104 protein-coding genes (2 of these 104 only partly in view) are annotated in these 113313 nt (G+C 71.7%); 57 read left to right on the top strand and 47 right to left on the bottom strand.

Annotated elements, in window-relative coordinates; translation table 11 throughout:
* On the bottom strand, positions 1 to 480 hold the 5' portion of the coding sequence (locus NNW99_RS18500) for an Lrp/AsnC family transcriptional regulator (RefSeq protein WP_215124340.1). Its footprint begins 6 nt before the window's first position; the window shows 480 of its 486 coding nt (coding positions 1-480); it begins with the start codon at positions 478 to 480; its stop codon lies off the left edge, out of view.
* A gap of 190 nt (positions 481 to 670) precedes the next feature.
* Here NNW99_RS18500 and pdhA (NNW99_RS18495) point away from each other — a divergent pair, with 190 nt between their 5' ends.
* The 6 genes from pdhA (NNW99_RS18495) to NNW99_RS18470 all read left to right on the top strand — a co-directional run bounded on the left by pdhA (NNW99_RS18495) (position 671) and on the right by NNW99_RS18470 (position 7702).
* Positions 671 to 1822 carry a pyruvate dehydrogenase (acetyl-transferring) E1 component subunit alpha gene (gene pdhA / locus NNW99_RS18495; protein ID WP_215120253.1) on the top strand — a complete coding sequence of 384 codons (1152 nt, stop codon included), beginning with the start codon at positions 671 to 673 and terminating at the stop codon, positions 1820 to 1822.
* Positions 1819 to 2823: an alpha-ketoacid dehydrogenase subunit beta gene (locus NNW99_RS18490; protein ID WP_215120252.1), complete on the top strand. Its 1005-nt coding sequence runs from the start codon at positions 1819 to 1821 to the stop codon at positions 2821 to 2823. The genes pdhA (NNW99_RS18495) and NNW99_RS18490 overlap by 4 nt, the downstream gene beginning before the upstream one ends.
* A complete protein-coding gene (locus NNW99_RS18485; protein ID WP_215120251.1) occupies positions 2823 to 4136 on the top strand; it encodes a dihydrolipoamide acetyltransferase family protein in 1314 nt (437 codons plus the stop codon). Before NNW99_RS18490 ends, NNW99_RS18485 begins: the two co-directional genes overlap by 1 nt.
* Positions 4137 to 4221: 85 nt before the next feature.
* Positions 4222 to 5232 (top strand): NTP transferase domain-containing protein, encoded by a 1011-nt coding sequence (locus NNW99_RS18480; RefSeq protein ID WP_215120250.1) that lies wholly within the window; start codon positions 4222 to 4224, stop codon positions 5230 to 5232.
* The gene (locus NNW99_RS18475; RefSeq protein WP_215120249.1) at positions 5229 to 6599 is read left to right on the top strand and encodes a molybdopterin molybdotransferase MoeA; all 1371 of its coding nucleotides are present in this window, start codon (positions 5229 to 5231) and stop codon (positions 6597 to 6599) included. The genes NNW99_RS18480 and NNW99_RS18475 overlap by 4 nt, the downstream gene beginning before the upstream one ends.
* Positions 6596 to 7702, top strand: a complete 1107-nt coding sequence (locus tag NNW99_RS18470; protein ID WP_215120248.1) for a TrkA family potassium uptake protein — start codon at positions 6596 to 6598, stop codon at positions 7700 to 7702. The genes NNW99_RS18475 and NNW99_RS18470 overlap by 4 nt, the downstream gene beginning before the upstream one ends.
* A 41-nt stretch (positions 7703 to 7743) precedes the next feature.
* Here the strand turns inward: NNW99_RS18470 and NNW99_RS18465 are convergent, their stop codons facing one another.
* Together NNW99_RS18465 and NNW99_RS18460 are read right to left on the bottom strand one after the other, a co-directional pair.
* On the bottom strand, positions 7744 to 8592 hold the full coding sequence (locus NNW99_RS18465; protein WP_215120247.1) for an ABC transporter permease: 849 nt from the start codon (positions 8590 to 8592) through the stop codon (positions 7744 to 7746).
* The gene (locus NNW99_RS18460; protein ID WP_215120246.1) at positions 8589 to 9620 is read right to left on the bottom strand and encodes an ATP-binding cassette domain-containing protein; all 1032 of its coding nucleotides are present in this window, start codon (positions 9618 to 9620) and stop codon (positions 8589 to 8591) included. The genes NNW99_RS18465 and NNW99_RS18460 overlap by 4 nt, the downstream gene beginning before the upstream one ends.
* Positions 9621 to 9791: 171 nt before the next feature.
* Between NNW99_RS18460 and NNW99_RS18455 the strand changes: the two genes are divergently transcribed.
* Positions 9792 to 10781, top strand: coding sequence for an NAD(P)H-quinone oxidoreductase (locus tag NNW99_RS18455; protein ID WP_215120245.1), 990 nt, complete (start codon positions 9792 to 9794; stop codon positions 10779 to 10781).
* A gap of 15 nt (positions 10782 to 10796) precedes the next feature.
* On the opposite strand, the gene NNW99_RS18450 is transcribed toward NNW99_RS18455, so the two are convergent.
* Positions 10797 to 11255, bottom strand: coding sequence for a hypothetical protein (locus tag NNW99_RS18450; protein WP_215120244.1), 459 nt, complete (start codon positions 11253 to 11255; stop codon positions 10797 to 10799).
* Between the two features lie 137 nt (positions 11256 to 11392).
* On the opposite strand from NNW99_RS18450, the gene NNW99_RS18445 reads away from it, so the two are divergent.
* Together NNW99_RS18445 and NNW99_RS18440 are read left to right on the top strand one after the other, a co-directional pair.
* Complete coding sequence (locus tag NNW99_RS18445) at positions 11393 to 11962, top strand: PadR family transcriptional regulator (protein ID WP_215120243.1); 570 nt, start codon at positions 11393 to 11395, stop codon at positions 11960 to 11962.
* Between the two features lie 84 nt (positions 11963 to 12046).
* Positions 12047 to 12586 carry a bacterial proteasome activator family protein gene (locus tag NNW99_RS18440; RefSeq protein ID WP_215120242.1) on the top strand — a complete coding sequence of 180 codons (540 nt, stop codon included), beginning with the start codon at positions 12047 to 12049 and terminating at the stop codon, positions 12584 to 12586.
* A gap of 82 nt (positions 12587 to 12668) precedes the next feature.
* On the opposite strand, the gene NNW99_RS18435 is transcribed toward NNW99_RS18440, so the two are convergent.
* Complete coding sequence (locus tag NNW99_RS18435; protein WP_215120241.1) at positions 12669 to 14315, bottom strand: Stk1 family PASTA domain-containing Ser/Thr kinase; 1647 nt, start codon at positions 14313 to 14315, stop codon at positions 12669 to 12671.
* Between the two features lie 375 nt (positions 14316 to 14690).
* Here NNW99_RS18435 and NNW99_RS18430 point away from each other — a divergent pair, with 375 nt between their 5' ends.
* The 4 genes from NNW99_RS18430 to NNW99_RS18415 all read left to right on the top strand — a co-directional run bounded on the left by NNW99_RS18430 (position 14691) and on the right by NNW99_RS18415 (position 20360).
* Entirely contained in the window at positions 14691 to 16271 is a 1581-nt protein-coding gene (locus NNW99_RS18430; protein ID WP_215120240.1) for a protein kinase, read from the top strand.
* A gap of 433 nt (positions 16272 to 16704) precedes the next feature.
* A complete protein-coding gene (pdhA, locus tag NNW99_RS18425; protein WP_215120239.1) occupies positions 16705 to 17928 on the top strand; it encodes a pyruvate dehydrogenase (acetyl-transferring) E1 component subunit alpha in 1224 nt (407 codons plus the stop codon).
* A gap of 1 nt (position 17929) precedes the next feature.
* Positions 17930 to 18907: an alpha-ketoacid dehydrogenase subunit beta gene (locus NNW99_RS18420; protein WP_215120238.1), complete on the top strand. Its 978-nt coding sequence runs from the start codon at positions 17930 to 17932 to the stop codon at positions 18905 to 18907.
* 10 nt (positions 18908 to 18917) lie between these two features.
* Entirely contained in the window at positions 18918 to 20360 is a 1443-nt protein-coding gene (locus NNW99_RS18415) for a dihydrolipoamide acetyltransferase family protein (protein WP_215120237.1), read from the top strand.
* 80 nt (positions 20361 to 20440) lie between these two features.
* On the opposite strand, the gene NNW99_RS18410 is transcribed toward NNW99_RS18415, so the two are convergent.
* Positions 20441 to 21340 carry a D-alanyl-D-alanine carboxypeptidase family protein gene (locus NNW99_RS18410; protein WP_215120236.1) on the bottom strand — a complete coding sequence of 300 codons (900 nt, stop codon included), beginning with the start codon at positions 21338 to 21340 and terminating at the stop codon, positions 20441 to 20443.
* A 219-nt stretch (positions 21341 to 21559) separates the two neighbouring features.
* Between NNW99_RS18410 and NNW99_RS18405 the strand changes: the two genes are divergently transcribed.
* Both NNW99_RS18405 and NNW99_RS18400 read left to right on the top strand, forming a co-directional pair.
* The gene (locus NNW99_RS18405; RefSeq protein WP_215120235.1) at positions 21560 to 22210 is read left to right on the top strand and encodes a GntR family transcriptional regulator; all 651 of its coding nucleotides are present in this window, start codon (positions 21560 to 21562) and stop codon (positions 22208 to 22210) included.
* Complete coding sequence (locus tag NNW99_RS18400; protein WP_215120234.1) at positions 22207 to 23502, top strand: nitrate/nitrite transporter; 1296 nt, start codon at positions 22207 to 22209, stop codon at positions 23500 to 23502. Before NNW99_RS18405 ends, NNW99_RS18400 begins: the two co-directional genes overlap by 4 nt.
* A gap of 6 nt (positions 23503 to 23508) precedes the next feature.
* On the opposite strand, the gene NNW99_RS18395 is transcribed toward NNW99_RS18400, so the two are convergent.
* Together NNW99_RS18395 and NNW99_RS18390 are read right to left on the bottom strand one after the other, a co-directional pair.
* Positions 23509 to 24249 (bottom strand): cyclopropane-fatty-acyl-phospholipid synthase family protein, encoded by a 741-nt coding sequence (locus tag NNW99_RS18395; RefSeq protein WP_215120233.1) that lies wholly within the window; start codon positions 24247 to 24249, stop codon positions 23509 to 23511.
* A 163-nt stretch (positions 24250 to 24412) separates the two neighbouring features.
* Positions 24413 to 25237, bottom strand: coding sequence for a maleylpyruvate isomerase family mycothiol-dependent enzyme (locus NNW99_RS18390; RefSeq protein ID WP_215120232.1), 825 nt, complete (start codon positions 25235 to 25237; stop codon positions 24413 to 24415).
* 193 nt (positions 25238 to 25430) lie between these two features.
* Between NNW99_RS18390 and NNW99_RS18385 the strand changes: the two genes are divergently transcribed.
* Positions 25431 to 26228, top strand: coding sequence for a carbon-nitrogen family hydrolase (locus tag NNW99_RS18385; RefSeq protein ID WP_215120231.1), 798 nt, complete (start codon positions 25431 to 25433; stop codon positions 26226 to 26228).
* A 21-nt stretch (positions 26229 to 26249) separates the two neighbouring features.
* Here the strand turns inward: NNW99_RS18385 and NNW99_RS18380 are convergent, their stop codons facing one another.
* Positions 26250 to 26741 (bottom strand): LURP-one-related/scramblase family protein, encoded by a 492-nt coding sequence (locus tag NNW99_RS18380; protein ID WP_215120230.1) that lies wholly within the window; start codon positions 26739 to 26741, stop codon positions 26250 to 26252.
* Positions 26738 to 27730, bottom strand: coding sequence for a GlxA family transcriptional regulator (locus tag NNW99_RS18375; protein ID WP_215120229.1), 993 nt, complete (start codon positions 27728 to 27730; stop codon positions 26738 to 26740). The genes NNW99_RS18380 and NNW99_RS18375 overlap by 4 nt, the downstream gene beginning before the upstream one ends.
* A gap of 52 nt (positions 27731 to 27782) precedes the next feature.
* Between NNW99_RS18375 and NNW99_RS18370 the strand changes: the two genes are divergently transcribed.
* From NNW99_RS18370 to NNW99_RS18360, 3 genes are all read left to right on the top strand, one after another.
* The gene (locus tag NNW99_RS18370) at positions 27783 to 28175 is read left to right on the top strand and encodes a cupin domain-containing protein (RefSeq protein WP_215120228.1); all 393 of its coding nucleotides are present in this window, start codon (positions 27783 to 27785) and stop codon (positions 28173 to 28175) included.
* 68 nt (positions 28176 to 28243) lie between these two features.
* Complete coding sequence (locus tag NNW99_RS18365; protein ID WP_215120227.1) at positions 28244 to 29518, top strand: recombinase family protein; 1275 nt, start codon at positions 28244 to 28246, stop codon at positions 29516 to 29518.
* A gap of 12 nt (positions 29519 to 29530) precedes the next feature.
* A complete protein-coding gene (locus NNW99_RS18360; RefSeq protein WP_215120226.1) occupies positions 29531 to 31336 on the top strand; it encodes an NHL domain-containing thioredoxin family protein in 1806 nt (601 codons plus the stop codon).
* Between the two features lie 12 nt (positions 31337 to 31348).
* Here the strand turns inward: NNW99_RS18360 and NNW99_RS18355 are convergent, their stop codons facing one another.
* The 4 genes from NNW99_RS18355 to NNW99_RS18340 all read right to left on the bottom strand — a co-directional run bounded on the left by NNW99_RS18355 (position 31349) and on the right by NNW99_RS18340 (position 35941).
* Positions 31349 to 31597, bottom strand: coding sequence for a DUF6458 family protein (locus NNW99_RS18355; RefSeq protein ID WP_184594045.1), 249 nt, complete (start codon positions 31595 to 31597; stop codon positions 31349 to 31351).
* A gap of 87 nt (positions 31598 to 31684) precedes the next feature.
* Positions 31685 to 33034: a M18 family aminopeptidase gene (locus NNW99_RS18350; protein ID WP_255961289.1), complete on the bottom strand. Its 1350-nt coding sequence runs from the start codon at positions 33032 to 33034 to the stop codon at positions 31685 to 31687.
* 85 nt (positions 33035 to 33119) lie between these two features.
* Positions 33120 to 34961, bottom strand: a complete 1842-nt coding sequence (locus NNW99_RS18345) for an acyl-CoA dehydrogenase (RefSeq protein WP_215120225.1) — start codon at positions 34959 to 34961, stop codon at positions 33120 to 33122.
* A gap of 134 nt (positions 34962 to 35095) precedes the next feature.
* Positions 35096 to 35941, bottom strand: a complete 846-nt coding sequence (locus tag NNW99_RS18340; RefSeq protein ID WP_215120224.1) for an intradiol ring-cleavage dioxygenase — start codon at positions 35939 to 35941, stop codon at positions 35096 to 35098.
* 132 nt (positions 35942 to 36073) lie between these two features.
* Between NNW99_RS18340 and NNW99_RS18335 the strand changes: the two genes are divergently transcribed.
* Entirely contained in the window at positions 36074 to 36541 is a 468-nt protein-coding gene (locus tag NNW99_RS18335) for an SseB family protein (RefSeq protein WP_215120223.1), read from the top strand.
* Between the two features lie 5 nt (positions 36542 to 36546).
* Here NNW99_RS18335 and NNW99_RS18330 read toward each other — a convergent pair whose 3' ends face one another.
* Positions 36547 to 37287, bottom strand: a complete 741-nt coding sequence (locus tag NNW99_RS18330) for a TetR/AcrR family transcriptional regulator C-terminal domain-containing protein (RefSeq protein ID WP_215120222.1) — start codon at positions 37285 to 37287, stop codon at positions 36547 to 36549.
* A 144-nt stretch (positions 37288 to 37431) separates the two neighbouring features.
* On the opposite strand from NNW99_RS18330, the gene NNW99_RS18325 reads away from it, so the two are divergent.
* Both NNW99_RS18325 and NNW99_RS18320 read left to right on the top strand, forming a co-directional pair.
* On the top strand, positions 37432 to 38931 hold the full coding sequence (locus tag NNW99_RS18325) for an MFS transporter (protein ID WP_215120221.1): 1500 nt from the start codon (positions 37432 to 37434) through the stop codon (positions 38929 to 38931).
* Between the two features lie 183 nt (positions 38932 to 39114).
* Positions 39115 to 40086 (top strand): pirin family protein, encoded by a 972-nt coding sequence (locus NNW99_RS18320; protein ID WP_215120220.1) that lies wholly within the window; start codon positions 39115 to 39117, stop codon positions 40084 to 40086.
* Between the two features lie 81 nt (positions 40087 to 40167).
* Here the strand turns inward: NNW99_RS18320 and NNW99_RS18315 are convergent, their stop codons facing one another.
* From NNW99_RS18315 to NNW99_RS18295, 4 genes are all read right to left on the bottom strand, one after another.
* Positions 40168 to 40950 carry a Bro-N domain-containing protein gene (locus NNW99_RS18315; protein WP_370869205.1) on the bottom strand — a complete coding sequence of 261 codons (783 nt, stop codon included), beginning with the start codon at positions 40948 to 40950 and terminating at the stop codon, positions 40168 to 40170.
* A 544-nt stretch (positions 40951 to 41494) separates the two neighbouring features.
* Positions 41495 to 41788: a DUF397 domain-containing protein gene (locus tag NNW99_RS18305; protein ID WP_215120218.1), complete on the bottom strand. Its 294-nt coding sequence runs from the start codon at positions 41786 to 41788 to the stop codon at positions 41495 to 41497.
* Entirely contained in the window at positions 41766 to 42614 is an 849-nt protein-coding gene (locus NNW99_RS18300) for a helix-turn-helix transcriptional regulator (RefSeq protein ID WP_215120217.1), read from the bottom strand. The genes NNW99_RS18305 and NNW99_RS18300 overlap by 23 nt, the downstream gene beginning before the upstream one ends.
* 58 nt (positions 42615 to 42672) lie before the next feature.
* Positions 42673 to 44781: a SpoIIE family protein phosphatase gene (locus NNW99_RS18295; RefSeq protein WP_215120216.1), complete on the bottom strand. Its 2109-nt coding sequence runs from the start codon at positions 44779 to 44781 to the stop codon at positions 42673 to 42675.
* 214 nt (positions 44782 to 44995) lie between these two features.
* On the opposite strand from NNW99_RS18295, the gene aspS reads away from it, so the two are divergent.
* From aspS to NNW99_RS18280, 3 genes are all read left to right on the top strand, one after another.
* Positions 44996 to 46759, top strand: a complete 1764-nt coding sequence (gene aspS / locus NNW99_RS18290) for an aspartate--tRNA ligase (RefSeq protein ID WP_215120215.1) — start codon at positions 44996 to 44998, stop codon at positions 46757 to 46759.
* A gap of 144 nt (positions 46760 to 46903) precedes the next feature.
* Positions 46904 to 47863: an intradiol ring-cleavage dioxygenase gene (locus NNW99_RS18285; RefSeq protein ID WP_215120214.1), complete on the top strand. Its 960-nt coding sequence runs from the start codon at positions 46904 to 46906 to the stop codon at positions 47861 to 47863.
* Positions 47864 to 48033: 170 nt separating this feature from the next.
* Positions 48034 to 49377: an MFS transporter gene (locus NNW99_RS18280; protein ID WP_215120213.1), complete on the top strand. Its 1344-nt coding sequence runs from the start codon at positions 48034 to 48036 to the stop codon at positions 49375 to 49377.
* A 60-nt stretch (positions 49378 to 49437) separates the two neighbouring features.
* On the opposite strand, the gene NNW99_RS18275 is transcribed toward NNW99_RS18280, so the two are convergent.
* The 5 genes from NNW99_RS18275 to NNW99_RS18255 all read right to left on the bottom strand — a co-directional run bounded on the left by NNW99_RS18275 (position 49438) and on the right by NNW99_RS18255 (position 54558).
* Entirely contained in the window at positions 49438 to 49848 is a 411-nt protein-coding gene (locus NNW99_RS18275) for a PIN domain nuclease (protein WP_215120212.1), read from the bottom strand.
* Positions 49845 to 50063 carry a type II toxin-antitoxin system VapB family antitoxin gene (locus tag NNW99_RS18270; RefSeq protein ID WP_215120211.1) on the bottom strand — a complete coding sequence of 73 codons (219 nt, stop codon included), beginning with the start codon at positions 50061 to 50063 and terminating at the stop codon, positions 49845 to 49847. Before NNW99_RS18270 ends, NNW99_RS18275 begins: the two co-directional genes overlap by 4 nt.
* 72 nt (positions 50064 to 50135) lie before the next feature.
* Entirely contained in the window at positions 50136 to 50501 is a 366-nt protein-coding gene (locus NNW99_RS18265) for a PH domain-containing protein (protein ID WP_189727091.1), read from the bottom strand.
* Positions 50502 to 50649: 148 nt separating this feature from the next.
* A complete protein-coding gene (gene metG, locus NNW99_RS18260) occupies positions 50650 to 52368 on the bottom strand; it encodes a methionine--tRNA ligase (RefSeq protein ID WP_215120210.1) in 1719 nt (572 codons plus the stop codon).
* Positions 52369 to 52518: 150 nt separating this feature from the next.
* Positions 52519 to 54558, bottom strand: coding sequence for a VWA domain-containing protein (locus NNW99_RS18255; protein ID WP_215120209.1), 2040 nt, complete (start codon positions 54556 to 54558; stop codon positions 52519 to 52521).
* 278 nt (positions 54559 to 54836) lie between these two features.
* Here NNW99_RS18255 and NNW99_RS18250 point away from each other — a divergent pair, with 278 nt between their 5' ends.
* Positions 54837 to 56930 carry a PhoX family phosphatase gene (locus tag NNW99_RS18250; protein ID WP_215120208.1) on the top strand — a complete coding sequence of 698 codons (2094 nt, stop codon included), beginning with the start codon at positions 54837 to 54839 and terminating at the stop codon, positions 56928 to 56930.
* 29 nt (positions 56931 to 56959) lie between these two features.
* On the opposite strand, the gene NNW99_RS18245 is transcribed toward NNW99_RS18250, so the two are convergent.
* On the bottom strand, positions 56960 to 57952 hold the full coding sequence (locus NNW99_RS18245; RefSeq protein WP_215120207.1) for a LysR family transcriptional regulator: 993 nt from the start codon (positions 57950 to 57952) through the stop codon (positions 56960 to 56962).
* Positions 57953 to 58125: 173 nt separating this feature from the next.
* Here NNW99_RS18245 and snpA point away from each other — a divergent pair, with 173 nt between their 5' ends.
* Complete coding sequence (gene snpA, locus NNW99_RS18240) at positions 58126 to 58818, top strand: snapalysin (RefSeq protein WP_215120206.1); 693 nt, start codon at positions 58126 to 58128, stop codon at positions 58816 to 58818.
* Here snpA and NNW99_RS18235 read toward each other — a convergent pair.
* Both NNW99_RS18235 and NNW99_RS18230 read right to left on the bottom strand, forming a co-directional pair.
* Positions 58815 to 59828, bottom strand: a complete 1014-nt coding sequence (locus tag NNW99_RS18235) for an endonuclease/exonuclease/phosphatase family protein (RefSeq protein ID WP_215120205.1) — start codon at positions 59826 to 59828, stop codon at positions 58815 to 58817. The two genes, snpA and NNW99_RS18235, sit on opposite strands and share 4 nt — an antisense overlap.
* 43 nt (positions 59829 to 59871) lie before the next feature.
* Positions 59872 to 60699 (bottom strand): alpha/beta fold hydrolase, encoded by an 828-nt coding sequence (locus NNW99_RS18230; protein ID WP_215120204.1) that lies wholly within the window; start codon positions 60697 to 60699, stop codon positions 59872 to 59874.
* Between the two features lie 79 nt (positions 60700 to 60778).
* On the opposite strand from NNW99_RS18230, the gene NNW99_RS18225 reads away from it, so the two are divergent.
* On the top strand, positions 60779 to 62134 hold the full coding sequence (locus NNW99_RS18225; protein ID WP_215120203.1) for a PLP-dependent aminotransferase family protein: 1356 nt from the start codon (positions 60779 to 60781) through the stop codon (positions 62132 to 62134).
* A gap of 284 nt (positions 62135 to 62418) precedes the next feature.
* On the opposite strand, the gene NNW99_RS18220 is transcribed toward NNW99_RS18225, so the two are convergent.
* On the bottom strand, positions 62419 to 63378 hold the full coding sequence (locus NNW99_RS18220; RefSeq protein ID WP_251057856.1) for a hypothetical protein: 960 nt from the start codon (positions 63376 to 63378) through the stop codon (positions 62419 to 62421).
* 90 nt (positions 63379 to 63468) lie between these two features.
* The gene (locus tag NNW99_RS18215; protein ID WP_215120202.1) at positions 63469 to 63909 is read right to left on the bottom strand and encodes a hypothetical protein; all 441 of its coding nucleotides are present in this window, start codon (positions 63907 to 63909) and stop codon (positions 63469 to 63471) included.
* 170 nt (positions 63910 to 64079) lie between these two features.
* Here NNW99_RS18215 and NNW99_RS18210 point away from each other — a divergent pair, with 170 nt between their 5' ends.
* The 4 genes from NNW99_RS18210 (at position 64080) to NNW99_RS18195 (ending at position 69628) form a co-directional block, all read left to right on the top strand.
* Positions 64080 to 65141, top strand: a complete 1062-nt coding sequence (locus tag NNW99_RS18210) for a hypothetical protein (protein WP_215120201.1) — start codon at positions 64080 to 64082, stop codon at positions 65139 to 65141.
* A 107-nt stretch (positions 65142 to 65248) separates the two neighbouring features.
* Positions 65249 to 65602, top strand: coding sequence for a hypothetical protein (locus NNW99_RS18205; protein ID WP_251057855.1), 354 nt, complete (start codon positions 65249 to 65251; stop codon positions 65600 to 65602).
* A 4-nt stretch (positions 65603 to 65606) separates the two neighbouring features.
* A complete protein-coding gene (locus tag NNW99_RS18200) occupies positions 65607 to 68213 on the top strand; it encodes a substrate-binding domain-containing protein (RefSeq protein WP_215120199.1) in 2607 nt (868 codons plus the stop codon).
* Positions 68213 to 69628 (top strand): extracellular solute-binding protein, encoded by a 1416-nt coding sequence (locus NNW99_RS18195; RefSeq protein ID WP_215124337.1) that lies wholly within the window; start codon positions 68213 to 68215, stop codon positions 69626 to 69628. Before NNW99_RS18200 ends, NNW99_RS18195 begins: the two co-directional genes overlap by 1 nt.
* Here the strand turns inward: NNW99_RS18195 and NNW99_RS18190 are convergent.
* Positions 69617 to 70096, bottom strand: coding sequence for an ATP-binding protein (locus NNW99_RS18190; protein ID WP_215120198.1), 480 nt, complete (start codon positions 70094 to 70096; stop codon positions 69617 to 69619). The two genes, NNW99_RS18195 and NNW99_RS18190, sit on opposite strands and share 12 nt — an antisense overlap.
* 84 nt (positions 70097 to 70180) lie before the next feature.
* On the opposite strand from NNW99_RS18190, the gene NNW99_RS18185 reads away from it, so the two are divergent.
* From NNW99_RS18185 to NNW99_RS18175, 3 genes are read left to right on the top strand one after another with little or no spacing between them, the layout of a single operon-like run.
* Positions 70181 to 71029 carry a helix-turn-helix transcriptional regulator gene (locus NNW99_RS18185; RefSeq protein WP_215120197.1) on the top strand — a complete coding sequence of 283 codons (849 nt, stop codon included), beginning with the start codon at positions 70181 to 70183 and terminating at the stop codon, positions 71027 to 71029.
* Positions 70989 to 71183 (top strand): DUF397 domain-containing protein, encoded by a 195-nt coding sequence (locus NNW99_RS18180; protein WP_215120196.1) that lies wholly within the window; start codon positions 70989 to 70991, stop codon positions 71181 to 71183. The genes NNW99_RS18185 and NNW99_RS18180 overlap by 41 nt, the downstream gene beginning before the upstream one ends.
* Complete coding sequence (locus NNW99_RS18175) at positions 71183 to 71377, top strand: DUF397 domain-containing protein (protein WP_215120195.1); 195 nt, start codon at positions 71183 to 71185, stop codon at positions 71375 to 71377. Before NNW99_RS18180 ends, NNW99_RS18175 begins: the two co-directional genes overlap by 1 nt.
* Here the strand turns inward: NNW99_RS18175 and NNW99_RS18170 are convergent.
* Genes NNW99_RS18170 through NNW99_RS18155 form a run of 4 tightly spaced genes read right to left on the bottom strand, consistent with a single transcriptional unit; the run spans position 71332 to position 78015 of the window.
* Positions 71332 to 74460: an SAV_2336 N-terminal domain-related protein gene (locus NNW99_RS18170; RefSeq protein ID WP_215120194.1), complete on the bottom strand. Its 3129-nt coding sequence runs from the start codon at positions 74458 to 74460 to the stop codon at positions 71332 to 71334. The genes NNW99_RS18175 and NNW99_RS18170 overlap by 46 nt on opposite strands.
* Entirely contained in the window at positions 74461 to 75411 is a 951-nt protein-coding gene (locus NNW99_RS18165) for a MoxR family ATPase (protein WP_215120193.1), read from the bottom strand.
* Positions 75408 to 77567 (bottom strand): trypsin-like peptidase domain-containing protein, encoded by a 2160-nt coding sequence (locus tag NNW99_RS18160; protein ID WP_215120192.1) that lies wholly within the window; start codon positions 77565 to 77567, stop codon positions 75408 to 75410. The genes NNW99_RS18165 and NNW99_RS18160 overlap by 4 nt, the downstream gene beginning before the upstream one ends.
* Before the next feature lie 10 nt (positions 77568 to 77577).
* Entirely contained in the window at positions 77578 to 78015 is a 438-nt protein-coding gene (locus NNW99_RS18155) for a CU044_2847 family protein (protein WP_215120191.1), read from the bottom strand.
* A 325-nt stretch (positions 78016 to 78340) separates the two neighbouring features.
* Between NNW99_RS18155 and NNW99_RS18150 the strand changes: the two genes are divergently transcribed.
* From NNW99_RS18150 to NNW99_RS18135, 4 genes are all read left to right on the top strand, one after another.
* The gene (locus NNW99_RS18150) at positions 78341 to 79684 is read left to right on the top strand and encodes a helix-turn-helix transcriptional regulator (RefSeq protein ID WP_215120190.1); all 1344 of its coding nucleotides are present in this window, start codon (positions 78341 to 78343) and stop codon (positions 79682 to 79684) included.
* Between the two features lie 86 nt (positions 79685 to 79770).
* Positions 79771 to 80760, top strand: a complete 990-nt coding sequence (locus NNW99_RS18145) for a permease (protein ID WP_251057854.1) — start codon at positions 79771 to 79773, stop codon at positions 80758 to 80760.
* Positions 80757 to 81485, top strand: coding sequence for a TIGR03943 family protein (locus NNW99_RS18140; RefSeq protein ID WP_215124336.1), 729 nt, complete (start codon positions 80757 to 80759; stop codon positions 81483 to 81485). Before NNW99_RS18145 ends, NNW99_RS18140 begins: the two co-directional genes overlap by 4 nt.
* Before the next feature lie 115 nt (positions 81486 to 81600).
* On the top strand, positions 81601 to 82380 hold the full coding sequence (locus NNW99_RS18135; RefSeq protein WP_215120188.1) for a GAF and ANTAR domain-containing protein: 780 nt from the start codon (positions 81601 to 81603) through the stop codon (positions 82378 to 82380).
* Positions 82381 to 82439: 59 nt separating this feature from the next.
* Here the strand turns inward: NNW99_RS18135 and NNW99_RS18130 are convergent, their stop codons facing one another.
* Together NNW99_RS18130 and NNW99_RS18125 are read right to left on the bottom strand one after the other, a co-directional pair.
* Entirely contained in the window at positions 82440 to 83228 is a 789-nt protein-coding gene (locus NNW99_RS18130; protein WP_215120187.1) for a hypothetical protein, read from the bottom strand.
* Positions 83229 to 83607: 379 nt separating this feature from the next.
* A complete protein-coding gene (locus tag NNW99_RS18125; RefSeq protein ID WP_215120186.1) occupies positions 83608 to 84165 on the bottom strand; it encodes a pyridoxamine 5'-phosphate oxidase family protein in 558 nt (185 codons plus the stop codon).
* Positions 84166 to 84317: 152 nt separating this feature from the next.
* Between NNW99_RS18125 and NNW99_RS18120 the strand changes: the two genes are divergently transcribed.
* The gene (locus NNW99_RS18120; protein ID WP_215120185.1) at positions 84318 to 85274 is read left to right on the top strand and encodes a nucleoside hydrolase; all 957 of its coding nucleotides are present in this window, start codon (positions 84318 to 84320) and stop codon (positions 85272 to 85274) included.
* 79 nt (positions 85275 to 85353) lie between these two features.
* Entirely contained in the window at positions 85354 to 85851 is a 498-nt protein-coding gene (locus NNW99_RS18115) for a DUF2975 domain-containing protein (RefSeq protein WP_215120184.1), read from the top strand.
* A gap of 95 nt (positions 85852 to 85946) precedes the next feature.
* On the opposite strand, the gene NNW99_RS18110 is transcribed toward NNW99_RS18115, so the two are convergent.
* Complete coding sequence (locus NNW99_RS18110; RefSeq protein WP_215120183.1) at positions 85947 to 86912, bottom strand: LAETG motif-containing sortase-dependent surface protein; 966 nt, start codon at positions 86910 to 86912, stop codon at positions 85947 to 85949.
* Between the two features lie 320 nt (positions 86913 to 87232).
* On the opposite strand from NNW99_RS18110, the gene NNW99_RS18105 reads away from it, so the two are divergent.
* Complete coding sequence (locus NNW99_RS18105; protein ID WP_251057853.1) at positions 87233 to 88894, top strand: glycoside hydrolase family 13 protein; 1662 nt, start codon at positions 87233 to 87235, stop codon at positions 88892 to 88894.
* A 331-nt stretch (positions 88895 to 89225) separates the two neighbouring features.
* Positions 89226 to 89972, top strand: a complete 747-nt coding sequence (locus NNW99_RS18100) for a carboxypeptidase regulatory-like domain-containing protein (protein WP_215120181.1) — start codon at positions 89226 to 89228, stop codon at positions 89970 to 89972.
* Here NNW99_RS18100 and NNW99_RS18095 read toward each other — a convergent pair.
* Positions 89966 to 90457, bottom strand: a complete 492-nt coding sequence (locus NNW99_RS18095; protein ID WP_251057852.1) for a hypothetical protein — start codon at positions 90455 to 90457, stop codon at positions 89966 to 89968. The two genes, NNW99_RS18100 and NNW99_RS18095, sit on opposite strands and share 7 nt — an antisense overlap.
* A 59-nt stretch (positions 90458 to 90516) precedes the next feature.
* Positions 90517 to 90891 carry a DUF6479 family protein gene (locus NNW99_RS18090; protein WP_215120180.1) on the bottom strand — a complete coding sequence of 125 codons (375 nt, stop codon included), beginning with the start codon at positions 90889 to 90891 and terminating at the stop codon, positions 90517 to 90519.
* Positions 90892 to 91019: 128 nt separating this feature from the next.
* On the opposite strand from NNW99_RS18090, the gene NNW99_RS18085 reads away from it, so the two are divergent.
* Together NNW99_RS18085 and NNW99_RS18080 are read left to right on the top strand one after the other, a co-directional pair.
* Positions 91020 to 91871, top strand: a complete 852-nt coding sequence (locus NNW99_RS18085) for a hypothetical protein (protein WP_215120179.1) — start codon at positions 91020 to 91022, stop codon at positions 91869 to 91871.
* A gap of 140 nt (positions 91872 to 92011) precedes the next feature.
* Entirely contained in the window at positions 92012 to 92425 is a 414-nt protein-coding gene (locus NNW99_RS18080; RefSeq protein WP_215120178.1) for a DUF5994 family protein, read from the top strand.
* 39 nt (positions 92426 to 92464) lie between these two features.
* Here the strand turns inward: NNW99_RS18080 and NNW99_RS18075 are convergent, their stop codons facing one another.
* Positions 92465 to 92827: a DUF1304 domain-containing protein gene (locus NNW99_RS18075; RefSeq protein ID WP_215120177.1), complete on the bottom strand. Its 363-nt coding sequence runs from the start codon at positions 92825 to 92827 to the stop codon at positions 92465 to 92467.
* 224 nt (positions 92828 to 93051) lie between these two features.
* Positions 93052 to 93627 carry a TetR/AcrR family transcriptional regulator gene (locus NNW99_RS18070; protein WP_215120176.1) on the bottom strand — a complete coding sequence of 192 codons (576 nt, stop codon included), beginning with the start codon at positions 93625 to 93627 and terminating at the stop codon, positions 93052 to 93054.
* A gap of 74 nt (positions 93628 to 93701) precedes the next feature.
* On the opposite strand from NNW99_RS18070, the gene NNW99_RS18065 reads away from it, so the two are divergent.
* The 7 genes from NNW99_RS18065 (at position 93702) to NNW99_RS18035 (ending at position 102328) form a co-directional block, all read left to right on the top strand.
* Entirely contained in the window at positions 93702 to 95519 is a 1818-nt protein-coding gene (locus NNW99_RS18065) for an ABC transporter ATP-binding protein (RefSeq protein ID WP_251057851.1), read from the top strand.
* Between the two features lie 108 nt (positions 95520 to 95627).
* Complete coding sequence (locus NNW99_RS18060) at positions 95628 to 97520, top strand: glycine-rich protein (protein ID WP_215120175.1); 1893 nt, start codon at positions 95628 to 95630, stop codon at positions 97518 to 97520.
* 238 nt (positions 97521 to 97758) lie between these two features.
* The gene (locus tag NNW99_RS18055) at positions 97759 to 98325 is read left to right on the top strand and encodes a tellurite resistance TerB family protein (protein WP_215120174.1); all 567 of its coding nucleotides are present in this window, start codon (positions 97759 to 97761) and stop codon (positions 98323 to 98325) included.
* A gap of 148 nt (positions 98326 to 98473) precedes the next feature.
* Positions 98474 to 100162 carry a penicillin-binding transpeptidase domain-containing protein gene (locus NNW99_RS18050; RefSeq protein ID WP_215120173.1) on the top strand — a complete coding sequence of 563 codons (1689 nt, stop codon included), beginning with the start codon at positions 98474 to 98476 and terminating at the stop codon, positions 100160 to 100162.
* A gap of 131 nt (positions 100163 to 100293) precedes the next feature.
* Complete coding sequence (gene bla / locus NNW99_RS18045; RefSeq protein ID WP_370869204.1) at positions 100294 to 101199, top strand: class A beta-lactamase; 906 nt, start codon at positions 100294 to 100296, stop codon at positions 101197 to 101199.
* 17 nt (positions 101200 to 101216) lie between these two features.
* Complete coding sequence (locus NNW99_RS18040) at positions 101217 to 101579, top strand: DUF952 domain-containing protein (RefSeq protein WP_215120171.1); 363 nt, start codon at positions 101217 to 101219, stop codon at positions 101577 to 101579.
* A gap of 53 nt (positions 101580 to 101632) precedes the next feature.
* Positions 101633 to 102328 (top strand): DUF4328 domain-containing protein, encoded by a 696-nt coding sequence (locus NNW99_RS18035; RefSeq protein ID WP_215120170.1) that lies wholly within the window; start codon positions 101633 to 101635, stop codon positions 102326 to 102328.
* On the opposite strand, the gene NNW99_RS18030 is transcribed toward NNW99_RS18035, so the two are convergent.
* The 5 genes from NNW99_RS18030 to NNW99_RS18010 form a co-directional block, all read right to left on the bottom strand.
* The gene (locus tag NNW99_RS18030) at positions 102325 to 102660 is read right to left on the bottom strand and encodes an alpha/beta hydrolase (RefSeq protein ID WP_215120169.1); all 336 of its coding nucleotides are present in this window, start codon (positions 102658 to 102660) and stop codon (positions 102325 to 102327) included. The genes NNW99_RS18035 and NNW99_RS18030 overlap by 4 nt on opposite strands.
* A 76-nt stretch (positions 102661 to 102736) precedes the next feature.
* On the bottom strand, positions 102737 to 103312 hold the full coding sequence (locus NNW99_RS18025; RefSeq protein WP_251057849.1) for a hypothetical protein: 576 nt from the start codon (positions 103310 to 103312) through the stop codon (positions 102737 to 102739).
* Positions 103296 to 103787: an RNA polymerase sigma factor gene (locus NNW99_RS18020; RefSeq protein ID WP_031113208.1), complete on the bottom strand. Its 492-nt coding sequence runs from the start codon at positions 103785 to 103787 to the stop codon at positions 103296 to 103298. Before NNW99_RS18020 ends, NNW99_RS18025 begins: the two co-directional genes overlap by 17 nt.
* Entirely contained in the window at positions 103784 to 104407 is a 624-nt protein-coding gene (locus tag NNW99_RS18015; RefSeq protein WP_215120168.1) for a class F sortase, read from the bottom strand. The genes NNW99_RS18020 and NNW99_RS18015 overlap by 4 nt, the downstream gene beginning before the upstream one ends.
* On the bottom strand, positions 104404 to 104781 hold the full coding sequence (locus tag NNW99_RS18010) for a Tat pathway signal sequence domain protein (protein ID WP_215120167.1): 378 nt from the start codon (positions 104779 to 104781) through the stop codon (positions 104404 to 104406). The genes NNW99_RS18015 and NNW99_RS18010 overlap by 4 nt, the downstream gene beginning before the upstream one ends.
* 187 nt (positions 104782 to 104968) lie before the next feature.
* Here NNW99_RS18010 and NNW99_RS18005 point away from each other — a divergent pair, with 187 nt between their 5' ends.
* The 5 genes from NNW99_RS18005 (at position 104969) to NNW99_RS17985 (ending at position 111442) form a co-directional block, all read left to right on the top strand.
* Positions 104969 to 106144, top strand: coding sequence for an FAD-binding oxidoreductase (locus NNW99_RS18005; protein ID WP_215120166.1), 1176 nt, complete (start codon positions 104969 to 104971; stop codon positions 106142 to 106144).
* A 106-nt stretch (positions 106145 to 106250) separates the two neighbouring features.
* Entirely contained in the window at positions 106251 to 107597 is a 1347-nt protein-coding gene (locus NNW99_RS18000; RefSeq protein WP_215120165.1) for a hypothetical protein, read from the top strand.
* A 49-nt stretch (positions 107598 to 107646) separates the two neighbouring features.
* Positions 107647 to 108900: a MoxR family ATPase gene (locus NNW99_RS17995; protein WP_215120164.1), complete on the top strand. Its 1254-nt coding sequence runs from the start codon at positions 107647 to 107649 to the stop codon at positions 108898 to 108900.
* Positions 108897 to 110168, top strand: a complete 1272-nt coding sequence (locus NNW99_RS17990) for a VWA-like domain-containing protein (RefSeq protein ID WP_215120163.1) — start codon at positions 108897 to 108899, stop codon at positions 110166 to 110168. The genes NNW99_RS17995 and NNW99_RS17990 overlap by 4 nt, the downstream gene beginning before the upstream one ends.
* Before the next feature lie 77 nt (positions 110169 to 110245).
* On the top strand, positions 110246 to 111442 hold the full coding sequence (locus tag NNW99_RS17985) for an RNA-guided endonuclease TnpB family protein (protein ID WP_215120162.1): 1197 nt from the start codon (positions 110246 to 110248) through the stop codon (positions 111440 to 111442).
* Positions 111443 to 111545: 103 nt separating this feature from the next.
* Here the strand turns inward: NNW99_RS17985 and NNW99_RS17980 are convergent, their stop codons facing one another.
* Positions 111546 to 113313 carry the 3' portion of a glycoside hydrolase family 97 protein gene (locus NNW99_RS17980; RefSeq protein WP_215120161.1) on the bottom strand. Its footprint extends 197 nt past the window's final position, so only the last 1768 of its 1965 coding nucleotides appear in the window; its start codon lies beyond the right edge, outside the window — the gene reads right to left on this strand; its stop codon occupies positions 111546 to 111548.

Genomic DNA, 113313 nt, shown 5'->3' with positions numbered 1-113313 from the left:
CTGCGGCTCCAGGTCCTCCTCCTCGAACACCAGCAGCGTGCGGGTGCTGAGCACCTGCGGGATCGCCTGGAGGCGGGTCAGCACCAGTTCGCGCAGGGACCGGTTGTCGGAGACGTGCACCAGCAGCAGCACGTCGAAGTCCCCGCCCACCAGGGCGATGTGGGAGGCGCCCGGCAGCTCTCTGAGCTCCTCGCGCACCGTGCGCCAGGAGTTCTGCACGATCTTCAGCGTGATGTACGCGGACGTCCCCTGACCGGCCCGCTGGTGGTCGACGCGGGCGCCGAAGCCGCGGATGACACCGTCCTCGACGAGACGGTTGATGCGGGCGTAGGCGTTGGCGCGCGAGACGTGCACCCGTTCGGCGACCGACCGTATCGAGGCGCGGCCGTCCGCCTGGAGCATGCGCAGGATGTCCTGATCTATGGCGTCCAGGGGCCGCGGCGGCGGCAGCACACCGCCGACGTCCTGTCCTTCGGCCATTTGTTCAGATGCCACCTGCGCCGACCTCCCTACCATGGACGTACTGCGTCCATCACAGGCTGTGGAGAACCGTTTGTCCACAGCCTGGGGCCACCCATAGCCAAATTGTGCCGTCGACCGAACAATCGGTAGGTGAGGCGGGTCACAGCCGACGCGCCTTCCGTAGCCGCTCCCACGAGGAGGTGCCGTCATGACGGTCATGGAGCAGCGGGGCGCTTACCGGCCCACCCCGCCGCCCGCCTGGCAGCCCCGCATGGATCCCGCGCCGCTGCTGCCCGACGCCGAGCCGTACCGCGTCCTCGGCACCGAGGCCGCCGCGAAGGCCGACCCGGACTTGCTGCGGACGCTGTACGCGCAGCTGGTCCGGGGCCGCCGCTACAACGCGCAGGCCACCGCTCTCACCAAGCAGGGCCGTCTGGCCGTCTACCCCTCCACCACCGGCCAGGAGGCCTGCGAGGTCGCCGCCGCGATGGTCCTTCAGGAGCGGGACTGGCTCTTCCCGAGCTACCGCGACACCCTCGCCGTGGTGGCCCGCGGGGTGGACCCCGTCGAGGCGCTCACGCTGCTGCGCGGCGACTGGCACACCGGCTACGACCCCTACGAGCACCGGGTCGCCCCCCTGTGCACCCCGCTCGCCACACAGCTGCCGCACGCCGTGGGCCTCGCGCACGCCGCCCGCCTCAAGGGCGACGACGTGGTCGCGCTGGCCATGGTCGGCGACGGCGGCACCAGCGAGGGCGACTTCCACGAGGCGCTGAACTTCGCCGCCGTCTGGCAGGCCCCGGTGGTCTTCCTGGTGCAGAACAACGGCTTCGCGATCTCCGTCCCGCTCGCCAAGCAGACCGCGGCCCCGTCGCTGGCCCACAAGGCCGTCGGCTACGGCATGCCCGGCCGCCTGGTCGACGGCAACGACGCCGCGGCCGTGCACGAGGTGCTCTCCGACGCCGTACGGCACGCCCGCGCGGGCGGCGGTCCCACGCTGGTCGAGGCGATCACCTACCGCGTCGACGCCCACACCAACGCCGACGACGCGACCCGCTACCGCGGTGACGCCGAGGTCGAGACCTGGCGCGAGCACGACCCGATCGAGCTGCTGGAGCGGGAGCTGACCGGCCGCGGACTGCTCGACGAGGCCGGAAAGCAGGCCGCCCGGGACGCCGCCGAGGCGATGGCCGCCGAGCTGCGCGCGCACATGAACCAGGACCCGGCGCTCGACCCGATGGACCTGTTCACCCACGTCTACGCCGAGCCCACCCCGCAACTGCGCGAGCAGCGGGACCAGCTCCGGGCCGAACTGGCGGCCGAGGCCGAGACCGGGCCGGAAGGGGACACGCACCGATGACCACCGTCGCCGTCAAACCGGCCACCATGGCGCAGGCCCTCACGCGCGCCCTGCGCGACGCCATGGCCGCCGACCCCGCCGTGCACGTCATGGGCGAGGACGTCGGCACCCTCGGCGGCGTCTTCCGCGTCACCGACGGACTCGCCAAGGAGTTCGGCGAGGACCGCTGCACGGACACCCCGCTCGCCGAGGCGGGCATCCTCGGCACCGCAGTCGGCATGGCGATGTACGGCCTCAGGCCGGTCGTGGAGATGCAGTTCGACGCGTTCGCCTATCCGGCGTTCGAGCAGCTCATCTCGCACGTGGCCCGGATGCGCAACCGCACCCGCGGCAAGATGCCCCTGCCGATCACCATCCGCGTCCCCTACGGCGGCGGCATCGGCGGCGTGGAGCACCACAGCGACTCCTCCGAGGCGTACTACATGGCGACTCCGGGGCTCCATGTGGTCACACCCGCCACCGTCGCCGACGCCTACGGCCTGCTGCGCGCCGCCATCGCCTCCGACGACCCCGTGGTCGTCCTGGAGCCGAAGCGGCTGTACTGGTCGAAGGACTCCTGGAACCCCGAGGAGCCGGCGCCCGTTGAGCCGATAGGCCGCGCGGTGGTGCGGCGCTCGGGCCGGAGCGCCACGCTCATCACGTACGGGCCGTCCGTACCCGTCTGCATGGAGGCGGCCGAGGCGGCCCGGGCCGAGGGCTGGGACCTCGAAGTCGTCGATCTGCGCTCCCTGGTGCCGTTCGACGACGAGACGGTGTGCGCCTCGGTGCGGCGGACGGGACGCGCGGTCGTCGTCCACGAGTCGGGTTCCTTCGGGGGCCCGGGCGGGGAGATCGCGGCCCGGGTCTCGGAGCGCTGCTTCCACCACCTGGAGGCGCCGGTGCTGCGCGTCGCCGGGTTCGACGTCCCGTATCCGCCGCCGATGCTGGAGCGCCACCACCTGCCCGGTGTGGACCGGATCCTGGACGCCGTGGGGCGTCTGCAGTGGGAGGCCGAGAGCTGATGGCACAGGTGCTGGAGTTCAAGCTGCCCGACCTCGGTGAGGGGCTCACCGAGGCGGAGATCGTGCGCTGGCTGGTGGAGATCGGCGACGTCGTCGCCATCGACCAGCCGGTCGTCGAGGTAGAGACGGCCAAGGCCATGGTCGAGGTGCCCTGCCCCTACGGCGGTGTGGTCACGGCCCGCTTCGGCGAGGAGGGCACGGAACTGCCCGTCGGGGCGCCGCTGATCACGGTGGCCGTGGGGGAACGGGCCCCCTCCGGCGGCGTTGCGGACGAGGCCGGGAGCGAGGGCTCGGGGAACGTCCTCGTCGGATACGGCACCTCCGAGGCACCCGCGCGGCGACGCAGGGTGCGGCAGGACCGGGTGAGCGCTGCGGCCCCCGCGCCGGCGGTGAACGGGCGGGCGAGTGTCCCCGAGGCCGAGGACGGCCCCCTCCCCGTGATCTCGCCCCTGGTCCGCAGGCTGGCCCGGCAGAACGGCCTCGACCTGCGGGAGCTGACCGGCTCCGGGCCCGACGGGCTGATCCTGCGGGCGGACGTGGAGTACGCCCTGCGCGCCGCGCCCCGCCCCGCCCCGACGACGGCGGCGGCCCCCGAGCCCCGGCCCGCCACGACAGCCGCCCCGGGCGAGATCCGTACGCCCCTCAAGGGCATGCGCGGCGCCGTCGCCGACAAGCTGTCCCGCAGCCGCCGCGAGATCCCCGACGCGACCTGCTGGGTCGACGCCGACGCCACTGAGCTGATGCGGGCCCGGACCGCCATGAACGCGGCGGGCGGGCCGAAGATCTCCCTCCTGGCCCTGCTGGCCCGGATCAGCACCGCGGCCCTCGCCCGCTTCCCCGAGCTCAACTCCACCGTGGACGCCGAGGCCAGGGAGGTCGTCCAGTTCGACCACGTGCATCTGGGCTTCGCGGCGCAGACCGACCGAGGGCTCGTCGTCCCGGTGGTCAGGGACGCGCACGCGCGGGACGCCGAGTCGCTGACCGCGGAGTTCGCCCGGCTGACCGAGGCGGGCCGGACCGGAAAGCTGACCCCCGGCGAACTCACCGGCGGGACCTTCACGTTGAACAACTACGGCGTCTTCGGCGTCGACGGCTCCACCCCGATCATCAACCACCCCGAGGCCGCCATGCTCGGCGTCGGCCGCATCGTCCCCAAGCCGTGGGTGCACGAGGGCGAGCTGGCCGTGCGCCAGGTCGTCCAGCTCTCGCTCACCTTCGACCACCGGGTGTGCGACGGCGGCACGGCGGGCGGCTTCCTGCGCTACGTCGCGGACTGCGTGGAACAACCGGCGGTGCTGCTGCGGACGCTCTGATTCCTCTCCGGCGCGCGGCCGTTCCCGGTGATCGCGTCCCTTCCCCCGCGTTCCATGTGATCGCGGGGGCACGCATACTCGGGGGGTGACCCCGTACGAGCCTCCCGCCGCCCACGACGCCGTCGTGCTCGCCGGCGGTGCCGCCCGGCGCCTCGGGGGCGCGGACAAACCCGGGGTGCGCGTCGGCGGGCGGGCCCTGCTCGACCGGGTGCTCGCCGCGTGCGGCGACGCCCGCACCACCGTCGTCGTCGCCGCGCCCCGGCCGACGGCACGGCCCGTGACCTGGGCACGCGAGGACCCGCCCGGCGGCGGACCGCTCGCCGCGCTCGACGCCGGACTCCGGCACACCACGGCGGAGCATGTCGTGGTGCTCTCCGCCGACCTGCCGTTCCTTCAGGAGCGGACCGTCGGACGGCTGCTGGACACGCTGCGGGGGAGCGCCGCCGACGGCGTGCTGCTGACCGACCCCGACGGCCGCGACCAGCCGCTCGTCGCCGCCTACCGCACCCGGCGGCTGCGCGAGACGCTCGCCCTGCTCGCCGAGCGGCACGGCTCTCCGCACGGACTTCCCCTGCGGCGTCTCACCGCCGAGCTGGACCTCACCCGCATCTCCGATCCCGTCGCGTCCTTCGACTGCGACACCTGGGACGACATCGCCTCCGCCAGGGCACGCATCAGGGAGCATGGGCACGTGTTGGATGAATGGATTTCCGCGGTCAAGGACGAGCTGGGGATCGACCTCGACGTCGATGTGAAAGAGCTGCTCGACCTCGCCCGCGACGCCGCCCACGGTGTGGCCAGGCCCGCCGCGCCACTGACCACCTTCCTCGTCGGCTACGCGGCCGCGCGGGCCGGCGGGGGCCCCGAGGCGGTCTCCGAAGCCTCCCGCAAGGCCGTCGCCCTCGCCGCCCGCTGGGCGGAGGAGAACACCCCGAGAGCCCCCGAAGCACCGGAAGCCACCGGAGCCACCGGAGCCCCCGAAGCCCCCGAAGCCTCCGAAGCACCGGAAGCCCGGAAAGCCCCGGGCGACCGGCCGGGCGTCGCCCCCGACGCGACGCCCGACGCCACGCCCGACACCCGCCCGGACGCCGGATGACCCCGCGCGGCACCCGCACCGGTGAGGACGCCGAAGACCTCGACGTCGAGGAGGTGCTCGCCCTCGTGAACAACAGCAACGGCACCCCCCAGCCCGACCCGGCCGCACGAGGTGAGAAGGACAGCACCCCGACCCCCCGGCAGCCGGACACCCGGCACCGGGCCACCCCCTGGCCACAGGCCCGGGACATCGCCGAGCGCGCCGCCCGGAGCGCCGGCCGGGCCGCCCATCGCGAGCCCGTCTCCGTGCCGCTCGACGCCGCCCTCGGCCTCACCCTGGCCACCCCCCTCGACGCCCTCACCGACCTGCCTTCCTTCGACACCTCCGCGATGGACGGCTGGGCGGTAGCCGGGCCCGCCCCCTGGGACGTACGGGAGGAGGGCGTCCTGGCCGGGCACAACGCGCAGGCGCCCCTGACCGACGGCGAGGCCGTCCGGATCGCCACCGGCGCCCGTATCCCCGCGGACACCACGGCCGTCCTGCGCAGCGAGCACGGCCGCACCGACGACAAGGGCCGACTGCACGCGACCCGGGGCGTCGCCCCCGGCCAGGACATCCGCCCCCGGGGCCAGGAATGCCGCACCGGCGACCAGCTCCTGCCCGTCGGCACCCTCGTCACCCCGGCCGTCCTCGGGCTCGCCGCGGCGGCCGGATACGACACGGTCACCGCCGTCCCCCGGGCCCGCGTCGAAGTCCTCGTCCTGGGCGATGAGTTGCTCACCGAGGGGCTGCCGCACGACGGTCTGATCCGGGACGCGCTCGGCCCGATGCTGCCGCCCTGGCTGCGCGCGCTCGGCGCCGAGGTCACCGTCGTACGACGCGTCCGCGACGACGCCTACGCCCTGCGCAAGGCGGTGACCTCGTCGGACGCCGATGTCATCGTCACCACCGGCGGCACCGCCGCGGGCCCCGTCGACCATGTCCACCCCACCCTGCGCCGTATCGGGGCCGAACTCCTCGTGGACGGCGTGAAGGTGCGCCCCGGCCATCCCATGCTGCTGGCCCGCATCTCGGAGACCCAGCACCTCGTCGGGCTGCCGGGCAACCCGCTCGCCGCCGTCTCCGGGCTGCTGACGCTCGCCGAGCCGCTGCTGCGGACCCTCGCGGCCCGCCCGGCCCCGGAGCCGTACACGCTGCCGCTCAGGGACGCCGTGCACGGGCACCCGCACGACACCCGGCTCGTGCCCGTCGTCCTGCGCGGCGACCAGGCCGTGCCGCTGCACTACAACGGCCCGGCCATGCTGCGCGGTGTCGCGGCGGCCGACGCGCTGGCCGTCGTGCCCCCGGGTGGCGCCCGGCCGGGGCAGGAGGCGGAACTGTTGGATCTGCCCTGGGCGTCCGCAGGAATCGGAGTGTGTTTCACGTGAAACTTCCGGGCCAGGACGCGATCGCCCGCCAGGCGGACGAGCAGTTGGTGACCCAACGGGTGAAACTCCCGAGGACCGTGGTGGAGCACCCGTTCCGCCAGGTCGCCAAGCGGCTGTCCGTGGCACTGCTGGTGCTCGTCATCACCGCGCTGGTCGTCTACGCCGACCGTGACGGTTACAACGACAACGCCGGCGGCGGTGTCGACCTTCTCGACTCCTTCTACTACGCCACCGTCACGCTCTCCACCACGGGCTACGGTGACATCACCCCCGCGAGCGATGCCGCCCGGCTCACGAACATCCTCGTCATCACGCCCCTGCGCGTGCTGTTTCTGATCATCCTGGTCGGCACCACCCTCGAGGCGCTCACCGAACGCACCCGCGATGAGTGGCGACTGACCCGCTGGAGGTCCGCGTTGCGAGATCACACCGTCGTCATCGGCTTCGGCACGAAGGGCAGGTCGGCGATCCGGACCGTCTGCGCGACGGGCCTGAAGAAGGAACAGGTCGTCGTGGTCGACCCCAGTTCCAAGGTCGTCGACGCCGCGACCGCCGAGGGCTACGCGGGCATCGTCGGGGACGCCACCCGCAGCGAGGTGCTGAAGCGGGCCGAGGTGCACAAGGCGCGCCAGATCATCATCGCGACCCAGCGCGACGACACCGCGGTGCTGGTGACGCTGACGGCCCGGCAGCTCAACCGCGGGGCGAAGATCGTGGCCGCGGTGCGCGAGGAGGAGAACGCGCCGCTGCTCAAGCAGTCCGGCGCCGACGCGGTCATCACCAGCGCCAGCGCCGCCGGCCGGTTGCTGGGCCTCTCCGTGCTCAGTCCCTCCGCCGGCATGGTGATGGAGGACCTCATCCAGCAGGGCAGCGGCCTCGACCTGGTCGAACGGCCGGTCGTCAAGGCCGAGGTGGGCAAGAAGCCGCGCGAGACCGCCGATCTGGTGGTCAGTGTCATACGCGGCCACCGGGTGCTCGGCTACGACGATCCGGCCATCGGGACGCTGGAGCTGACCGACCGGCTCATCACGATCGTGCGGAAGACACCGGCGACCCAGGTCGCCCCCGACATCCGTCCGATGCCGCCGATGCCCCGCAACTGACCGCCCGGGCGGGCCGGGCTACGTCCGGTTGTACAGCCGCATCACTTCCGGTTGTACAACCGCATCGTGATCGGCCCGAAGACCAGCACGAACAGTCCGGCCCAGCCCAGCGACCAGGCGACCTCGTCGGCCGGCCAGTCGCCGGCCATCAGGCCGCGCACCGCCGACGCCAGATGGGTGATGGGGCTGTTGTTCACGAAGGCCTGGAGCCAGCCCGGCATGGTCGTCGGGTCGACGAACACATTGGACAGGAAGGTGAGCGGGAAGATCACCATCATGCTGACGCCCATCACCGACTTCTCGGTGCGCAGCATCAGCCCGAACATCGTCCAGATCCACGAGAACGCGAACGAGAAGAGCACCAGCAGGGCGATCCCGGCGAGCACACCGGCGATCCCGCCGTCCGGCCGGTAGCCCAGGATCATGCCGACGGTGAGCATCACGACCGACGCGATCGTGTACCGCAGGGCGTCGCCGAGCAGATAGCCGACCATGGTCGACGGCCGCCAGATCGGCAGCGTGCGGAACCGGTCGAAGACGCCCTTCTCGATGTCCGTGTTGACCGAGACACCCGTGTACATCGTGATCATCACGACCGACATCACGAGGATGCCCGGCAGCAGGAACTGGATGTACTCCTCCGGCGAGCCGGCCAGCGCCCCGCCGAACAGGTACGTGTACATCAGCACCATCATGATCGGGAACGCCGTGACGTCGAAGAGCTGCTCCGGCACATGCTTGATCTTGAGGATCGCCCGCCAGCCGAAGGTCATCGAGGCCGACCACGCACTGGGCCGCGAGGGCCGCTCCTTGGCGATGAGCAGGGCCGCGAGGGACTCGGTGCTGACCGGGGCGAGTTCCTTGGCCTCGGTGGTCGTCGTGGTGCTCATGCCGCCACCTCGTCCTTCGGGTCGTGGGAGGGGGAGCCGGCCTTGCGGTCCGGGGCGTGTGTGTCGTGCCCGGTGAGGGCGAGGAAGACCTCGTCCAGGCTGGGCTGGCCCAGCGAGAAGTTGTCGACGGTGATCCCGGCCGTGGACAGCTCGCTCAGCGCGCGGGACGCCTGCTGGGCCGCGCTGTCGTCGCTCGCCGCCGTACCGAGACGGGCGGTCAGGGCCACCGGGTCGTGCTCCAGCTGCACCTTCGCGTCGAGGGTCCGGCGCAGCAGCTCGGCCGCGACGACCCGTTGATCCGGATCTCTCAGCCGTAGATGGACCGATCCGGCGCCGACGGACGACTTCAGCTCGCCCTTGGTGCCCTCGGCGATCACCCGGCCGCGGTCGATGACGGCGATCCGGGACGCCAGCTGGTCGGCCTCGTCCAGATACTGCGTGGTCAGCAGCACGGTGGTGCCCTGGGCGACCACGGCGCGCACGATGTCCCACACCTGGTTGCGGCTGCGCGGATCGAGGCCCGTCGTCGGCTCGTCGAGGAACAGCAGGTCGGGGGTGCTGAGGATGGACGCGGCGATGTCGATGCGGCGCCGCATACCGCCCGAGTAGTGCTTGACCTGCTTCGCGGCGGCCTCCGTCAGCCCGAAGGCCTCCAGAAGCTGGGCGGCGCGGTCCCGGGCGGCCTTCTTGTGGTGACCGAGCAGCCGGCCCAGCAGGACCAGGTTCTCGGTGCCGGTGAGGTCCTCGTCCACCGACGCGTACTGGCCGGTGAGGCTCACCCGGGCACGCACCTCGTCCGCCTCGCGGACGATGTCGTGGCCGAAGACATGCGCTTCGCCGCCGTCCGGCCGCAGGAGTGTGGCGAGCATTTTCACGGTGGTGGTCTTGCCGGCGCCGTTCGGGCCGAGGACGCCGTAGACCGTGCCCGCGGGCACGGACAGGTCGACTCCGTCGACGGCCCTGGTCTCGCCGAACGTCTTCACCAGGCCCGCGGTCTCGATCGCCAGGCCGGACGTCTGCGTGCTCATGCTTCGGGTCCTTCCGAGTACGTGGGCTACGCATGGGGAGACCTTTACGGTCGCGCAAACTCATCGGTCCCGCATATGGATTTTCGCCAGAACCGGACCAATGACGTAGAGGGGGAACCGACCGGGGGAGGAGCGGACTCCGTCCGGCGACCGAGGAGTACCGTCCCAGTCATGTATGCGATCACGATTCCCGAACCCGGTGGGCCCGAGGCGCTGGTCTGGGACGAGGTCCCGGATCCCGTGCCCGGCGAGGGCGAGGTCCTGCTCGAGGTGACGGCCGGTGCCGTCAACCGGGCCGACATCCTGCAGCGGCAGGGCTTCTACGACCCGCCGCCCGGCACGCCCCCCTACCCCGGCCTGGAGTGCTCCGGGCGGATCGCCGGGATCGGCACCGGCGTCTCCGGCTGGAGCGTGGGCGACGAGGTGTGCGCGCTGCTCTCCGGCGGCGGTTACGCCGAGAAGGTGGTGGTCCCGGCCGGACAGCTGCTGCCCGTGCCCGAGGGCGTCGGGCTGCGGCAGGCCGCGGCGCTGCCCGAGGTGACCTGCACCGTCTGGTCGAACGTCTTCATGATCGCCCACCTGCGCCCGGGCGAGACCCTGCTCGTGCACGGCGGCTCCAGCGGCATCGGCACCATGGCGATCCAGCTCGCCAAGGCCGTCGGTGCCAGGGTCGCCGTCACGGCCGGCACCCAGGAGAAGCTGGACCGGTGCGCCGAACTGGGCGCCGACATCCTGGTCAACTACCGCGAGCAGGACTTCGTCGAGGAGATCAGGAAGGCCACGGACGGCGCCGGGGCCGACGTCATCCTCGACAACATGGGCGCCAAGTACCTGGAGCGCAACGTCAAGGCCCTCGCTGTCAACGGCCGGCTCGCGATCATCGGCATGCAGGGCGGCGTCAAGGGCGAGTTGAACATCGGCGCGCTGCTCACCAAGCGCGCCGCGATCAGCGCGACGTCCCTGCGGGCCCGTCCGCTGGAGGAGAAGGCGGCCATCGTCGCGGCCGTACGCGAACACGTCTGGCCCCTCTTCTCCGGCGGCCGGCTGCGCCCGGTCATCGACCGCGAACTCCCCATGCCGGACGCCGCCACCGCCCACCAGGTCCTGGAGGACAGCGGCCACATCGGCAAGGTGCTGCTGATCGCGCCGCAGGGGGCGTGAGAGCGGCCCGCGTCCTTACGCGCGCCGCAGCCTGAGGCCCACGAACGCGAGTCCCAGGCCGAGTCCGATCAGCACCAGCCCGCTGCCCAGCGGCAGGATCCGCAGCACAGGCCCGACGGGCCGTTCGGCCTGGGCTGCGGCCTCGCGTACGGGTGGCTCGGTCGGTGCGGAGGGCTCGGGGACCGCGGGGACGGCCTCCCGGGACGCCTCGGGGACGGCGGTGGCCTCGCGAGCCTCCCGCTGCTCCTCGGGCTCCTCCGCCCGCCCCGGCCGGTCCCGTCCCTCACCGGCCCGTGTCCCGGCCCGCGAGGGCTCCGGGGACGGGGCCGAGGGGGTGGCACGGGCCCGGGCCTGATCGTCGTACGCGAGAACGGCACCGTAGGCCTGAACAGACCCGCAGGGTGAGACGACCGCACCCGCCCCCAAGGCGACCACCAGTCCGGTCGCCCGCAGTGCGCGTAGCCATGGAGTCACGTTGGTGACCCCCTCCCGCCGTGCCCGGTAGGGCAATAACGGCAAGTTCGGTCATTTCGAGCAATCAGCCTCACATTCCCCCGCACCTCCGGCATTCCGGGTTCGGCCAAGGGGTGGAATCGCTGCACAATCCGGTTATGTCGATACGTCACGGGCTGCTGGCGCTCCTGGCGGCCGGCCCCCGCTACGGCTCACGCCTGCGCACCGACTTCGAGGCCCGTACCGGCGGGACCTGGCCGCTGAACATCGGGCAGGTCTACACGACGCTGGGCCGCCTGGAGCGGGACGGGATGGTGGCCCGGCAGGGCGTCGACGAGGCGGGCCGGGAGCTGTACGCGCTCACCGAGGCGGGCCGGACCGAGCTGCGCGCCTGGTACGCCCGCCCCGTGGAACGGGCCAGCCCGCCGCGCGACGAGCTGGCCATCAAGCTGGTGATGGCCGTCGGGTCGGACGGCGTCGACGTACGGGAGGTCGTCGAGGCCCAGCGCCGGCACGTGACGCAGGCGCTCCACGACCATGTGCGCCGACGGGCCGAGGCCCTGGCCCGCGCACCCGGGCACCCGCAGGAGATGGCCCGGCTGCTCGTCCTGGAGCAGCTCGTCTTCCAGGCGGAGGCCGAGGTCCGCTGGCTGGACCACTGCGAGGCCCGGCTGCTGCGTCTCACCCGTGAGGCGGAACCGCCCCCCGATGAGCAACCCGGGCCCTGACCGATACGTCTGTCGAACAGGGTGGATCAGCTTCCGGTGGGGGCACCACGGAGGTGAGGTGCAGGCGTGCGAGAGAATGGCGACATGGAGATGCCGAGAAACGAACGGTCGCCGGAGAGCCCGCAGATCCTGGTCGTCGGCCAGGACGGCATGGCGCTCGGGGGCGGCAGCGGAGACGAGGACTCCCGCGAGATCCCGGTCACGGAACAGGTGGAGCAGCCCGCCAAGGTCATGCGGATCGGCAGCATGATCAAGCAGCTGCTCGAGGAAGTGCGTGTGGCGCCCCTGGACGAGGCCAGCCGGGTCCGGCTCAAGGAGATCCACGCCAGCTCGGTGAAGGAGCTGGAGGACGGTCTGGCGCCCGAGCTGGTCGAGGAGCTGGAGCGGCTCTCGCTGCCCTTCACGGACGAGGCGACCCCCAGCGACGCGGAACTGCGCATCGCTCAGGCGCAGCTCGTCGGCTGGCTCGAAGGGCTCTTCCACGGGATCCAGACGACGCTGTTCGCCCAGCAGATGGCCGCCCGCGCCCAGCTGGAGCAGATGCGCCGCGCCCTACCGCCGGGCGTCGGTGACGGCCTCGACGAGCAGCACCCGGGCACCCGTTCGGGCGGGCCGTACCTGTAGGTCCGGCACAGCCCCCAAAGACAAAGGGCCCCGCGGCCGAAGCCGCCGGGCCCTTCCTCATGTCCTCATGTCGTCCGGAGCGTCAGGACGACGGATTGCCCGTCGAGACGTTGAGCTCGATGATCGGCATGTCGTCCGGGTCGACGTCGGTGCCCTTGGACGGGAACTGGTTCATGACCGTGCCCTGGCCGTAGGTGTTCTCGTCCACGTTCTTGACGCTGACCTGCCAGCCGGCCGCCTGGGCGCAGGACTTGACCGACGCGATGTTCATGAACTTGAAGTCCGGGATCTGGATCTTGTCGGGGTCGTTGTACGACTCCTCCGGCTCCGTGCACTCCTCGGAGTCGATCGTCTTCGTCGTGTCCGGCCCGCGGTAGCCCGGCTTCTTGGAAGCCGAGGCCGAGGCGCTCGCGCCGCCGCCCCCGCCGCCCTGGTCGTCCTCGCCGCCGCTGTTCATCAGCAGGGCCGCGACCAGCCCGCCGACGGCCAGGACGGCCACGACGACGGAACCGATGATCACCGGCTTGTTGCTCTTGCCGCCGCCCTGAGCTGCGGGCGCGCCCTGGGGCGTGAGGTTGTACGGCGGCGGTGTCGACGGACCCGGCTGCGGGGAGTACGCGCCCGGGTGCGGCGTCTGGTAGCCGCCCTGCTGCGGATAGCCGTACGCCGGGGACGGCGCCGGCGGGGCGGGGGTGCCGTACGGGTTCGGCGGCGGGGTCGGCTGGTACGGCGTCTGGACCTGGCCCGAGGCGGCCGGGGGCGCCTGGTCGACCGGCGGGAACACGGCCGAGCCGACGCCCGCGCCGCTCGGCGCCTGGGTGCCCGGGACGATGCTCGGCGGGGCGGCCTGGAAGGACGCCGCCACCCGCAGGCACTCGTCGCGCATGGACTCGGAGCTGGGGAAACGCTCGTTCGGATTCTTCTTCAGCGCCCGGGCGATCAGCGCGTCCACGGCCGGCGGCAGCGCGCGGTTGATCGTGGACGGAACCGGCGGTTCCTCCTGGACGTGTGCATACGCGATGGCCAGCGGCGAGTCCGCCTCGAACGGCAGCCGCCCGGTGACCAGTTGGAACAGCATGATGCCGACCGAGTACAGGTCGGAGCGTGCGTCCACACCGCGGCCGAGGGCCTGTTCCGGCGAGAGGTACTGCGGGGTGCCGACGACCATGCCGGTCTGCGTCATCGACGTCACACCGGACTGCATGGCGCGGGCGATGCCGAAGTCCATGACCTTGACCACACCGCGCTTGGTCATCATCACGTTGCCCGGCTTGATGTCGCGGTGGACCAGGCCCATCTCGTGGCTGATCTCCAGCGCGGCCAGCACATCCGCTGTGATCTTCAGCGCCTTGTCGGCGGGCATCGCGCCCTGCCGCGTCACGTCCTCGTCGAGGACCGAGCCGAGCGGGCGGCCCTCGACGTACTCCATGACGATGTACGGCGTCGTCATGCCGTCGAGGCTGTCCTCGCCGGTGTCGAAGACCGAGACGATGTTGGTGTGCGTGAGCTTGGCCACGGACTGGGCCTCGCGGCGGAACCGCTCGCGGAAGGCCTGCTCCCGGCCGAGCTCGGTGTGAAGTGTCTTGATCGCGACCTGTCGGTCGAGCACGCTGTCGTACGCGAGGTGCACCGAGGCCATGCCGCCCTGGCCGAGGAGGTCACGCAGCTGATAGCGGCCACTGGCGAGCGCCCGCCCCGCGTACTGCCCGTGTGCGCCGTCCTGGCTCATGTTCCGTGTCCCCCGTGGCTCCTGGCGGAGCTGCTGCCGATCCGTCTGACCTGTCCGACCCGTCGGATCCGTGTGATCCGACGTTGATCCAAACCGCCATTCCCGGCCAAGTCTGCCCCAGGGCACGGACACGTCAAGCTCGGTGCCCGTTCCGTGACCGTACGCGAAAGAAGCGTCGCGGAAGCGTTACCGGGGGCGTGCGGCCGGTACACAGAATTTGCACGAGAGTGCTGAGTAAAGGTTTCATGGCGCGTCCGTCCCGTGCCGGTCCCGGCACCCGTCTCGGACCGGCGGCTTGCGCGGAGGCTGTAGCGTGGCCGACGGAGACCGTAACAACACCGCGCGCACCGCGGGCAGAAACGACGGCGAGGACTGATGGCACAGCAGCAGCGCGCTCAGGGCCCGTCCGAACCCGAGGCGACTGGCGGCGGCATGTCGGACGCGCCGGAGGTCTGGGGTAACGGCGGGTTGGTCGGGGACGGCCGGTACCGGCTGACCCACAGACTCGGCCGGGGCGGCATGGCAGAGGTGTTCGCCGCGGAGGACGTCCGCCTCGGGCGCACCGTCGCCGTCAAGCTGCTCCGCTCCGACCTCGCCGAGGACCCGGTGTCCAAGGCGCGCTTCACACGCGAGGCCCAGTCGGTGGCGGGCCTCAACCACCACGCGATCGTCGCCGTGTACGACTCCGGCGAGGACATCGTCGGCGGCCAGCCGCTCCCCTACATCGTGATGGAGCTGGTCGAGGGCCGCACCATCCGCGACCTCCTGCTGAACGCCGAGGCGCCGGGCCCCGAACAGGCCCTGATCATCGTCTCGGGCGTCCTGGAGGCGCTCGCCTACTCGCACCAGCACGGCATCGTGCACCGCGACATCAAGCCCGCCAACGTCATCATCACGCACAACGGCGCCGTGAAGGTGATGGACTTCGGCATCGCCCGCGCCCTGCACGGCGCGCAGTCGACGATGACGCAGACCGGCATGGTCATGGGCACCCCGCAGTACCTGTCCCCGGAGCAGGCCCTCGGCAAGGCCGTCGACCACCGCTCCGACCTGTACGCCACGGGCTGCCTGCTCTACGAACTGCTCTCGCTGCGCCCGCCGTTCACCGGCGAGACCCCGCTGTCGGTGGTCTACCAGCACGTCCAGGACATCCCGACGCCGCCGTCGGAGGCCTCCGACGTCTGCCCGCCGGAGCTGGACGGCATGGTCATGCGCTCCCTCGCCAAGGAGCCCGACGACCGCTTCCAGACGGCCGAGGAGATGCGCGGACTCGTCCAGTACGCGCTCCAGATGCTCTACGACCAAGGCGGCCACACCGGCACCTGGAACACCGGCCCCGTCGACATGCACGAGGGCCGGCACACCCCGTCGGGCGGCTTCGCCCACACGGCCGTGATGGGCCACCCCGGTGATGTCTCCGGCACCGCGCAGATCCCCTCCCCGATACTCCCCGCCGGCTACGGCGGCGGGGACGACGGCGGCTTCGAGGGCCGCGGCAACAAGGGCAGCGGCCGCGGCAAGCTGTGGATCCTGGCCGTGCTCGCGGTGATCGCCGTGGCGGCGGGCGTCGCCCTGGCGCTGCAGAACACCGGCGGCGGCACGAAGAAGCCCACCGACGACAAGAAGTCGCCGACCGTCTCGCAGACGGAGGAGAAGAAGACTCCGAGCGAGACGCCGAGCGACGAGGAGACGGACGGGCCCACCGACACGTCGACGGACGACGGCACCGGCACGGGCTCCGGCGGCGGTGGATGGACCCCGTCGTACACCCCGTCCTACACGCCGTCCCCGACCACTCCCGAGACGCCCACGGACCAGCCGACGGAGGAGCCGACCACCGCGGAGCCGACCGGCGAGCCGACGGGCGAGGAGCCCACGGACCCGGAGACGCCGCCGGACGAGACCGGTGGCACCGAGGGCGGCACGGCCGGCGTCGTCGCCGGCGCGGAGGGCTGACCCCCCCCCGAACAAAGGGCTGCCCCCTCGAACAGAACGAAAAGAACGTAAAACGCACGATCCACGCGCGCGTGGGACCCGGAAACGGGCCCCACGCGCGCGTGCCGTTTCGGCGCGCCCACAAGTGGACTCTTCCCGTGACCTGGGTCACCGGGTTAACGTGCGGTAGCTCCGGCCTCCTGCAAGGCTGTGACCAGGGCCCCTTCGCAGCCTTCCCGATTTACTTGGAAATCCAAGCAAAATCGCAGGTCAGATGGGGTTTCACAGAAATGTGGAGCACTGGGTAACGTGCTTGTTGCAGGGCGCTCGCCGGGGCACCTGTCACGCCTGTTCCCGGCCGAGTGGCACCCACCCCGTGCCCCGGTGGCCGAGAACAGGTGAGCCGCACTGGCCTACCGGCAACCCCGGGGGCCGGACCGACGGAGGAGCACACGTGACCGTGGAGAGCACTGCCGCGCGCACATCGCGACGCAGCGCCGGAAGCAAGGCCGGCACCACCGGCACCAAGGGCACCACCCGCACGCCTGCCAAGAAGGCCGCGGCCGCGAAGAAGCCCGCAGCCGCGAAGAAGGCCGCCGAGCCCCAGCTCGTGCAGCTTCTGACGCCCGAGGGCAAGCGCGTCAAGAACGCCGAGTACGACAAGTACGTCGCCGGTTTCACACCGGAAGAGCTCCGCGGCCTGTACCGCGACATGGTGCTCACCCGCCGCTTCGACGCCGAGGCCACCTCCCTGCAGCGCCAGGGCGAGCTGGGCCTGTGGGCCTCGCTGCTCGGCCAGGAGGCCGCCCAGATCGGCTCGGGCCGGGCCCTGCGCGACGACGACTACGTCTTCCCCACCTATCGCGAACACGGCGTCGCCTGGTGCCGTGGGGTGGACCCGACCAACCTGCTCGGCATGTTCCGGGGTGTGAACAACGGCGGCTGGGACCCCAACAGCAACAACTTCCAGCTCTACACGATCGTCATCGGCTCCCAGACGCTGCACGCCACCGGCTACGCGATGGGCGTCGCCAAGGACGGTGCCGACAGCGCGGTGATCGCCTACTTCGGCGACGGCGCCTCCAGCCAGGGCGACGTGGCCGAGTCGTTCACCTTCTCCGCGGTCTACAACGCCCCGGTCGTGTTCTTCTGCCAGAACAACCAGTGGGCCATCTCCGAGCCGACCGAGAAGCAGTCCCGCGTCCCGATCTACCAGCGCGCGCAGGGCTTCGGCTTCCCGGGCGTACGGGTCGACGGCAACGACGTGCTCGCCTGCCTCGCGGTCACCCGCTGGGCCCTGGAGCGGGCCCGCTCCGGCGAGGGCCCGACCCTCGTCGAGGCGTTCACCTACCGCATGGGCGCCCACACCACCTCCGACGACCCGACCCGCTACCGGGGCGACGAGGAGCGCCAGGCCTGGGAGGCCAAGGACCCGATCCTGCGCCTTCGCCGGTTCCTGGAGACCTCAAACCACGCGGACGAGGGATTCTTCGAGGAACTGGAGGCCGAGTCCGAGGCGTTGGGCAAACGAGTGCGCGAAGCGGTCCGTGCCATGCCGGACCCGGACCACTTCGCGATCTTCGAGAACGTCTACGCGGACGGACACGCGCTCGTCGACGAGGAGCGCGCCCAGTTCGCCGCGTACCAGGCGTCGTTCGCCGACGAGGGGGGCAACTGACATGGCCGACAAGATGGCACTCGCCAAAGCGATCAACGAGTCGCTGCGCCACGCCCTGGAGGCCGACCCCAAGGTCCTGATCATGGGCGAGGACGTCGGCAAGCTCGGCGGCGTCTTCCGGGTGACGGACGGACTGCAGAAGGACTTCGGCGAGAGCCGCGTCATCGACACCCCGCTCGCCGAGTCGGGCATCGTCGGCACGGCGATCGGCCTGGCCCTGCGCGGCTACCGCCCGGTGGTGGAGATCCAGTTCGACGGCTTCGTCTTCCCGGCCTACGACCAGATCGTCACCCAGCTCGCGAAGATGCACGCCCGCTCCCTGGGCAAGGTCAAGCTCCCCGTCGTCGTGCGCATCCCCTACGGCGGCGGCATCGGCGCGGTGGAGCACCACTCGGAGTCCCCCGAGGCGCTCTTCGCGCACGTCTCGGGCCTGAAGATCGTCAGCCCGTCCAACTCCTCGGACGCGTACTGGATGATGCAGCAGGCCATCCAGAGCGACGACCCGGTGATCTTCTTCGAGCCCAAGCGCCGCTACTGGGACAAGGGCGAGGTCGCCACGGAGGCGATCCCGGGCCCGCTGCACAAGGCCCAGGTGGTCCGCGAGGGAACCGACCTCACCCTCGCCGCCTACGGCCCGATGGTGAAGCTCTGCCAGGAGGTCGCGGACGCGGCCGCCGAGGAGGGCCGGAACCTCGAGGTCCTGGACCTGCGCTCGGTCTCCCCGCTCGACTTCGACTCCATCCAGGCGTCGGTGGAGAAGACCCGCCGTCTGGTCGTCGTCCACGAGGCCCCGGTGTTCTTCGGCTCCGGCGCGGAGATCGCCGCCCGGATCACGGAGCGCTGCTTCTACCACCTGGAGGCCCCGGTGCTCCGCGTCGGCGGCTACCACGCGCCGTACCCGCCGGCCCGCCTGGAGGAGGAGTACCTGCCGAACCTGGACCGGGTGCTGGATGCCGTCGACCGCTCGCTGGCGTACTGAGGAGAGGGTCGTGACGACGATGACGGAAGCGTCCGTACGCGAGTTCAAGATGCCGGACGTGGGTGAGGGGCTCACCGAGGCCGAGATCCTCAAGTGGTTCGTCCAGCCCGGCGACAAGGTCACCGACGGCCAGGTGGTGTGCGAGGTCGAGACGGCGAAGGCGGCCGTCGAGCTGCCCATCCCGTACGACGGCGTGGTCCGGGATCTGCACTTCCCCGAGGGCACCACGGTCGACGTGGGCACGTCGATCATCGCGGTCGACGTGAGCGGAGGGGCCGCGCCGGCCGAGCCACGGGCGGAAGCGCCCGAGGCCCCGCAGACCACTGAGGAACCGAAGGCGGAGGGCTCCGGCCGCCAGCCGGTGCTCGTCGGCTACGGGGTGGCGACCTCGTCCACCCGCCGTCGCCCCCGCAAGGGCCCGGAGGTCCCGGTCCAGCAGGCCTCGACGGCGGTCCAGACGGAGCTGAACGGCCATGGCGGCGCGCCCTCGACGGCCGCCCCCACGGCTCCCACCGCCCCCGCCGTCAAGGAACGCCCGCTGGCCAAGCCGCCGGTCCGCAAGCTGGCCAAGGACCTGGGCGTCGACCTGACGACCATCGTTCCGACCGGCCCGGACGGCATCATCACCCGCGAGGACGTGCACGCGGCGGTGGCCCCGCCGCAGGCACCGCGGCCGGAGGTCCCCGCGGTCCCCGCGGTCCCCGCGACCGCCGCCCCGGCACCCGCAGCGGCCGTCGTGTCGTACGACACGGCCCGCGAGACCCGCATCCCGGTCAAGGGCGTCCGCAAGGCGACGGCGGCGGCGATGGTCGGCTCGGCGTTCACGGCGCCGCATGTCACGGAGTTCGTGACGGTCGATGTGACGCGCACGATGAAGCTGGTCGAGGAGCTGAAGGAGGACAAGGAGTTCGCGGGCCTGCGCGTGAACCCCCTCCTGCTGATCTCCAAGGCCCTGCTCGTCGCGATCCGGCGCAACCCCGACGTCAACGCGTCCTGGGACGAGGCCGCCCAGGAGATCGTGGTCAAGCACTACGTGAACCTGGGCATCGCGGCCGCGACCCCGCGCGGGCTGATCGTGCCGAACATCAAGGACGCCCACGCCAAGACGCTGCCGCAGCTCGCCGAGTCGCTGGGCGAGCTGGTGTCGACGGCCCGGGACGGCAAGACGTCCCCGGCGGACATGCAGAACGGCACGGTGACGATCACCAACGTCGGTGTCTTCGGCGTCGACACGGGCACGCCGATCCTCAACCCCGGCGAGTCCGCGATCCTCGCGGTCGGTGCGATCAAGCTCCAGCCGTGGGTCCACAAGGGCAAGGTGAAGCCCCGCCAGGTCACCACCCTGGCCCTCTCCTTCGACCACCGCCTGGTCGACGGCGAGCTGGGCTCGAAGGTCCTGGCGGACGTGGCGGCGATCCTGGAGCAGCCGAAGCGTCTGATCACCTGGGCGTGAAGCCGGGCGCCTGATGTCCCGGTACACGCGAAGGGGGGCTCACCGCCGTCGGCGGTGAGCCCCCCTTCGTCATGCCTGTCCTACTGCGCGAAGCCGTAGTTGAGCAGCTTCGTCGCGTCCGTCTTGCGCGAGGTCAAGTCGGTCGAGGTGAGGACCGTGCCGATGACCGTCTTGCCGTTCCGCGTGGCCGCGAAGACCAGGCAGTACTTGGCCTCCGGGCCGGAACCGGTCTTCACGCCGATCGCGCCGGTGTAGCTCGCGAGCAGCGGGTTGGTGTTCTCCCACGGGGCCATCGTCCGCGTGCCGCCGGACTTCGTGGTCGTCTTCGCCGTGTACTTCTTCGTCTTGACGACCGTGCGGAACGTGGAGTTCTTCATGGCGCTGCTGGCGATCTTCGTCAGGTCGCGCGGCGTGGAGTAGTTCTTGCCGTTGCCGATGCCGTCGAACGAGTCGAAGTTGGTGTTCTCCAGACCCAGGTTCTTGGCCGTGGTGTTCATCTTGCCGATGAACGACTTCACGCGCGCCGCCCGCGTCGAGCCCGAGCCGAACTTGTCGGCGAGCGCGTACGCCGCGTCGCAGCCGGACGGCAGCATCAGCCCGTACAGCAGCTGGCGGACGGTGACCTTGTCGCCGACGATCAACTTGGCGTTGGACGCCCAGTTGTTGTCGACGATGTAGTCGCTGTACGCCTTCTGGATCGTGACCTTGCTGTCCAGGTTGAGGTTCGACTGCTTCAGCACCACCAGGGCCGTCATGATCTTGGTGGTCGAGCCGGTGGAGCGACGCGTGTCGGCAGCCTTGGTGTAGAGCGACTTGCCGGTCGCGTTGTTCATCACGTAGCCGCCCTTGGCGGCGATCGTGGGCGCCGTGGCGGCCTGCGCCGGCGCAACGGTGAGGGCTCCGGTCGCGAGCATGGCGCCGGTGGTGACGGCGACGGCCGCGGCTCTACGGAGACGGGTGCCCTTAATGCCGGTTATCAAGTGAAGTACCCCGATTGCGTTGAATGCCCCAGGAGTGCGGCCGAATTGAGGACGAGGGGAAGGGGAGCCGCACGTGTCTGACTTGTAACTAGCACAGTTGGTTGTGCCGTTGCCGAGGGGGACCCGCCGTTTGCCACAGACGTGTGACATTCGAGGGCGCGTGAGTCCGCATCCTGGACGCATACATCCATGCGTACCTGTTGTATCTATGCTGTCGGCATGACCCTGGCCGTGAAGCACCCGCCCGCCGCCGACCGCGTGTACACCCACGTGAAACAGGGCGTCCTGGAGCGCCGCTACGAGGGCGGGACCCTGCTCACCGAGGGCGAGCTCGCCGAGGCCGTCGGGGTCTCCCGCACCCCGGTGCGCGAGGCACTGCTCCGGCTGGAGGTCGAGGGGCTGATCAGGCTCTACCCGAAGAAGGGCGCCCTCGTGCTGCCCGTCTCCGCGCAGGAGATCGCCGACGTCGTGGAGACCCGGCTGCTCGTCGAGGAACACGCGGCGCGCAAGGCCGTACCCGCGCCCCCCGGGCTCATCGAGCGCCTCGAAGCGCTCCTCGCCCGGCAGAAGGAGCAGGCCGCCGCCGGAGACCTCGCCGCGGCCGCCGTCACCGACCGCTGCTTCCACGCCGAGATCGTCCGCAGCGGCGGCAACGAGATCCTCTCCCGCCTCTACGACCAACTCCGCGACCGCCAGCTCCGCATGGGCGTCGCCGTCATGCACTCGCACCCCGACCGGATCGCCAAGACCCTCACCGAACACGAGGAGATCCTTCAAGCGCTGCGCTCCGGGGACGCCGAGGCGGCCGTCGGGCTCGTCCACCGCCACGTCAGCTGGTTCTCGCACCTGGCCCGGGGGGAGGTCCGATGAGCGCCGGCACCCTGCCGGGCGATCCACCGGGCGGCCGGCGCGCCCTTGCCGTCTGGGGCACGGGCGTCTCGGTCTACTTCGTCGCGGTCATCTTCCGCACGTCCCTGGGCGTGGCCGGCCTCGACGCCGCCGACCGCTTCCACGTCAACGCCTCGGCCCTGTCCACCTTCTCCATCCTCCAGCTGCTGGTCTACGCGGGCATGCAGATACCCGTCGGCCTGCTCGTGGACCGGCTCGGCACCAAGAAGGTGCTGGCCCTCGGGGCGGTGCTGTTCACGGCCGGGCAGCTCGGCTTCGCGTTCTCCCCGTCGTACGGCATGGCCCTCGCCTCCCGGGCGCTGCTCGGCTGCGGTGACGCGCTGACCTTCATCAGCGTGCTGCGGCTGGGCACCCGGTGGTTCCCCGCCCGGCGCGGGCCGCTCGTCGCCCAGTTCGCGGGACTGGTGGGCATGGCCGGCAACCTCGTCTCCACGCTCGTCCTGGCCCGGCTGCTGCACGGCATCGGCTGGACGGCCGCGTTCGCGGGCAGCGCGGTCGCCGGGGCCGTCGTGCTCGTGCTGGTGCTGCTGTTCCTGAAGGACCACCCGGAGGGCCACGAGCCGGAGCCGCTCCCGCACCAGGGCGCGGCCTACGTACGGCGCCAGATCGCCGCCTCCTGGCGGGAGCCGGGGACCCGGCTCGGCATGTGGGTGCACTTCACGACCCAGTTCCCCGCGATGGTCTTCCTGCTGCTGTGGGGCCTGCCGTTCCTGGTCGAGGCGCAGGGCCTGTCCCGCGCCACGGCCGGTGAACTCCTCACGCTCGTCGTGCTGTCGAACATGGGCGTCGGCATGGTCTACGGCCAGATCGTCGCCCGGCACCACGAGGCGCGACTGCCGATCGCGCTCGGCACGGTCGGCACGACGGCGGCCCTGTGGGCGGCGACGCTCGCCTACCCCGGCGAGCACGCCCCGATGTGGCTGCTGATCGCGCTGTGCACGGTCCTCGGGGCGTGCGGGCCCGCGTCGATGATCGGCTTCGACTTCGCCCGCCCGGCGAACCCGCCCGAGCGCCAGGGCACCGCCTCCGGCATCACCAACATGGGCGGCTTCGTGGCCTCCATGACCACGCTGTTCGCCGTCGGTGTCCTGCTGGACGCCACTGGCGGCGACTACACCGTCGCCTTCTCGGCGGTGTTCCTGCTCCAGGCCCTCGGGGTCACCCAGATCCTGCGCCTGCGCAAGCGCGCCATCCGACGCGAGCGGGAACGCCTGGTGGCGAGCCGGGTCGAGACGGTGCACGTCCCCGCGTGACGTACCTCAGACGGCCGGTACGAGGGTGAGGTAGGCCAGCCCCAGAACGCCGCGGTACGTCAGCCACCGGCCGCGGTGCCGGTCCGCGCGCTCCCTGGTCTCGGCCGCGAGCGGATGCCCGGGGTGCTCGGCGAGCCACACCTCGACGTCCGCGAGATACGCCGACTCGAACTCCTCCCATTCGTCGAGGCTCGCGGTCTCCGTCCACTCCGGCCTGAACCCGGCCTCGATCGCCAGGTCCACGAGGGACGCGAGGTCGGGGTGGTCGGTGACGGCGGCGTCCGGCCACATCCGGGACAGTTCGGCTGGGGTCGGGGTGCGCTGCCAGAACCCCTCACCGAGCAGGACCCGACCGCCGTCGGCGACGCGCAGACGGAGTTCCTTCAGGGCCTCGGGGAGCCGGTCGCCGAGGGCCTGGCTCGCGCCGAGGCACAGGACGAGATCGGCCGGTTCGTGGGGTGTCTCGGTCGCGGACCCCTCGACGAGACGGACCCGCTCGGCGAGGCCCCGTGCGGCGGCGGCCTCGCGGCCCCGGGCCAGGGCCTCCGTGTCGATGTCCATGCCGGTGCCGGTGGCTCGGGGGGTCGTGGTCAGGATGCGGAGCATGAGTTCTGCCCAGCCGCAGCCGATGTCCAGGACGGTGGTGGGGGTGTTGGCGGACAGGCGGGTGACGAGTTGGTCGGCCCTTGTTTCGGAGAGGGGGCCGTGGAAGGTGAGGCGGGTGTGGCGGGGTGGGGTGGTGGTCATGGGCGGGACGCTACGGGGGGTGGTGGGCTCGGGGCATGGGGTTTTCGGGCCCGGGGAGTTGGGGCTGGGGCCGGGTGGGTGCGCAGCTCGGCGCGACGAGGTGCCGCTGCGCCCACCCGTGCCGCCCCTAGCGGCACGCATGCCCGCAGCTGGGGGGTGCGGCCTACTGGGTCACCGTGAAGTTGTGCAGGATTGCCGCCGTCAGGTCCGGGTCGCCCTCCGTCTTGATGCGGTCCGTCACCGCCTCCGGTGTCACGCGGCCGCAGGCCAGGCGGACGTAGGTTTCCCAGTCGAGGGTGAGGGTCGCGGCGGGGCCGAGGGCGGGGGCCGTTTCGAGGGTGCCGCGGCCCTGGATGTCGACGCGGATCGTGCGCAGGAACTCGAGGGGGCCGTGCACGTCGAAGACGACGGCCGAGCTGCGCGGCGCCTGCGCGTTCTCGGCGACCACGCGCGGGAGTTCGGAGAGCAGCACGTCACGGGCGATGTGCGCGCCGGGGGAGTCGAGGTTGCCGGGCCGGCCGAGGGCGGTGCGCAGGTCCTGCTCGTGCATCCACACGTCGAAGGCGTGCCGCCGCATGGACTCCTCGAGGGTCAGCTCCGTGCCGAGCGGGCCGCGCACCTTCGTGCCCGGGTCGCGCGACTCGTTCCGCAGCTGGCGGTTGCGGCGGATGATCACGTACTCCAGCTCGGAGGTCATCTCCGGCGACGTGTGGTGACGGCGGACGTCGACCTGCATCTCCATGTAGCGCTGGTGGTCGTTCGTCACGTGGAAGAGGTCGCGCGGGAGGGTGTGGATGGGGCGCGGGTCGCCGAGCATCTCGCAGTCCAGGCCGATGACATGGGAGACCACGTCCCGCACCGACCACCCGGGGCACGGCGTCCGCCGGTTCCACTCGGCCTCCGCGAGCGGCTGGAGCAGCTCGGATATCGCATCGATGGAGTGGGTCCAGGCGTCGGCGTAGGGCTGGAGGGTGGGATGCAGACTCACGGAACGGGACCCCTCGGCGGTCGGTGCACGGGCAGGTGGTGGCGGCGTTGCCAGTGGGAGGTGGCGGCTGTCGGCGGGTGTCTTGGCAGCTAAGTTACGCTGCTGTGAGGCACCCCGGCAGTGCTTTCGTGTGACGATCGTAGGCCCGGGGGGACGCCCATGTGGACGGGTCGAATGCCAGGACGGTGGTAGTGTGCGCGCCTCTGTGATCCAGATCGCCGTAGATGAGGGCGAATCGGTCGAATCGCGCCGATGGCGGGTGGCGTCGCTCGTCCGGGAGCAGGCCGGTGCCGATCTCGTCGTCCTGCCGGAGCTGTGGACCACGGGCGCCTTCGCCTACGAGGAGTTCGGGCGCGAGGCCGAGCCGCTCGACGGGCCGACGTACGAGGCGATGGCGAAGGCCGCGAGCGACGCGGGCGTGTGGCTGCACGCGGGCTCCATCCCCGAGCGCGACCCCGAGGGTCCCCTGTACAACACCTCCCTCGTCTTCTCCCCCTCCGGCGACCTGGCCGCCGCCTACCGCAAGATCCACCGCTTCGGCTTCGACAAGGGCGAGGCCGTGCTGATGGGCGCGGGTGCCGAGCTGGTGACGGTGCGTCTGCCGGGGACCGTCCTGGGCCTGTCCACCTGCTACGACCTCCGTTTCCCCGAACTCTTCCGCTCTCTCGTCGACGCCGGTGCCGAGACGCTCGTGGTGTCGGCGGGCTGGCCGGAGCGCCGCCGGTCCCACTGGACGCTGCTGGCCCAGGCACGGGCCGTCGAGAACCAGTCGTTCGTCGTCGCGTGTGGAACGGCCGGGACGCACGCCGGAGTTCCCCAGGCCGGTCACTCGATCGTGGTCGATCCCTGGGGCGAGGTGCTGGCCGAGGCCGGCGCCGACGAGGAGGTCCTCACGGTGGAGTTCGACCCGGGGAAGGTCGCGACGACACGGGAGCAGTTCCCGGCGCTGAAGGACCGCCTGCTGGGCCTGGAGCCCCCGCGCAGGCCGTAGGGCCGCGACCGCCTCAGGACCTCAGTCCTCCCGTTCCTTCTCCGCCAGGTGGATGACACACACCGCCACCGCGATCAGCAGCGCCGGATCGGCGTCCTCGCGGACGACGTCCACGCCGTAGGTGTCCCGCAGCGTCAGCCAGCGCCGTGAGATCACCGCCAGCAGCTCACCGTCGTACTCGACGGCGAACTCCCGGTCGAGGATCTTGCCGCTCACATCCAGCTCATTGCCGTCCGCCAGCGACACCCGATAGTGGTTGCGCAGCAGGGACAGCCGCTTCCTGCGGATCGTCGCCAGCGGCTCCCCGGCCCGCTGCAGCACCATCGTGTCGCGCAGGGCGAGCATCTTCTGATGGATGTCCACGAGCACCCGCCCCTGGACGTCCTTCAGCTCCCAGGTGTCCCGCAGCCGCAACGCCTTGCCGTCGACGAGGAACACCTTGCTGCCGCGCTCGTCCTCGATCCAGTAGTCATCACCGAAACCGAGAAGCCGGTCATACACGAGAAATCTCATGAGACCAGGGCTTCCCCCTGGCCCGTTCCGAAACGCCGCCGATAGGCCGACGGGCTGAGTCCTGTCGCCCGACGCACGCGCGTGCGCAGGTGGGCGGCCGTACCGAGCCCGCTGCGGGCCGCCACCACGTCCAGCCGTTCCTCACCCCGCTCGATCAGCCGGCAGGCCAGCGCGACGCGCTCCCCGGTCAGCCAGGCGAGTGGTGTCGTCCCCAGTTGAGCGCGGAACCGGCGGTGAAGGGTGGCGGGGCTGACCCGCGCGCGTGCGGCCAGGTCCGCCACCGTCAGCGGCTCACCCAGCCGCTCCTGCGCCCACGCCAGCAGCGGGGCCAGGGACTCGTCCGGCACGTCCGGGACGGGCCGCTCCACGAACTGCCGCTGCCCGCCGTCCCGGTGCGCGGCGAACACCAGCCGCCGGGAAACGTGGTTGGCGATCTCGGCGCCGTGGTCACGCCGTACGACGTGCAGCCCCAGGTCCAGTGCGGAGGCGCTGCCTGAGGCGGTGAGGATGTCGCCGTCGTCCACGAACAGCACGTCCGGCTCCAGCCCGACCTGCGGAAACCGTGCCCGGAAGGACTCCGCCCACATCCAGTGGCAGGCCGCACGGCGCCCGTCCAGCAGCCCGGCCTCCGCGATCGTGAACGCACCCGAGCAGAACCCGACGAGTCGCGCGCCACGCGCGTGTGCCCGGCGTACCACGTCCAGGACACGCGGCGCCCGGGGCGTGCCGGTGTCGGGCCGGTTCGGCACGATCAGGGTGTCCGCCTCCTCGGCGGCCTCCAGTCCGGCGACCCCGGTCAGGGTGAAGAAGCCGTCCCGCATGCGCGTGTGCGGTGCCGCGGCACACAGCCGGAAGTCGTACAGCTCCCGCCCGAGCTCCGGCCTGGACAGCCCGAAGATCTCGATGGCGCAGCTCATCTCGAAGGGGTTCGAGTTCTCGTCCACCAGCAGGACGACTCGGTGCGGGCGGTGCGAGGATCCTTTCGGCATGTGCGATTCCTAGCACTCGCGCGGGACGTACGGCACCCCGGAGGATCCCCTCATGACCCAGGAACCCGTCTCACTCGCCCACGCCCTGGCCTCCTTCTCCCAGCGGTGGAGCCCCCGGATCGTCGCCGCCGTCAACGACTACGACGTCCGCGTCGCCAAGGTCGAGGGCGAGCACGTCTGGCACGTCCACGAGCACACCGACGAGTTCTTCCTCGTGCTCGACGGCGAACTGCACATCGGCCTGCGGGAGCCGGCCGGGGAACGCACGGTCGTGCTCCCCAAGGGCAGCGTCTTCACCGTCCCGCGCGGCACCGAGCACAAGCCCTGCGCCCCCGTCCCGACCGCGATCCTCATGTTCGAACCCACCGGCACCCTCACCGTCGGCGACCGCCACGACGAGGTCCCGGACCATGTGGACGCCACGACGGGGCATGCGCTGACCTGACAGTCACGGAAGTTCATTACCTTTGACACTCATGTTCGTTCACAGAGTGAGCAACTCTGGGAGGGGACATGAGGCAACCGGATATCAGCGCAGACCTGTACTTACGGCTTTCCGTGGACCGGGAGGGAAAGACTGCCATCGAGCGGCAGGAGGCCGACTGCCGTGCTTGGGCCGCACGGCACGGGCTGGTGGTTCGCCAGGTACACGTCGACCGGGGCCGCTCCGGCTACAAGGACGTGACCCGCAAGGGCTTCGAGGCTGCCAGAGCGGCTGTGACCTCAGGGGCTGTCCGGACGCTGATCGTGTGGAAGCTGGATCGCCTCAGTCGCAAGGGCACAGCGGAAGTCGGACCCCTCCTGGACGAGTTCGACTTGAACCACAGCCGACTGGTCTCCGTCATGGACGGCCTGGATTCGAGCTCGCCCGGAGACAGGCTCGCCATGGCCTCACTGTCGGAGTGGGCACGAGCCGAGGCGGAGACCCAGGGTGAACGCATCCGGCATGCCAAGCAGTACCTGCGCAGCCGGGGGCGGTGGATCGGAGGGCAGCCGCCTTACGGACTCCGCGTCGACGCCGCGTCGGGGCAGCTGACGCCCGACCCCGAGACCGCTGTGTACGCACGCCTGATCGCGGACGAGGCCCTCTCCGGGCGCCCGCTGGTGAAGATCGCCAGGCTGCTGAATGAGTATGAGATCGCCGCGCCCAGAGGAGGTCTTTGGCAAGTGGGGTCACTGTCTCAACTGCTCCGGGCCCCGGCCTTCGCCGGACTGCTGCCCGAAACGGAGACTGTGTGGGACGAGAAACGCGACTGCCGCAGGTACACAAGCGTTGTCCGGCCCTATCTGGATCCGCAGACGGGGCAACCGGTCATGGTCGGCGAAGGAATTGTCACTCTGAAGGAACAACAGCGGATCGTCGCGGAACTGGAATCCAGAACCCGCCTGCGAGGCGACGGCGTCAAGCGGCCTGTGCGGGGACCGGCCCACTTGCTGACCGGACTGCTGTACTGCGATGCCGAGGGCTGTGGAGCGCGCATGAGCAGGAACGGGACGTCGTACGTGTGCCAGGGTGTGCGATTGGGACACACATGCCCGGGAGCACGGGCGATGGCCACCAGCGTCGAAGCGGCCGTAGTGGCTGCGGTGCTCGTCCGACAACCGGGGGTGGCGGCGGAGTGGAACGACGGAGACATTTCGCGGAAGCGGGCGCTGCTGTTCGAAGTGGTGGAGAGGGTTTGGGTCACCAGAGCTGAAGGAAGAGGCCGACGGTTCGAGCCGGACAAGCGGCTTCGGATCGTCTGGGCTGCCGAAGGATCGCACGGAGGAGCCTCCCACCAGGTGTGATTGGCTGGGGTCATGGCAAAGCGTGCACGAGTCCGTGCCCCCGAGCTCATCGGCAAGGGCGGATGGATCAACACAGGGGACAAGGAGCTCAGCCTTGCGGAGTTCCGCGGCCGGATCATAATTGTTGATTTCTGGACATTTTGTTGCGTGAACTGTCTGCACGTCCTGGACGAGCTCCGGGAGCTCGAGGAGAAGCACCGGGACACGGTCGTCGTCATCGGGGTGCACTCGCCGAAGTTCGTGCATGAGGCCGAGCATCAGGCGGTCGTCGATGCCGTGGAGCGGTACGGGGTGGAGCACCCGGTGCTCGACGACCCGGAGCTCGCGACGTGGAAGCAGTACGCCGTGCGGGCCTGGCCGACGCTCGTCGTGATCGACCCCGAGGGGTATGTGGTCGCGCAGCACGCCGGTGAGGGGCATGTGCACGCCATTGAGCGGCTGGTCGAGGAGCTGGAGACCGAGCACGCCGTCAAGGGCACGCTGCGGCGCGGGGACGGGCCGTATGTGGCGCCGGAGCCGGAGCCGACGGCGCTGCGGTTCCCGGGGAAGGCCGTGCCGCTGCCGAGCGGGAACTTCCTGGTCAGCGACACCACCCGGCATCAGCTGGTGGAGCTCGCCGAGGACGGCGAGAGCGTGGTGCGCAGGATCGGGTCCGGGGCGCGCGGGTTCGCCGACGGCGGCGCAGGCACCGCCGCCTTCAGCGAGCCGCAGGGGCTCGCCCTGCTCGACGACGGCTCCGTGGTCGTCGCCGACACCGTCAATCACGCGCTGCGGCGGCTGGACCTCACCACCGGCGAGGTCACCACCCTCGCCGGCACGGGCCGTCAGTGGTGGCAGGGCTCGCCCACCTCGGGCCCGGCCCGCGAGGTCGACCTCTCCTCCCCCTGGGACGTCGCCCGGTGGCAGGAGAAGATCTGGATCGCCATGGCCGGTGTGCATCAGCTGTGGGTGTACGACCCGGTCGAGGGGACGGTGGCCGTCGCCGCCGGGACCACCAACGAAGGGCTGGTGGACGGGCCGGGCGGTGAGGCCTGGTTCGCGCAGCCGTCCGGGCTGGCCGCGACCCCGGAGCGGCTCTGGCTCGCCGACTCGGAGACGTCGGCCCTGCGCTGGGTGGAGCCCGACGGTTCCGTGCACACGGCCGTCGGCACCGGTCTGTTCGACTTCGGGCATCGGGACGGCGCCGCCGAACAGGCCCTGTTGCAGCACCCGTTGGGTGTCACCGCGTTGCCGGACGGATCCGTCGCCGTCTCCGACACCTACAACCACGCCCTGCGCCGCTACGACCCGGCGACCGGTGAGGTGACGACCCTGGCCACGGACCTGCGCGAGCCCAGCGACGCGGTGCTCGTCGGCGACGACATCGTGGTCGTGGAGTCCGCCCGGCACCGGCTGACCCGGCTGCGGCTGCCCGAGGAGGCCGTGCAGGTGCCGGACGTGGCCCACCGCACGCAGCGGGAGCCCACCGAGGTCGCCCCCGGCCGGCTCCGACTGGACGTGATCTTCCAGGCCCCGGCGGGCCAGAAGCTGGACACCCGCTACGGGCCCTCGACCCGCCTGCTCGTCTCCTCCACCCCGCCGGAGCTGCTGCGCAGCGGCGAGGGCGCGGGAACCGATCTCTCCCGCGCCCTCGAACTCGACCCTGCCGTGGAGGAGGGTGTGCTGCACATCTCCGCGATGGCCGCCTCCTGTGACGACGACCCGTCGAACGAGTACCCCGCATGTCACGTCCACCAGCAGGACTGGGGCGTACCCGTCCGCCTCACCGAGGCGGGGACGGACCGGCTCCCGCTGGTGCTGGCCGGGCTGGACGCCTGATCCGCCAGGGCGTCACACTCCGTATCCGTCGCTGTAGCCGTCGCGCGTGTGGCGCCGTCCGTCGTCCGCGACCGGCGTCGTGGGGGGCACCACCACGCGCCGGCGCCTCGCGATGCTGCTGAACGTCGTGACTCCGATCAGTCCGACGATCATCAGAATGATGCCGACCAGGTCGAGGTTGACCCCCTGCATGTCCCAGTCGGTCGCGAACGTGAGGATGGCTCCCACGGCGATGAGGATGATGCATCCGCCGAGGCCCATGATGTGTCGCCTCCCTGTACGGCCCGGTCCTTCCGGCCCGCACACCGAGTACCCCCGTGCGGAACACCCATGCGGTGACGGCCTGTTCTACCTCTCCAGAAACGCCGTCAGGGCGTTCGCGAGGAGGAACGGGTCGTCGGCGCCGCACAGTTCGCGGGCGCTGTGCATCGACAGGATGGCCACGCCGATGTCGACGGTCTTGATGCCGTGCCGGGCGGCGGTGATCGGGCCGATCGTGGTGCCGCAGGGCATGGCGTTGTTGGAGACGAAGGACTGGAACGGCACGCCGGCCGCCTCGCAGGCCGCCGTGAACTCCGCGCGGCCCGAACCGTCCGTGGCATAGCGGTTGTTGACGTTGACCTTGAGGATCGGGCCGCCGTTGACACGTGGGTGGTGCGTCGGGTCGTGCCGCTCCGCGTAGTTGGGGTGGACGGCGTGGCCCGTGTCGGAGGACAGGCAGACCGTGCCGGCGAAGGCGCGGGCGCGGTCCTCGTAGGAGCCGCCGCGGGCGAACACCGAGCGCTCCAGCACGCTGCCGAGCAGCGGCCCGTCCGCGCCGGTGTCCGACTGGGAGCCGTTCTCCTCGTGGTCGAAGGCGGCCAGGACCGGGATGGACGCCAGGCTCGACGCGCCGGAGGCCACGGCGGCGAGGGCCGCCGTACCGGCGTGCACCGAGAGCAGGTTGTCCATGCGCGGGCCCGCCAGCAGCTCGCGGTCGCGGCCCAGGTAGGCGGGCGGTTCCACGGAGTGCGTCATGAGGTCCCAGCCGGTGACCTCGCCCGCGGGGATGCCGGCCGTCTCCTCCAGGAAGGCGATCAGGTCGCCGTCGCGCACGTCGTTGCCCAGGCCCCAGATCGGCTGCATGTGCCGCTGCTTGTCGAGCTTGAGGCCGTCCGCCGTCACCGTGCGGTCCAGGTGGATGGCGAGCTGCGGGACGCGCAGCAGCGGCCGGTCCACGTCGACCAGGCGCGTCGAGCCGTCGCGCAGGGTCAGCCGCCCGGCGAGACCCAGGTCGCGGTCCAGCCAGGAGTTGAGCAGCGGCCCGCCGTAGATCTCCACGGCCACCTGGCGCCAGCCGTGCGCCCCGCTGTCGGGGAGCGGCTTGACGCGCAGGTTGGGGGAGTCGGTGTGGGCGCCGACGATCCGGAACGGCGTGTGGGGCGCGGCGCCCTCCGGCACGTACCAGGCGACGATCGCGCCGCCGCGCAGCACGTACTTGCCGCCGCTCGTCCCCTCCCAGGCGTCCGTCTCCGCGACCTGCCGGAAGCCCGCCTTCTCCAGCCGCTCGGCGGCGGTCGCCACGGCGTGATACGGCGACGGGCTCGCCGTCAGGAAGCTCATGAGGTCGTCGGTGTGGCCGCGGTCGAAAGTAAGAGGTGCGCGCGAAGCGCTCGCTGCAAGGGCGGCGGTGGGAGACGGGCGGGCTGGTTCGGTCATGGGTTCACCTTAACGACGGACGAGGGCCCGTTCCCGGGGAAGGGAACAGGCCCTCGAACAGAGAGACGGAGAGAGGCGTCCGGGACTAGAACGCGGCCTCGTCCAGGTCCATCAGGTCCAGCTCGACGCCCTCGGCGATCTTGCGGGACAGGGTGACGCCGGGCAGGACGTTGGCCGCGAAGAACTTCGCTGCGGCGATCTTGCCCTGGTAGAAGGCCGTGTCCTTGGCGGAGATCGCCTTGGTGGAGGCGGCCTCCAGCTTCTCGGCGGCGACCGAGGCGCCCTTGAGCAGGAGGTAGCCGACGATGACGTCGCCGGAGGCCATCAGCAGGCGGGTCGTGTTGAGCCCGACCTTGTAGATGTTCTTGACGTCCTGCTCGGTGGCCGCGAGGTCGGTCAGCATCAGGCCGACGATGGCCTCCAGCTCGACGGCCGCCTTGGCGAGGTGCTCACGGGCCGACGACAGCTCCTCGCCGCCGGTGCCCACGGCCAGGAACTTCTTGATGTCCTCGGCGAGGGAGTTCAGCGCGGCGCCCTGGTTGCGGACGATCTTCCGGAAGAAGAAGTCCTGGCCCTGGATCGCCGTGGTGCCCTCGTAGAGGGTGTCGATCTTGGAGTCCCGGATGTACTGCTCGATCGGGTACTCCTGCAGGAAGCCGGAGCCGCCGAAGGTCTGCAGCGACTGGGCGAGCTGCTCGTAGCCCTTCTCGGAGCCGTAGCCCTTGACGATGGGCAGGAGCAGGTCGTTCAGGGCCTCCAGGGCGGAGATGTCCTCGCCCGCGGCCTCCTTGACCTGGATCTCGTCCTGGATGGAGGCGGTGTAGAGGACCAGCGCGCGCATGCCCTCCGCGTACGCCTTCTGCGTCATCAGCGAGCGGCGCACGTCGGGGTGGTGGGTGACGGTGACCTTGGGCGCGGTCTTGTCCATGAAGTTCGCGAGGTCCGGGCCCTGGACGCGCTCCTTGGCGTACTCCAGCGCGTTCAGGTAGCCCGTGGAGAGCGTGGAGATCGCCTTCGTGCCGACCATCATGCGGGCGAACTCGATGATGCGGAACATCTGGCGGATGCCGTCGTGCTTGTCGCCGATCAGCCAGCCCTTGGCGGGGTGCTGGTCGCCGAAGGTCATCTCGCAGGTGTTGGAGGCCTTCAGGCCCATCTTGTGCTCGACGTTGGTGGCGTAGGCGCCGTTGCGCTCGCCCAGCTCGCCGGTCTCGAAGTCGAAGAGGTACTTCGGGACGAGGAAGAGGGAGAGGCCCTTGGTGCCGGGGCCGGCGCCCTCGGGGCGGGCCAGCACGTAGTGGAGGATGTTCTCCGACATGTCGTGCTCACCGGAGGTGATGAAGCGCTTCACGCCCTCGATGTGCCAGGAGCCGTCGTCCTGCTGGACGGCCTTGGTGCGGCCGGCGCCCACGTCGGAGCCCGCGTCGGGCTCGGTGAGCACCATCGTGGAGCCCCACTGCTTCTCCGTGGCGAACTTGGCTATGTGCTTCTGGACCTCGTTGCCCTCCTCGAAGAGGATGCCGGCGAAGGCCGGGCCCGAGGAGTACATCCACACGGCCGGGTTGGCGCCCAGGATCAGCTCGGCGTACGCCCAGATCAGGGAGCGGGGCGAGGTGGTGCCGCCGATCTCCTCGGGCAGGCCGAGGCGCCAGTACTCGGAGTCCATGAAGGCCTGGTAGCTCTTCTTGAAGGATGCGGGGACCGGCGCGGTGTTGGTCTCCGGGTCGAAGACCGGCGGGTTGCGGTCGGCGTCGATGAAGGACTCGGCCAGCTCGTTCTCCGAGAGGCGGGTCAGCTCCTCCAGGATGCTCTTCGCGGTCTCGACGTCCATCTCCTCGAACGGACCGGTGCCGTACAGCTTGTCTCGCCCGAGTACTTCGAAGAGGTTGAACTCGATGTCGCGGAGATTCGACTTGTAGTGCCCCATGGCGACGGCTCCCGGCTCCGTAGAGAGATCGGCGAGGCACTGGATCCTCGCGCTAGTTCACGTACCAACAAGTAGCTACGATGATGCTACCCGTCGGTAATAAGAAGCAACCCCAACCTGTCATCTGTGACAGGTCACACCGGAACGGTCAGTGTCGCGGTGTAGCCGCCCCCGCCGTCCCCGCCCCCGCCGCTCCCCGTACCGCCCTTCATCGCGGCCAGTTGCCGCTCGTGCCCGTCGCCGAAGACGCCGTCGCTCTCCAGGGAGAGACCGCTCAGGTTCCGGACGCTCTCCTCGTAGCCGTCCGTGGCGTACACCGCCTCGCAGACGTCCTTCGGGAAGGCGAGCTGCGAGGTGTTCGTGATCGCCGTGGTCGCCGTGGCGTCGGCCAGGCTGGCGTAGACCTCGAAGTGGATGTGCGGCCAGCGGCCCTGGTAGCAGCCGGGGAAGACGCTGGTGAAGGTGACCCGCCCCGCGTCGTCGGTCTCCTGGACGCCGCGCAGGTAGTTCTCCTCGGTGACGCCCTCCGAGTACAGGGAGTAGGCGCCGTCCCGGTCGCAGTGCCAGACGTAGACGGCCGCTCCCCGCTTCGGGGCGCCGCAGCCGGAGGCCGCGTCCACCACCGTCAGCGTGATCGTCAGGGGTATGCCCTCGGCGGTGCCGCCCGCGGAGTCGCCGAAGCTCCGTGTGATGTCGCGGCGGACGACCCCGCTCTCCTTCAGGACGTTCACGCCGTTCGACCCGTCGCCCGGGAAGGGGCCGGCCGTCTCCTCGGGGATCTCCGCGCAGGCGCCGGACTCGCCGGACGTGCCGGACGACGAGGGCGACGCCGAGTTCTTCTCCTCCTGCGTGCAGCCCACCAACGGGATCAGCCCCGCGCCCGCCATCAGCCGGATCATCCGGCGGCGGGCCAGGACGGGGAGGTCGTAGGAGAGGCCTCTGTCGTGTTCGTGGCGGTCCTCGGCATGGCGTCCGTTCATGACACCGACGCTATGAGCGGCGGCCGCGGCAATCCATAGCCGCGGCTGTCAAGTCGCTGTCGAGTCACTGTCGATTCGCCAGGGCCGGTGTACCGGCCCTGGCGCCCCGCCGCTCTCGGTACGCTTGCGCCCATGTACGGCTACGACCAGACAGCGGGCCCGCAAGGGCAGTACGCCCCTCCGCAGCAGCCGATGTCCGGCGGGTACGGGCAGCAGCCGCCGCTGTACCCCGAGCCGTCCCCGCCTTCGCTCACGGACGCGGTGCGCGCGTTCACGACCGGGCAGATGGCGGCGGAGGATTTCCAGCAGGCCTTCGCGACGTCGAAGGTCTACTGCCCGCGCGGCGACAACCCCGGCTTCCTCGCGCTGCACAACACCCAGCAGCCGGTGATCCCGATGTTCAGCACCCTCAAGGAGCTGCGCCGGTACGCGGGCAAGGAGTCCAAGTACTTCGTGATCACCGGTTCCGAGGTGCTGGACCTGCTGCCGACCGGCTACGGGTTCGTCCTCGACATGGAGGGCGAGCACCGGATGGTGTTCGACGCGAAGGCCGTCGAGCAGATGGTCGAGTTCGCGATGCGCCGGATGTACGGCGGCTGACCTGCCTATTTCGGCAGGCGTAGCGCCAGGCCGTCCAGGACGACCTCCAGGCCGTAGGTGAATTTGTCGTCCCGGATCTTGGCGGGGTCGATGGTCTGGCCGGCGTTCCTCGCGTCGGCTGCCGCCAGGTGGTCGTAGTCGGCGGAGGCCTCCCGGGCCGCGGGCAGCAGCCGCGCGACGAACTCCGACTCGGTCTCGCCGGACCGGGCGACCGTGGTGAGCCAGGCGGCCTCCGTCGTGGACATGCCGATGACGTACGAGAAGACCGCGTCGATCGCGCGGTCCGGCTCGGGGAACCCCGCCGCGGTGAACAGCGCCGCGAGCCGCTCGGAGAAGGTCATGTAGTTGGGCCCGAGGTAGGCGAGCCCGGCCTGGCCCAGGACCAGGGTCAGCCAGGGGTGCCGTAGCGCCGTCGTACGGAAGGACCCCGCGGCCTCGGTCACCGCCGCGCGCCAGTCGGGGCCGCTGGCCTGGGGGACGTGGATCTCGGCGGCGACCTCGTCCACCGCCAGCTCCATCAGCTCGTCCTTCGTGGCGACGTGCCGGTACAGGGAGGTCGCGCCGGCGTTCAGGCGGGCGCCGAGCTTGCGCATGCTGAGCGCCTCGATGCCGTCGGCGTCGAGCATCGCGATCGCCTCCCGCACGATCGCGTCCCTGCTGAGCGCGGGCTGGTCGGAGCGGCGCTGCTCGCGGGTCCATACGGATGGGATCGGGTTCTTCTCCGTCGTCTTCGTGCTCTTCGGCATCGACACTCCTCCTGGCGCTCGGCTCCGGCCCTGTGCGAACAGCGTGCGCATTCAGCGTACAGAACTCAAGGGTTGCGCACACTGTTCCGCTGTGCGTACAGTGTGCGCATCGAAGGAACGGTGTTCGCGGGAGGGGAAACGGAAATGGACGCTCGTAATCCACGCCGCTGGTGGATCCTGGTGGTGCTCTGCCTCAGCACGCTCGTGCTGGTCGTCGACAACATGGCGCTGACGGTGGCGGTGCCCACGCTGACCGAGGACATCGGGGCGAGCGCCCAGAGCATGCAGTGGATCCTCGACTCCTACATCCTGGTCTTCGCCGGACTGCTGCTGACCTCGGGAAGCCTGGGAGACCGCTTCGGGCGCCGGAAGGTGATGCTGATCGGCCTGCTGCTCTTCGGGGCGGCCTCGATGGGGGCGGTGTTCTGCTCCACTCCCGGTGAGCTGATCGCGGTGCGGATCGTGATGGGGGTCGGCGGTGCGCTGATCATGCCGTCGACGCTGTCCATCCTGATCACCGTCTTCGAGGAGGACGAGCGGCCCAAGGCGATGGCGGCCTGGGGTTCGGTGTCGATGCTGGGGCTGGTCGGCAGCCCGGTCCTCGGCGGTGTGCTGATCGACCACTTCGCCTGGCAGGCCGTCTTCCTGATCAACGTGCCGATCGTCGCGCTGGCGCTGCTGGCCGGTGTGCTGCTGATGCCGGAGTCCAAGGCGCCGTGGCAGAAGCCGGACCCGCTGGGCGCGGTGCTGTCCGCGGTGGGCATGACGGCCCTGGTCTGGTGGATCATCGAGATTCCGCAGCACGGCGCCTTCGAAGGCCGCTCCCTGCTCGTCCTGGCCGTCGCGGTGGCCGCCCTGGCCGGCTTCGTGATCTGGGAGAACGTCACCGCCTCGCCGATGGTCCCGCTGGTCCTCTTCAAGAACCGCAACTTCAGCGGGGGCTCGCTCTCCCTGTCGCTCGTCCAGATCGGCAACGCCGGACTGCTGCTGGTCCTGACCCAGTACCTCCAGTTCGTGCTCGGCTACTCCGCCGTCAAGGCGGGCCTGGCCTTCCTGCCGCTGGCCGTGGCCGCGCTGGCCGGCAACGCCGCCGGGGCCCAGCTCGCCGTGAAGGCCGGCAACCGGGTCGTCATCCTCGCCGGGATGCTGCTGATGGCCGCCTCCTTCGGGCTGCTGACCACGCTCAGCGCCGACAGCGGGTTCACCGTCCCGGCCGTGGCGCTCGGGATCCTGGGCCTCGGTGCGGGCCTCGCGATGCCGGCCGCGGTGGCCGCGCTGATGGGCACCATCCCCGAGGACAAGGCGGGCGTCGGCTCGGCCCTCAACGACACGATCCAGCAGTCCGGCACCGCCCTCGGTATCGCGATCCTCGGCTCCCTGCTCTCCAGCGGCTACGCCGACGCGATGCCGGCCGGCGCCCCCGAGCAGGCCAAGGAGTCGATCGGCGGGGCCCTGGCGGTCGCCGGAGGTGACGCGGGTCTGGTCCGGGCGGCCCGTGAGGCCTTCACCGCCTCGATGTCGACGACCTTCACGATCAGCGCGATCGGTGTCCTGGCGGCGGCCGTGGTGGCCACGCTGGTGATGCGGGACCGCAAGGCCGAGCCCTCCGGGGCCGAGAATGAGGAGCACCGGCTGGCTGCCTGACCTCGGCGGACGAAGGCCGGCACCCCACTGCGGGGTGTCGGCCTTCCGTCATGCCGGTGTCCGTATCGGTCTCCCGGGGTTCGGGCCGTCCTCCGCTGGGAATGTCCTCCCGGTTTTCTCTGTTTGGGGTGGCAGAAAGTTCAACGCTCAACTAAACTTGGGCATACACGAGGAGGAACCGACATGCCTGCAGTGACCGTCGAGAACCCGTTGACGCTGCCCCGCGTGACCGCGCCGACCGACGCCGTGGCACGTCCCGTGCTCGCCGTCACGACCGCTCCCAGCGGTTTCGAGGGCGAGGGCTTCCCGGTGCGCCGGGCGTTCGCGGGGATCAACTACCGTCATCTCGACCCGTTCATCATGATGGACCAGATGGGCGAGGTGGAGTACGCGCCGGGTGAGCCCAAGGGCACGCCCTGGCACCCGCACCGCGGCTTCGAGACCGTCACGTACATCATCGACGGGATCTTCGACCACCAGGACAGCCAGGGTGGCGGCGGCACCATCACCAACGGCGACACCCAGTGGATGACGGCCGGCTCGGGCCTGCTGCACATCGAGGCCCCACCGGAGCATCTCGTCATGTCCGGCGGGCTCTTCCACGGCCTCCAGCTGTGGGTGAACCTCCCGGCCAAGGACAAGATGATGGCGCCGAGGTACCAGGACATCAGGGGTGGAAACGTCCAACTGCTCACCACGCCCGACGGCGGGGCGCTGCTGCGGATCATCGCCGGTGAGCTGGACGGGCACGCGGGCCCGGGCGTCACGCACACCCCGATCACGATGGTCCACGCGACCCTCGCGCCGGGTGCGGAGCTCACCCTGCCGTGGCGTGAGGACTTCAACGGCCTGGCGTACGTCCTGGCCGGCCGGGGCAGCGTCGGCGCGGACCGCCGCCCGGTCCACACGGGCCAGACGGCCGTCTTCGGCGCGGGCTCCTCGCTGACCGTCCGCGCGGACGAGAAGCAGGACTCCAACACGCCGGACATGGAAGTCGTCCTGCTCGGCGGCCAGCCGATCCGCGAACCCATGGCCCACTACGGCCCGTTCGTCATGAACACCCGTGAGGAACTCCAGCAGGCGTTCGAGGACTTCCAGAAGGGCCGACTGGGGACGATCCCGGCCGTGCACGGAATGACTGAGGGCGGCTTGTAGAGCCTCTGAGGCGGGTACGGTACGACACGGCCCGAAGCCGCAAGTTCCAGTTGCGACTTCGGGCCTGTCTTGTCGGTGTCGCTACGGCAGCACGTAGAACGGGGCGCCGTTCGGGGCGCGTCCCACCTGTCGTACGCATTCCTGCTCGGACAGCAGCTCAAGGCTGTCGTGGACGCGGTCGGTCGACAGGCCGGTGCAGACGGAGATCTCCTCCGCGCTGTAACCGGCGCCGCCGTGCAGCAGCGCCGGCGCCAGGTGGGCGGCCACCGCGTGGACGTCCTCGGTGACGACGAGGTTCCTGGCCTTCCAGTTGGCCAGAAGCTGCTGCGGTGTCAGCTCCGGGGCCTGGACCGGGCGGGCGCGGTCATTGGAGCGCCGAAGGGTCTGGGCGATGTCCCGGAGCGACTCGATGATCACGTTCTGCTTGGTGTCGATCCGCCGCAGTGCTTCGTCCGTCCGGCAGGCCCGCTCTTCGAGCCGGACGAGGGCGTCGGCGAGCTGCGGCGGTACGGCGTAGGCGGTGGGGGCGGTAGGGGCGGCGGGCTGTACCGGGGCCGGTTCCAGGGAGTAGGAGCCGTCGCGCTGGATGGTGGCGATGACTTCGGAGACCCAGGTCTTGAAGGGCTTGGCCGACGGTTTGGTGCATCCGTTGACCAAGTGGATCAGGCCCTGGAGGTCGACGACGTTCATGTCTCGCCGCCACTCCCGACCTGCGGGAACGCTGAGAGAGTATCCTCCAGTTACGCTCTCAAGCGTCTCTCGGTGCTCTGCGGGGACATGGTCCGCGAGAGTTTTCCGAGGGTTGCGGTACCCCAGCTCGTTGAGTACATCCGCCGAGGGGAACCAGTGCGTCCCGTCCGGCATCGTCAGCCTCCGCACGCGTGCCCCAGTGGCCGCGTACACGAAGTCGTTGATGTCGATCGCGTCTTTGCGCGAGTTGTTCTGCTCGTTCATCGAGCATCACCTCCGCGTCGGAACGTAGGCCCACGAAGGTGCAACTCACCTCGATAGCAAGGATGTTCACCCGTACGTGGACAGAAGCATCGATTCTGTCGACGGTGTGAGCCTTCACGCCCTCGATGAACGCGGAGCGCCATGCGGAACTCCGGCTTGGTGCAACCGTTGACGAAGCGGATCAGGCCCCGGAGATTCACGAGGCTCATGTCTCGCTGCCCCCTCCTGACCTGCTGGCACGTCGAGAGCGTGTCTCTGAAGCACACTCTCAACACTGGAGAACCAGTACGTCCCGTCAGGCCGTTGAGCAAGCGGATCAGACTCTGGAGATCGGCGACTTTCATGTCTCGCCGCCCACCTCGACTTGCGGGAACGCTGAGAGCGTGACCTCCAGTCACTGTCTCAAGAGTCTCTCGGTGCTCTGCGGGGACATGGTCCGCGAGAGTCGACCGCGTCAGCCCTTCACGTCCTCGATGAACGCCGACCACGCGGTGGTGCCGAAGAGCAGTGCCGGGCCGGTGGGGTTCTTGCTGTCGCGGACGGGGGTGAGGTCCGGGTGGCCGTCGGCGACCTCCAGGCAGCTGCCGTTGTCGCTGCCGCTGTGGCTGGACTTGCGCCAGCCGGTCAGGGTGGATGCGTTGAGGCGTGCGTCGGCGACCTCCACGCAGTCGCCGTTGTCGGGGCCGCTGTGGGTGGACTTGCGCCAGGCGATGAGGGCCGACGCGTCAGGAATGTGGTGGGCGCTCATGGTTGTCGTAGTCCTTCGCCACCGATGCGATCAGGTCGAGGGACGCCTCCGGCGGCAGCGCGGCGGCCCTAGCCAGATCGTAAGCGTCGCGGTACCGCCGGACCAGTGACGGATCGTCGGTCAGGGAGCCGGTGTACAGCGCCTCCACGTACGCCATGTCAGGTGCGTCGGAGAAACGCATCAGGCTCACCATGCTGCCCATGGCTGGGTGGGCTCCTGCGCCGAATGGGACCACCTGCACCATGATCCTGCCCGCGCGCCCCAACTCCACGATGTGCCGGAGCTGTTCGGCCATGACGGCCGGGCCGCCGACCACCGTCCGAATGACGTTCTCGCTCAGGATCATCCAGACCGTCGGGCTCTGCGGATTCTCCAGAATGCGAGCCCGCTCGACGCGGTTGGCGACCTTCTTGTCAAGGTCGGCTGCCGTGCTGTTCGGTCGGGCCACCTTGAGCGCGGCCCGAGCGTATGCCTTCGTCTGCAAGAGCCCCGGCACATAGGCGACCGCGAACTCCTCGATGAATACAGCAAGCCGCTCCGCCTCCGCCGCCTCCTGGAAGTGTTCCGCGAAACGGGCCTTGGCGAGGGTGTCTCGCCAGCGTTCGAAGAAGCCGTCCGTGCCGAGCACCTGGTCCAGGCGCTTGGCGTCCGCCGGGTTGGGGGTGCGGCGGCCGGCCTCGTAGTGGGCGATGAGGGACGGTGAGCACACGACCATCTCGGCCAGTTCGCCCTGGGTCAGGCCCGCTGTCTCGCGTCTGCGGCGCAGTTCGTCGCCGTAGCGCTGCTCGTTGGACTGCCTGCCCTGGGGCCCCGTTCGACCTGTCATTCTGTCAACGGTAGCCGCGCACAGTGACGCCTTGGATACGAAAAGTGAGATTCGTCGGCTACGACGACTCGTAGAGCTCGAACCAGATGCTCTTGCCCTGGCCCCTGGGGTCCACCCCCCAGGCGTGCGCGAGCAGTTCGATGAGGATGAGGCCGCGGCCGGAGGAGGCCAGCTCGCCTGGGCTGCGCTTGTGGGGCAGGTCGTCACCGCCGTCGGTGACTTCGATGCGCAGCCGTCGCTCCCCCACGTCGCCGGTGATCTCGGCGACGAGCAGCGCGTCGGAGTCGGTGTGCACGAGGACGTTCGTCAGCAGCTCGGACAGCAGCAGCACGGCCGAGTCGACCTGGTCCTGCGAGGACCAGTCGTGCAGCAGCTCGCGCAGTTGCTGGCGGGCCGCCCCGACCCGCTCGGGTTCGGCCTGCGCGACCGTCAGCACCGTACGTCGTACCGGGCGCACCGGGGTCATGGTGTCGCCGCACCCGCAGCCGTCGCCGTCCCGGCTGAGCAGCAGCATGGCGATGTCGTCCTCGCGGCGGTCGGCCAGCGGGCCGGTGGTGTGGTGCGAGGACGGGCCGTGCACGGCCTGTACGAGGGTGTCGGCGAGTTCCTCCAGGTCGCCCTTGTGCTCCTCCAGGATCACGCGCAGCCGCCGCCAGCCGGTGTCCAGGTCGTGCCCGCCGGTCTCGATCAGGCCGTCCGTGCAGATCAGCATGGTCTCGCCGGGCTCCAGCGCCAGCCGGGTCGTGGGGTAGTCGGCGTCCGGGTCGATGCCGAGCGGCAGGCCGCCCGACGTCGGCCGGGTCAGCACCGTGCCGTCGGCCATGCGGAACGCCGGGTCCGGGTGCCCGGCACGGGCGATGTCCAGCACCCCCGTCGCCGGGTCGACCTCGACGTACACGCAGGTCGCGAAGCGCGGGTCGGACGGGTCCTCGTCGCTGATGCCGTGCAGGAAGCGGGCGGCACGGGAGAGCACCGCGTCCGGGCGGTGGCCCTCCGAGGCGTAGGCCCGCAGGGCGATCCGCAGCTGGCCCATGAGGCCGGCCGCGTGAACGTCATGCCCCTGGACATCGCCGATGACCAGGGCGAATCGCCCGCTGGGCAGCGGGATCACGTCGTACCAGTCGCCGCCGACCTGGAGTCCGCCGCCGGTGGGGACGTAGCGGGCGGCCACGCTCATGCCCGGGATGCGCTGCGAACCGAGCCTCGGCAGCATGGTGCGCTGGAGCCCGTCGGTCAGTGCCCGTTCGCTCTCGGCCACGCCCGCCCGGGTGAGGGCCTGCGCCAGCATCCGCGCCACCGTCGCCAGCACGGACCGCTCGTCCGGTGTGAAGGCGACCGGATAGGTGAAGGCGGCCATCCACGCGCCCATCGTGCGGCCGGCCACGGTCAGCGGCAGGAACGCCCAGGACCGGCGGCCGAAGCGCTCGGCGAGCGGCCAGGTCAGCGGATAGCGGGCCTTGTACTGCTCGGGGGAGGACAGATACACGGCCCGGCCGGTGCGCGCGGCCTCGGCGGCCGGATAGTCCGTGTCCAGCGGCATGTCCGAGAACGGGCTGTCGTCGCCCATCTGTTGCCCGTGGTGGCCGATGATCGTCAGCCGGTCGCCCGCCACGCCGAACACCGCGAGGCCGTCCGGCGAGAATCCCGGCATCGACAGATTGGCCGTGACCCGCAGTACCTCCTGCGTGGAGCGCGCCTCGGCCAGCGCCCGGCCCGCGTCCAGCAGGAACGCCTCCCGGGAGCGCCGCCAGTCGCCGGTGACCGCGCTGCGCCCGGCCGCGGTGCCCGGCGTCGGCTCGGTGACCTCCTGGAGGGTGCCGATCAGCCGGTACGCCTTGTGGACCCGGTCGAAGGACGGCTTGGAGCGGCTGCGGACGATGCGGACGATCCGGCCCTGCTCGTCCATGACGCGGATCCGCACCTCGGCGAGGGTGCCCTCGGCGACGGCGAGCTGGACCACGCCGGTGATCTCGTTCCAGTCGACCGGGTGCAGCCGGGCCCGGGCCTGAGCCTCCGTGAGGCTGACCTGCTCGGCGGGCAGCCCGAGCAACCGTGCCGCCTCGGCGTCGACCGTGACCAGCCCGGTAGCGGTGTCCCAGTGCCAGAGGCCGGTCGCGAGGGCGGCGAGGGCCTCCCCCACGGCGGGCAGGGGCTCGCCAGTGCGCATTGGCCTACTTTAAGAAGAGGGAGTCGACCACTGCCACCGAAGACCGAACCATGCTCGATCGACAACGGTGACGGGCACCGTGAAGAACACGGTGCAGAACACTGTGGAGAACTCGGGAGAGCCGATCTTCGCCTGCCCGGTACGCTGGGGACCAGTTTCACGTGAAACACAGATCGTGATCAGCCCCCGAGCAGCGAAGACTGGATGAACGACGATGCATCGGTACAGGTCCCACACCTGCGGCGAGCTCCGCTCCTCTGACGTCGGCACCGACGTCCGGCTGAGTGGCTGGCTGCACAATCGGCGCGACCTGGGCGGCATCCTCTTCATCGATCTGCGCGATCACTACGGCATCACGCAGCTCGTCGCCCGTCCCGGCACGCCCTCCTACGAGGCTCTCGACAAGCTCTCCAAGGAGTCGACCGTCCGCATCGACGGCAAGGTCGTCTCCCGCGGCGCGGAGAACATCAACCCCGAGCTCCCGACCGGTGAGATCGAGGTCGAGGTCGGCGACGTCGAGCTGCTCGGCGCCGCCGCCCCGCTGCCCTTCACCATCAACGCCGAGGACGGCGTCAACGAGGAGCGGCGCCTGGAGTACCGCTTCCTGGACCTGCGCCGCGAGCGCATGCACCGCAACATCATGCTGCGCACCGCCGTCATCTCGGCGATCCGGCACAAGATGACGGCGCTGGGCTTCAACGAGATGGCGACGCCGATCCTGTCCGCGACCTCCCCCGAGGGCGCCCGCGACTTCGTCGTCCCGTCCCGTCTGCACCCGGGCAAGTTCTACGCCCTTCCGCAGGCGCCCCAGCAGTTCAAGCAGCTGCTGATGATCTCCGGCTTCGACCGCTACTTCCAGATCGCGCCCTGCTTCCGCGACGAGGACGCCCGCGCCGACCGCTCGCCCGGCGAGTTCTACCAGCTCGACGTCGAGATGAGCTTCGTCGAGCAGGAAGACGTCTTCCAGCCGGTAGAGAAGCTGATGACGGAGCTGTTCGAGGAGTTCGGCGGCGGACGCCACGTCACCTCGCCGTTCCCGCGGATCCCGTTCCGCGAGGCGATGCTGAAGTACGGCTCCGACAAGCCGGACCTGCGCGCCCAGCTCGAACTCGTCGACATCACCGACATCTTCGAGGGCTCGGAGTTCAAGGCGTTCGCCGGCAAGCACGTGCGGGCCCTGCCGGTGCCGGACGTCTCGGCGCAGCCCCGCAAGTTCTTCGACCAGCTCGGCGACTTCGCCGTCACGCAGGGCGCCAAGGGCCTGGCCTGGGTCCGCGTCGCCGAGGACGGCTCGCTGTCCGGCCCGATCGCGAAGTTCCTCACCGAGGAGAACGTCGCCGAGCTGACCAAGCGCCTGTCCCTGGCCGCCGGTCACGCCGTGTTCTTCGGCGCGGGCGAGTTCGACGAGGTCTCGAAGATCATGGGCGCGGTGCGGGTCGAGGCCGCCAAGCGCGCCGGGCACTTCGAGGAGGGCGTCTTCCGCTTCTGCTGGATCGTCGACTTCCCGATGTACGAGAAGGACGAGGAGAGCGGCGCGATCGACTTCTCGCACAACCCCTTCTCGATGCCGCAGGGCGGTCTGGAGGCCCTGGAGACCCAGGACCCGCTGGACGTCCTGGGCTGGCAGTACGACATCGTCTGCAACGGCGTCGAGCTGTCCTCCGGCGCGATCCGGAACCACGAGCCGGAGATCATGCTCAAGGCCTTCGAGATCGCCGGGTACGACCGTGAGACGGTCGAGGAGAAGTTCGCCGGCATGCTGCGCGCCTTCCGCTTCGGCGCCCCGCCGCACGGCGGCATCGCCCCGGGCGTCGACCGCATCGTCATGCTGCTCGCCGACGAGCCCAACATCCGCGAGACCATCTCCTTCCCGCTCAACGGCAACGCCCAGGACCTGATGATGGGCGCGCCGACGGAGCTGGAGGAGGCACGGCTGAGGGAGCTGCACCTGTCGGTGCGCAAGCCGCAGCCGAAGTAGGACCGCGAGGGCTCCTCCGGGGCCCTTCGGTGAACACGTAGGTGGCTCGGAACCGGCGTCGGTTCCGAGCCACTTTCGTACCCAGGGCGTCTACCCAGCTCTTACCCAGGTTCCTGACAGACGCGCTCCCTAGCTTCCCTTCCCATGACGGGACAGGAAACGGCCCAAGGGCCGAAACACAAACGGGATCTGACACGCCGTAAGGTCGTCGCCGCGGGCGCCGGTGCGGTGGTGGCGGCGGGCGTCGGCGGTACGTTCGCGGCGGGCGCGTTCGCCGGGGAGGAGCCGAGAGCGGCGAAGAAGACGCCCGCCGCGGGCGAGGCCTGCTACAAGCTGACCTCCGAGACCACCGAGGGCCCCTACTACATCGACGCGGACAAGCTCCGCCGGGACGTCACCGAGGACCAGGAGGGCATCCCGCTCACCCTGCGCCTCAAGGTGATCGACACCGACACCTGCAAGCCCCTCGCGAACGCCGCCGTCGACATCTGGCACTGCAACGCGCTGGGCGTGTACTCGGGTTACGAGGACATGGGCAGCGGCGGCGGGGGTGGCGGTACGCCGCCTTCCGGTACGCCGACCGGCACGCCCACGGGGCCGCCTCCGGACGGTGGCGGTGGAGGCGGGGGCGGGGGCCATCAGGAGCCCACCGACGACGAGCGCTATCTGCGCGGCACCTGGCGCACGGACAAGCAGGGCGTCGTCGAGTTCCGTACGGTCTTCCCCGGCTGGTACCAGGGGCGCTGTGTGCACATCCACACCAAGGTGCATGTCAACGGCACCTGGACCAAGGCCGGTTACGAGGGCGGCACCACCTGCCACACCGGTCAGCTCTTCTTCGACGAGGCGTCCGTGCTGGCCTCCGCCGAGACCGAGCCGTACTCCACCAACACCACGACCCGCACCACCCTCGACGAGGACACCATCTACCCGGGCAACGGGACCGAGGGCGGGCTGCTGAAGCTCAAGTACCGGAAGAACGCCATCGCCAAGGGTGTGGTCGCCACCCTCACGATGGGGGTGGACCCGGAGGCGACGCACGACGGTACGGATGACGCGGTGCAGCCGGGTGCGTCGGCGTCGGCGTCGGCGTCCGCCGGCTGACCGACCCAGGTGGGGGGCGGACATCTACGAGATGTCCGCCCCCCATTCCCTCATTCACATACATGTACTTCTGCTCAATCCGTTGACCCGGAAGGCGGGCCTCCATAAGGTCCCTTCGAGAACGCGTACGTGATTGCTGTTCACGTATGTGCACATCGAGGGAGACAACGATGTCAGAAGCCGCGACCGCCATACCCGAGGCCGAGCAGCGAGCGGTGAGCAAGTTCCTGCGCCGCATGCTGCCGATCCTGGTCCTGATGCTGCTGGTCAACCAGATGGACCGGACGAACGTGGGCTTCGTCCAGAACGAACTGCGGGCCGACGTCGGAGTCAGCGCCACCGCCTACGGCCTCGGAGCGGGCCTGTTCTTCATCGGGTACGCCTTGTTCGAGGTGCCGAGCAACATGCTCCTGGAGCGGCTCGGGGCCCGGGTCTGGCTGACCCGGATCATGATCACCTGGGGCGCGGTGATCGTGGCGATGTGCTTCATCCACAACGTGTGGATGTTCTACTCGCTGCGCTTCCTGCTCGGTGTCGCGGAGGCCGGATTCTTCCCCGGTGTGCTCCTGTACTTCACCCAGTGGCTGCCGGACTCCAGCCGGGGCCGGGCCAGTGCGATCTTCCTGGGCGGCTCGGCGACGGCGTACATCGTGACGGGCCCGATCACCGGCGCGCTGCTGGAGCTGCACGGCGCGGGCGGCATCGCCGGCTGGCGCTGGATGTTCGCCCTGGAGGGCGCCTTCTCCATCCTGGTCGGCTTCATCGCCGGGTTCTTCCTCGTCTCCCGGATCCAGGACGCCAAGTGGCTCACGCAGGAGGAGAAGGACGCGCTGAGCGAGGCGGTGGCCCGGGACAAGGAGTCGCGCGACCGGGCACCCTCGGTGTCCCGCTGGAAGCTGATCTTCCACCCACAGGTCGCTGTCCTGACCTCGGTCTTCTTCGCGATGGCCCTCACCGGGTACGCGATCACCTTCTGGCTGCCGAGCCTGGTGGAGGAGATCGGCGGACTGTCGCCCTTCCAGATCGGCCTGCTGTCGGCGATCCCCTGGGTCTGTGCCGTCATCGCGATGTACACGATGAGCCACTTCACCGACCGCGCCCCGGACCGCCGCCCCTACCTGGCGATCGCCCTGGTCCTCTCCGCCATCGGCACCTTCCTCGCCACCCTCGGCTCCCCCTGGTTCGGCCTCATCGCCCTCACGCTGGCCGCGGTCGGCGGCAAGTGCGCGGCCACCCTGTTCTGGCCGATGGCCCAGTCGGGCCTCGACCTCAAGATCGCCGCACCGGGCCTGGCCCTGGTCAACTCCATCGGCAACCTGGGCGGCTTCGTGTCCCCGACGTTGTTCGGCTACCTGAAGGACACGACGGGCAGCACGAACGGCGGCCTCTACACCCTCTCCGCGGCGTCGATCCTGGCGGTGCTGGGCGTGGCGTTCGTACGGCACACGAACCGGGGGCCGCAGGTGGGCTCCGGGGGTCGTACAGGGGTCAAGGGCGAGGCGGCTGTGAGCTGACCACCGAGACACGGAGGCGCCCGGGGTGTGGGTAACCCCGGGCGCCTTCTTGATCCGGGGTCAGTCCGTCTGCGGCTGTGCCCGGACCATCGACAGGTCGGGCCGGACCTTCGCGATGGCGGCGAAGTCGTCGTCCATGTGGAGCACGGTGAGGCGGTGGTGTTCGGCGGTGAGCGCGATCAGGATGTCGATGGGGGAAGGCCCGCGGTGATGCCCGATGCTCACCAGGTCTCTCTGTACCGCGATGATCTTCGGCCACGGGTCGTCGAGGGCGGGAACCCAGGCGAAGGTCTGGCCGAGCATGGTGAAGAACGGCTCGTAGTCGCGGTCTGTTCGAAGACCGGGCATCAGCTCGGCCTCGACCGGTGGGCAGATGGCGACGAGGCCCCGCGCCACGCGGTCGGGCCAAGGGTCGCCGATCTGGCGGCGCAGCAGCCGCCAGACGGCGGAGGTGTCAGCGAGGTAGGTCACGACCCCGAGCGCTCCCGTTCTTCGAGGACATCGAAGTCGAGGAACGCGTCCGCGTTCTCCTGGAGCCAGCGCAGTGCCCGGGCCCGGTCGTCCGCGCTGATCGCCGCCGCTATCGTCAGCGCGCGGTTGATGGTGTCCCGCTTCGTCTTGGTTCCGAGCTGCTGCTGGGCGAAGGCCAGCATGTCGTCGTCGATGTCGACCAGCGTCCTGGACATGCGACCTCCCGCGAGACCTGCTTGATATATGTCTCTGGCCAATATATCAAGCGGGTCCTCGGGGCAGGCGGGCTAGCGGGCCACGAACTGGGTCAGGATGGCCTGGACCTCGTAGATGTCGACGCCCTTGGTGAAGGTTTTCTGGATGGGGAGCTGGGAGCCGGAGAGCCAGATCTTGAGTTCGGCGTCGAGGTCGAAGGTGCCGGCGGTTTCCACCGCGAAGTGGGTGATGCTGCGGTAGGGGACCGAGTGGTATTCGACCTTCTTGCCGGTGATGCCCTGCTTGTCGATGAGGATCAGGCGGCGGTCGGTGAAGAGGATGGTGTCGCGGATGAGGAGGTACGCGGCGTGGACCTGTTCGCCGTGGCCGAGGAGGCGGGCGTAGTCCTGCTGGGCCGAGGCCGGGTCTACGGTGTGCGCGTTGCCGAAGAGTGCCATGGAAACCCCCGTGGTGTGTGGCGGTGGCCGGGTGTGGCCGGGTGGTCGTGCTTTGTGCGATCTTCGCAAAGCGCGGGGCCCGGGAGAAGGTGTTCGTTCTCCCGGGCCCCGCGCTGTAGCGAGCGTGTTACGACCGTTACGCCCCGACCTACTCGCCTTCGCCGCCGAAGCGGGTCTTGTACGACTCCAGGTCCTCGTCCGTGAGCTTGGCGAACAGGACCGGGGGGATGGTGAAGGGGGTGCCGGCGGGGATCGAGGTGAGGGACTTCGCCTCGTCCTCGGTGACCCAGGTCGCGGTGTCGTTCTCCAGGGAGAACGCCTCGCGCATCGTCTTCGCCGAGGTCGGGATGAACGGCTCGGAGACCACGGCGTAGAGGTGGATCAGGTTCATCGCCGTACGGAGGGTGAGCGCGGCGCCCTCCGGGTTGGTCTTGATCTCCAGCCAGGGGGCCTTCTCCTCCAGGTAGGAGTTGCCCGCCGACCACAGGGCGCGCAGCGCGGCCGCGGCCTTGCGGAACTGGATGGCCTCCATCTGGGACTCGTACTCCGCGAGCAGGCGGGCGACCTCCTCGCCCAGCTTCGCCTCCGCCTCGCCCGGCTCGGCGCCCGCCGGGACCTCGTCGCCGAAGCGCTTGCGGGAGAAGGACAGGACGCGGTTGACGAAGTTGCCGAGGGTGTCGGCGAGGTCCTTGTTGACCGTGGCCGTGAAGTGCTCCCAGGTGAACGACGAGTCGTCCGACTCGGGGGCGTTCGCCATCATGAAGTAGCGCCAGTAGTCGGCGGGCAGGATCTCGAGGGCGTCGTGGGTGAAGACGCCCCGGCGCTGCGACGTCGAGAACTTGCCGCCGTAGTAGTTCAGCCAGTTGAAGGCCTTGATGACGTCGACCCTCTTCCACGGGGCGCGGGTGCCCAGCAGGGTCGCGGGGAACATCACGCTGTGGAAGGGGACGTTGTCCTTGCCCATGAACTGCGTGTAGTGGACGTCCGCGTCCGACTCCCACCACCACGAGCGCCAGTCGCGGTTGCCGGTCGGGTCCTGGTCGGCCCACTCCTTCGTCGCGCCGATGTACTCGATCGGGGCGTCGAACCAGACGTAGAAGACCTTGCCCTCGGCGGCGAGGTCGGGCCAGGTGTCGGCCGGGACCGGGACGCCCCAGTCCAGGTCACGCGTGATCGCGCGGTCGTGCAGGCCCTCGGTGAGCCACTTGCGGGCGATGGAGGAGGCCAGCACCGGCCAGTTGTCGGCGCGCTCGTCGACCCAGGCCTCGACCTCGCCGGCCAGTACGGACTGGAGGAGGAAGAGGTGCTTGGTCTCGCGCACCTCCAGTTCGCTGCTGCCGCTGATCGCCGAGCGGGCGTCGATCAGGTCGGTCGGGTCCAGGACGCGGGTGCAGTTCTCGCACTGGTCGCCGCGGGCCTTGTCGTAGCCGCAGTGGGGGCAGGTGCCGATGATGTAGCGGTCCGGGAGGAAGCGGCCGTCGGTGATCGAGTAGACCTGGCGGATCGCCCGCTCCTCGATGAAGCCGTTCGCCTTCAGCTCGCGGGCGATCTCCTGGGTGATCTCGTGGTTCTGCGGGGAGGAGCTGCGGCCGAAGTAGTCGAAGGCCAGGTTGAAGCCGTCGTAGATCGCCTTCTGCTGGTCGTGGGCCTGGGTGCAGAACTCGTCCACGGGGATGCCCTGCTCCTTGGCGGCGAGCTCGGCCGGGGTGCCGTGCTCGTCCGTGGCGCAGATGTACAGGACCTCGTGGCCGCGCTGGCGCAGATACCGCGAGTAGACGTCTGCCGGGAGCATGGACCCCACCATGTTGCCCAGGTGCTTGATCCCGTTGATGTACGGAAGGGCGCTGGTGATGAGGTGTCGAGCCATCGCGGGCTGCTCCCAAGTCGCTACGTGGGGTGACGATCTCGTGGTCTCGGTCGTCTACGGAACCTTGAAATCGTAGCTGACATGGGTACGCCGCCCGCCTCCCCTTTTACGGGGTGAGAAGCGGGCGGCGTGTGGTGGGGCTGTGTGGGTCTACGGGCGCCAGTTCGCCAGTACGCCCTCGTAGAGCTCCTTGTCCGTGAGCTCGCGGGGGGTTTCGCCGGCGAGGAAGTGGGACGTGTTGGGAGCCTTGAGCTTGCGGAGGTAGTCGAAGGCCTTGTTCTCCGGGTCGCCGAAGGCGACGAAGGAGAAGAAGACGGTGGGGTGGGACTTCGCGGCGTCGGTGAGGGCCTTCGTGGCGGGGGTCTTGGCGTCGGGGGCGCCGTCCGTCTGGAAGATCACCAGGGCGGGGGTGGTGGTGGTCGCTTCCTTGCTGTGGTGGGCGAGGACTGCTTCCACCGCCGCGTGGTAGCTGGTGCGGCCCATGCGGCCGAGGCCCGCGTGCAGGGTGTCGATCTTGTTCTCGTGGTCGGTGAGGGTGATCTCGCCGGTGCCGTCGAGTTCGGTGGAGAAGAAGACGACCTGGACCGTGGCCTCGGGGTCGAGGTGGGTGGCGAGGGCGAGGGTTTGTTCGGCGAGGGCCTGGGCGGAGCCGTCCTTGTAGTACGGGCGCATGGAGGCGGAGCGGTCGAGGACGAGGTAGACCTTGGCTCGGGTGCCGGTGAGGTTGTGGGTCTTGAGGGTGGTGGTGGCGGCCTTGTAGGCGGTGGTGAGGCCGGGGGCGGCGGACTTTACGCGGGTGAGGGGGAGGGCGGGGGTTGTGTCGTCGCCCTCGGCCTCGGCTTCGCCTTCGGCCGAGTTGTTCCCACCCGCACCACCCGTGCTGCTTTCGTTGTCGGGTGCGGGTGGCCCCTGTGGGGCGGAGTCGCCGTCGGCGGGTGCGGGTGCGTCGGCCTTGGCCTCAGCCTCCGGCTGCGCCTTCGGCTGTGCGGGGGCTTCCGCTTCCGCCTGGGGCTCCGCTTCCGGCTCCGGCTCCGCTTCCGGCTCGGGCTCCGGCTTCGGCTGCGCGGGCGCTTCCGCCTTCGGCTCCGCATCCGGCTTCGGCTGGGCTGTGGCGGGCTCGGGCTTGGCCTCCGCCTTCGGGTCGGAGACCGCCTCGGGCTCGGCAGGGGGCTGGGTGTCCGCGACGGTTTCGGGCTCGGTCTGGGGCGCCGCCTCGGTCGAGGCCGTGTCCTGGGACTCGGGCTTCTCCGGCTTTGCTTCCTCCGGAGCCGCCTCGGGCTCGGCAGCGGGCGGTGTTGCGGCTTCCGCCTCGTCGGCAGCAGCCGGTTCTTCCGCGACCGCGGGCTCCTCGGTGGCCGCCGTGCCCTCTGCGACCTCCGCGGCCACCGGCTTCTCGGCGACGGTCGGCTCTTCCACGACCGCGTCCTTCTCCGCAGCCTCCGCAGCCACCGGCTCCCCGGCGTCCTCGGGCTCCTCCGCGACCACCGGCTTCTCGGTGCCCTCGGGCTCCTCGACGATCGCGGCCTTCTCCGCCACCGTCGGTTCCTCGACGATCGCGGCCTTCTCAGCGACCGCCGGTTCCTCGGCGACCGCAGGCTCCTCGACAGCGGCAGGCTTCTCCGCGACCGTCGGTTCCTCTACGACCTCAGCCTTCTCGGCGACCGTCGGCTCCTCGGCGACCGTCGGCTTCTCGACGGCCGCAGGCTCCTCGACAGCAGCGGGCTCCTCGACAGCAGCGGGCTTCTCCGCAACCGCCGACTCCTCGACGACCCCAGCCTTCTCTGCGATCGTCGGCTCCTCGACAACCGCCGGCTTCTCAACGACTGCCGGTTCCTCGACAACCCCCGCCTTCTCCGCAACCGTCGGCTCCTCAACCCCCGCGTCCGCCTCCGCGTCCGCGTCCGCCGGTCGCGCAGGCCTAGGGACTGACGGCACATTGTCGAAGGCCGCCGAGACCAGGTCGTGTTCGTCGGGGGACGACGTGCGGGGTTCGGGGACGGTTGGGGTGGGGGTGGCGCGTTCGCCGGAGGCGGTGGGGGGCTCTTGGGTGGGGACCTGCGGGGTGTCGGGGGACGGCGTTGCCGTCGGTTCCTCCGGGGTCGTCGTCGGCCGCGCCGCACCCTCCGCCTCGGCGGTCCGTGACTTGCGTGACCGTCCGAACGCGTTCCGCAAGAGAGTGAGAATGCCCATGTGCGCGCAACCCTTCGCGTGAGGTGAAGCCGTCAATCCCTGGCCAGGACGGACACGTAAGGTTAGCGGCCCTCCTGTGTGATCTTGGGCAGGGTCGGGTGTGCGAGGCCCGGACTGTCAAGGGGACATCCGGCCCGCGACGGTGTCGCCCCGCAGAATCGAAGCAACTGCCGCACGGATGCCGCAGGTTCACCCGCAGTTCACCCAGGCGCCCGGCTCCCGCACGTATGTACTCCTACGGTCACGCTGACACCAAGGGCATCCAAGGAGAGAGCAAAGTGCGAAAGCTGCTGCCGTTGATCGGAACGCCGTCCGATTCGCACCCTGGCGGCCGGTCCGCCATGACCTGTCGTTTCCGGTGTGGTGACGCCTGCTTCCACGAGGTGCCCAACACCAGCTCCAACGAGTACGTCGGTGATGTGATCGCGGGCGCCCTCAGCCGCCGGTCGATGATGCGGGCCGCGGCCGTGGTGACCGTGGGCGCCGCGGGGGCGGGGGCCGTGGGCTTCGGGCAGGCGCAGCCTGCTAACGCGGCACCGGCGCAAGGCCCCGCAGCCGACGCCGCCGCCACCGCCGCCCGGCGTAAACACAAGGGCGCGCGCGGGCTGCGCTTCGCGCCCGTCGCGCCCAACACCACCGACGCCGTGACCGTGCCGGACGGGTACCGGCAGAACGTCGTCATCCGCTGGGGTGAGCCCATCCTGCGCGGGGCGCCCGCCTTCGACCCGGAGAAGCAGACCGCCAAGGCGCAGGCCGGGCAGTTCGGGTACAACTGCGACTTTCTCGCCCTGCTGCCGCTGCCGGGTGAGCGGGGCAGGCAGCTGCTCGTCGCCAATCATGAGTACACCGACGAGATTCTGATGTTCCGGGGGTACGACTCCGCCCATCCCACCCGTGAGCAGGCCGAGATCGCCTGGGCCGCGCACGGGCTGTCCGCCGTGGTGGTGGAGGGGGACCGCAAGACGGGCAAGCTGACCCCCGTGTCCCGGCATCAGCTCAACCGGCGCGTCACCGTCACCACCGAGTTCCGGCTGACCGGGCCCGTCGCCGGGTCGAAGCTCGTGCGGACCTCCGCCGACCCGACCGGCACCAAGGTGTTCGGCACCCTCAACAACTGCTCGGGCGGTGTCACCCCGTGGGGCACGACCCTGCACGGCGAGGAGAACTTCAACCAGTACTTCGGCAACGCGAGCCGGGACACCGACAAGCGGTACGGCGTCGGGACCGGGGCCACCGACCGCAAGTGGGAGCGGTTCGACAAGCGGTTCGACGTCGCCCAGGAGCCGAACGAGGTGCACCGGTTCGGGTATGTCGTGGAGTTCGACCCGTACGACCCGGAGTCGACGCCCCGCAAGCACACCGCGCTCGGGCGGTTCAAGCACGAGGCCGCGACCGTGCGGCTCACGCGGGACGGGCGGCCCGTCGTGTACTCCGGTGACGACGAGCGGTTCGACTACTTCTACAAGTTCGTCGGCAGCAAGCGGATGCGCCACGGGTCCTCGCGTGCCGTGCGCGAGCACAACCTCTCGCTGCTCGACGAGGGGACGCTGTACGTCGCCAAGCTCACCGGCGACTCCCCCGCCATCGAGATCGACGGCACGGGCAAGCTCCCGAAGGACGGGGAGTTCGACGGGAGCGGGCAGTGGATCCCGCTAGCCACCGCCACCGCGAAGGGCGCCGTCTCGCACGTGGACGGGATGACCGCCGAGGAGGTGTTCGTCTTCACCCGGCTCGCCGGTGACAAGGTGGGCGCCACCAAGATGGACCGGCCCGAGGACATCGAGCCCAACCCGGTGACCGGCAAGGTGTACGTCGCCCTGACGAACAACACCAACCGCGGTGTCGGCTCCAACGCCAAGGCGGACGAGGCCAACCCGCGCCACGCCAACAAGCACGGTCACGTGCTGGAGCTCACCGAGCGCTGGAACCGGCCCGAGAGCACCAAGTTCGCCTGGTCGCTGTTCCTGGTCGCCGGTGACCCGGAGGACCCGGCGACCTACTTTGCCGGGTTCCCGAAGGACGGCGTCAGCCCGATCTCCTGCCCGGACAACGTCGCCTTCGACCCCTACGGCAACCTGTGGATGTCCACCGACGGCGCCCAGCTCGGCTCGCACGACGGCCTGTTCGGCGTGGCGACCCGGGGTGAGCGGCGCGGTGAGCTCAAGCAGTTCCTGACCGTGCCGAAGGGCGCCGAGACCTGCGGCCCGATCATCCAGGACCGGCGCGTGCTCGTCGCCGTGCAGCACCCGGGCGAGATCGACGGCGCGACCGTGGAGAAGCCCGCCAGCACCTGGCCCGACGGGCCCGGGAAGTACGTCCGTCCGGCGGTCGTGGCCGTGTGGCGCGCGGACGGCGGCGACATCGGCGTCTGACCCGGCACGCGGAGAGATCAGCGGAGAGATCAGGGGAGGGCCGGGCTCGGCGGTCTGCGAGGGCCGTCGGGTGCCGGCCGCCGTGAACCGAGCAGTCGCGCGGTGCCCTGAGGCGCTCGTTCCAGCCATTCCCGGTACGCCGGTGCCTGCCGCGCCACCTCCCCGTAGGCCTCCTCCAGCGCGGGGCAGACGCCGGCCAGGGCCGTCTCCGTACGGGCCGCGACGAGCAGCCGTACGCCGAGCGGGTCGCCTTTGAGGCGGCGTACCGCCATGTCGGGGCGGGGGGTGCGGGTCGGCTGGCACACGGTGACCACCTCGCCGGTCGCGACCAGGGCGTCGGCCGTGTGGTAGTCGCCGTGCAGCACGCGCGGGCTGACGTCGGCGGCGCGGAACATCCGCTGGACGGCGTCCCATTCGCCGTCGACCGTGGGGTCGATCATCCAGCGGTCGCCGGCCAGGTCGCGCAGGTCGACCTCGGGTTTCGAGGCCGCCGGATGGTCGACGGGCAGCGACACGAACTGCGGCTCGCGCTCGACCAGGACGCGCAGCCGGAGTTCCGGGGGGATGCGCAGCGGGCAGCCCTCCACCTCGTGCACGAAGGCGACGTCGAGCTGGCCGTCCAGGACCATGCGGAGCAGGGCGTTCGCGGAGACGTTCATATGGAGGGTGGGATTCTGGCCATGGGCGCGCAGGCGGCGCAGCCAGCCCGCCAGGGCCTTGCTGGCGGTGGAGCCGATACGGAGCTCGGTGCCGCCGCCCGCCGCCGCCCTCGCCTCGACCACCAGGAGCTGCATCTCGGCCAGCAGCGGACGGGCGCGGCTCAGGACCAGGCGGCCCAGCGGGGTGGGGCGGCAGCCGGTGTGGGCGCGCAGGAACAGCGGGCCGCCCAGCTCCTGCTCGATGCGGCGCAGTTGTGTGCTCAACGACGGCTGGGCGACGCCCAGGTGCCGGGCGGCGCGGTGCAGACTGCCGGTGTCGGCGATGGCGCACAGCGCGCGGAGGTGCCTCACCTCGAGCTCCATGCTCCGTGAGGCTAAAGCGGAATCGCGTTGCTAACCAGCCACATAATTCAGCGCTAAAGCATGTGAATTGGGCAGCCAATAGCTCCGTCCTATCGCTGGTTGCCATCATCACAGGCGACGCACAGGCGCCGAGACTCACCGGTGACGACTCAAACCCCCACCAAGGAGTCTCGATGCGAAAGTCCATGTCCACACTGGCGGTTCTAGGTCTCGGCCTCGCGACGGTCGGCTTCGGTACGGCCGCTCCCGCCGCGGCGGCCCCGGCCCCGGCGACCCCGGCCCCGGTAGCCGCGCCGCACGCCGGGTACGTCGCCAAGTCCGCCGAATCGGACGCCAGCAAGGCCTTCTTCCAGGCCGTCCTGGAGTCGGTCGCCGAGAAGCGTGCCGCGAGCCCGAGTGCCACCGCCGCCGTCACCGTCGTCTACGACGCGTCCCGCGCGCCCACGTTCAGCTCCCAGATAGCGCGCAGCACCCAGATATGGAACGGCGCGGTGTCGAACGTGAAGCTCCAGTCCGGCTCCGCGTCGTCCGCCGACTTCAGCTACAGAGAGGGGAATGACTCCCGGGGCTCCTACGCCTCGACCGACGGGCACGGCAACGGCTACATCTTCCTCGACTACCGGCAGAACCAGCAGTACAACTCCACGCGGGTCACCGCGCACGAGACCGGTCACGTCCTCGGTCTGCCCGACCACTACTCGGGTCCGTGCAGCGAGCTGATGTCCGGTGGCGGGCCCGGTACGTCCTGCACCAACGCCAACCCGAACGCCGCCGAGCGGGCCCGGGTGAACCAGCTGTGGGCCAACGGTCTCGCGGCGGCGATGGACAAGGCCCTGGACAAGGCCCTGGAGAAGTCCGGCCGTTAAGAGCCGCTCCCGGGCCGCCGGTGCAGCGTCAGGTCGGTGATCACCGACCGGTGGTCCGTGTCGGACAGCTTCAGTACGCGGGTGTCGCGGGCCGCGAAGTCCCGCGACACCAGCACATGGTCGATCTGGGCGCCGAGCGTCGGGGCGGTCCGGGCCGGCCAGGTGGCCGTGCGGTCGGCGCCGTCCAGGCGGGCGGCGTCGCGCAGGCCGGTGTCGAGGATGCGGCGGAAGACGGCGTGGTCCTGGGAGGCGTTGAAGTCGCCGGCCAGGACGAGCGGGGTGCCCCGGTCGGTGACGGCCGCGGCGCGCAGGGCGCCGAGTTCCCGCTTCCAGAGGTCGACCTGCCCGGGCAGCGGGGGCATGGGGTGGGCGAGCTGGAGCCGTACGGCGTTTCCGTCCACGTCGGCGACCGCCCCGGGCATGCCCATGGTGGCGGGGACCCCGTCGGTGGGCCGGAGCGGGAAGCGGCTGAGGATGACGGAGCCCTCGGAGCCGCCGCCCTCGACGGCGCTGCGGTGCGGATAGTCCTGGGAGAGGTCCTTCCGCAGCCGCTCGTCACACGCGTACTCGCACTCCTGTACGAAGATGATGTCCGGTTTCTCGCGGCGTACGGCGGCGATCAGGGAGCCGGTGCCCTGCCCGAACTCGACGTTCGAGGTCAGCACGCGCAGATCGGCGACCGGGCGGCCGGCGGGGTCGTCGACCTTGCCGTACGGCTCGATGAACCAGGCCAGCAGGCCGAGCACGGCCACTCCCCAGGCCGTTCCCAGCCACCAGCGGGAGCGCAGGGTGAGCAGCAGCGCCAGGCCGGTGGGCGCGAGCAGCCAGGGGAGGAAGGCGAGGAGCTGCGGGACGGGTGTGACGCCGTCGCTGTCGGCGGTGCGGAAGCCCACGACCACGCTCACCCCCGCGAGCAGCAGGAAGGCGAACCCCGCGCCGAATCGCCGCCCGGGCGGATCGTGTTCCGGCCCGTCGTCGGTGGCGGTCCGTTCGGCAGCGGCGGTGTTCAATGGCCGGCCTTCCGTTCGCGGGGTGGTTCGCCCGCATCCTCCCTCAAGGACGGGGTGGGGCGGGGGAAGGTTGCCGTGCGTCGACGCGGGCCAGGAGTTCCGCCAGTGCCTGGTCGAAGACGGCCGGGCGTTCCAGGTTCGGCATGTGGGCCGCGCCGTCGATGATGTGCAGCGCCGAGTCCGGCAGGGCCGTGTGCATGGCCAGGGCGTCGGAGACCGGGGTGAAGGTGTCGTCCGCTCCCACGACGACCAGGGCCGGGACGCGGACGCGGGTCAGCAGATCGTCGTAGCCGGGGCGGCGGGCGCGGGCGCGCAGGGCCGCCGCGGCGCCCTCGGGGGCGGTGGCGGTCATCATGCGGTGGACGTGGGCCTTGACCCCGTCGGAGGCGTAGGGGGCGACCATCCGCTCCAGGACCTCGTCGGCGTAGCCGCGCATGCCCTCCGCCAGGAGACGGTCCGCCATGGCGTCGCGAGTGCGGACGCCCTCGGGGGTCTCCGCCGACGGGAAGGTGTCCGCGAGGACCAGGCCGCTGACGCGCTCGGGGAACAGGCGGTAGCAGTCCATCGCGATCTGGCCGCCCATCGACAGGCCCGCGAGGACGAACGACTCCACCTTCAGCTCGTCCAGCAGGGCCTCGATGTCCCGGGCGAATCCGGAGAAGTCCGGGACGGCGGGCGCGTTCGGAGAGGCGCCGTAGCCGCGCAGGTCGGGGGCGATGACCCGGCGGTCCGCCGCGAACGTCTCGAGCTGCGGGGCCCACATCGAGCGGTCGAAGGGGTGGCCGTGGACGAGAACCAGGGGGACCTTGGGGACAAGCGGCTGCCGGTCGGTCTCGGGGCCTTTGTCCTCGTATGCGAGGAAGGGTGCCATGAGGACGACCCTAGGCCGCCCAACTACTCGGTACAATAAGATCTTTGCTCTCGGTGCAATCCAAGGGGGAGACCGACCGATGGGTGACTACCGGCGCATCGCCGACAGGATCGCCGACGACATCGCCACCGGACGGCTCCGGCCCGGTCAACGGCTGCCGCCGCAGCGGGCGTTCGCGCGGCGGCGCGGCATCGCCCCGTCGACGGCGGGCCGGGTCTACAGCGAACTCGTCCGGCGCGGGCTGGTCGTCGGCGAGGTCGGGCGCGGCACCTTCGTACGGGCCGGACCGACAGGACCGGCGGGGCAGGCGCTCGCCGAGCCCGGCCCGACCGGCACTCCGGTCAACCTGGAGCTCAACTACCCCAGCGCGCCCGGCCAGCCGGAGCTGCTCGCCCCAGTCCTCGCGCCCCTGCTGCGCCCCGACGTGCTGGCCGAGGCCCTGCTGCCGGCCGCCGCCACCGGCACCCCGCAGGCCCGTCAGGCCGCGGCCGCCCTCCTCACCACGCCCGGCTGGCGCCCCGCCCCGGACCGGCTGCTGTTCACCGGCAACGCCCGTCAGGCCATCGCCGCCGTCCTGGCCTCCCTGGTCCGGCCGGGCGGCCGGGTCGGGGTGGAGCAGCTGACGTATCCGCTGGTCAAGGAGATCGCGGCCCGGCTGGGCATCACCCTGGTGCCGCTGGCCGGTGACCGGGCCGGGCTGCTGCCGGAGGCCATCGCGGCCGCGCACCGCTCGGCGCCCCTGTCCGCCCTGTACGTGCAGCCGACGCTGCACAATCCGACGTCCCTGACGACGAGCCGGACGCGGCGGCTGCAACTCGCCCAGCTCATCCACCACTTGGACCTCCCGATCGTGGAGGACCGCATCTGGTCCTTCCTGCACGGCCCGGGGGAGCGGAACGGGGCCGGCGATCCCCTCGCCGCCCATGCCCCGGCCCTCGCCCATGTCGTCGACGGGCTCTCCAAGCGGGTCGCGCCCGGGCTCACCGTCGGGTTCCTCGTGGTGCCGCCGCAGCGGGTCGCCGCCGTCGCCGACGCCGTGCGGTCGGGCGGGTGGAGCGCGGCACGGTTCGCGCTGGAGGCGGCCGTGCGCTGGGCGTCGGAGGGGACGGTGGAGCGGCTGGTGGAGGCCAAGCGGGCGGACGCGGCGCGGCGGCAGCGGATCCTCGCCGAGGAACTCGCCGGCTTCGCCGTACGGTCCGATCCCCGCGCCTATTTCGCCTGGTGGGAACTGCCGTCCCCATGGCGCGCCGACACCTTCACGGCCGCCGCGGCCGCGCACGGCATCGCCGTCACGCCCGGCCCCGCCTTCGCCGTCTCCCCCGGCCACACGCCCGACGCCGTCAGGCTCGGGCTCGCGTCGGCTCCGGAGGGGGATCTGCGGCGGGCGCTGCGGACGCTCGGCTGCGTCGCCGCGCGGCGAGGGGGCGGTCGGTGAGCCGGGGGGTGAGTGCTGCCATGAGGCCGAGGGCGGGCAGTGGCCGGGACGCGGGTGCGGGGTGGTCGGGGGTGTCGTGGGCCGAGCTCCGCCGTCAGGCTCGGGCTCGCGTCGGCTCCGGAGGGGGATCTGCGGCGGGCGCTGCGGACGCTCGGCTGCGTCGCCGCGCGGCGAGGGGGCGGTCGGTGAGCCGGGGGGTGAGTGCTGCCGTGAGGCCGAGGGCGGGCAGTGGCCGGGACGCGGGTGCGGGGTGGTCGGGGGGTGTCGTGGGCCGGGCTCCGCCGTCAGGCTCGGGCTCGCGTCGGCTCCGGAGGGGGATCTGCGGCGGGCGCTGCGGACGCTCGGCTGCGTCGCCGCGCGGCGAGGCACCGGCCTGTGAGCCACGAGCCGAGCGCGACCGTCAGGCCGAGGGCGAGCAGCAGCCAGGACACGGTGCGCAGGGTGGTCGTCAGGGCGTCGTAGACCGCGCCCACGGCCGGGCGGTGGAGCGCGTCGGGCAGGTCGGCGAGGGTCAGGCGGCGGCCGATCGCGACGGCGAGGACCAGCAGAGCGCCGCCCAGGGCCGTGCCGAGGCCGAGGGCGGTGACCGCGCGGCGGCGGCAGGCGGCGACGGCGATCCCGGCGACGGCCAGCACGGCGGCGGTGAGCGGCAGCCAGAAGGCGGCGGTGTCCAGCACGTGGTATCCCCTGCGCAGTCGGTCCACGTCCCCGGCCGGGAGCACCGGGACCCGGGCGTGGGTGACCGGGATGCGGTGGGCGAACGACACGTGGTCGGCTTCGAGTTGGCGTTTGATCCGGGCGACGACCGGGGCGAGGTCGACGGTGACCGGGGCCGTCCGCTCCTCGTCGTCGCGCAGGGCGTGCAGCACGGCGGCGTGCACGGCCTGGTTCGCCGCGTCCCAGGCGGCGCGGAACGCCTCGGTGCGCGTGAAGGAGCGCGCCGCGTCGTGCACGAAGGGCCCGAGAGCGCCGTGCAGGGAGCCGGTGCCGAGGTCGTGCCCGGCCTCCCGCATGATGCCGTTCCCGACGGCGTCCGCGACCGCGAGCCGCACGTCCGGGTCGGCTGCGAGCGGCGCCATGGTGCGCACGTAGCGGCCGGTGTCGGTCAGCCCGTGCGCCGCCCAGGACGCGAGCGCCCCGAACGGCGTGAGCAGGCACGCGAGGGCCAGCAGAACGGCCGACAGGGCGTTCCGTGGTCGTGGGGGCGCCTTCTCGGGTACGGGCGCCCGGTCGCGCTCGGGCACCCTTCCAGGCAAGCCGCCCCGGGCCCGCCCCGCGCGCGGGGTGACTGCAATCGGCCGTACGGGCACACGCGCGGGACGGACCGGGCCCGGTCAGCCGATGCGGTGGCCCGTGGCGTCCTCGTGCGTGTAGTAGCGGTAGAACATGGTCAGCAGGACGCCCGCCCCGGCCGCCAGGCCCAGCCACATGGACCACAGCACGGACAGGTTGGACTGGCTGATGAGGAAGCCGGTCGCACTGCCCGTGAAGGCGAACCAGAGCGCCGCGTGCAGTTCGCGTCGCAGCTTCGGCCCGAGTTGCCACACGGCGGCGAACAGTACGGCGAACACGAGCGCGGTGACGAAGCCGAACAGCAGGTTCCAGCCCGTGATGGGCCCGCCGTAGCGCCGGTTGGCCGCGGCCCAGTAGCCGTAGACGAGCCCGAGGGCGATGGGCACCGCGATCTTCGCCATGGCGTGGGCGCGTGGGCTGAAGACATCGGGCGTGCGGTGGCGCAGGGCCACCTCGCGTGAGGCGGGTGCCGCATGAGCCATGAGAGTGCTCCTCTCTCCCTGCCCCTGCCTACCAGGGCACACCTGCGCGGGGCCGCTGGCAAGTCGGGGGCGAACCACCCGAAGGCGGACGTTTGCGGTCCTGACCGCCCCCTTTGCAGCCGCAGAGGTTACGGTGCTGCCGTACGTGATCGACCGGGGGAGGGGAAGAGATGCCCGGAACCGTGCTGCTGCTGGCGGCCTCGCCGCTCGGCAAGGGGCGCCTGGTGGACGCCGCCTCCGTGCTCCCCGTCCTCGCCGCCGTACCGCCCGCGGTGCTGTCCGGCACGGACACCGCGAACGTCGTCGAACTCGCCGACCCGCTGGAGCCGCAGGCCGTCCTCACCCGGCTGCGCGCCGCCGCCACGGCCCCCGGCCCGCTCACCGTCTACGTCACCGGACAGCTCCAGCTCGACCGCAAACAGCGCCTGCCGCATCTCGCGCTGGCCCGCACCACGGCCCCCACCGTGCGCTACACGGCCTTCCCCTGGCACTGGTTCCGGGAGGAGCTGCGCCTCAGACCCGCCGGGGCCACCACGCTCGTGCTCGACCTGCACGCGGACCCCGAGGCCTGGGAGCTGCTGCGGAGCACCCCCCTGGACTCGGGCCGGGGCACCGCCGTCCACGGGCGTATCGCACCACCGCCGTCCCGGCGCTCGGTGGCGGCACCGGCGTACATGAAGGCCGTGGCGACGATCCTGCGCAGCGGCTTCCGCCCGCCGCCGGAGCAGCTGCACCAGCAGGCGCTGGCCCGGATCGCGCAGGAGAGCGCCGGCCGGGACATCGTCATCAGCGCGCAGGGGCCGGTGTCCGGCGATCCGCACACCGCCATCACCGCCGCCGTCCAGTCCGGCCGCCACGGGGACGCGGACGCGCTCGCCGCCCGGCACGAGCAGGCCGCCGTGGCCGCGTACGGACCCGCCTCCGAAGAGGCCCTGCACTGGTCCGAGGTCCGGGCCGACCTGGCGATGTTCGCCGGGGACGCGGCCCGCAGCTGCCGCACCTGGCTGTCGGTGGCCACCGCCCGGCTGCACGCCGGGCAGGCGGTGGACGCGCCCGCCGTCGAGTCGGCCGTCGACCGGGCCCACCACCAGTGGGGACAGATAGCCGACTCCGCGCAGGCCCGTGACCTGGGGATCGCGCTCGCCGAGCTGCGGGGGCGGGTGCCCGGGCGGCGCGAAGGGGCGCTCGATCACGTCCAGCGTCAGCTCCGCCAGCTCCAGACCCAGGGCTGAGCACCCGTGCGCCGGGGGCGTGCGGCGTGAAGAGCGTGTGCGGGCTCTTGCGCGGTTTGCGTCAAAGGTCTGCCCCCGCGGCCTGACCCGGTGTCATGATGTCGCGTATGACAGAGGGGGACGAAGTGGCTGTCTTAGGCGTACGCGTCCGGCTGGGTGACGGCGCGACCGTGGACGATGTCAGAGCCTTGCGGGCATGGCTGGAGCGGGACGAGCCGCTGGAACGACTGCTGTCCGACGCGCAGTTGCGCATCGAGGAGCGGACCAGCACCGACGGGCCCAAGGGGCGGCTGGGACCCGACGTCGAGCTGGTCCTCCAACTGCTCGGTGACGTCGCGACGGTGGCGGCGCTGACCGACTACACCGCCCGCGCGGTGAAGACCTGGAAGAACAACCGCCGCAGGCTCCAGGGCGGCGAACCCGATTCGGAGATCCGCCCGCTGGGCTCCGACGGCGAGTAGCCCGGTGAGCCGCTTCGACCCGCGCGGCCGAGCGAACCGGGCGCTGCTCGTCGGCGTGTCCGAATACGACCACACGGCCCCCGACCCGCGGGGCGTGACCGGTCAGCTTCCCGCCGTGCGGCACAACCGGAAGACACTCGACGACGCCCTGCACCGGGGCGGGGTCTTCGGCGCGGGCGAGATCAGAGTGCTGGCCTCGCCGTCCCAGGAGGACTTCACCGCCGCGCTGCGCCATGCCGTGCGCGAGGCCGATGGCCTGCTGCTGCTCTACTTCGCCGGGCACGCCGTCGTGAACACGTCCGGCGGCGAGCTGCATCTGCAGATGCGCACCGCGCGGGTGGTCGCGGGCGAGCTGCCCGGGGCGGTGAGCTTCGCCCAGGTGCTGGGCGAGATCTGCGTCGCCGAGAGCCGCGCCGAGAAGGTGCTGGTGATCCTGGACTGCTGCTACGCGGGCCACGCCGCGGGGATCTGGCACCGTTTCGCCGACCCGGAGGGCAACAAGGAGAAGGTCCTCCTCCTGATGAGCGTCCAGCCCAACCGCTGCATCCTGGGCGGGGACGCCGACGTCGCGACGCCGTTCACCAGGGAGCTGGCCGAGGTGCTCGACGAGGGCGGGGAGGTGTGGCTCTCCGAGCTGTATCCCACGCTGAAGCAGCGGATGGACGAGGCGGGATACCGGGCGGAGGAGGACGACCCGCAGATACCGCAGGCACTGGCACCTCCCTGGGACCCGGACGCGGACGTCCTGCTGGCGGCGCGGCCGGTGCCTTCGCTCGCGCCTGAGGCTCCGCCGGTGCCGGTGCCTGACCCTGAGCCCGCGCCTCCGCCCGTGCCCGTCGGGGTTCCGGATCCGCCGCCGGTCCGCCCGCGCCGGTTGCGGCAGTTCACGCGGGCGGCGGCCGCCGCTGTCCGGGCCGTCGCCGAACGGCTCGGCCGGACCGCCCTGCTCACCGCCGTGCTGGCCCTGCTCGCCACCGGCGCCGGCGGCTACGGGATCTTCGCCGTCCTCGGCGACTCCGCGATCTGCGCGCCCTCCCTGGAGCTGCGCGTGCTGACCGACCCCGACCTGGAACCGGCGATGCAGGCCGCCGCGGACGCCTACTTCGTCTCGGGCGCGAACACCACGGACGACGGCTGCCGACGCGGCGGCGTCACCGTCTACAGCGCCGGTTCCGCCGCCGTGGTCAGCGCGCTGAGCGAGCGGACCGACGCCTGGCAGCAGCCGCGCGAGGACGACAACCCGCAGCGGGACATCGGCCCCCAGCCGGACGTGTGGATACCCGCGACCGGCGCCGACGTCGGCCGGGTCGCCGCCGCGCAGGAGGACCGGGTCTTCGCCCGACTGGAGCCGGACACCGAGCCGTTGGCCTACTCGCCGGTGGTGCTGGCCGTCCCGCGGGGCTTGGACCACACCCTCGGCAAGTCCACCGGGCGTTCGCTGTCGGAGCTCGTCGACGTCCTGGAGGGCGGGCCCGGCGCCGCCGAAGTGCACCGCCCCGACCCCGCCTTGACCGGCTCGGCGCTGCTGGCGACCGCGGGCCTGTACGGCGACGGGGACGACGCGCGCGGCGCCGAGCTGCGCATCACCCGGCCCGAGCGGCCCGAGCCCTCGGCCGTCAAGCTGCTGTGCAGCCTGCCCGACGACGACGCCGTGGACGACCGCGGCGCGGCCCTGGTCCCGGAGTTCCTGCTCAGAAGCGGGATCGGCTGCCGCCCGGCCACCCGCGTGCCGCGCACCGCCGCCTACCCCGACGACGTACCCGGACTGGAACCGACGTTCGTGCGGGTGCGCTGGGACCACGGCGACCTGGACGCCGACGCGCGCGACGAGGAGGCGGACCGCTTCCGCGCCTGGCTGACCGGTGCGGAGGGCCGGGAGGTGCTCGGCGAGCAGGGCTTCAGGTCCGCGAGCGGTGACCGCCCGCTGCTCGACACCGGGTCGGCGGTCCCCTCCGGCCTGACCGGCGGAGTCCGCCCGGCGGACTCCGCCGACGCGGCGGATCTGGACCGGGCACTGGAGGAGTACGGCGACGCGCACGGACCGGGCCGGGTCCTCTTCCTGCTCGACAGCTCCGGCTCGATGGCCGGTCTGTGGGACGGCCCCAGCGGCGGCCCCGGCATCCTGAAGCAGACCCTGCCCGGGCTCGGCGGGGAGGACGAGTACGGGGTGTGGGCCGTGCACGGCCTCACCGGCCGTACGCACACCGAGCTGGTGCCCTTCGGCACCCACTCCCGCAAGAAGGCTGAACAGGACCTCGACACCGGCAAGGTGCGGGACGCGGAGGCAGATCCGTCGGCCGCCCTGCTGGACGCCCTGGCGTTCATGCGGGAACGCGGCGCCGACGACGAGAGGCCGCGACTGATCGTGTATCTCACCGACGGCGAGGACGACACCCGCCTGACCGGCGACCGGCTGGAACAGGTGCTTGAGCGGGCCGGGTCCGCGGGCGTGCCCGTGGCGATGGTGACCCTGAACAGCGGCGCCTGCGACAGCGGGCGCCCCGCCACGCGCATCGCCGACGCCGGGCGGGGCCGCTGCCTGGACGCCCGGGACGACCTGGTCCCCGCCCTGCACGACGAGGTCGCCCGCATCGGAACGGGAGAGGAATGATGGCCCGCCGCCTGCCCGCCGCAGTGCTGTCCCTGCTGTCCACGCTGTCGCTGCTCGCCGTCGCCTCCTGCACCGGCGGCGGCGCCGGGGACGGCGGGGGACAGCAGCCGCAGGGCGCCGACGCCTCCACCCGGATCGTGGTGGCCAGCGGCCAGGACGTCACCGGCAAGAACGGCATACGCCAGCAGCTCATCGACGCCTGGAACGCCACGGAGGGCTCCCACGGCTACCGGGCCCGCCTCGTCGAACTGCCCGGCTCCGCCGACCAGCAGCGCAGCCAGCTCCTCGGCGCCCTCCAGTCGGGCAGCGCCGACTACGACGTGGTCAACCTCGACGTGACCTGGATCCCGGAGTTCGCCGAGTCCGGCATGATCCGCCCGCTGACGGACGCGGCCGTCAAGGCCCCCGAGGATCTCATCCCCTCCGTCAACAGCACGTCGTACTGGGACGGCAAGCGGTACGCGGTCCCCTTCAACAGCGACGCCGGCCTGCTGTACTACCGCAAGGACCATCTGCGGGACGCCAGTGCCTCCCGGACCGAGCTCAGCGACGGGGTCACCTGGCGCGAGCTGCGGGACCTGATCGACGCCGTCGCCCCCAGGGACGAGAAAGCGGGCTGGACCACCCAGCTCGCCCCGTACGAGGGCCGTACGGTCAACGCGATCGAGGCGTTCGCCTCGGCCGTACCGGACTTCGAGCTGACCGACCGCGACGGCACATACGTCGCGACCGAGCAGCAGCTCACGGCGGGCGTGGCCGAACTGCGTGAGCGCACGGCGAAGGCCTACACGCTCAAGGAGGCCTCCGAGTCCCGCGAGGCCGAGTCGCTGAGCGCCTTCGCGGAGGGCCGCACCACCTTCCTGCGGCACTGGCCGTACGTCTATCCCACCCTCTACGAGACCTTCAAGGGCAAGCTCGGTGTGACCCGGCTGCCCGGCAAGACCGTGCTCGGCGGCCAGAACCTCGCCGTCACCTCCTCCATGACCGGGCAGCGGGCCGCGAAGGCCGAGGAACTCATCGCGTTCCTGACCGACCCCGACAGCGAACGCTGCCTGCTGCGTGCCGGGTTCGCCGCGACCCGCACCTCCGCGTACCAGGAGTCCGCCCCCGACTGCCGCCACGCCCCCGCGTACGCGGAGACGCCCTGGGCGTCCCCCACCGGCGAGAGCACGGTCCGTACGCCCCCCGACCGCTTCTCCGACGGCACCAGCTACTCCCGCGACATCCTGTACCCGGCGCTCCGCGAGGCCGTCCGCCGCCCGGTGACGCCGCTGTACGGCGCGGTGAACCGCACCCTCATCACCGAACTCGACGCGCTGTACGACCCTCCGCGAGGCCCGGGGGAAGACCCGCCGAGTGACACGGAGATAGCGAAAAGCCTGGATGAGGCGCTGAGAGAATTCCTACCCGATTGACCCGTGTTCGTCCTGCGCCGCCTTCAGTTCACACTCGAACCAGACGGTCTTCCCGGGCCGGTCGGGCAGTGGATCCCACCCCCACCGGTCCGTGACCGCCTCGACGATCAGCACGCCGCGCCCGCCTTCCGCAAGTTCGGCGACTTCGTCCACAGCTGTGGACAACGGCGGGCGCGGGCAGGTGTCCGTCACCTCCACCCGCACCCCACGCCCGTCCGGCCGACGCGTCATCAGCACCGCGGCGCGCCGGTCGTCCGTGTGGCGTACGACGTTGGCGACGAGCTCGGTGAGCGCCAGACAGGCCGGGTCGCACAGCTCGCTCATCTCCCAGGCGACGAGATACACCCTGAGGATCCGGCGCAGATGCCGGGCGGAGTGCTCACCCAGCGTGAAGTCGGTGCCGTATCGGGAGCCCAGGAAGCCCGGGGAGCCAAGTCCTGGCCAGGGCTGGTGGGTTGCGTGATTCATGCCACCAGGGTGGAGTCGAGTGATTACGCTCGGCTACAGACCGAAATGAACGCCGTGCCGCGTTCAGACCTGGGGGTGACCTCCATGCCCAACATCCGCCGCCTCGACCCCACCGCCTCGCCGCTGGACTATTTCGGCTCCGAGCTCCGCCGCTACCGCGAGAGCGCGGGGCTGTCCCAGAAGGAACTGGGGGACTGCATCTTCTGCACGAATTCTCTCGTCGGCCAGATCGAAACGGCCCACAAGGTCCCGACCAGGGAGTTCGCGGAGCGTGCGGATGCGGCGCTGATGACGGACGGGAGCTTTTCGAGGCTCGTGGGGTTGGTGTTGCGCAGTCAGTTGCCTGCGTGGTTCCAACAGTTCGCGGAGTTGGAAGCGCGGGCGGAGTGCATCTCGACGTACCAGGCACAGATGATCTACGGACTTCTCCAGACGGAGGAGTACGCCCGTGCCGTGCTCGCGACAGGTATGCCGGACAAGCTCGATGAGTTGGTCGCCGCCCGCATGGAGCGCCAGCGCATCCTGGCTCGCGAAAAGCCGCCGATGGCCTGGGTGATCCTGGACGAGGCCGCCCTGCACCGGCCGATCGGCGGACGCGAGGTCATGCGTCGGCAACTCCAGCACCTGCTCAGCTTCGCCGACCGCCGTTGGGCGCGGATCCAGGTGCTGCCCTACGAGGCAGGGGAACACGCCAGCCTCATCGGGTCGTTCACCAGCCTGCGCTTCGACGACGACCCGGAGATCATCTACACCGAAGACCTCATCTCCGGCCACATGACGGCCAACCCTGACACTGTCAGGGAAGCCGCGTTCCGTTACGCTCACTTGCAGGCTGCAGCCCTCTCCGTAAAGGATTCGGCAGCACTGATCAACCGCGTGATGGAGGAGCGTTATGGGGATCAGCAAGGACCTGACCAACGCGCGGTGGCGTAAGTCGTCGTACAGCGGCAACACGGGCGGCGAGTGCATCGAGGTCGCTGCCCTCACCCTCGGCCTGGCCATGCGCGACTCCAAGAACCCCGAGGCCGGGATTCTCACCCTCTCTCCGGAGGCCTACTCCGCCTTCGTGACGTACGTCAGGGCCTGATGGAGCGCGACGCGCAGTGGCGTAGGTCGTCGTACAGCGGGAGCAGCGGCGGCGAATGCGTCGAGGTCGCCGACCTCGGGGTGCTCGGGGTCGGGGTGCGGGACTCCAAGAATCCCGGGGGCGGGGTCCTCACTGTTTCTTCGGAGGCCTACGTTGCCCTGAAGGACTGGGCGACGATGGCTGCCAAAGCGTAGTAGGCGTCCCGGAGTTCGTGGTCGAGTGCGCTGAGGTCGGCCTCTCCCGCGTTGGCCAGGTACGGGCTGTGGGGGATCGACACAATGGCCCGGCACAGCTGGCGAAGTTCGGTGGGCCGGTCGACGATGCCCGAGGGGTCGGGCGTCTGCCGCCTGTCGGGCATCCCCATCGACAGGACGATGATGCTCCGGGACAGCAGTTCCTTGTAGCCGAGTCCCAGCAGGCGGCTGAAGTACTCGTGCGCGCGCGGCATCGTCAGAGACCGCATGGACTCGGCCACGACGACCAGCTGATGCGCAGGGCCCAGGACGGCGTGCTTGTTCTCGTCGAGGTCCGGGGAGTGCGAGTCGGTGATCAGGATCTCGTACTCCTGCTGCAGCAGGTCGTAGACCCGCTGGACGTACGCCGGGTCCGGGGCGGGCAGGCCGATCAGGTCTGTCAGGACGTGCGCGCCCGCTCGCATCGTGGACAGGAAGGGTTCAAGCAGGCGGGTGTTCTGCTCAAGAAGGTCGGCGTTCTGGAATCGCCTGAGGGTCTGAGTGAGAGCCGTCATGCCCCGGCCCCGGTTCTCGTTCACCCGGAATCCGAGGGTGCCGACGCCGGGGTCGGCGTCCACCACGATGGTCCCGCCGTACCGCTCGGTGGCGAACACCGTGGCCAGCAGGGCGGCTGTGGTGCTCTTGCCGCTGGCTCCGGGCAGCCCGACGACGGCGATCCGGCGGCAGGTGCGGACCCGTGTGCGGATCAGTTCGGTCCTGGCCCGCGCGTCCATCGCGGCGACGAGCTTGCCGTCGTCCCCCTGCATGCCCAGCCGGGCGGCCAGGAGTTCCGCCAGTCGCCCCGCCGTCGGCCGGAATCCCCGGAGGGCGGAATGGCACGCTTCGATGAGTTCCCGGAGCTCACCGAGATCCTCGGGGGCGAAGGTGATCAGCCGCTCGAGAAGCGTCCCCAGCGCCGTGATGTCCCGGTCGATGCCGTGTTCCGAATCGTAGGAGGACCGGAACCAGTCCGTCAGGATCACGGTCCGGCCCAGGCACCGCACGGTTTCTTGGGTGAGGTCCCCGTGCGCCAGGCCCTCGCGGTGACTGGTGTCCACCGCCTCGCACAGGTTCCGGGCCAGTTCCAGGGCGGCATCCGGTTCGAGGTCTCCGCGCGCCAGGACCGTGGAGAGCGGCTCGGCCGGGATGCCGTCCGGTGAATGGGGAGGGGTCTCGGCGATCCAGGGCGGGTCGTCGTCGAGGCCGCTGGCGACCAGCCGGGGAGCGCACCCGCCGCCGATGCGCCGCAGAGCCAGTTCCTCGGCGCTCAGCCTCCTCACGAACTGCCCGTCTGCCGTGACGACGACGACCTCCGTACCGTCCGCGTCCCGCCCCAGGAACTTGCGGCACAGCCCGTCGTCGACTCCCCTGGCGTGCACCGTGTACGGCCCGATGCGCCACGGGTCGCCCGAGCGCAGCGGCCTCCAGACGCTCCCCATGCGCCGCTCCAGGCTGCCGACGCCGAAGCGGGCCGCCAGCCGGGGGCCGATGGCGGCGAAGGCCCGGGTCGAGGACGGGATGCGTTCGGTGCCCTCGGGATGGGCGAGCCAGGCCGGGAACTCGGGGGAGCGGCCCGCCAGGAGTTCCAGGCGGGCGCTCACGGTCCGCCCGGTCTCCACGACATCGGCCAGCGGCACGGCGTTGAGCAGGATGTTCCCGATGTCGCCGTCGAAGTCGAAGAGCTGGTGCTGCGGCGGCAGGGACTCGCCCGGCGGCCCGGGAAGCGGACGCAGCAGCCCGCCGAGGAACACCTCGGCGAGGTTCGCGGTGTCCGCCCAGGGGATGGCCGCCTGCACCAGCCGCATCACCGGAAGGGACAGCGGGGCGACACCGGCCAGGTGTGCCGCGAGCCGGTAGGCCTCCGGGGAGGCAGCCGCGTGGAAGCGCCGCAGCCGGGGCAGCCCCGTGTCCACGGGCCGGGCCCCCGACGACCCGGGAGCGGCCAGCAGGGGCAGCGTCGCGGACGAGGCCGGGGAAGCCACCAGCCGTACCCAGGCGGCGAGCGCTGCCGGCGCGGGCTCCAGCACCGGTACGGGGACCCCGCGGAAGGACACCATGTGCGGCGGCAGTACCGGGTCGGCCACGCCCCACTCGGTGTTGGCCGAGCCGCGCCGCTCGCTGGTCACCCGCCAGCGCTGGGAGCGCAGCCCCGAACCGCCCCACATGCGCGTCGGCAGCGCGTGCACCACGGCCGTCGGCCCACAACGCGCCCAGCCGTTCAGCGTGCTGTGCATACGCCCGTCGCGCCAGGCCCGGCCCACACCGTCGCTCACGAGCAGGACCAGGGTCCGGCCCGTGGGGTCGGCGATCAGGTCCGTCGGGATCCTGTTCGCCTCGGCCGAGAAGGGCCGTCCGCGCAGGTGGACTTCGTGGCCCCGGGTGTGCAGCCCGTAGGCGCGGATCATGCGGAACGCGCCCGCCCTGCGCAACAGGGCGTGCAGTTCGGTCGCGAGACGCTGCCACAGCAGCATGGACATGCCGTCGTCGACCACCAGGGCGAGGTCGAGCCAGCGCTCCGGAGCCGGCCGCAGCACCACATCGGGCAGCCCTGTCTCCGCCAGGGCGTGCACGGTGGCTTCCTCGTCGAAGTCGTAGCGCGAGGTGCTGGGGCGCGACTGCTTCAGGGGCCTGAGGACGCGTCCGATGAGCAGTTCGTCGACCAGTGCCTTGGCCTCGGGCACGCGCAGCGGCATCGCCCGCTTCTCATCGGCCTGGGGCATCGCGGCCGGCCTCGGCCTCTCCGGTTCGGGCACGGACGAGGCGGATTCCGGTTCCGGTCGCCGTTCCAGCCGTGGGGCGCCGTACAGTCCGGCCCTGCCTCCGGGGGACAGGTGAGGCCTGCGCCGGTCGGGAACGTCGAGGGTGGGGGGAGCGGCGACGCTGGGCGTGGCGTCCCGCTGGAGGGGCAGGGACTCGGGTGAGCCGGTCAGCTGCCGCGCCAGCCACAGGGTGTCGAGCAGTTCCTCCTGGGAGAGGGTGACCCCGCAGTCGGCGAGCAGGTCCAGTACGAGCCGGAGCCCGCACCCCGCACTGTCCTCGGGCATTCAGATGGTCCCGCCCAGCCGGTGCAGTACGGCGTCCAGGAGCCCGTCGGCGTCCAGGTCCACCCCGCCGGCGCGCAGGAACACCGCGTTGAGCAGCTGGTCCGTGGCGAGTCCGCCGCGCTGCTGGCGGCTCAGGAAGACCTGGAGCAGGTCCTCGACATCGGCTGCCGCGGTGTCGCCCAGGTGGGCCGAGACGATCTCCCGCAGGCGTCGGCTGTCGGGCGGCGGCAGTTCGAGCCGTACGCACCTGCGCAGGAACGCGGGCGGGAAGTCGCGTTCGCCGTTGCTGGTGATCACCACGACGGGGAACTCGTCGCACCTGACCCGCCCCCGGGTCACCGTGATCCGGGTGTCGGGGTCGGCGGACAGCACGTCGACGACGGACTGGTCCTCGGGGAGCCGGGCCAGTTCGGGGATCTCGTACTCGCCCTCCTCGAACACCGTCAGCAGGTCGTTGGGGAGGTCGACGTCGCCCTTGTCCAGTTCGTCGACGAGCAGGACACGCGGCTCTGTCCGGGGCACCAGCGCCGTGCCCAGGGGGCCGAGCCGGACGAAGGTGCCGATCGGCGGCTCCTCGCGTTCCCGGTCCCGGTTCAGGGCGGTCTCGCGCAGCCGGCCCACGGCGTCGTAGCGGTAGAGGGCCTCGCTCACGGTGGAGCGGCTGTTGACGGGCCAGTGCAGTACGTCCCCGAGTTGTAGTTCGTGCGCGATGGCCCGGGCCAGGGAGGACTTGCCGGTGCCGGGCTGGCCGGTGACGAGCAGGGGGCGGCGCAGGTGCAGGGCGGCGTTGACGACATCGGCGTCCTTGGCGGAGATGAGGTAAGGGGCCGCCCTCGTGCCGGAGCGCGGGCCGTCGCCGAAGCGGCGCCAGGGCGGAGCGGGCGGAAGACCGTCGATGCCCCGGGGTTCGCCGTCTCCCCGGAAGATCCGCCAGGGTGCGTCGGATGTCATGCGAGCTCCTCCGAGGGGTCGTCGAGGTAGAGGTCTTCGGGGGGAGGTCCGATGTCGTCGCACCAGGCCAGCACGGGCCGGCCGAGGTGGACGGCCGGTTCGTTGAAGGCGTCCCGGCGGTACTCGCGCACCACGTTCGGCAGCGCCGCCGGGGCGACGCGTGCGAGTCGGCTCACGGCCTGCGACCAGCCCTTCTCGCCCCGCCCGAACAGCACCACGGGCATGCCGGCCGCGAGGCAGTACTGAACGACCAGCTCGCGGAAGGCGGGCTCGACCTCGCCGATGACCGCCCCCACGGCGTTCATCTCGCCCGCCAGACGTCCGTAGACCTCGTCGAGACTGGTGACCGACGCGTCGATGCGCACCAGGACCCCTCGGTGCAGGCGCTTCTTCCGCTCCCGGAGGAACTCCGCGTCGCTGCCCTGCTCGACCAGCTCCGGACAGGTGAAGACCACGGGGAATTCCACGCCCAGGGCCCGATGGGTGTTGAGCGGGCCCGGAGCCTTCCACCAGTGCGGGTTCAGGTCCAGGTCGGCACGGTCCAGGAGCAGTTCCACGATGGGAAGGCTCCCGGTCCGCCACAGCACGGAGGCGGCGGTGAAGATCTTCCCGGCCGTCTCGGCGGTGTCGCGGGCCTGCCGCTCGTCGATGCGGACGCGCTGCCATGTGGTGGTCTCGCGGCGCCACATCCGCAGGGTGAAACGGCAGTTGTCCCCCTCGCCGTCGACCCTTCGCACGCGTACCAGCAGCCGCGGTGCGTTCTGTTGCCGCGCCCGCAGCCGGCGGGTCAGTTCCCTGGCGTGCGCCAGCCGCTCGTCGAGCGCGGCCTGGTGCCCCTGGGTCCGCCGGACGACCTTGGTGCTCCATCCGACCAGTGCGTCCGCGTGCGGGGCGGGTGCCACGGCTGCCACATGGAGGACGAGGCAGACCAGGGCGGGGAGCAGCGGGCTGTGGGACCGTTCGGTCGCGGGGGCGCGGCGGTTGCGCTCCAACTGGTCGAGCAGCGCCGCCAGCGGGGCCTCGACGGTGTCCGCGTCCAGCCAGTCGGCATCGGTCTGCAGGGGGTCGGGCAGGTCGATGTCGGGGAGGGCGTCGAGGACGAGCGCGGGGACCGTGGCGACGATGTGGTGGGGCAGGGACGCCAGCAGCGCGTCCAGGCGCCCGCGTTCGGCGTGGGTGAGCAGCGCGCACTGCGGGATCCGGGCGCCCACCTCCAGCAGTTCGGCGACGGCGCCGGGTTTCGCGGACAGCACCTGCGTGAGTTCTGCCAGGGCACGAGGATGGGTGAGCAGGACGCGCGCGAACTCCTCCACGGAGGGCGCGGATCGGTCACGCGGATGGCCCAGACCGCACTTCTTCGCCACCACGCGTCCGGACCTGGCCAGCTCCTTGGCGCTGTCCACCTTCCGGTTCAGGATGTCCGCTAGGTCGAAGGCCTCGCTGGAGGTGTCGGGTTCGTCCGTGTCGTGCGGGGTGTCGAGCAGGTGCGCGGCGCCCGCGGAGGCGAGTTCCTCGCGGACGCGCTGGGTGGGCAGGAACCAGCTGCGGCGGCGGACCTGATCGGGATGGTGGGCCCGTGCCTCGTCGCCCTTGACCTTCCCCACGACCATGCCGACGACGGCCCGGTCCTCGTCGCACCAGACCGGGCCGCCGCTGTAGCCGTGCTGGATGGTCGCTCCGGTGTCGCCGCCGTCCACGACGGCGTACGTGAACTCCGCTTCGACGGCCACCACCTTGCACCGGGCCAGGGAGAACTCGGCCGGCCCTGCCGGATGCCAGGCGCAGACGGGCAGCCCCTCACTGACCGGCCGCCACGGGGGCGGTACGAGGTTCGGCGGCACGCCGTCCGGCAGTTCGAGTACGGCCAGATCGCCCTTCCAGCGCAGCTCTGTCCGTTCACGGACGGGTATCCAGACCTTGACCCGGGCGTTCTGCCAGTGTCCGCCGACGCGCACGCGCAGGACGGTCTCCTTGCCGGGGTGGGCCGCGTCGTACTCGTTCTCCCGGCCCAGGGCCAGGTTGACGACATGCGCGGCGGTCAGGACACGGCTGCCGGGCAGCAGGACGCCGGCGCCGACGCACTTTCTGCCCCCGGAGGGCGGGAACACGGACACGGTCGCCGGGCGGGACGGGCCCGGCGGGGAGAACCACGGCAAAGGGGGCGCCCTAGACGACGGTGCCCTGGCCGGCCGCGGCCGTCACGACGGGATCGGGGACGGGCCGCCACGTCGCCGAGACCTTGAGGCTGCTCGCGCTGTTGACGCCCACGATGCCGAGCTTCAGGTCCTGCCCGAGCTGCAGGCCGAACTCGACGCTGAACTCCTGGGGCGGGGCGTCCACCGAGGTGACGGTGGCGTGGACCTCCCGCAGCAGCGGGCCGAGCGGGCTCAGCACACCGCGCACGGTCCCGCCGACGAGGACACGCGCGGCATCACGCAGTCGGCCGACCGGCTCCGAACCCTGGATGCCGTCCGGCAGTTCCTCGTGCTCCTCGTACTCCCCCTGGCCGGACTCCTGGCCTGCGGCCTGCGGTCCCCCGACCGGCGACAGCTCGAGACGTATCACCGTGCTGTCGTCCAGCAACAACTCCGCGTACTGAGTCATGGGTCACAGTGTGCCCACGCGGACGGGTCAAGATGCCGGTTTCGAAGAGCCTGACCGGTGTTCGAATTGCGCGGACGGCGGCTCCGCCGCTCTCGCCGGCCCCGCGTTCGCCGCGAGCAGCAGTGTCGCGACGGCGACGACGGCCGCGGTGAGACCTCTGGCGTATCGCTCGGCGGTGCGGGTGCGGCTCAGCACGGCGACCTCGCAAGGGGGCGGGGGCTTGGGCGGCGGCAGGGTGTTAAGCGTGTTCAACAATTCGGCTTAACACTCCGTTTAACCTAGGGGCTGTTCCGGGCGAACGGCAAGAGGGGCAGGGGGAGTTGGCGTGGGGGAGCGTGATGATCCGGGGACGATCGGACGCCGGGTGCAGCGGTTGCGTGTGGAACGCGGACTGACGCAGCGGCAATTGGCGGAACCTGTGTACACACCGGCCTATATCTCCACGCTGGAATCGGGCCGGGTGCGGCCCTCCGACGAGGCTCTGCGGCATCTCTCCGATCGGCTCGGTGTCGCCTTCGACGAGCTGGCCACCGGGCGTTCGGCGCGGCTGGTGACCGAGCTGCGGCTGAGGCTGACGGAGGCGCAGCGCACGCTCGCCGTCGGGGAGGCCGAGGCGGCGGCGGAGCAGTACGCCGAGCTGCTCGTCGAGGCCGAGACGCATGGGCTGGCCGCGGAACAGGCCGCCGCGCTGCTCGGGCTCGGCGAGTGCGCGGTGGAGACGGGCGAGCTGGTGGCGGGGCGGGAGTACTTCGAGCGGGCCGAGGCGTGTCTGGCCGGGGCGCCGCTGCCCGCCCGGGTCCCGGCCCTGCGCGGCCGGGCGGTGGCGCACTATCTCGCCGGTGAGTTGCGGTACGCCGTCTACCTGCTGGAATCCGCCCTCGACGAGCTGAACCGCGGCGGCCTGCACGACCCCGACGCGCTGCTGCTGCTCTACGCCAGCGTCATCGGGCCGTACATGGACATGGGCGCGCACGCCCGCGCCGCCCAGGCGGCCGAGTTCGCGCTCGCCCTCGCCCCGCAGTCCGGCGATCCGGCCCTGGTCGCCCGGATGCACCGGTCCGTCGCCCGCACCCTGGTCGCCGAGGGCCGTCTCGCCGAGGCCGACGCCTCGCTGGCGAAGGCCGCCGAGCTGTACCGCGGCCTGCAGATCCGCACCGAGCTCGCCAACTGCCACTGGATGCGCGGCTACGTGTACGCCCAGGACGGTCAACTGGAGCGCGCGGAAGCCGAGTTGAGGAAGGCCCTCGGCATGCTGACGGCCAAGCGCGCCGCCCTCTACAGCAGCCAGGTCGCCGTGGAACTGGCCGACGTACTCCACCGGCGCGACAAGTCCGACGAGGCCGCCGCCCTGCTGCACGGCGTCCTCGACGATCTCTCCCCCGAGCGCGGCGCCGTCCACTCCGCCGCCGCCCACCGCCTCCTCGGCATCATCGCCGAGGACGCCCGCCGCACCGAGGACGCCGAAGAGCACTACGTCCGCGCCCTGAGCCTCCTGGAACGAGCGGGCGCGGCCGGCGACCTGGCCGACCTGTGCCGACTCCTGGGCGACCTGCTGCGGCGGACCGGCCGGGTGGAGGCGGCCCTGGACGCCTATCGGACCGGTCTGGGACACCGTACGGCCCCCGGCACGACCACCCTCGGGCCGGCGCCCGCACAGCCTCCTCTGTGAGGAAACAGGGGCTTCGCACAGTCGTGCGGGTTAGCCTCCCTCCCGGGATGTGAGCGACGGGCGGGTGTGTGGAGAACCGACGGACGGTGGGCGACGGTATACGGGTGGGCCTGCGGGCGGTCGTGTACACCGTCCTCGGCGGGGCCGCGCTGATCGCCATCGTGACGGTGGGGTCGGTGCTCGGGCCGCTGCTCGCGCTCGATCTCTACACGCCGCCGGTCGCGGCCTGGTGGACGGTGTTCACCGCGATCGCCGTGCAGGGCGTGCCCTTCCTGCTGCTCGGCACGGTCGTGTCGGCGGCGATCGGCGCGTTCGTGCCCGAGCGGGTCTTCACCCGGCTCCTGCCCCGCCGTACGGCGCTCGCCGTGCCGGTCGCGGGTGCGGCGGGGGTCGTCCTGCCCGGGTGTGAGTGCGCGTCCGTGCCGGTGGCGGGCAGCCTGATGCGGCGGGGTGTCGCCCCGGCGGCCGCCCTCGCGTTCCTGTTGTCGGCGCCCGCGATCAATCCCGTCGTGCTCGTGGCGACCTCGATCGCCTTCCCGGGGCAGCCCGAGATGGTCCTCGGCAGGCTGGTCGCCTCGCTCGCCACGGCCGTGGTGATGGGCTGGTTGTGGGCGCGGTTCGGGAAGGAGGAGTGGCTTCGGCCGCCGAAGCGCGGTGGCGGCCCCGCCTCGGGTGGCGGGGTGCGTGCCTTCGTCTCCGGGTTGCAGCACGATTTCCTGCACGCCGGTGGTTTCCTGGTGGTCGGCGCCGCTGCCGCCGCGACCTTCAACATCGTCGTGCCGAGGTCGCTGCTGGAGGTCTTCACGGGGTCGGTCTGGCTGTCCGTGCTGCTGCTCGCCGTGCTCGCGGTCGTGCTGTGCGTGTGCAGTGAGGCCGACGCCTTCGTGGCGGCCTCGCTGAGCGGCTTCTCGCCCACCGCGCGGCTGGCGTTCATGGTGGTCGGGCCGATGGTCGACCTGAAGCTGATCGCCCTCCAGACGGGCACCTTCGGCCGGGCCTTCGCGCTGCGGTTCTCCTCCGTGACCTGGCTGGTGGCCGTGGCGAGCAGCGTCCTGGTGGGGTGGTGGCTGCTGTGAGGCGCTACGGACCTGCCGTCCTGCTCGCCCTCGTCGGCGCGGCGATCCTGCGGGTGTCCCTCTTCAGCGAGCTGTACCTGCGGTATGTCCAGGCGGGGTTGCGGCCCTACCTGGTGGTGTCGGGGGTGGGGCTGGTGCTGCTGGGTGGGGTGGTGGGGGTGATGGTGCTGCGGGCCTCGGGGGAGCGTGACGGGCACGAGGAGGAGGGCGACGGGCACAGTCACGGACCCGCCGGGCCCCGTGTCGCCTGGCTGCTCGCTCTTCCCGCCCTGGCCCTGCTGCTGTTCCCGCCGCCCGCCCTCGGCTCCTACAGCGCGGAGCGCGAGGCGGCCCAGCGGTCGGCCCAGGGCGTCGGCAGCTTCCCCGCTCTGCCGTCCGGGAACCCCCTCGACCTCACCCTCGGAGAGTTCGGCTCCCGGGCGGTCTACGACAGCAGCCGCTCGCTGAAGGGACGTACGCTCCGGCTCACCGGCTTCGTCACCCGCGACGGCGACGGCACCTGGTACGTCACCCGGCTCCTCGTCTCCTGCTGCGCCGCCGACGCCACGACCGCCAAGGCCGAGGTGCGCGGCGCCGCCGCCCCGCCCGTCGACGCCTGGGTCACGGTCACCGGCACCTGGCACCCCCAGGGCCAGCCGGGCTCGGACTCCGCCTGGCCGCCGGTCCTCGACGTCACCTCCGTACGACGGGTGCCGCAGCCGGACAACCCGTACGAGAAGCGCTGAGCGGGGAGTTTCGCCCCATCTGTGACGGGTAGTCGGGGCACGATTCCGGGAGTCCGGCGGAGCACGCGGAGGTCGGCCGCCAGGCGACCGGGGTGTTGCGAGGGAGGCGGTTGTCGTGCGGTCCAGGGACGACCCCGGCGGCGAACCCGACGGTGAACCCGGCGGCGGCCCCCGCGGTGACCTGGACCCGGAGGGGATCCGGGCCGCCGATGTGATCGCCAAGGGCGTGCGGGGTGCCCGGCCCGGTGAGGTCCCCGGGCGGCTGTGCGAGGTCGCGGTCGAGCTGCTGCCGGTGGCCGGTGCGAGCGTGTCGCTGCGCAGCGACGGCATGCCCGTACAGCTCAGCGCCAGCAACGCGCGGGCCGCGCACCTGGCGCAGCTCCAGGCGACGCTGGGCGACGGCCCCTGCCAGAGCGCCGTGGAGGCCGGCGCGCCCGTGCTCGCCTGCGATCTGGCGGCGGGCCGCGACGCCGGACGCTGGCCGGTCTTCGCCCAGGAGGCGACGGCGGCCGGGGTGCGCGCGGTTTACGCGGTGCCGCTGGGCAGCGACGCGGCGTACGTCGGCACCCTCGACCTGTACCGCGACAGCCCGGGCGGACTCACCGCACGGGAGCTGCATGTGGCCCGGCTCGTGGCCGGTGTCATGACGGTGGCCCTGACGGCCCTGGCGCGCGGGGACGAGTCCGAGGCGCGGGACGGGCAGGGCTGGCTGAACGGGCTGGCCGCGGACCACGACGAGGTCTACCAGGCCGTCGGCATGATCATGGCGCAGCTCGGTGTCGGCGCGGACGACGCGCTCGCCCGGCTGCGGGCGGACGCCTTCGCACGCGGGTGCACGGCCCTGGACGTGGCCCACGATGTCCTCGCCCATCGCACGCGCTTCGAACGGGACTGACGGGACTGACGGGACTGACGGGACTGACGGGACCAGGGGCAGGGGACGACGGGCCGTGGTCAGATCTGCGCCCGGCCCTGTTTCCTGAGATCGGCCAGGCGCTGCGCCCCGAGCCGCACGGTCTGCTGCGTGACCTCCGCGTGCACCTCGTCGAGCCCGGCGTTGGTGACGGTGATGGCCTCCTCGCCGACCCGCGCGGCGGCGAGGTCCATGGTGAGGTACGTCAGCTCCCCCTCCTCCGTCTCGCCGGCCAGCGTCACCCGCAGGGCCTGGCGGGCGTTGCCCACCGGAGGCAGCGGCATCCGGGTGACCTCCACGGTCTGGACGCCGCCGCGTGTGGTCGCGGCCATGAACTGCCCGCACTTGCCCGGCAGCGACTTCATCCAGGCGAGGGCGCGGTCGACGTCCGCCGGGCGGTGGGCGGCGACCTGGTAGCGCAACTGGGCGTCGGTGTCGGCGTCGTCGAGCGCGGACACCGCGTGCGGGCCCTTCGGGGGGCCGAAGAGGTCCTCGGCGTAGAGGGCGTCGAGCAGCCGCTGGCAGTCCGGCTTCTCCGTGGTCGCCTTGAGCAGCCCGTCCCGCCAGGTCCTGGCGCCCCGGGTCGGCCCCCACGGCTCGCCGAGATCGGCCTCGGTGATCAGCGCGGCCTGGGCCTGGGCCTCGGTGAGCGCGGCCCCCGAGCCGGCGGGCAGCTCTCCGGCGGGCGACACGGCGGTGGCGGGGGCGGAGGCGTTGAACCACCGGGGCCGCGGCTCGTTGTCGAGGGAACACGAGGTCGTCGCCAGCAGTCCGGTCAAGGACAGCGCGGAGGCGAGGAGGACACGGGCGGTGGCCGGAGAGTGCGTCATCGGGGGTTGCCTCCTGCGCGGGGCTCATGGAGGCGCCTTCTGGCGGGCGGGCTCTCCTGGATCGGGTCCGCGATCGGTTCTGTGATCGTGATCGTGATCGGGTTCGTGATCGCGTCCGTGCTCATACGGCACCACCGCGACGGGCGGCACACCAGTGCGACGGGCTGTTCGGGTGAGGACAGATCGGGGCCGAGGGGCGCCGGCGCGGAAATTCCGTCGCCCCGGTGCCGATCCCCACGCCTGCGCGACGGCCACCGGCCCCCCGCCCTCCCCGCCGTCGACCTGCTGCGACGGATCGCCGAGCGGGTGGCGTCCCGGGGCACCGGCCTGTGGGACGAGTCGGATGGGTCGGGCGAGTCGGGTGAGTCGTAGGGCGGGTTCAGAACGACCAACGCGTATGGGAGTAGACCCCGTTGTCCCGGCCGAAACCGTACGCCGTGTCCGGGGACACCGCGTATACGACGTCCTCGCCGCTGCGGAACGCGGCGTCGATGCCGTGGAAGGTGCCCTCGGGGGAGGTGATGTGGGGGCCGTACTGTTCCTCGAAGGCCGTGATGACCTCCTCCAGCAGCGCCGGGTCGGTGACCGGTCGGGCCTTGCCCTCGACGACGAGGTCGAAGCCCTCGGTGAGGGAGTTGGCCCCGGTGGTCAGCGCGCAGTGGGCGTCCTGGGCGAGGTTCCTGGCCTTCTGTTCCTGACGGCCGGTGGAGAAGTAGAGCACCCCGTCGTGCCAGGCGGCGATGACGGGGGTGACGTGCAGCCTGCCGTCGGGCCGGACCGTGGACACCCAGAAGATCTCGGCGGCCCCCAGCCGCCGCTGCGCCTCGTCCCACCCGGTCGCGGTGACGCCCGAGGCGCCGGGGCGGGGGTTGAGGGCGGAGCTGTAGCGGGGGTCGAGCTCGGTGGTGGGCTGCTGCGCGGGACCTGGTGCCGGCATGGCGTCTGTCTCCCTCGTCCTCTGCTGTCGTACTCCCGGTGGTCTCCCTACGTCCTTCCCGTGTGTGCCCCGGCGTCGGTTCGCCCGTTCGAGGGGCGCGTAGGGTCGCTCGTACGGAGCCCAGACCGGGACCAGTGGAAGGAGCCCTCGCCGTGACGGACGGTCAGCCCATCCCGGTGATCATCGACTGTGACACCGGCGTCGACGACGCCCTCGCCCTGCTGTTCGCCGTACGGCACCCGGCGCTCGACGTGCGCGCGATCACCTGCGTGGCCGGGAACACCGACGTCGACGGCGTCGTCCGCAACACGCTGACCGTGCTGGAGGTGGCCGGTGCCGGGGACATCCCCGTGGCCCGGGGCGCCGAGCGGCCCCTGATCGAGCCCGTGCGGACGGCGCGGCATGTGCACGGGGAGGACGGCATGGGCGACCTGGGGCTGCCCGCGCCGACCCGGGTGCCGGTCGACGTGGACGCGGTGACGCTGCTGCGCCGCGAGATCCTCGCCTCGCCGAGGCCGGTCACGCTCATCCCCACCGCGCCCCTGACGAACATCGCGCTGCTGCTGCGGACGCACCCCGAGGTGACCCGCAACATCGAGCGGATCGTGTTCATGGGCGGCGCGGTGGCGACCGGGAACGCCACGCCGGTCGCGGAGTTCAACGTGTGGCACGACCCGGAGGCGGCCGCGGTGCTGCTCACCGCGGGGGTGCCGATCACGATGTACGGCCTGGACGTGTTCAAGCGGGTGCTGGTGCCGGCGGGGGAGGTGCAGCGGCTGCGGTCGAGCGCGGAACCGACGCTGCGGCTGGCCGGTGAGCTGCTCGCCCACCGCGACCCTGCGACCTCCGGCGATCCCACGCCGATGGGCGGGCTCGGCGACGCGGGCGCGATCTGCGCGGTCGTCGACCCGAAGGGCATCACCACCGAGGCCCTGCCGGTCGAGGTCGTCCTCGCCCCCGGGCCCGCGCGCGGCCAGACGATCGTCGACCGCCGCCCGCGCCCCGGGGAGTCCGAGATCCACGAGGGCACGCGCGAACAGCCCCTGGTGGACGTGGCGTTGGATGTGGACGTGGAGCGGTACGTCCATCTGTATCTGGAGACGTTGTAGGGCGGGAAGCGGCGGGAAGCGGCGGGAAGCGCCGGACCGATCGATTGACTTTCGATCGGTATCGATCGAGAATCGATATATGAATGGCTTCCTCATCGCCGCACTCCGGGCCGGTATCGCCTTCGCCGTCCTGGTCGGGCTCTTCGGGCAGTTCGTGGTCATACCGACGACGGCGGCCGACGAGGTCGACCGGTTCCCGCCCTACGCGCCGTTCGCCGCGCCCTACTCGGCCGTGGCGATCGTGGGGGTCGTCTGTGTGCAGGTCGCGCTCGTCGCCGTGTGGATGCTGCTGACGATGGTGCAACGGGACGCGATCTTCACGCCCCGGGCCTTCCGGTGGGTCGACGTCATCATCGGCGCCTCGGTCGTCGCGACCGCCCTGGCCCTCGGTGTCGCCGGGCATCTGACCGTCGCCGAGATCCCCTCCCCCGGTGACGGCATGGATGTCGAGAGCGCCCTGGTCGCGGCGACGGCGGGGGTCGCCGTGGGGGCGGCGTTCGCGATGCTGATGGTGGTGATGCGGAGTCTGCTGCGCAAGGCGACGAGTCTGCAGAGCGAGATGGCCGAGGTCGTCTGACGACGGACCCCGCCCTGCCGCGGTGTTGGAGGGGGTGGCGGCAGGGCGGGGAGCAGGGGGCGGCCTGGATCAGCGCTTCACGGGCGGGGCCTGGGTCAGGCGCCGGTGGCGTTGCGCTTGGCCGTGCGGCGGCGGGTGACGATCATCATGGCCGCGCCGCCCGCCAGCAGGGCCGCCGCGCCGAAGGCGATCGGGCCGGTGCTGCTGTTCGCGCCGGTCTCGGCGAGGTCGCCGCCACCGCCGTTCGGCTTCGGGGCGGTCGGCGTCGACTCGGAGGCGGACGGGGTGGGCGTGTCCGTGTCGGAGGACGGCGGGGTCGAGGGCTCCGAGGGCTCCGAGGGCTCCGAGGGTTCGGACGGGGAGGCCGGGGGCGTCGACTGCTCGGCCGGCGGCTCCGAGGGGCTGGCCGGCGGGCTGGAGGGGGGCGGGGTCTGGGACGGCGGGGGCGTCTTCGTGCAGTCCTCGGTGCCGCCGTTCCAGGCCGCGATCAGCTTGTCCTTGATGACCGGGCGGTCCGGGCCCTTGGGCAGCTCGCCGTGCTCGAAGCCGTCCTTCGCGTCCAGCTTGCCGTCGAACTTCACCGCGCCCCGGTAGAGGTCGATCTGCCCGAAGCAGCCCTTGTCCGGGATGGCGATGTCCAGCGAGTCGGTGGAGCCCGGCAGAGCCGTCACCGTGTCGAAGTCGACGAAGACCTGCTCGCCCGAGGTCCCGAAGGTCGGGCCGTGGGCGAGGTAGGAGGCGAGGGAGGCCGTGCAGGTGGCCGCGTCACCGGCGGCGCGGACCTTGATGTGGACCTTGCCGTCCTCGGTCGGCTTCAGGTTCTGGTCGTCGACCTTCACCGAGTCGTGGAAGTTCGTGCCGTCGAGCGAGAACTGGCAGCGGTCGGTGCCGGTCTCCGTCCCCGCGCCCGTCCCGGGCTGGTAGCTGCCGCCGGACGACCAGCCGTCGCCGCCGGGCGTACCGTGCGCGAAGGCGGTGGTGGCGGAGGCGGCGCAGAGGGCGAGGGCCGCGGCGCCCGTCCCCAGCAGGCGTCGCGCGGTGACACGTCTCGCTATGGACATGCGATCCCATTTCTTGGCGTAAGCCGGAACCCGGGTGACGGCAGCAGGGCAGCGCGCGGCGGCCGGCCGTACCGGGGTGGGTGGTCTGAGAAACACTGGGCTCATTGGTCACATGCGCCACAGTGCGACCTCATCGTGGCGGTGGCGCAGCACGCTGTCAACCTGCGGCTATGCAAAGGAAGTTACTCCTCCATCACACTTCCATCACAGCGGGAACGGGTCCCTCCGGCCGCCCGGGCCATTCCTTCCCGATGGTTCGTTTTTCCGGCATTCTGGACAGATTCAATGCTGTCGCCCGTATGCCCCGCGAAGGAGACCGCGTGACCGAGCGCTCCACTCTCGACCTGTCGTCCCGGGACCCCGACTGGTGGCGGCAGGCCGTCGTCTACCAGGTCTATCCCCGCAGCTTCGCCGACGCCGACGGTGACGGACTCGGTGATCTGCGTGGCATCACCCGCCGCCTCGGTCACCTCGCCGCCCTGGGCGTGGACGCCCTGTGGCTGAGCCCCTTCTACCCGTCCGAGCTCGCCGACGGCGGCTACGACGTCGCCGACCCCCGGGACGTCGACCCGCGCCTGGGCACCCTCGACGACTTCGACGCCCTGGTCGCCGAGGCCCACCGCCTCGGTCTGAAGGTCATCGTCGACATCGTGCCCAACCACTCCTCGCACCGGCACGTCTGGTTCCAGGAGGCCCTCGCCGCCGGGCCCGGCTCGGCGGCCCGCGACCGCTACGTCTTCCGCGACGGCCGCGGCGAGCACGGCGAACTCCCGCCCACCGACTGGCAGTCCGTCTTCGGCGGCAGCGCCTGGAAGCGCGTCCCCGACGGGCAGTGGTACCTGCACCTCTTCGCCCCCGAGCAGCCCGACCTCCACTGGGAGAACCAGGAGGTCCGCGCCGACTACCGCACCACCCTGCGCTTCTGGTCCGACCGCGGGGTCGACGGTTTCCGCGTCGACGTCGCCCACGCCCTGGTCAAGGACCTGAGCGAACCGCTGCGCGACCTCGGCGCGCACGCCTCGGGCGGCGAGGAGGCGCTCGCCGGTCTGCCGCCGGGCACGCACCCCCTCTACGACCGGGACGACGTGCACGAGATCTACCGCGACTGGCGCAAGATCCTCGACGCGTACCGTCCGCCGCGCATGGCCGTCGCCGAGGCCTGGGTGCCGGGGGCCCGGCGTGCGCTGTACGCCCGTCCGGACGAGCTGGGACAGGCCTTCAACTTCGAGTATCTGGAGGCCGGCTGGGACGCCGAGGAGCTGCGGCAGGTCATCACCGAGTCGCTCGGCACCGCCCGGGCCGCCGGGGCCTCGGCCACCTGGGTGCTCTCCAACCACGACGTCGTACGCCATGCCTCGCGGCTGATGCTGCCGCCCGGCACCGACCTCAACGCCTGGCTCCTGTCCGGCGGTCACGCCCCGGCCGTCGACGAGGCGGCCGGTCTGCGGCGGGCCCGGGCGGCCACGCTGCTGATGCTGGCGCTGCCCGGCTCGGCCTACCTCTACCAGGGCGAGGAACTCGGGCTGCCCGAGGTCGCCGACCTGCCCACCGAGGTGCTTCAGGACCCGATCTGGGAGCAGACGGGCCATGTCCGCAAGGGGCGGGACGGCTGCCGGGTGCCGTTGCCGTGGACGGCGGCCGGACCGTCGTACGGCTTCGGGGCGGGCGGTGCGTGGCTGCCGCAGCCGGGCCGCTTCGCCGCGTATGCCGTCTCGGTCCAGGACGGGGTGGAGGGGTCCACCCTGGAGCTGTACCGCAGGGCCCTCAGGTTGCGTCGCAAGCTCCTTGCCGGGGAGGAGCTGGCGTGGGCGGTTGATGCGCCGGAGGGGGTGCTGCGGTTCGACCGGAGTGAGGGGTGGCGGTGCGTGACGAATCTGTCCGGGGCGGCTGTGGCGCTGCCGGCGGGTGAGGTGCTGTTGAGCAGTGCGCCGCTGGAGGACGGGTGGGTCGGGCCGGACACGACGGTGTGGCTCGGACGCTGAGCGCTCCGCTGGGTGGGGCGGTGGGGTTGTGCCTTGTGTGCGGCGGTGTGGTGGCTGGGCGCGCAGTTCCCCGCGCCCCTTGGGGGTGGGGGCTGTTGTTGTTCGGGTGCGGCGGTGTTGGGGTTTGTCGCGCAGTTCCCCGCGCCCCTTGGGGGTGGGGCCCGTTGTCGATTGGGTGCCGCGCCGTTGGGGTTTGTCGCGCAGTTCCCCGCGCCCCTGGCGGGGGGCGTCTGTCCACTCGCGTGGGCTAGTAGCGCGTGCCAGGTGTGGGGATGGCCGTGAGGATCGCTGGCAGGGTTTGTTTATCTCCGTACAGGGAGTCCCGGCCGCGATGAACAGGTACAGCAGGGCAGCAGCGGTGGCGGGGGTTGTGGGGGTTGTGGGGGTGCTCTTGGGGGCGGGGGCGTCCGTGGGCGCCGAGGGGGGCGGGGTCTGGGGTGCGGCTGTCATCGCGCCCGGGCGGGAGGGGATCGTCGAGGTCGTCGCCGGGTATCCGGGGGCGGGGGCGGGGGCCACGCTGACGTTGACCGCGCCTCGCGGGGCCCGGGTGACGGGGACGCCGCTCGACGCGTCCGGTTACCGGGGCTCGGTCGCCGCCGATGGCCGTAGCGGGGCGTACACCGTCACCCGCGAGGCGGTCGGCCGTACGTTCCCCTTCGTGCTGGCGGTGCCCGCGGGCGCCGTGCCCGGCACCCGGCTGCGGGGCTGTGAGCTGCGGATCACCGACGCGCGTGGCGTGCGGCGGGCGTCCGGCCGGTGCGCCGTCACCGTGGGCCTGGCCGGGCCGACGCTGACCCGGCCGCTGTCCGGCGTGCCGCTGCACGCCCGGCCGGAGATCTCCGGCCACGCGCACCCCGGCGCCCAGGTCACCGTCCGTGACAAGGACGAGCGTGAGGCCTGCGCGACCACCGCCGCCCGCGACGGCACCTGGGCGTGCACCCCGGCCCCGGCCCTTCCGGCGGGCGCCAACCGTCTCCAGGCGGTCGCCACCCTGAACGGGGTGAGCGCGATGAGCGAGCAGATCGACATCGCGGTGACCGGTGACGGACGGGTGATGGCGGCCGGCGCGGGTCAGTAGCGCACGGCCCGGGCCACCTCGGCCCGGACGTCGCCGGAGACGTCGTGCGTGCTGCGGGCGGTGGCGGTGGCGGTGTGGTCCGGCTGCACCTGATTCACCGTGACGATGACCGTGTCGATCAGTTGCTTGTCGGCGTCGGTGAAGTTGATCTGGACGGCGAAGGACCGGGCCGCATCGTCGGTGTTGTCGACGGTGACCTCGGCCCGGGCCCGGTCGTCGGAGCCGATGGTGGGCGGGCCGACCTTCACGTCGCCCTTGACGTCGATGCCGCCCTGGATGTCGTCGAGCCGGCGTCCCGCCTCCGCCGTGGCCGACTCGACCGCCTCGGAGGCGCCCGAGGCGATCGACCCGACCGCCGACTCCGCCTTGCTGGCGGCGTCCGACGGGCTGCCGTCGCCGCCGCAGCCGGTGAGCGCGGCGGCCAGGGCGAGCGTCAGCGCCGCCCCGCCCGTCGCCGCCCAGCGCGTCCGGTGGCGGGAAGCCATGGGTGTCGTGGGCCTCATGGGTGTCATGGGCCTCGTGGACCTCTTGGGCGTCATGGGCGTCACGTGCGTCCGAGGCCGCCGCCGCCGAAGGATCCGCTGGATCCGGGCGACCAGCGGCGTGGATTCTGGTCCTTGCCCGTCCTGGTGCTCGCGTGGTGGAGGTCATGGGGCAGGATCCGGTCGCCGTCCTTCGTCGTGACCGGCATCTCGTCGGGCTCGCGCCTCTCGCGCATCTCGTGGACCGGCCCGCCGTCCGGGACGTGGGGCTGTTCCTCCAGGCCGGGGTGGTGGGTGTCCTTGTCCATCACCCGCATCCCGACCCGTACGCCCCAGATCAGCGCGCAGGCCACGATCAGCCCGCAGACGAAGGCGATGGCCACGGCGATCGCGTGATCCGACGACGCCGCCAGCAGTTCATTCGTGGCCGTGTTCATACTCCGAGTATCGCCGACGGATTGCCATAAAGCGCCCGGAATGTCCGTCGGCCGGAAACCGGGCAACCTCTGCCGCGCCGGTGACGACCTCACGGTGATACCCCGTCCCCCACACGAGGGAGATCACCATGCGCAGACATCTCGCGCGACTGATCACCGTGCTCGCCGTCCTGGCCGCCGTGTTCGCGACGCCCGGCATGGCGAACGGCAAGGCGCAGGCCGCCGACGAGTGGAACCCGCCCGCGAACCTCGTCCAGCCCCTGAACGAGGTCTGGCGGCACGTCGAGACGACCTACCCGAACCTGTACGGCTTCCGGAACTACGGCTGGGACCAGGTCATGGCCAACCGGGGCAGCGTCAACTACTGCGTCCGCTGGGAGTCCGACGCCCCGGTCAGCGTCGCCCTGCGCGACCGGATCCACGCGGCGCTGAAGAAGCAGTTCGGCAAGTGGATGACGGCCATGACCGAGAACGGCAAGGGGCACAACGCCTGGCCGTACACCAACGTCCCGGTCAACATCGTCGGCTGGGCCGTGAAGAACCGCTCCACGCTCCAGTGGACCGACAACTCCGTCGACATCTACACCAACGTCCTCGACGGCGCCGGTGCCCCGCAGTGCGCCCCGGACTGCGGGCGCTTCTTCCATCAGGACGGCAACTACTCGAAGTGTCCGGGCGGGGCCGCCCGCCACTACGACCAGTCGCTGTGGCTGACGAAGGGCTTCGGCGGCGGCGCGGGCGGCGACTGGGGGCAGCGCATGGGCCAGGAGTACTTCACCGGCGCCCTCAACCAGGAGAACATCCACATCTATCTGCACGAGGTCGGCCACACCTTCGGCCTCGACGACTTCTACGACTGGTCGCCGACCGGCCAGTGCTGCTTCCTGATGAAGGCGGGCAGCGCCACCCAGATCACCGAGTTCGACAAGTGGATGGCGCGTGACTTCTGGCGCCATCTGAAGAACCGCTACGGCCTCTGACCGGCGGCGGCGGCGGTGCGGGCGGCCCCGGCTCCCGCACCGCCCTGCGGCGTACGGTGGAGAGACCGGGGGTACGTCGCAACCACCGGTGGCTGAACGGTCTCCTGGCCACGTCCCCCTCGTTCGCAGCAGGAGCCCCGATGACCTCCGCCTCCTCGTCCCCGCCGCCGCTCCCCGTGCCGCGGGACGTCCGGCTGCGGCTCGCCGAGCCCACGCGCTTCGGCCGTACGGCACGCCGTATCGACGGGGCGTGGTGGCCGCGCTCGGACGACCTGGCGCGGGAGCTGACCGGGCTGCTGGGCGTGCTGCCGCGCGCCTGGGGGCGGATCAGCAGCGTCCTGGTCCACGGGGACACCTGGCAGGACTGCCCGGAGCGGCTGGTCGTCGCCGGGCAGCCGGTGCACGTGGGCCGCACCGACTCGCCCACCGCCCCGCACACCGTCTGCCTGCTCGCGCTCGGCCGTGGCCGCTACGACCTGCTGGTGGTGCCGCCCGCGACGGCCCGGGCGGAGGCGGACCTGCTCATGGAGCGGGCCGTCGCGCAGGGGGCGTGAGGCCGGGGTGCCGGGGTGGGTGACGCCCGGCCCCGTCGGTCAGTGGGCGAGCAGGACCAGGGTGAGGGCGATCAGCGCCGGGACCGTCTGGACGAAGAGGATCTTCCGGCTGGCGGTGGCCGCGCCGTAGACGCCCGCGACCGCCACGCACACCAGGAAGAACACCGAGACCTGGAACCCCACCGGGTCGGACGCCACCGCGCCCCACAGCAGTCCGGCCGCGAGGAAGCCGTTGTAGAGGCCCTGGTTGGCGGCCAGGGCCTTCGTCTCCGCCGCGAACTCGGCGGTGGTGCCGAAGGCGGCGCGGGCCCGTGGAGTGGTCCACAGGAACATCTCCAGCACCAGGATGTAGGCGTGGAGGGCGGCGAGAGCCAGCACCGCGAGGGTGGCGAGGGTCGTCATGCACGCATCATTCCAGGCGCCTCCGTCACCCCCGCCCCACGACCCCCCGCCGCGCCGTCCTCGTTCGGTCCTCCCCGGGAGGCGGCGGGCGGTGCCGGGTGGCAGATTTCGGGCAGTGGAAGGCCGGGCCGGGCCGTCGCGTCCCCGCGTGTGCCGCTCGGGAGCCCGGCCCGGCCTTCCCGCTCCCGGCACGGCGGTATCGCGGTGTCGCGGTGTCGCGGGGTCTACGGGGCGATGGCCTTGCGCAGCGTGTGCAGGCACAGCGTCATGGCGGAGTGCTTCGAGGCGCCGGCGGTTCGGGTGTGGGCCCAGGCCGAGTACAGCAGGGACCAGACCAGGTTGCGGACCCACTCCTCGTCCAGCTCGGTGTCGATGCTGCCGTCCGTGTGCCCGCGCCGGACCGTGTTCAGGAAGTGCTGGTCGGCGGCGGTCTCCTCGTCCCAGCCGGACCAGGTCGCCAGCTGCGGCGTCTCGAACATCAGCGTGAGGCCGTCGCCGAGTTCGAAGTACTCCTGGCAGAGCCGCTCCAGGGCCTTGGCGGCCGGGCCGTCGTCGAGCCGGGCGCGCACGGTCGCCGCCTCGACCTTCTCCAGGATGTCCCTGCCGAGGGCCGTGAGGAGGTCGGAGCGCTCGGGGAAGTAGCGGTGGACGGTCGTACGCCCAACGCCCGCCGCCGCGGCGACATCGCCGAGCGACGCGGTCGGGTCCCCGGCCAGCAGACCGATGGCGGCGTCGATGATGGCGCGCCGCGTGCGCGCCCGTGTCCCGCTCCCGGCCGCCCCGCCGCGCTCCTCAACCATGCGCATACGGTAGCGCGTCCTCCATGATGAAAATCTCTTGACCGTTATGGAACATCGATGTTCCACTCGGCATCATGACTGTTCCGGATGGCTCGTCTCCCAAGGTGTCCGTTCCGCGGCTGCGGATCCTCTGGTCGTTCGCCCGACCCCACCGGCGCTCCCTGGCCCTGGCCCTCGTCCTCGCACTGGTGGCGTCGGGCATGGGGCTGGCCACGCCGATGGTCACCAAGGGCGTGCTCGACGCGCTCGGCGCCTCGGACTCGCTGCGGGGGCCGCTGGTGGCCCTGCTGGTCCTGCTGGTGGTCGGCAGCGCCGTCATGTACTGGCAGTGGACGCTGCTCGGCGCGCTGGGCGAGCGGGTGGTGCTCCGGGCCCGTGAGTCGATGGTGCGGCGTTTCCTGCGGGCCACCGTCCCCGCCGTCACCCGGCGCGCGCCCGGGGAACTCGTCACCCGCGTCACCTCCGACACGGTCCTGCTGCACCAGGCCGCCACCGGCGCCCCGGTCGGCCTGATCAACGCCGTCGTCATGCTCCTCGGGACCCTGGTCCTCATGGGCGTCCTCGACCTGGTGCTGCTGGGCACGGTCGCGGTGGCGGTGGCGGTGGTCGCCGTCCTGTTCGGCGTCCTCATGCCGGGGATCGCGACCGCGCAGCGGCGCGCCCAGGACCACCTCGGACGGCTCGGTGGCAATCTCGAGGGCGCGCTGCGCGCGATCCGCACGGTGAAGGCCGGCCGGGCCGAGGACCGCACGGCCGAGCGCATCGTGGCCGACGCGCGCATCTCCGCCGAGCACGGCGTCCGCGCCAACCGCCGCGAGGCCCTGGCCTGGACGATCGCGCTGGCCGGCATCGAGCTGGCGATCATCCTGGTCCTGGGCGTGGGCGCCTGGCGGGTCTCCGAGGGGGACCTCGAGGTCTCCAGCCTCATCGCGTTCCTGCTCTACGCGTTCGGGCTGATGGACCCGATCAGCGAACTCAGCCAGAACGTCACCGCGCTCCAGTCGGGGATCGCGGCGGCGGAGCGGATCCGGGAGACGGACGACCTGGATTCGGAGGAGACGGGCGGGGGCGTGCTGGATGTCCCTGTCCGGGAAGGAGGCGTCCAGGACACCCCCGTACTGGAACCGGACACCCCCGTACTGGAACTGCGGGACGTCACCGCGGCCTACGGCCCCGACGCGAAACCGGCGGTGCGCGGTGTCGATCTGGTCATCCCGCGGTACGGGCACACCGCGATCGTCGGGCCCTCGGGAGCGGGCAAGACGACCCTGTTCTCGCTGGTGCTGCGCTTCCTGGAGCCGACCGGTGGCGAACTGCTCCTGGACGGCCGCCCCTACCGCGACCACAGCCATGACGCGATCCGGTCGCGGCTGGCGTACGTCGAACAGGACACCCCGGTCGTGCCCGGCACGATCCGCGAGAACCTGCTGCTGTCCCGCCCCGACGCGACGGACGCGGAACTGCGCCGGGTGCTGCGCGAGGTACGGCTGGCCGAGAAGGTAGACGCCCTGGACGAAGGGCTCGACACGCCGCTGTCCGGCGCGGCCGTCTCGGGCGGCGAGCGACAGCGCATCGCCCTGGCCAGGGCCCTGCTGCGCACGCCGGACGTGCTGCTGCTGGACGAGGCGACGGCCCAGCTCGACGGGCTGACCGAGGCGGCCGTCCAGGAGTGCGTGCGCGCCCGCGCGGCCAAGGGGGCCGTGGTCACGATCGCCCACCGGCTGTCGACCGTCATCGACGCGGACACCATCGTGGTGATGGAGGCGGGCCGGGTCCGTGCCCGGGGCAGCCACGGGGAACTGCTCGCCACGGACACGCTGTACCGGGAGCTGGTGGAGGCCCTGCGTATCGCGGCCCCCGCCGACTGTCCGGAATCAACCATTCTCGGTTGACCAACCGCCCCAGGTTTGATCAGCTGTCCCACCTGTCTTGTTCGATTCTGATCGAGCGTTTCCGGGCTCCCGGGGGGGGAGCTTGTGACCAGTGGGGGAGTTTCCTTGATGCATCACGATGCCGTCGCGCTGCGCCGCGCCAGATTCCGGCGCGGCGCGGCCGCGTTGACGCTGCTGGCGGTGTCGGGCGGGACGGGGCTGACGGGGGCTTCGGCCGCCACGGCCGACGGCGGTGCGGTGCTCGCGGGCAAGAGGTGCACGCCGACGGAGGGCTTCTCCGGATGCCGGCTGTTCGATCCGACCGGCGCCCGCGAGGAGTTCCAGGTCCCGGCCGGTGTCACGGCGCTGGACGTGCGGGCATGGGGCCAGGGCGGTGCGGGCACCTCCGTCGCGAACGGCGGAGCGGGCGGCTACACCGCGGGCACGCTCCGTGTCACGCCCGGGGAGCGGCTGTCGCTCGCGGTCGGTGTCCGGAGCTTCGGTGACGCGCTCGGCGGCGCGGGCGGCAAGCACTCCGCGGTCGGCGGCAACAGCACCGGCGTCCGCACCGGCGACGGGAAGCCGCTGCTCATCGCGGCCGGTGGCGGCGGCGGTGGGGCCGGCGACGTCAAGGCCGGCCAGGGTGGCCCCGGCGGCGGTGAGCGCGGCCAGGACGACACCCGCTCGGAGCGCGGCGGCAAGGGCGCGGCCGGTGCCAAGGGCGGCGCGGGCGGCGGCAACGGTTCCCCGGGCGCCGATACGTCCGGGGGCGGCAAGGGCGGTGCGGGCGGCTCCGGTTCGGTCGGCGAAGGCGGTGGCGGCGGCGCCGGCTACGCGGGCGGCGGCGGTGGCGGCGGTACGGACGTCGCCGGGGGCGGGATCGGCAGCGGCGCCGGCGGCAGCGGCTACGTCGACGTGAACCGCGTGAGCGACGCCCGTCTGCTCAGCGGCACCGGCACGGTGGCCCCCGCGAAGAGCGACCCCTTCTGGCTGGCCTCCGACGAGCCGGTGCGCGGCGGCATCGCCGAGGGCGGCGTCAACACCGTCCGCCCCGGTCACGGGCGGATCGTGTTCCAGTGGAGGGCGTCCGCGATCGCGGAACTGGCCCAGGTCTCCGGATCCGGCCAGACCACCCAGCCGGGCTCCGACGCCGACCCGATGGCCGTGGTGGCCCGGGACAAGGCCGGCAAGCCGGTCGAGAACGCCTCCGTGACCTTCACGATCGAGGACCCGGACAAGCTGGGAGCCCTCTTCCAGGTCAAGAACGCGGCCGACACCACGAAGCTGACCGTGCCGACCGACGCACAGGGCCGCGCCGGGACCGCACCGCTCAAGGTGGGCGGCAAGGAAGGCGAGTTCACCGTGCGCGCCGCGGCCGACGGTGTCTCGACGGTCTTCACGGTGAAGGTGAAGAAGTCCGCCTACGCCGTGTCCGTCGCGAGCGGCGACGACCAGCGGGCCGAACAGGGCGAGGCCTTCGCGGACGCCCTCCAGGCCCGCGTGGTCAAGTCGGGCGCCTCGGCACCGGCCGGTACGGAGGTGGAGTTCCGGGTCGAGGACGACAGCGAGGACGCGCCCCGCTTCGAGGACGGCGAGCAGGTCGTCCGCGTCAAGACCGACGCTTCGGGCAAGGCCGCGGCCCCGACCCTGACCGCCGGCGAGGGCACCGGCACCTACACCGTCGCCGCGTCGGTCGGTGACGCCATGACCCAGTTCGCGGTCGAGGTCGTCCCCGGCGACGGCACGGACGAGCCCGGCCCCGGCGACGGATCCGCCTCGCCCTCCCCGAGCCCCACGACCGACCCGAGCCCCTCCGCCGACCCGAGCCCCTCGCCCAGCGCGAGCGACTCCGGCACGACCGGCACCACCACCGGCGGCGGCACCTCGACGACCGGCGGCAGCCTCGCCTCCACCGGCACGGGCGGCATCGGCCTCCTCCTCGCGGCAGCCGCAGCCCTGGCCACAGCCGGCTTCGCAGCCTTCCGCCTCGCCCCGCGCCTGCGGCCCCGCTCGCGCGACTGAGCCTGACACCAGGCCGTACGGAGCCTGACACCAGGCCGTACGGAGCTTGCCGTGAGGTCGTGACGACTGCCCGCACCCGATCACCGGGTGCGGGCAGTCGCCGTTTCGGCGGTGAGAGAAGTGGCAGATGAGGGAAGGGTGCGCTTTGCGGAACCTTTGCCTGCTGGTCGGGCGTTGACCCGGTGAGCGCGCGGGAGCGGGTTCGTGAGATGACTCCGACTAATACCGAGGTGACTCAATGGCAGTGTGGGACAAGCTCAAGGACCAGGCCAAGGCTTTCCAGCAGGGGCAGAGCGGGCATGGTGCGGCCGGTGGTCATGGGGCGGCCGGGGGGCACGGCTCCGGTTCGCGGTCCGGTGGGGGCAGCAAGGCCCAGCTGGTCGGGCTGTTCAAGACGCAGCTCGGGTCGCTGAAGAACGAGCTGAAGAGCGGTGCGTACCGGGACGCGAGCATGGCGATGTGTGCCCTGGTCGCGGCGGCCGACGGGCAGGTGGATCCCTCGGAGCGGCAGCAGGTCGAGTCGATGATCCTCAGCAACGACGTGCTGCAGAACTTCCCGCCGGAGCAGCTGCGCCAGCGTTTCAACAAGCATGTCGACCAGCTGACGATGAACTTCCAGCACGGCAAGACCGAGGCGATGCAGGAGATCGCCAAGGCCGCCAAGAAGCCCACCGAGGCCCGGGCCGTGATCCAGACCGGCATGGTCATCGCCGGGGCCGACGGCCACTTCTCCCAGGCCGAGGCCACGGTCCTGCGCGAGGCCTGCGCGACGCTGGGGGTGTCGCCCGCCGAGTTCCAGCTCTGACTCCTGCCGCATGGGTGAACCGGCTCATCGGCACGGCGGCCCTCAAGCCGCCGTGCCGATGAGGAACCGTCACCACATCCGGTACGGATCGACGCGGGACCGACCGTGGTCTTGGACAGGCCGCCCCTGCCGCTGCTGTCCTCGGCGCATGGACTCCTTCTCGGACAACACCGGACATTCCGACAGCGCCTCACCCAGGCAACATGCTGGGTACGCCGGATACTCCGGGTTCAACCGGAATCGCGGGCCGCGCCGGAACGCCGTGCGGGCCGTCGCCGCCGGAGCGTTGGTGCTGGCCGTCGCCGGGGGCGGGGCGTACGCGGCCGGTCTCGGGCCCTTCGCCCGGGACACCGGGCCCGACCCCGCCGCCCGGAACCAGGCCCGCGCGTTCCTCGCCGACTGGGCCGCCGGCCGGCTGCCGAGCGCGGCCGCCCGTACGACCAGCCCCGGTGCGGCACAGCGCGTGCTGGACAGCTTCACCGCCGGGCTGGAGATCACGGAGCCCGCGCTGAAGGCCAAGGCGGCGACCGAGGCGGAGGACGGCACGGTGACCGTCCCCTTCACCGCCCGGATGCCCGTCACCGGCCTGGGCACCTGGACCTACGAGTCGAAGCTGCCGCTGCGGCGGCAGAGCGGCGGCACCTGGAAGGTGGACTGGGCGCTGTCCGTCGTCCACCCGCGCCTGAGCGGCACCGACAAATTCCGCCTCGAACGGGAGGAGACCAAGCCCCCCGAGGTCGTCGACCGCCAGGGAACCGCCCTGTCCGGCGACGAACTCCCCTCCCTCGCTCCCCTCATGACCCGGCTCGGCCCGAGCGGCGCGGAGACCGGCGCGCGCGGCGCGATCCACCTGGTCGACCGGGCCACCGGGGACATCGAGCGCACGGAGGCCGTGTTCGGCGCGCGCACGGTCCGGGACAAGGGCCCCGTCCGCACGACCCTGCACGCCGGCTGGCAGTCCGCCGCCGAGCAGGCCCTCGCCACCCACGCCGAGGGCAGGAACGCCGCGCTCGTCGCCCTGCGCATCGACGACGGCGAGATCCTGGCCGTGGCGAACTCCCCGGCCGACGGCTTCAACCGCGCCCTCTCCGGCACCTACGCGCCCGGCTCCACCTGGAAGATCGTCACCAGCAGCGCCCTGCTGCTCAAGCACGCCGTCAAGCCGGACGACGTGGTCGACTGCCCCCAGTACGTCATGGTGGGGAAACGCTTCCAGAACGTGGAGCTCTCCCGGCACCCGGGCGCCACCTTCCGCAAGGATTTCACCGAGTCCTGCAACACCGCCTTCATCAGCCTGCGCGACCGCCTCTACGACGGGGAACTCGGGGATGTCGCCCGTAAGTACTTCGGCGTGGGCCAGGAATGGCACGTCGGGGCACCCACGTACGACGGCTCGGTGCCGGCGCCCAAGGACGAGACGGAGAAGGCCGCCTCGATGATCGGGCAGGGCCGGGTGCAGGCCAATCCGCTGCTCATGGCGTCCGTGATCGCGACGGCCGTGTCCGGCACCTTCCACCAGCCCTCGCTCACCGGCGGCAACGAGAACGGGACGACCACGACCCCGCTCCCGCGGGACGTCGTCACGGAGCTGCGCGCGATGCTGCGGGCCACCGTCACCGGCGGCACCGCGAAGGTCCTCTCCGATCTGCCCGGCGAGATCGGCGCCAAGACCGGCACCGCCGAGGTCTCCGACGCGCAGGACAACAACGGCTGGCTCGTCGCCCACCGCGGCAATGTCGCCGTGGCCTGCGTCGTGGAGGAGGGCGGCACCGGCGGCGGCTCCGCCGGGCCGATCGTCCACAGCCTGCTGGCCGCCGCTTCCGACGACCCAGAGTGAAGGAGCCCGAGTGAAGGAGCACCGAGTGAAGGAGCCCGAGTGAAGGAGCCCGAGTGAAGGAGTCCCGGGGGGAGGTCGCGCCCCGAAGGTCCGTCGCCGGACCCTCTTCGCCGTCGTCCCGGCGCGCCCTCCTGGCCGCCGTCGCCCTGCTCCCCCTCGCCGGCTGCGGCACGGACGACGACCGGAACACCGATACCGGCCGGGCGGGCAGCAGCCCCACGACCGGCCCGCCCGCCCCCGCGCCTCCCGTCCGTCGCGCCCGTCTGGCGGACCTGGAGCGCGAGTACGGCGCCCGCGTCGGTGTCTACGCCCTCGCCACCGGCACCGGCGCCACCGTGATCCACCGTGCCGACGAGCGCTTCGCCTTCTGCTCGACCTTCAAGGCACTGGCCGCCGCGGCGGTCCTGCACCACCGCTCCCTGAAGGGCCTGGACCGGCGCGTCACCTACACCCGGGCCGACCTCGAGTCCACGTCGCCGATCACCGGGAAGCACGTCGCGACCGGCATGACCCTCCGCCAACTCTGCGACGCCGCCGTCCGGTACAGCGACGGCACGGCAGGGAACCTGCTGCTGCGCGACCTCGGCGGCCCGGCGCGGCTCACCGCCTATCTGCGCGGACTCGGCGACAAGGTCAGCCGCATGGACCACTACGAGCCCGAACTGCACGACGTACGACCCGACGACCCCAGCGACACCACCACCCCCCGGGCGATCGCCACCGACTTCCGCGCACTGCTCCTCGGCACCGCCCTGCCCGCCGGTGAACGCGCCCTGCTCACGCGCTGGCTCTCGCGCAACGCCACCGAGGTCGGCGCCCGGCGGATCCGGGCCGGGCTCCCCGAGGGCTGGGAGGTGGCCGACAAGACCGGCACGGGCAACTACGGCAGGGCCAACGACATCGCCCTCGTCCGCCCGCCCCGCACCGAGCCCCTCGTCCTGGCCGTCATGACCGACCGGCCCGGCTACGAGGCGGAACCCTCGGACGCCCTGATCGCCGAGGCGACCCGGAGGACCGTCGCCGCCCTGAAAGGGTGACGGGCTATAACGGGGCCATGATCTATCACGCCGTACCGGACACCGTCTGGAACACCGCCCCCGGCCCGACGTACGCGCCCGACTCCCTCGCCGAGGAGGGCTTCGTGCACTGCTCCCCGGACGAGCCGACCACGCTGGCCGTCGTCAACGCCTTCTACCGGGACGCGCCCAGGCCCCTGCTGGTGCTCGCCCTGGACGAGGCGCGCCTCACCGCGCGGGTGGAGTTCGAGGCGGCGGCCCCGGCCCCGCCGCCCGGGGTCGCCGAAGACGTCCTGTTCCCCCATGTGTTCGGCCCTCTCGACCGGGACGCCGTCGACCACGTCCTCGAGGTGCGGTGGGACGAGGAGGGCCGGGCGGCGGGGCTGAGCCGGCGGGACTGAGCACGACGGAAAGGCAGGGGTGGCCCGGCGATCGAGTACGACAGTATGGCCGGGTGATCGAAAAGGAATCCCCCGTCCCCGCTCCTCTCCCCGACCCGGCCTCCGCCCTGCGCCCGGTCCGGGGCGCGGCCCGCCTCGCCGTCGTCGCTCTCGCCCTCGCCGGAGTCGCCTGGGCGGTCCGGGCGGTCTGGCACGTCCGGCTCGCCATGGCGGGCGAGCCCGCGTCCGGCCCGCCGGACCAGGGCAACGGCGTCCACCGGCCCCTGAACGCCCTGGAGAACTCCTACCACTTGGTCGACTCCGCGGGCGGAGCCGTCACGGTCGTCTGCGCGATCGTGTTCCTGCTCTGGCTGGACCGCGTACGGGACAACGCCCGCGCTCTCTCGGGCCAGGACGCCCGGTACCAGTACCTGTGGCTCTTCCTGGGCTGGATCGTGCCGATCGCGAACCTGTGGATACCCCGGGGCATGGTCGCGGACGTCCACGGGTCGGTCTTCCCCGAACGGCGGCTGCCCGCCGTCGTGAACTGGTGGTGGGGCCTGTGGCTGGCCGGCCTGGCCGGTGGAGTCGGCCTGATCTACGCCGACTCCACCGACGAGGTCATCGCCCGCGCCTACCAGGGCGTCTGGCCCCTGCTCGCCGCCGACCTGGTCATCGTCGCCGCGGCCGCGACCGCCGCCCTCATGGTCCACACCCTCACCACCACGCAGCAGGAACGCATCGACGAGGTCGCACGGACCGACTCCTAGCCCCCGGTGACCGGATCGGCCGTGGCGCAACTGCCGCCGTCGCGCGGGACCTTCAGGGACACGAGGTAGCCGTCCATCGCGTCGCGGGTGCAGTCGCTCCGGTCGTAGACGCGGTGTCCCGCGCCCTCGTACGTCAGCAGGACGGCCCTGCCGCGGGTCTGCCGGTGCGCTTCGGCCGCCCAGGAGTGGGGGTTGGCCGGGTCGTGCCGGGAGTGCATCATCAGCAGCTTCGGGGCCTTGGTGATGCGCAGACGGTGCTGCGGGTTGTTCACCCGCTCCGGCCAGCCGACGCACCCGGCCAGCGCGGCGTGCACGCGGGGCGAGCCGCGCATGTGCGGTGCCGCCTGCCGCTCGGCCGCCGTCAGGCGCGCGAACTCCCGCTGATCGCGCGGGCGGAACCGCAGCCCCCTACTGACCCACCAGCCCGTTCGACGGCAGGTCCCGCGCCGGGGTCGGTGTGGCCGACGGGGTGCGGGACCCGGACGTCGGGCGGGTGGTGCGGGGGCTGTCCGTGCGCGGGCCGGTCGAGTCGGGGGTCGGTGCGTCGGTCGCGGAGGTCGGCCCGGAAGACGGCACGGAGGACGGTGCGGAAGTCCGCGCGGAGGGCGGTACGTCGGTCGGGGCGGGCGACGGCGCCGAGGACGACGCGGAGGGGGAGGGCGACGACGGCAGGGTGGGATCGGGTGTCGTCGCGGGCGGCGGGGCCATCGGGATCGTCGGGGAGGCGGGGCGGTCCGGCGCGGCGAGACGCAGGGGGAGCGCGATGAGGGCGGCCACGGCACAGCACACACCGGCTCCGGCCGCAGTGCGCAGGAGGCGCCGGCGGCTCGCCCTGCGGCGGACGGCGTCGTACTGGCCGGGGGGTGCGCTCAGGTAGTCGGGGGAGGAGGGGCGCAGGATCACGGCGAGCGGGTCGTCGGGGCCGAACCCCGCCTCGTCCGGCTCACCCGGGTCGCCCGGGACGTCGTCAAGGCGTGTGGTCAAGGCTTCTCCTCAGGTGGACGCGGAGCAGTTCCCGGGCCGCGTGCAGGTCGGCCTTGACGGTTCCTTCCTTGCGTCCGGTCAGTGCGGACACCTCCCGGATCGGCATGTCAGCGTAGTAGTGGAGGAGGATCGGCACGCGGAGTCGTTCCGGGAGCGACTGGACGAGCAGCCGCACGGACGGGTCGGCCTGCTCGGGGTGGGGCCGTACGGCGGCCTCCGAGGTGACGCGGTGCATGGCCCGGCGCTCGCGCTCCAGTTTGCGCCAGTGGTCGCGGACGAGGTTGGCCGCGGTGACGTAGAGGAAGCCGCGGGGCTCCTCCACGGACGTCCAGCGGGCCCAGAGCCGGGTGAACGCCTCCGAGGCGATCTCGTGGGCCGTCCCGTCGTCGTCGACGAGCCGGCGGCACCAGCCGGCGAGGCGCGGGTAGAGGGCGGCGAACAGTTCGGACGCGGCCTTCTCGCGGGACCGTTTCAACGCTCTCCAGGGGTCGGGGACTCGGCGCCGCTCAGCGCCGCGAAGACGATCACGTTGTCCGCGTATCCGTCGCCGGTACGCGCTCCGCCGCACGTGATCAGCCGCAGCTCCGGGCGGTCCACGTCCCCGTAGACGTCGTCCGCGGGGAAGTCGGTTTTCGGGGTGGTCCGTACGGCCGTGACGGCGAACTCCGCCGCCGTGCCGTTTTCCAGGCGCGTCACGATCCGCTCGCCCCGGCGCAGCCGGTCGAGCCGGCGGAAGACGCCGTCGCCGTACTTCCCGACCGTGACGTGTCCGAGGATCACCGAGGGGCCGGTCTGTCCCGGCGTCGGTGAGTGCCGGTACCAGCCCGCCCGGTCGTCCGCCGTGATCGGCGGCACCTCCGCCGTGCCGTCGGGCGCCAGGCCCAGCCGGATGACCGGGGTGTCGACGCCGATGGCCGGGACGAGCAGCCGGACCGGGGCGGAACGGGCCAGGGGACGCGCCCCCTCGGCCGGCACCGCCCGGGGCCTGGGACGTCGTCCCGTGGTGGTCCCGTGGCTCCCGCACGCCGTCAGCAGGGCCGCCGGCAGCGACGCCAGTGCCGCGGTCGTGAACGCGCGCCTGGAGAACGCGGTCATGCCCCGGTCGCCCGGCGGCGCCGTACGACGAAGACCGCCGTGCCGCCCAGCGCGAACGCCGCGGCGGCGCCCGCGCCGATCGCCGTGCCGTCGCTCCCGGAGGACGAGGACGCCGGCGTCACACCGGTGTCGGGCGCGCCGCCCGGCCGGATGGAGACCTGGCCGTCGGCCGGCGCCCGGGTCGGTTCGGGCTTCGGGGCCGGGCGGGTGCTGTCCTTCGCGGCCGGTGCCCGGGTCGGTTCGGCACTGGCCTGCGGCGGGGTGGACGAGGGGACGGGGCTCGGGGTCTTGCCCCCGTCGGCGAACGCGGGCACGGTGCCCAGCAGGACGGCGGTGCCCGCGAGGGCCAGGGCGCTCAGGACGGTTCGGCGCATGGAATCGCTCTCCTTCGTCGGTCCCGCCGATGGTCGGCCGGCGGGGTGGGTGACGGGTCGTGCGGAGAGACGAGGCGGCGGGGCGGCGGGTTGTAAAGAGATGGCAAAGTCCGATGGGGTGCGGGGCCCGCTGGGCAACACCCCCACCACCGGGTGCCATGACACGGCACCGTGAAGGGATGGCCCGTTGACCTCCTCACCCCTCCTCCCCACCGTCCCCCGCACCGCCGACGTCGTGATCATCGGCGGTGGTGTGATGGGCACGAGCATCGCTTTCCACCTGGCCGAGGCCGGGGTGCGGAACATCGTCGTCGTGGAACGCGGAGAGCTGGGCTGCGGCAGCTCCGGCAAACCGATCGGCGGTGTACGGGCGCACTTCTCCGACCCGCTCAACATCGAACTGGGCGACCGGAGTCTGCGCGCCTTCCGGGACTTCCCGGACCGCCCCGGCGCCGACATCCGCCTCGACACCGTCGGCTACCTCTTCCTGCTCACCACCGAGCGCCAGGTCGCCGACTTCGAGGCCGCCGTCCGGCTGCAGAACTCCCTGGGCGTCCCCAGCCGTATGACCGACCCGGCCGAAGCCCGCCGCCTCTGCCCCTACGTCAGCACCGAAGGGCTGCTGGCCGCCGCCCACTCGCCCGCCGACGGCCACGCCCGGCCCGCCCTGGTCGTCCAGGGCTACGCGCGTGCGGCCACCCGGGCCGGGGCGGTCCTCGCGACCCGCACCAGCGTCACCGGCCTCGACACCCGAGGCGATCGGGTCACGGCCGTCCACACCGACCGCGGCCGGATCGACTGCGCCACGGTCGTCTGCGCCGCCGGTGCCTGGTCGGCCCGGATCGGCGACCTGGCCGGAGTCCCCCTCCCCGTCCGGCCGGTCCGCCGCCAACTGGCCTTCACCGTCCCGCTCACACCCCCCGCCCCGCGCATCCCCTTCACCATCGACTTCTCCTCCTCGGCCTACTTCCACAACAGCGACGACGGCCTCCTGTTCGGCCTGGCCGACCCCGCCGAGCCGGACGGCTTCGACACCACCTGGACCCCCGAGTGGCTCGGACTCTTCCGCGACGTCGTACGCCATCGCGCCCCCGACCTCGCCGCCCTGGAGACGGCGGGCGGCTGGGCCGGGCTCTACGAGGTGACACCTGACCACAACGCGCTCATCGGCCGCTCAGATGAGATCGTCAACTTCCTCTACGCCACCGGCTTCTCCGGCCACGGCTTCCTCCAGGCCCCGGCGGTGGGGGAGATCGTCCGCGACCTGTACCTGGACCGGCCACCCTGCGTCGACGTAGGTCCCCTCACCGCCGACCGCTTCCGGGCGGGGGCGGAGATCCGGCCCGAGTCGCACATCGTCTGAGCCGCCGAATATTCGGGTGCGCGAGGACGAGGGGGGCCGTTAGCATCGCCGCGATGACGACCTCCCGTGACAGATTGGGGGTCCCGTCCGCGCCAGGTGAGTGCTGATGCTCACCCACACCGCGAACGGGGACACCCCGACCTCCTTCTGGCCGCGCGTGCGCGAGTTCGCCGTGCCGCCCTCCATGATCGAGACCGCGACCGCGCGTCGCCGGGCCGGCGACTGGGCCGGTGCGTGCGCCGCCGCCGGTATCGACGTCGACCTCCAGCCACGTGCCGTGGCCCGGACCCACGGCCGCGAACTCGCCGCCCTGCTCCGGGCCGACCTGCGTCACCTGGCTCCCGACCTGCTGCGCTGGCACCTGCCGAGGATCGCCCCCGACGGGCTGCTGCGGCCGGGGCTGACGATCGGCCTGGCCCGGTACGACACCACGGGCCCCGCACCGCTGCACCTCGTGGTGCGGACCCCACCGGCCTGGGCCGACGCCGGTCAGCGGCTCAGCCTCGCCCTGTGGGACGCCTCCGACACGACCGGCCGGCGTCCTCCGCGTCCCCGCCATCCGCATCCCCGCCCCAGCCGGCGGTTCCGTCTCGACCTGCACCGGCATCTGTGGGATGCCCGCCGGGTGGGGGAGCTGCGGGTGCGGGCGGGGGCGGATCTTCCCGCCACGGACGGTCGTTCGGCTCCCGGGCCGCTGCCGCAGGGCCATCGCCGCGCCGTCGACCGGTGGGCGGCCGAGGCGGAGATCCTGCTGCGTGCCGAGGGGCGGTCGACCGGCCGGGTCGCGGTCCGCCTCGGGGCGCGCAACCGGCTGGTCCTGGACGTGTCCGACGGCACCGCGGTGGTGTCGTCCCACGCCCCCGACCCCACGCTGCCCGTCCTGCCCGACGCGGCGACCTGGGTGCTGCCCGACCTGGAACTGCTCCGGGCCGGGGCGATCGACCCCGGCCGCCTGCACCCCCTGGTCGCCCCGGCGCTCGGGGTGGAACGGACCGGCACCTCCGGGGTACGGGAGGACCCGGGTGATCCACGGCAGGTGGAGTGCAGGGGAGCCCGGCACACCATCGGCCTGGTCGACGGCACCCTGGCCGCGCTGGACCACGCCCCGGACGAGATCCGGCGCGAGGAACTGCTCGCCGCCCTCGGCGGACCGCCCCTGCCCTGCCTCCAGGCCATCGACCGGGCACACCGCCGCCCCGACTGCCTTCTCGGCGTACGCGAACGCCTCCGGCACGGCGACGTCACCGGGGCGCTGGCCGCCGTGGAGAGTCTGCTGGGCCCCGAAGCGGTGCTGCGTGACGGCCCGCTGCGGGACGCGCTGGACACGGCCGCGCGGCGGCGCGTCGCCCACGGGCTGTTCCGGGCGGGCCTGGACGGGCCCCCGCCCGGCAGCCTGCGCCCCTGGGACCTCCGCCGCTCCCGAGAACAGGGCCCGCATCCCCGTCACATGTGACCGGCCCCGCCCGCACTCCGAAACTCCTGAACCCCAAAGGTGATCACCCATGCCCACACGCAGCACACCCCTCGCCGACACCACCGCCCGCCTCGACATCGCCGCCGACCTGCTGACCCTCCTGCGCGACACCACCACCGAACCCCGCCCCGACAGCCAACTGGAAGCCCTCACCCTGGCCGTGGCAGCCGATCTGCCCGTGCTGCTGTGGGGAGAGCCGGGCATCGGAAAGACGGCGGCCCTGAACCAGCTCGCCGACGCCCTGGATCTGCCGCTGACGACGGTGATCGCGAGCGTGCACGAGCCGTCCGACTTCTCGGGGCTGCCGATCGTCGGCGACGACCCCGCCGAACAGGGCGTGCCCCTGGCCCCGCCGGACTGGGCGGTACGTCTGGTGCGGGCCGGCCGGGGACTGCTGTTCCTCGACGAACTCTCCACCGCACCACCCGCCGTCCAGGCCGCCCTGCTCCGGCTCGTGCTGGAGCGGCGGATCGGCGCGCTGCGGCTGCCGCCCGGCGTGCGGATCGTGGCCGCCGCCAACCCGCGTTCCTCGGCCGCCGACGGCTGGGAACTGAGCCCGCCGCTCGCCAACCGCTTCGTCCACCTCCAGTGGGCGCACGACACCGACGTCGTCGTCCGGGGCCTCGGCGGGACCTGGCCCCGGGCGACCCTGCCCCGGCTCGACCCCGGGAAGCTGCCGGACGCCGTGGCCTTCGCCCGCCGTGCCGTGTGCGAGCTGCTCACGGCGCGCCCCGGGCTCGTGCACCGGCTGCCCAGCGGAGAGACCCGCCGGGGCGGGGCCTGGCCGTCGCCCCGGAGCTGGGAGATGACGCTGCATCTCATCGCCTTCGCCACCGCGGCCGGCTCCTCCCGTGACGTCCTGTCCCTGCTGGTCCGGGGCACCGTCGGGGACGGGCCGGGACTCGAACTGCTGGCGAGCCTGGACCGGATGGACCTCCCGGACCCCGAGACCCTGCTCGCCGACCCGGCCGGGGCGGTCCTGCCCGAGCGGGGCGATCTGCGCCAGGCCGCGCTGGACGCCGTGGTGGCGGCGGTCCGCAGCCGCCCGGAGCGGCCCCGCTGGGACGCGGCGTGGGCCCTGCTGGTCAAGGCGGTGGAGAGCGGGCCCCCGGATGTCGTGGTCGTCCCCGCGACCACGCTCGCGGCCCTGCGCCGGGAGGACTGGGACGTACCGGCGGCGATCGAGCGCCTCGCCGGCGTCGTGTCCCTCTCCGGCCGGGCGGACCGCGCGGCGGCCCGGACGGCGGCCGCGGAAGAGGCCGTGGCGAAGGCGGGCCGATGACGGCCACGGAGACCGGAACCGGAACCGGAACCCTCGACCGGGACAAGCTCTTCGCCGCCCGCCTGCACGCCGCCCGCGTCCGCCCCTACCTCGCGACGGCCCTGTTCGCCCTGCATGTCGTGGAGTCGCGCCGGGTGCCGACGATGGGCGTCGACCGGCACTGGCGGTGCTACGTCTCGCCGGTGTTCGTGGACCGTACGCCCGTCGAGGAACTGGCCGGGGTATGGGTGCACGAGGTGTCGCACCTGCTGCGCGACCACCACGGCCGCAGCGACCGGGTCGCCCGGGAGCGGGGCCTGAACGGCCCCGGGGATCGGCTGCGGATGAACATCGCCGCCGACTTCGAGATCAACGACGACGTCTACGGCGACGGCCTCGCCCGCCCCGAGGGGGTCGTCGAGCCGGGCGATCTGGGGCTGGCGGAAGGCGAGTTGATGGAGGAGTACCTCCGGAAGTTCAGCGTCGGCCCGCGTATGCAGGACCTCGCCTGGCTGGACTGCGGCAGTGGCGCCGACGGCCGGGGCCGGGAGTGGGAGTTCGGCCCGGACGGCGCGCACGGCCTGAGCGAGCAGGAAAGGGACGCCGTCCGCTTCCGGGTGGCGCAGGGCATCACCGGCCGCCCGGGCAGCGCCCCGCAGGGCTGGCGGCGCTGGGCCGAGGAGGCCTTCCATCCGCCCCAGCCCTGGCGGGAGTTGCTGGGCGCGGCGATCCGCTCGGCCACGTCCGGCCCCGGCGCGGGCGAGGACTACACCTACGGCAGGCCCGCCCGGCGCTCGACCGCGATCCCCGGCATCGTCCTGCCGAGCCTGCGCCGCCGCCCGCCCCGGGTGTCGGTCATCATCGACACCTCCGGCTCGGTCAGCGACGCCGAACTCGGCAGCGCGCTCCTGGAGGTCGCCGAGATCGCCCGGGCGGTCGGCGGACGCCGCGACCTCGTCACCGTCGTGCCCTGCGACGCCTCGGCCGGTTTCGCCCGCCGCCTGTGCCGCGCCGAGGGCATCCACCTGACGGGCGGCGGCGGCACGGACCTGCGCGCCGGCTTCACCCGCGCCCTGCGCTCCCGCCCGGCCCCGGACGTCGTCGTGGCCCTCACCGACGGCCAGACGCGCTGGCCCGGCACCCGGCCTCCGTGCCGCACGGTCGTGGGCCTCTTCCCACGCGGCTACGACGGCCACGCCTACGACGACCACGCCTACGACGAGTCCAACCCCGTTTACGTCCCGGACTCGCCGCCGGACTGGGCCCGGGTCGTGGACATCGGGTCGTGACGGCTCAGGGCCGCCGCAGCAGCCCCCGTTCCATCGATTCCAGGATGCTCACAAACTTAGATGATAGTTTGTGAGCCATGGCCACTCACGTGAAGCGGGCCTTCAAGTACCGCTTCTATCCGACCGATGCGCAGGCAGCCGAGCTGTCGCGCACGTTCGGGTGCGTGCGGAAGGTCTACAACATGGCGCTCGCTGCCCGTACCGAGGCGTGGGCGCGGCAGGAACGGGTCAATTACAACCAGACCTCCGCCATGCTGACGGCGTGGAAGAAGACCGGGGACCTGGCCTATCTCAATGACGTCTCCTCCGTTCCACTGCAGCAGGCGCTGCGGCACCTGCAGAATGCCTTCGCGAACTTTTTCGCCAAGCGCGCCAAGTATCCGCGGTTCAAAGCGAAGAAGAAGTCCCGTGCGAGTGCTGAGTACACCTCTTCGGCGTTCCGGTTCCGTGAAGGCCGCCTGACGTTGGCGAAGATGGCCGACCCGCTCGACATCGTCTGGTCCCGCCCCCTGCCCGGAGGGGCCACGCCGACCACGGTGACCGTCAGCCGGGACAGCGCGGGACGCTGGTACGTCTCGATGCTGTGCGAGGACCCAACTGTGAAGCCGCTTGCGGCCGCCAGTACGACGGTTGGTGTTGACGTCGGCCTGAACCACCTGCTGACTCTTTCGACCGGTGAGAAGATCGCCAACCCTCGGCATGAGCGCCGTGACCGCGAGCGCTTGGCCAAGGCGCAGCGGGAGCTCTCCCGCAAGGCCAAGGGTGACGGTGCCAACCGACGCAAGGCCCGCCAGAAGGTCGCGAAGATCCACGCCAGGATCACCGACCGCAGGCGGGATGCGCTGCACAAGCTGACCACTCGACTCGTGCGTGAGAACCAAACGCTCGTGATCGAGGATTTGACCGTGCGCACGATGGTCAAGAACCGGAACCTGGCCCGCGCCATCAGTGATGCCGCGTGGTCGCAGTTCCGGGGCATGCTGGAGTACAAGGCCGACTGGTACGGGCGGGAAGTGATCGCGGTGGATCGCTTCTTTCCCTCGTCCAAGCTGTGCTCCCACTGCGGCACCCTCCGGTCGGAGATACCGCTGGGCGTCCGCACCTGGACGTGCGGCAGCTGCGGCACGGTCCATGACCGGGACGTGAATGCCGCGAAGAACCTTCTGGCCGCCGGGCTGGCGGTGTCTGTCTGTGGAGCCGGTGTAAGACCCCAACGGAGAACTCCGGGCGGGCAGTCGGCAGTGAAGCAGAAAGCCCCACGGCGCGAGCCGTAGGAATCCCCCTCGTTCACGAGTGGGGACAAGTCAACTCGATGATGTGGAGGAGAGAGAATCCGGGCAGGTGCGCTGGGACAAGCAAACCCCACGCCCTCCCGGTTCAGATCGGCCTCAGCACGACCGCCTGCCCGCCCGCCGGAGCCATCGCCACGTCGAGGCTGTCGGCCCGGGTCACGCTCCGGGTACCGACCACGACCGGGGTCTGGTACGGGCTCGCGCCCGGGGTGCCGTCGGCGTAGACCGTCGCCGTGTACGTGCCGCGCCCGAGGAACGACAGCGGGAGGGTGAGCGTCCTGGACGACTCGTCGGTCATGGCGCCGAGGTACCAGACGGACCCGCTGCGCCGGGCGACCGCGACGTACTCGCCGATCGATCCGGCCAGGGTGCGGCTCTCGTCCCACGTCGTGGGAACGGCGTTGAACCAGGGCAGGCCGGGCCAGTTGGCCGGGTTGGCGTACTTGGACGGCTTGTCGTACCAGAAGAGGAAGTTGAGCGGCTGGTAGTAGACGGCGGCCATGGCCATCTGGTGGGCGTTGGTCGTCTTGTCGCGGGACTGGCCGTAGCAGATCGTGTAGTCCATCGGGCCGCCGATGTTGCGGGCGAACGGCAGCGTCACATTGTGCGTGGCGGTCGGAAACTGCTCGTTGCCGCGCACGCCCTCCAGGCTGATCCAGTTCGGGAGGGTCCGCTCGTAGCCGAACGGCCGGACGTCGTCATGCATGTCGATCAGCAGCTGGTACTTCGCCGCCGTCTTCGCCCAGTCGATGATCTGGTTGGTCATCGACTGGGTGCCGTCGTTGATGAACCCGAGCTTGATGCCTTGCACGCCCCAGCTCTTGTAGAGGCCGAAGAGGGAGTCCGCGTCGGTCAGCGCCAGCCGGTTGACGTAGAGGAAGACGCCGATGCCCTGGCTCGTGGCGTACGAGATGACCGACGGCAGGTCGATCGCGGCGATGGGCTTCGTCGCGTCGGGCGTCGTGAACTCCGGGCCGTACCAGCCGGCGTCGTACTCGATGTACTCCAGCCCCCGGGCCACGGCGAAGTCGACGCCCGCGAGTCCGGCCGCGGTGGTGAGCTCGCAGCGGAAGACCTTGCCGGGCTTGATCCAGGAGGGGTCGGGGAGGGCGTTCGGCGGGGCCAGGTTCAGCACCAGCTCGGCGTTGTCGACGAGTTCGGCGTGGCCGGCGCCGATGACGACGGCCCGCCACGGTGTGGCGAACGGGGTGGTGACGGTGGAGGCCGTCTCCACCGGGCCGGTGCCCCGGGCGGTGTGCTCCATGAGGAAGGCGGAGAGGGTGTTCGGCTCGCCGTCGACCGAACCGAGCATCAGGCGGGGGTAGTCGACGCGTGAGGACTCACAGACACAGGCGATGAGGCCGTCGGGGAGCGTGGCGGTCAGGGGGAGGTCGGTGAGCGGGCCGTTGTCGGTGGTGGCGGTGCCGGTGACGGGTATGGAGCCCGGGGCCACCGGCTCGTAGGCGTTCTCGTCGCGGGCGCTGTAGACGGTGGTGCCGTCCGGGAAGACGAAGGTGGTCAGCTCGTCGGTGATGGTGGCGGTGCTCGCGGCTTCGGTGTCGAGGAGGAGATAGCGGAGGGCGACGCCGGTCCGGTAGGCGCGGACCTGCACGCCGAAACGAATGCCGGTGGCGCGGTCCTTCAAGTCCCAGCGGTGCTCCTGGTAGTGGTCGGTGACGGTCGCGTTGCGTCCGTAGACCGGGGTCCAGGTGGAGCGGTGGGTGCGGTGCCGCCGTCCGGTCACCCGGACGTCGCTGCCGAGGACGGTGCCGTCGCCGAGCCGGACACCGAGGGCGGAGGTGCCGATCACTGTGCGGCCGTCGCGCCGGGCGGACCAGTGGAGGGTCCCGTGG

It is taken from the genome of Streptomyces sp. CRCS-T-1, from assembly GCF_024442335.1.
Lineage (GTDB): Bacteria > Actinomycetota > Actinomycetes > Streptomycetales > Streptomycetaceae > Streptomyces > Streptomyces koelreuteriae.
This window is presented reverse-complemented; position numbering and strand designations above follow the sequence as displayed.

Coding starts and splice junctions, on each gene's coding strand:
- NNW99_RS18350 (WP_255961289.1), bottom strand. CDS start 33,034: ATGACCGAACCAGCCCGCCCGTCTCCCACCGCCGCCCTTGCAGCGAGC.
- NNW99_RS18485 (WP_215120251.1), top strand. CDS start 2,823: ATGGCACAGGTGCTGGAGTTCAAGCTGCCCGACCTCGGTGAGGGGCTC.
- NNW99_RS18300 (WP_215120217.1), bottom strand. CDS start 42,614: ATGACAGGTCGAACGGGGCCCCAGGGCAGGCAGTCCAACGAGCAGCGC.
- NNW99_RS18375 (WP_215120229.1), bottom strand. CDS start 27,730: ATGCCGAAAGGATCCTCGCACCGCCCGCACCGAGTCGTCCTGCTGGTG.
- NNW99_RS18180 (WP_215120196.1), top strand. CDS start 70,989: ATGGGGATCAGCAAGGACCTGACCAACGCGCGGTGGCGTAAGTCGTCG.
- NNW99_RS18030 (WP_215120169.1), bottom strand. CDS start 102,660: ATGCGCGGCTCGCCCCGCGTGCACGCCGCGCTGGCCGGGTGCGTCGGC.
- NNW99_RS18100 (WP_215120181.1), top strand. CDS start 89,226: ATGAACAGGTACAGCAGGGCAGCAGCGGTGGCGGGGGTTGTGGGGGTT.
- NNW99_RS18245 (WP_215120207.1), bottom strand. CDS start 57,952: ATGGAGCTCGAGGTGAGGCACCTCCGCGCGCTGTGCGCCATCGCCGAC.
- NNW99_RS18085 (WP_215120179.1), top strand. CDS start 91,020: ATGCGCAGACATCTCGCGCGACTGATCACCGTGCTCGCCGTCCTGGCC.
- NNW99_RS18320 (WP_215120220.1), top strand. CDS start 39,115: ATGCCTGCAGTGACCGTCGAGAACCCGTTGACGCTGCCCCGCGTGACC.
- NNW99_RS18315 (WP_370869205.1), bottom strand. CDS start 40,950: ATGCCGGACGGGACGCACTGGTTCCCCTCGGCGGATGTACTCAACGAG.
- NNW99_RS18455 (WP_215120245.1), top strand. CDS start 9,792: ATGTATGCGATCACGATTCCCGAACCCGGTGGGCCCGAGGCGCTGGTC.
- NNW99_RS18110 (WP_215120183.1), bottom strand. CDS start 86,912: ATGTCCATAGCGAGACGTGTCACCGCGCGACGCCTGCTGGGGACGGGC.
- NNW99_RS18080 (WP_215120178.1), top strand. CDS start 92,012: ATGACCTCCGCCTCCTCGTCCCCGCCGCCGCTCCCCGTGCCGCGGGAC.
- NNW99_RS18475 (WP_215120249.1), top strand. CDS start 5,229: ATGACCCCGCGCGGCACCCGCACCGGTGAGGACGCCGAAGACCTCGAC.
- NNW99_RS18065 (WP_251057851.1), top strand. CDS start 93,702: ATGACTGTTCCGGATGGCTCGTCTCCCAAGGTGTCCGTTCCGCGGCTG.
- NNW99_RS18460 (WP_215120246.1), bottom strand. CDS start 9,620: ATGAGCACGCAGACGTCCGGCCTGGCGATCGAGACCGCGGGCCTGGTG.
- NNW99_RS18185 (WP_215120197.1), top strand. CDS start 70,181: ATGCCCAACATCCGCCGCCTCGACCCCACCGCCTCGCCGCTGGACTAT.
- NNW99_RS18205 (WP_251057855.1), top strand. CDS start 65,249: ATGACAGAGGGGGACGAAGTGGCTGTCTTAGGCGTACGCGTCCGGCTG.
- NNW99_RS17990 (WP_215120163.1), top strand. CDS start 108,897: ATGACGGCCACGGAGACCGGAACCGGAACCGGAACCCTCGACCGGGAC.
- NNW99_RS18420 (WP_215120238.1), top strand. CDS start 17,930: ATGGCCGACAAGATGGCACTCGCCAAAGCGATCAACGAGTCGCTGCGC.
- NNW99_RS18435 (WP_215120241.1), bottom strand. CDS start 14,315: ATGAGCCAGGACGGCGCACACGGGCAGTACGCGGGGCGGGCGCTCGCC.
- NNW99_RS18010 (WP_215120167.1), bottom strand. CDS start 104,781: ATGCGCCGAACCGTCCTGAGCGCCCTGGCCCTCGCGGGCACCGCCGTC.
- NNW99_RS18000 (WP_215120165.1), top strand. CDS start 106,251: ATGCTCACCCACACCGCGAACGGGGACACCCCGACCTCCTTCTGGCCG.
- NNW99_RS18015 (WP_215120168.1), bottom strand. CDS start 104,407: ATGACCGCGTTCTCCAGGCGCGCGTTCACGACCGCGGCACTGGCGTCG.
- NNW99_RS18050 (WP_215120173.1), top strand. CDS start 98,474: ATGGACTCCTTCTCGGACAACACCGGACATTCCGACAGCGCCTCACCC.
- NNW99_RS18285 (WP_215120214.1), top strand. CDS start 46,904: ATGACGGGACAGGAAACGGCCCAAGGGCCGAAACACAAACGGGATCTG.
- NNW99_RS18195 (WP_215124337.1), top strand. CDS start 68,213: ATGGCCCGCCGCCTGCCCGCCGCAGTGCTGTCCCTGCTGTCCACGCTG.
- NNW99_RS18095 (WP_251057852.1), bottom strand. CDS start 90,457: ATGGCTTCCCGCCACCGGACGCGCTGGGCGGCGACGGGCGGGGCGGCG.
- NNW99_RS18395 (WP_215120233.1), bottom strand. CDS start 24,249: ATGACCACCACCCCACCCCGCCACACCCGCCTCACCTTCCACGGCCCC.
- NNW99_RS18115 (WP_215120184.1), top strand. CDS start 85,354: ATGAATGGCTTCCTCATCGCCGCACTCCGGGCCGGTATCGCCTTCGCC.
- NNW99_RS18335 (WP_215120223.1), top strand. CDS start 36,074: ATGTACGGCTACGACCAGACAGCGGGCCCGCAAGGGCAGTACGCCCCT.
- NNW99_RS18465 (WP_215120247.1), bottom strand. CDS start 8,592: ATGAGCACCACGACGACCACCGAGGCCAAGGAACTCGCCCCGGTCAGC.
- NNW99_RS18210 (WP_215120201.1), top strand. CDS start 64,080: ATGCCCGGAACCGTGCTGCTGCTGGCGGCCTCGCCGCTCGGCAAGGGG.
- NNW99_RS18190 (WP_215120198.1), bottom strand. CDS start 70,096: ATGAATCACGCAACCCACCAGCCCTGGCCAGGACTTGGCTCCCCGGGC.
- NNW99_RS18040 (WP_215120171.1), top strand. CDS start 101,217: ATGATCTATCACGCCGTACCGGACACCGTCTGGAACACCGCCCCCGGC.
- NNW99_RS18175 (WP_215120195.1), top strand. CDS start 71,183: ATGGAGCGCGACGCGCAGTGGCGTAGGTCGTCGTACAGCGGGAGCAGC.
- NNW99_RS18380 (WP_215120230.1), bottom strand. CDS start 26,741: ATGAGATTTCTCGTGTATGACCGGCTTCTCGGTTTCGGTGATGACTAC.
- NNW99_RS18400 (WP_215120234.1), top strand. CDS start 22,207: ATGAGCGCCGGCACCCTGCCGGGCGATCCACCGGGCGGCCGGCGCGCC.
- NNW99_RS18090 (WP_215120180.1), bottom strand. CDS start 90,891: ATGAACACGGCCACGAATGAACTGCTGGCGGCGTCGTCGGATCACGCG.
- NNW99_RS18330 (WP_215120222.1), bottom strand. CDS start 37,287: ATGCCGAAGAGCACGAAGACGACGGAGAAGAACCCGATCCCATCCGTA.
- NNW99_RS17995 (WP_215120164.1), top strand. CDS start 107,647: ATGCCCACACGCAGCACACCCCTCGCCGACACCACCGCCCGCCTCGAC.
- NNW99_RS18070 (WP_215120176.1), bottom strand. CDS start 93,627: ATGGTTGAGGAGCGCGGCGGGGCGGCCGGGAGCGGGACACGGGCGCGC.
- NNW99_RS18125 (WP_215120186.1), bottom strand. CDS start 84,165: ATGCCGGCACCAGGTCCCGCGCAGCAGCCCACCACCGAGCTCGACCCC.
- pdhA (WP_215120253.1), top strand. CDS start 671: ATGACGGTCATGGAGCAGCGGGGCGCTTACCGGCCCACCCCGCCGCCC.
- NNW99_RS18130 (WP_215120187.1), bottom strand. CDS start 83,228: ATGACGCACTCTCCGGCCACCGCCCGTGTCCTCCTCGCCTCCGCGCTG.
- NNW99_RS18305 (WP_215120218.1), bottom strand. CDS start 41,788: ATGAGCGCCCACCACATTCCTGACGCGTCGGCCCTCATCGCCTGGCGC.
- NNW99_RS17985 (WP_215120162.1), top strand. CDS start 110,246: ATGGCCACTCACGTGAAGCGGGCCTTCAAGTACCGCTTCTATCCGACC.
- snpA (WP_215120206.1), top strand. CDS start 58,126: ATGCGAAAGTCCATGTCCACACTGGCGGTTCTAGGTCTCGGCCTCGCG.
- NNW99_RS18430 (WP_215120240.1), top strand. CDS start 14,691: ATGGCACAGCAGCAGCGCGCTCAGGGCCCGTCCGAACCCGAGGCGACT.
- NNW99_RS18225 (WP_215120203.1), top strand. CDS start 60,779: ATGGGTGACTACCGGCGCATCGCCGACAGGATCGCCGACGACATCGCC.
- NNW99_RS18490 (WP_215120252.1), top strand. CDS start 1,819: ATGACCACCGTCGCCGTCAAACCGGCCACCATGGCGCAGGCCCTCACG.
- NNW99_RS18295 (WP_215120216.1), bottom strand. CDS start 44,781: ATGCGCACTGGCGAGCCCCTGCCCGCCGTGGGGGAGGCCCTCGCCGCC.
- NNW99_RS18360 (WP_215120226.1), top strand. CDS start 29,531: ATGGCAAAGCGTGCACGAGTCCGTGCCCCCGAGCTCATCGGCAAGGGC.
- NNW99_RS18445 (WP_215120243.1), top strand. CDS start 11,393: ATGTCGATACGTCACGGGCTGCTGGCGCTCCTGGCGGCCGGCCCCCGC.
- NNW99_RS18165 (WP_215120193.1), bottom strand. CDS start 75,411: ATGACATCCGACGCACCCTGGCGGATCTTCCGGGGAGACGGCGAACCC.
- aspS (WP_215120215.1), top strand. CDS start 44,996: ATGCATCGGTACAGGTCCCACACCTGCGGCGAGCTCCGCTCCTCTGAC.
- NNW99_RS18255 (WP_215120209.1), bottom strand. CDS start 54,558: ATGGGCATTCTCACTCTCTTGCGGAACGCGTTCGGACGGTCACGCAAG.
- NNW99_RS18440 (WP_215120242.1), top strand. CDS start 12,047: ATGGAGATGCCGAGAAACGAACGGTCGCCGGAGAGCCCGCAGATCCTG.
- metG (WP_215120210.1), bottom strand. CDS start 52,368: ATGGCTCGACACCTCATCACCAGCGCCCTTCCGTACATCAACGGGATC.
- NNW99_RS18370 (WP_215120228.1), top strand. CDS start 27,783: ATGACCCAGGAACCCGTCTCACTCGCCCACGCCCTGGCCTCCTTCTCC.
- NNW99_RS18345 (WP_215120225.1), bottom strand. CDS start 34,961: ATGGGGCACTACAAGTCGAATCTCCGCGACATCGAGTTCAACCTCTTC.
- NNW99_RS18230 (WP_215120204.1), bottom strand. CDS start 60,699: ATGGCACCCTTCCTCGCATACGAGGACAAAGGCCCCGAGACCGACCGG.
- NNW99_RS18170 (WP_215120194.1), bottom strand. CDS start 74,460: ATGCCCGAGGACAGTGCGGGGTGCGGGCTCCGGCTCGTACTGGACCTG.
- NNW99_RS18325 (WP_215120221.1), top strand. CDS start 37,432: ATGGACGCTCGTAATCCACGCCGCTGGTGGATCCTGGTGGTGCTCTGC.
- NNW99_RS18355 (WP_184594045.1), bottom strand. CDS start 31,597: ATGGGCCTCGGCGGATGCATCATCCTCATCGCCGTGGGAGCCATCCTC.
- NNW99_RS18155 (WP_215120191.1), bottom strand. CDS start 78,015: ATGACTCAGTACGCGGAGTTGTTGCTGGACGACAGCACGGTGATACGT.
- NNW99_RS18340 (WP_215120224.1), bottom strand. CDS start 35,941: ATGAACGGACGCCATGCCGAGGACCGCCACGAACACGACAGAGGCCTC.
- NNW99_RS18280 (WP_215120213.1), top strand. CDS start 48,034: ATGTCAGAAGCCGCGACCGCCATACCCGAGGCCGAGCAGCGAGCGGTG.
- NNW99_RS18265 (WP_189727091.1), bottom strand. CDS start 50,501: ATGGCACTCTTCGGCAACGCGCACACCGTAGACCCGGCCTCGGCCCAG.
- NNW99_RS18060 (WP_215120175.1), top strand. CDS start 95,628: ATGCATCACGATGCCGTCGCGCTGCGCCGCGCCAGATTCCGGCGCGGC.
- NNW99_RS18270 (WP_215120211.1), bottom strand. CDS start 50,063: ATGTCCAGGACGCTGGTCGACATCGACGACGACATGCTGGCCTTCGCC.
- NNW99_RS18055 (WP_215120174.1), top strand. CDS start 97,759: ATGGCAGTGTGGGACAAGCTCAAGGACCAGGCCAAGGCTTTCCAGCAG.
- NNW99_RS18405 (WP_215120235.1), top strand. CDS start 21,560: ATGACCCTGGCCGTGAAGCACCCGCCCGCCGCCGACCGCGTGTACACC.
- NNW99_RS18365 (WP_215120227.1), top strand. CDS start 28,244: ATGAGGCAACCGGATATCAGCGCAGACCTGTACTTACGGCTTTCCGTG.
- NNW99_RS18075 (WP_215120177.1), bottom strand. CDS start 92,827: ATGACGACCCTCGCCACCCTCGCGGTGCTGGCTCTCGCCGCCCTCCAC.
- NNW99_RS18215 (WP_215120202.1), bottom strand. CDS start 63,909: ATGGCTCATGCGGCACCCGCCTCACGCGAGGTGGCCCTGCGCCACCGC.